The following is a 95345-nucleotide window of genomic DNA, read 5'->3' as shown; positions in this document are numbered from 1 at the left end:
CTGCTAGCCGAACGTCGTTCGGTAGAACGGCGGTGCGGCTCAGCTCTGTATTAGATTGGCGGCATATGAACATCATGAGTGGCTGCACACCATTCCATCTCTGCACAATGCGGATACCCTAAACCTATTTCTGGCATAAGCCATCAATGACAAGAAAGCCAAACAAGAAGAAGCCGCGGCGCGAGTATGTTCAGTTCACTACAGCACACAAGACAAAGGAGATTTTAATTGGAATTGCGAGCGATGGGTCTGAGATCCGGTTTGCAACCGAAATGTCAGACGCTCACGCCGTCAGCGGTTACGAAAGGGGCAAGGGCTTCAAAGTTCTGAACAAGATTCCAGGTAAATCTGATTCAATCTCGATTGGCTCTGACAGAGCATTAAGCAAGTATGACTATCTTCTTGCGGTTGATACAAATACTAAGGATATCGAAGGGAAGCCACTATCCATCACCTGTGCAGTTAAGGTGTGCCCACCCCGAAGCGAAGGCATACCGTTAGGCGTTTCTCCCAGAGTTGCTGCCCTTATCGAATTCAGGCCAACACGACGTGAAGATGCAGAACGACTTGGATGGATACTTGCATTAAAGTTCCTACTCGACAGAAGCGAGATTAAGCTAGACGACAAGATCGGCATGATTGTTGATCACGACATTAACGCCCATCCAGAGATAAACTCAAGAAATCAGCCAATACATGGAAATGAGTACTTGCCAGGTAGTGTGACTTTGGTGTACGCATCCTCTGATGGCATCGAGTCCATCGCAAACAGGTTGATCCGGGTTGCGGACAAGGCATCAAACACACTCTTCGCTGAATTCATAGATTGTAAATTGGCGCCTGCCCCTGATGAGTACATTGGGCATCCATATCTTTCATTGCGTTATTTCGTGCTTTCTGACGGCGAATAATGTTCGTATCAGCCAAGTCTGCTTTCTAGCCTTTCTGCTTGCAATCTAACATCAAGATCCACCTGTCCCGCCACCTAACGCTTCTTGATGCAGCCGTGATCTGATTGCGGGCAGGTGATCTTGAGCGTTAGGCCCACCCAAAAAACCAGCGCTCCCGAGCTTGACGGCATGGTTTCCCGTAGCTACGCTAAAGAGTGCTCATAGACTTCAATCCAGAAAAGGACGCTACCAATCTCAGTAAGCACGGCGTCTCATTGGCAGCTGCTGCTCAGCTGGATTGGGATGCTGCACTAGCATGGATTGATGACCGAGCTGATTACGGAGAGCTGAGAATCGTTGCTTTGACTCCGATTGGGGACAGGCTTTTCTTTGTCGTCTTCGTTGATCGAGATAATGCAAGAAGAATTATCAGTCTGCGCAGAGCCAACCGTCGTGAGGTCAAGCACTATGTCAGAGCAAATGAAGAAGGTCTCCCTCCGGGTTCCGACACTTGAGGAGGATCAGGAGATTACCAATGCTGCTAATTCCGATCCTGATGCTAAGCCACTCACCGAGGAGCAGATGGGTCAGATGGTTCCCTTGAAGGCGTTACGTGGGCGACCCAGGCTTGCCAATAAGAAGCAGCTTGTTTCCATCCGATACAGTCCTGAGGTGCTCGATTATTTCCGGTCCTCCGGTGCAGGTTGGCAATCCAGGATGGACGCCGTCTTACGCGAATATGTCGAATCACGTGCTGCCTTCGATGCAAAAGGGCCCTAACACGGCCATGCACCTGACCCGCCACCGCAGAGTCATTGCGCCCTCGGAGAACATATACCTATAGCTCTCTGCGGTCAGGTGATGGCAAGCGTTAGGCGGCGGGCGACAGCGAAGCCGCTCCGACAAATGACGTACTGTAGGGGTGCCTGAGGCAAGATTATGGACGAAAAAGAGATCAGTCGCGTGATCGATAGGATCGAGATTCTCGACCTTCTCGGGCGCTACTGCCTCACCCTCGACGCCCACGATATCGATGGTTGGGTAGAGTGCTTCACCGAAAATGGAGCGTTCGGTGATGGCGAGCGGGCTGTCGTCGGACGCGACAAGCTGCGAGCCTATGCCGAGATCCATACTCGAATTGGCGCGCGGCATGTCACTAGTTCTCCGGTCCACCACATCGCCGAAAACGGCCTGTCAGCAACCGGTGTCGCCAGTACTCTCGTGACGGTCGCGACTCCGCGGGGCTTCAGGGTCATCATGACAGGAGGCTATAGGGACTTGCTCAAAAAAGTCGACAGTCGCTGGTTGATCGCACGGCGATGGGTCGAGTTCCAGCGGCTACCTGACGATCCCGACGGCGATATCCCCAGCCAGGATCCCGACGTCGCGGCGATACACCGGACCCTCATGGATGCCTTCAGTCGGTTCTCAGAGCTGCTATGAGTTCGCACGAGCCCGGAAGCGGAACAGGAAATACCGGGGCAGACCACGTTGACTATCACCTAACGATGGGCTGCACCGGAAGCCGTAAATAACGCGCCGGTAAGCCTGACATTAGATGCACTGGACGTGCGGCTGGTGACTGCGAAAATGGCAGGCGAGACGTAATTTGCATTTGATTACTGAATGCCCGAGTTGGCTAAAGACACAATTGCTCTACTCGGCTACTTGTTGCCTGGCTTTCTCGCGGCGTGGGTGCTGTACGGCTTAACCTCAAATCCAAAACAGGATCAACTTGAAAGGGCAATAGAAGCCCTAATCTGAGGTGGTCTGGCTTTTCTGCACAGGGCCCATCGTTAACCTCTGAGGCGGGGCACCGCCCCTGACAGAGGCTCCCATCGATGAGCAAACGCCGCACTCACAGCCCCGAGTTCAAGGCCAGGGTCGCCATGGAGGCGATCAGTGGCCGCAAGACGATCCAGGAGATCGCCGCTGACCATGCCATTCACCCGATCCAGGTGAGCCAGTGGAAGAAGCAGATGCTGGATGGCGCCAGCGAGGTATTCACTCGCGGCAAGAAAAGCAAGGACAAGGAGGACGGACAGGCGAAGGAGGCTCAGCTTTTCCAGCAGATCGGCAGGCTGCAGATGGAGCTGGAGTGGCTCAAAAAAAAATCACAACGGCTCTGACGCCCGTGAACTGCGCAAAGTGGTTGATCATGACCACCCGGAGCTCACGGTCAGCCGCCAGTGCGTGCTCCTCGGATTGCCACGATCGACCCCCTACGACAAGCCCGTGCCTGTCAATGAGTCCACGCAGCAGCTCACGGCCCCAGATGAGGCCTGGGCGACGGATGTTACCACCATCCCGATGCGTAAACGCTTCCTGTACCGGGTGGCGATCGTGGATCTCTACTCCAGGCATGTGCTCAGCTGGAAGCTCTCCAACAGCCTTGACACGGAATTCTGCCTGGAGGCCCTGGAGATGGCTCTGGCCAGTGGCCGCAAGCCCCAGATTTTCCCTTACGATCAGGGCTGTCAATTCACCTCATCGGCCTTCGTTCAACGACTCAGGGCAGAAGACATCAAGATCAGCGGGTCAGGCAGGGGGCGGTGTTTTGACAACATCCTGGTGGAGAGGCTCTGGCGAACCGTCAACTATGAGGAGGTCTACCTCCGCGCCCATGGCGATGGCTGGGAAGCCGAAATCAGCCTGGCCCGCTTCTTCTGGAGGTATGGCCATGGAAGACCCCACAGCTCCTTGGGAGGGAAAACTCCCCATGAGATCTACACTGAGACCAAACCCTGTTCCTCCCGCTCGGAGTGAACGATGTCAGGGGCCAGATCTGTCCAATCAAAGGCACCCACCTCAGTCAACGGGCGGTTTCAGCAGTGGCTCAAACTGTTTTCCCATCGAGTTCCCTTCGACAATCCGGATCAACGTTGTCTTGACCTGATGAACAGGTGGTATGGCTGGTGAAAGGATAATGGCCTTGATGTGACACAAGATTGCAACTCGATGTGGCCCTGAATAGCTGGTTTTGATTGAAGTCTTCGCAGGCGATCGCGCACCGGACTCTCAAGCAGGAGATAGGCATCCAAGGAGACAGTCAGCAGGAACCAATCCGTTCCTCCAGCTGGGATTCCCGTATCATCAATGATTTTGACGAGCTTTCTGGCACCGGCTTGGCTAAGTAAATACCCATCGGCACCGGGGGCTCTGATATCCGCGTTGTCACAAGGAAAGGCCAGCCGCGAGTCTGATAATGCCGCAGCAGTGACAGGTCCATTGATGCCTTGATCCTGCCATCGGCAATGACGAACCAATCGGTCATTCACAAAGATGATTTCGCCGCAGCCGTTATTCTCGCTAATATCAAAATCGAGGATTGAGCGGTCCAGCCAGGCATCATCTTCAAAAATATAAGCGTGGGCAAGATCTTCATCGATCATCTTATTCCAGACGTTGTATTGGGCGATGATATTTCCCGATCTTCTCAGCTGTCTCCGGTCGCGTTCGTCCAGGCAGGCTGGGGTGGATTTGTCGCTCGCTTGCGCGACGGGGAGGCACTTGAATCTGTGGGCGACGCCCCATACATCATCAGGTGTCAGACCAGGTTCAACAGTGAACTCAAGCCCGATTGCCTGGCACCGTGCATGGAATCTGGCGTGCCGATAGATGTCTTGAGGTAGGTTGATCAAAAAAATGGGGATTGACTGGGGCTTGGATCCTGTGTCTCCTGCCAGATTGAACGTATCAAGGTTGCTGAGCTGATGGCGCGCCTGGAACCTTTCCAGGGGTGCGTTCAAGCGCTTCGCTTCCGGGCCCGTCAGAGAGCTGATCAACTGATGCGCCAAGTCAAAGCGACCCGTCTCTTCATAAAGTTTCAGCAGTTTGGCGAAACTCTGCTGGGATGCATGTGCAGTGTACTCGGAGTACTGATACACAGTTCCCAGGGTCAATAGCTGAACCCACAGGAGCCTTTCAAGAAGGTCTCCATTGTCTTGACGCAGCGCACCTGTCACATGCTCCATGTCAACCCCAAGTTCTTGCGCCACTGCGCAGGGATGCCGGGAAGAATGAGCCGCCTTGGACTGGACAAGATGATCAACTTCTACGAGTTCATCAAGCAGTTCACGAGGAATCCAAAGTCTGTCCTGGCGATCCAACGTCTGCATCCCGTCACCCAGAATCCTACAAACGCAAGGGGAAAGACCCATCAACCCTAGAACCTGGGGGTGCTCCACAGGGCCGATGGGCCCCGCTCCGCAGAATGCTCGCTTCTACTGCCAGCACTGGCTTTTGTGGGCAGGACGATCACAGACGGTGCCCGAAACCCACCGCTTCAGCGGTCGTACTCGACCCCATTTCAGGGCCGCCAACACGCCGGGAAGCGAGATGCTTCCTGTCTCGCCTGCGCAGAAACCCCGGAACAGCCGACATTCTGAACGATGGCTGAGGCGTCCGCACGGCAGTGAATCCCCACACCCCATCCGGAACCGGCTGAGCGTGGAGAACTCCATCCGAAAGCGGGCCGAGGCTCGGCGGATGGGCGGAACTGATCCGGCACCTGGCCCGCCTGCCCACCCAGCTCCCGCTCCGGGTCCCCGTCTGCCATCGTCGAAACGATGGAACGAGGGGAGGGAGCTCTGGCCAGGCAGGTGGCATCAGACCTCTCCCGCCCTCCTCGCCCTGGCCTGGAGGTGCCATGGAAGACCGTCTGTTGGCTGGCTGTTCTGACGGCAGCGGCCCTGCTGCGCTTCCACAATCCCGGCCACCAGTGGCTCTCCCACGATGAGGTCTTCACGGCCCTGCGCTCCGCCGGGTACCCGGCCGCCGACCTCGACGCCCTCACGGCGCCGTCTGACCTTCTGCCGGCGGGTCTGTTGCGACGGACGCTGTTCCTGCGGGACGATCTCGGCTGGGGGGACACCCTCCGGGAACTGATGGGGCACCCGGAACACCCACCCCTGTACTTCCTGCTGGTGAGGCTGCTTCGTCAGGGGTGGAGTGATTCGACGGAGAGCATGCGTCAGCTCTCCGCCCTGTTCAGCCTGCTGGCCCTGCCGGCGATGTATCTGCTCACCCTGGAACTCTCCGGACGGTCCGGCCTCTCAGCCGTGGTGGTGGCGCTGGTGGCGGTGTCGCCACTCCACCTGCTCATCGCCCAGGACGCCAGGCCCTACAGCCTTCTGGTCCTGCTGACCGCCCTGGGCAGCTGGAGTCACCTGCGCCTGCAGCGAACAGGTGGTGCATTCGCCTGCGTCCGATACACCCTGATCCTGGTGGCGGGGCTCTACACCAGCCTGCTGTTCCTGCTCATCCCCCTCAGCCATGGCCTCCATCTCCTGCTGCCGGGACACACCCCCGCCCAGCGGCGCCACTGGACCGGGGCCACGGCGGCGGCCGTCCTGGCCTTCCTCCCCTGGGTGGCGGTGCTGGCGACCCGGCTGGACCGTCTGGTCAGCCACACCGCCTGGCTGCGGGATCCACCGTCCACGCTGGCGGCACCCCTGGTCCGCGGCCTGCATTGGAGTTCTCCGTTTGTCGATCTGGGCCAGCAGACCCCGCCCTGGGGTCCGATCCTCGTCCTGCCGGCCCTCCTCGCCCTGATGGGGACCGGAGTCGTGACCCTGGCACGCTGCGGCCGACCCGGTGGCTGGTCCCTGCTGGTGCTGCTGGCCGGGTTGAATGTGCTGGCCGTGGCCCTGCCGGATCTGGTGCTGGGAGGCCGTCACTCCCTGATGACCCGCTATCTGCTCCCGGCAACGCTGAGCCTTCAGGTGCTGATCGCGGCAGGCCTCTGGTCACGGCTCCGGTCGAGGCGTTGGCAGGCCTGGGGCGTGGCCCTGCTGGTGATCCTCCTGGTGGGAGGGGCGGCCTCCTGCGGCTCGATCCAGGCCTCGGAAACCTGGTGGAGTCGCTACACCCTCCATGAGCCGGCAACACTGAAGACCATCCTGCAGGCCCATCCCGGCGCCGTGCTGCACGTGGTTCGCTCCCCGACCAGCCTGGGAGAAGCGATCTCCCTCGCCCAGAAGCTGGACCCGGAGACCCGGTTGCGGTTCGTGGATGCTTATCTCCCCGCCGGGACGGCCGGGGTGCTGTACACCAACCACCTCGGGCAAGTGCTGGCCCCAGCTTGGGCGCGGGGTCGGACCGCTGGGCTTCAGGGCGATGAGCCGGCGCAGGCCTCGGCAATCAGGCGGGTCTCGAAGCCGGCCTGGGGCTTCTCCCAGCCCTTCCAGGTCGAGCCGGCCCCGGTGACATTGATCTGGCCGGCCTGGCAGTTCACCGAGAGATAAAAGGGCTGGCTTCGCTCGTTCTGGCTGCGGGTCACCCAGCTCCCATCCATCAGACGCCAGGAGGACCAGTCCACACGGATGGGGCCATACACACGCCAGTCGGCGGGCCTGGGGGTGGAGGAGGACTGGGCCAGACGCAGGTCCATCGCCGGCCGTTCCGCCACAGCAACGGGAAACGACAGGGCCAGGGCAAGCAGCCAGGCAGACATGGGCCGATGGCATGGCGCCTCCCATGCTGACCCTGAACCCCCCACGGTCAAGGGGCGGGGTCAGGGTCGGGGAGGGACCTCTTCCTTGAAATCCAGCATCAATTGCATGGTCTCGATGAACAGACCGGTGACATCCTGGGTCAGGGGAGTTTGACCCTGGGGGCCGAACCAGCGATCGAAGATCTCACGCTCCCTGGACTGATTAGCCAGGAATCCTTGCATATAGCGAATCAAGGCCAGATCCACTACATGCTGAAATGCGGAATTGTTCTGCGGCATCATGCAGGCGATCCCCTCCCTGGAATACGCATCAGCGGAAACCTGAAAGGGGGCCTGGTTGCCCTGCCGCTGCAACCAGGCATAAAGGAGCATGCCGTCATCAGCGAAGGCATCGATCCGCCCCTCCTGCAAGGCTGCATAGCCGGCTTGACGGTCCTTGAGCAGAACCACGGAGGCAGCCGGCTGCCGTCTGCCGACGGCCAGGGCACTGGTTGTGCGCGGCAGGGCGCCCACACGCTTTCCTCTGAGCGATTCCGGAGAAGAGAGGCCCGAGCCGGAGGGAACCAGCAGCTGGGTGCCCGTGATCCCGTAGCTCACGGAGAAGTCAACCTGTTCATCCCGGGCCCAGGTGAAACTGCTGGCATCACAGACCAGATGGACCGCCCCTGACTGCAGGCTGGAGAGACGCTCATCGGTCTGAAGCGGCACAAGTTTCAGCTGAATCGGACGACCCGCCTTGTGCTCCAGTTCCTCACGAATGAGCTGCATCATGTCGACCGAGTAGCCCACCAGCTCACCCGATTCGTTCTGATACGCAAACGGAAACGCATCCCGGCTGGTTCCCCCCACCAGGACGCCCGAGGCCGTTACGGAATCGAGCAGGGAGCCGGCCTGGGCGGGCGCCACCAGCGCCAGGCAGGCCAGCAGCGGCAGCCCGGACCAAGGTCCCACCCGACGAGGTGAAGGCACCAGACAATCCTTCAGCCGAAATCCATGCACCTTGAACCCATTCACCAAAAACCGATGCACGAGAAAACAATGCACGAGAAAACGATGCAGCCACCACCGAGGCCACCTTGAACGGGATGGGGCGTTCGTGGATGATGGATTCAAACGCACAAGTACCGGAAGCAGCCGATACAATTTAACATGCACGCAATCGTTGCATTGTCATCCCAGCCAGGATGTCATCCTTCCGGCTTCGGTGAAATCTGGCTTCGGGGACGCCTTGGCATCCACCTGGCATCCACCCGGAATCCAATCCCTCCCCCCGATTCTCTGCCGCTCCGTCCCCCGCCTCCCACGCCCTGCGCCGCGGCAGGGATCCCGGTGGCTGATCCACACCCACGGTCCCGCGGAACACAGCGAAGGCAGCGAAGGCAACGCCAGCGGCGCCTGCTGCAACGGCCCGTCGTCTGGGCTCGGGCCGGAGCGTCTCCACCACGGCCTCCGATCGCCGGCCGAGGCAGCGGCAGCAGGGTGACCCGGGCGATGAACGCCTGCGCCAGCTGCCGTTGCCGGGCCCGTCTGGTGGGTTCGATCCGATCATGCAGCGCCACCATCATCGACAGGCGCGGGTTAGCGGTCCAGACATCCCCCGGTGCAGGTCGATGAAGCGCCAGTAGAGCCCATCCCAGGTGTCGCACCAGGGGCCTCACGGGCCGCCTCCCATCTTGAGGATGTCGTTGGAGCCGCAGATGTAGGGCTTGGTGGCGAAGATCCCCCCATCACTCATCTGGCCCATCCCGAACACGTTGGGGCCCATGACCCAGGTCTAGGAATCGATGGAGTGGTCCATGAACCAGCGGTACACCTCCCGGGGGTGAATCTCGCAGAGCAGCATCAGGTTGCTGATCACCATCAGCCGTTCGATGTGATGGGTCCAGGCGAGCCGGATCATCCGCTCGAGGGCCCGATCCAGCGGCGGCAGGCCCGTGTTCCCCTCACTCCAGCAGGGGGCCAGCCCGCGCTGGTGCCCCCAGAAGTTACCGCTGGCCTGGTGCTCCCCATGGACCAGGTCGATGCCGCGCACGAATTCACGCCAGCCCACCACCTGGCGCAGGAACCCCTCCAGGGAGGCGATCGGCGTGGCGGCGGCACTCGCCTGGGCGAGGGTCTGCCGCACCGGCTCGGCGGGACTGAGCAGGCCGATGTTGAGCAGTGGGGAGAGCAGCGAGTGCTGCAGCCCGTCGTCGTTGCTGCTCAGGGCGTCCTCGTAGGGGCCGAAATCAGGCCGGCGCTTCACCAGAAAGTGCGTCAGCCAGGCCTGGGCTCCGGCGTGATTGACCGGCACAAGCAGAGTCCCGGGCTCGCCAGGATGCTGGGGGAAATGGGTCTGGATCAGGGCCCGCACCGCCGGCTCCTCCGAACTCGGTGTGAGCTGGAGCAGCGGCGGCTCGCGGTAGCCCTTCGGCAGCCGGCGGCGGTTTTCGGCATCGAAACTCCAGCGGCCTCCACGGGGGCGGCCATCGGCCTCGATCAGCAGGTTCAGGCGCCGACGCTGGCGTTCATCGAAGGTTTTCATCAACGGTCGCCGCCCCCCTGGAACTCGGCCCGGCTCTCGGCGGCGCTGCTCAGAACAGCTGGGGAGGGCAGAACCACCAGCGCCACCCCACGGTCACGTCAGTACGCCACCAGCTGGGCCTGAAGGCCGGAAGTGGCGCTCTCGGCGATGCGCAGCCCAGGCGGGGACCCATCGACGGCCGCGGCCCGCAGGGTCTCCCGGAAGGACCGCATCGCCAGAAAGCCCTGCAGCAGGCGCAGCTTGTGGAATCGGAACCGCGAGGCCAGGCCAAGGTCCTCCACCATCAGCACCCCGCTGGTGGCCGAGGATCAGGGTCAGGCCCATCGGTTCCGCCAGGCCCCCTCAGGATCATGGATCCGGGCCTGGGTCTCGAGGTCGAAGCGCCGGGGCCCTGAGCCGAAACAGCGCGGATCGGCCCCCACGCCGGCCAGGTCAGCCCAGTTGCCGCTGTTCTGGCTGGGGACGGCGTCGATCAGTTGCCATGCGAACCCGCACGCTCCCCAGAGCCAGGGCAGTCGCAGGCGATTCACGGAGTCGGAGGCCACCCACTGGCGGGCCAGGTTCGAGAGCCAGCCGGTGCTGTTGAGCTCCCGCAGGGCGGCATCAATCAGGGGATGGCCACGGTCGGCGCGGGTCCAGCGGACGAACCGCTCGGGATCCCGCTCCACGGAGGGCTGACGTCGCTGGACGCCCCCCAGGCTGTGGAAGGTGTCCGGGTGCCGTCGCTCCGACCAGAGGAAGAACTCCCGCCAGAGCAGCTCCGGCCCCATCCACTTCGGCCCCTCCGCTGCGCCCGAATGGCCCTGTTCCAGCGAGACTTCAGCCCAGATCCTCCGCACCGACAGCGCCCCGACCGTCAGCCAGGGGGAGAACCGGGAGGAGAATTCCGTTCCCAGCAGACCCTCGCGGGGCCGAGGGCCTCGAGGGCCCGCCCGAGCCCGCCCCGGGCCACGGCCCGCCGCAGCGCCGGCTGGTCATCCAGGCGCAACTGCTGCCGGAGATCGAGCAGCACGGCGAATCCGGCGGTCATCGGAGCAGCTGGGAGATGGTCCGAGGCTGGCCGTTCCGCAGGCGGATCGCGACCGGCTGCGGCACAGGGGCACCGCGACGGGGCACTCTGGGGGGACACGGAACGGATCGATGCTGGCGGCGGGCGTGCTCCTGGTGGTGATCGTGGCGGTGGGAGCCCTGCTGAACCCCTCCCGGGATGACTTCCGCTGGTTCCTGCAGCTGCGCCGTCCGATCTGGCTGACCTTCGAGCGCTGGATTCCGGCGATCTGGCTGTCGATCTATCTGTGCTTCTACGTCTCGGCCCTGCTGGTCTGGCAGGCCACGGCCAGCCCGGCGGCGATGGCCGGCTATCTGGGTCTGCTGCTGCTGGTGCAGGGTTACACCTGGCTGATCTGCCGCAGCCGGAGTCTGCGCAACGGCACCGTGATCGGCCTGGCGGGATGGATCTGGGGTGTGGCCCTCACGGTGGTGGTGGTGTCCGTGTCGCGGCCGGCGGCGCTGCTGCTGATTCCGTTTCTGCTCTGGAGCCCGGTCGGCACGTTCGTGACCTGGAGGATGGAGCGTCTCAACCGCTGAGGCCGGCTCCACCCGGCTCCGGGGCGGCCCTGCCCTCGCCGGGGGGGAGAGCGCGCGCGATCCGATCCGCCAGCGCCAGGCAACGATCCATCTCGGCCCAGAGCAGGTCGCGCCGGCCGGCCGGTACCGCGAAGGATCGGTGATGCAGATCCCGGCCCAGGTGGCGCAGCGCCTCGCGGATGCACCGCCAGTCCTCGCCATCGAGATCCAGTGGATGCCCGTCCAGCTGGCGAACCTCCTGGGCGCCGCCGTCCCTCGCGTCGCTGGTCATGGCTCCGTCACGTCCGATCGGCTGACCCGTCAGCATGGCGGCTGATCGGGCGGACGGGATGGTTGTCGCGGTGCTGAGCGAGGCGGAGCGCCGCAAGCTCGATCCCTCCGACGATGCCCTCTTCTACGCCGAACCGCGGCTGGTGCAGCACCTGGACGTGGGCTTCCGCTCCCGCCTCACCGCCCTGTATCGGGAGCGCCTCCCGCCCTGCGCCGTGGTGCTCGATCTGATGAGCAGCTGGGTGAGCCACCTGCCCGAGGAGATCCGCTACCAGGAGGTGATCGGCCATGGCCTCAACGAGCGGGAGCTGGAGGCCAACCCTCGCCTCGATCGCCACTGGCGCCAGAATCTCAACACGGATCCCGTCCTGCCGCTGGAGGCCGCCAGCATCGACGCGACCCTGATCGTGGCGGGCTGGCAATACCTGCAGCAGCCGGAGGCCATCGCCGCTGAACTGCTGCGGATCACCCGGCCGGGCGGTCAGCTGATCATCGCCTTCTCCAACCGGATGTTTGTCCAGAAGGCGCCACGGATCTGGACCGATGGCGGCGACCGGGACCATCTCGCCTATGTGGCCCGGGTGCTGATCGCCCAGGGATGGCCGGCGCCACGGCTGCTCGCGGAGGCCACCCGGGCCGGGGGGGCCCTGGGCTGGATCGGAGGCCAGGGCGATCCCTTCTTCGCGGTGATCGCCGAGCTGCCCGCCCCGTGACCCCCGCTCCCCCTCCGTATCTCGACCTGCTCGCGGTGGAGGCCTACCTGGGACCACGTCCGGTCTTCCGCAACCTCAGCCTGCGTCTGCTGCAGGGGGAGCACACCGTGATCCTCGGCCCCAACGGGGCCGGCAAGAGCGCCCTGATCAAGCTGCTCAGCCGGGAGATCTACCCCGTGGTCAAGCCGGGCTCGGCTCTGCGGATCTTCGGCTCCGACACGGTGAATCTCTGGGATCTCCGCCGCCGCATCGGGCTGGTGTCCCAGGATCTGCAGGCCGGCTACGGGGGCCACGTGCCCGCGGGCGATGTGGTGCTCTCGGGGTTCTTCGGGTCGGTGGGCCTCGGCCGCAGCCAGCGCCCCGAGCCCCCCCAGCGGCAGCGTGTGCGTCAGCTGATGGACCGGCTGAATCTGGCGGATCTGGCGGAACGTCCCTTCGGCCAGCTCTCCGACGGCCAGCGGAGGCGCCTGCTGCTGGCGCGGGCCCTGGTGCACGATCCCGACGTGCTGGTGCTGGATGAACCCACCAACGGCCTCGACCTGCGGGCGAAGCACCAACTGCTGGCGATCCTGCGCCAGCTCGCCGGTTCAGGCACCACCCTGCTGCTGGTCACCCATCAGATCGAGGCGATCATCCCCGAGATCCGTCGCTGCGTCCTGCTCCGCGAGGGGACGGTGGTGGGGGATGGCCCGACCAGCGAGCTCCTCCGGGATGCCCCCCTCACCGCCCTGTTCGGCACACCCCTGCAGGTGGTGTCCGCCGGAGGGTTTCGCCAGGTGCTGCCTGTGGAAGCGAAGGACTGACGGGACTCCGCGCCCGAGGGGAGTGGTGAGCTGCTGGAGCAACGCCGCGTTCAGGGCGGTCTCGCAGCGCAGCCCGAGGATCGAAGCGATGCTGCCGCCCTCGCCCCGCTGGGCCGAGCTGCCGCTCAGCAGGGCCAGCAGCCGCTGATCCTGCTGATCCCGCTGCTGCCACAGGCAGGCCAGGACTACCTGGGTGTTGCCGTCGCAGTCGGGAGCTCCGCCGGTTGTGCCCGGAGCGGCCCAGCCGATCCGAGGGCGGCCTGAACCATCCGGATCGTGGATCCCGGCAGACTCGCGGCCTGTGCCGACCGAGTGCCCATGACCCGCAAACGGATCATCGGCGTGATGGGCGCTGGAGAGGGCGCGGCTCCCGAACTGATGGCACTGGCGGAACGGCTCGGGCAGCGGATCAGCCAGGAGGGCTGGGCTCTGCTGACCGGAGGCCGTCCCGTCGGTGTGATGGCCGCGGCGAGCCGGGGCGCGATGCAGGTGGACGGCCACCTCGTGATCGGGGTCCTGCCCGGCGATGGCGGCAGCACCGGGAGCCGGGCCACCGCGGCGGTGGATGTGGCCCTGTTCACCGGCATGGGCATGGCGCGCAACGTCATCAACGTCCTCAGCGCCGACGTGGTGGTGATCTGTGGTGCCGGCGGACCGGGCACGGCATCGGAGGCCGCCCATGCCCTCAATCGGGGCAAACCTCTGGTGCTGCTGGCCGCCGCCGAGCCCTGGCCGGCCTTTTACCGATCCCTCTCACCCCAGGTGCGGGAAGCGGACACCATCGAGCAGTGCTGCCGGACCATCCGCACCATCCTGGGCTGATCCCCAGCGGCGGCCGCCAGCTCAGCGGATCAGCCCGGCACCACCCCGGGCGGTGGCAGCTCAACCGGCACCCCCACCAGCTCGGCGCCGACGGTCCAGAGGGCCCGGGCCAGGGCCTCGTCCTGGGCTTCGGCGCTGGGTTCGGCCGCCTCGAAGCGCAGGCGACCAGGCCCCAGCACCCGGTTGCACCAGTAGTGGAAGCCGCCGGCGGCGTGGGCGGGATCGGTGGCGAGGCCCGCCAGCCGCATCCCGGCCCGCTCCGGGCTTTCGGTGAGGCGCAGCAGATCGCGGGCCACCAGGGCAAACAGGCGCTGCCCCCAGGGGTTGTGCAGGCGGCTGGTGCGGAAGAAGCCCCCACGGCTGCGGGGGATCACCAGACCCGGACTCCAGGCGAGCACCGGCATCGGCGTACCCCGCAGGCGCAGGCGCCGCTCCAGCTCCCGGGCCAACAGCAGATTGCAGAGCTTGCTGTCCTTATAGGCCTTATCGGCATCGAAGGGCGCGTCACCCTCCACCATCGCGAAGCCGGCACCGGTGCGGAGGCCGGCCAGATCGCCCAGGCCGGCGGGCTTGCCCACCCGCCCTCCGGCGGAGCTGGGATCGTGCACCTCCGAGGCGGTGACCACGATCCGGGGGGCCTGAGCGCCATCGAGCAGGGGAATCAGACGCTGGGCCAGGGCCTGATGGGCGAGGTGGTTCACCGCGATGGTGAGCTCATAGCCCTGGGCGGAGCCCTGGCGCTCGGGGGCGCCGCTGGATTGCAGGCCGGCGTTGAGCACCAGGGTGTCGATGGGTTCGCCCTGGCTGAGCAGCCCGTCGGCACAGGCCTCCACGCTGGTCAGATCGGCCAGGTCACAGACGGGGGCGGCCGGCACGGGAAGTGAATCCGGCCCCCCTCCGGCCCCTGAGCCGGCCGCGGCCACGAGGCGCTGCACCGTGGCCGCGGCCGTGGTCGCATCGCGGCAGGGCAGGATCAGCGGGTGGCCGCCGCGCACCAGCTGCAGGGCGGCCTGGAATCCGATGCCGGAGCTGGCGCCGGTGAGCAGAAGGCGCCGGCGCCCAGGGGCCACAGGCGGGGAGGAGGGCATGGGGTGCACCCTATGCCGAGCTCCGGCGAGCCGCGTCCGCGTCGAGCCGTGGACCGAACGGGATCCCGATGGAAAAGCCGCCTCTGGAAAAGAAGCGGCTCAGCAGCTGGGGATGGACTCGGACATTGACATCGGAGCGGCGGGATTTGAACCCACGACCCCCACTACCCCAAAGTGGTGCGCTACCAAGCTGCGCTACGCCCCGTCAAAAGGGAAGCTATCACAGCCCCCGCGGCAATCTCGTCTCCCAGCCTCGCAGCCGGCGCAGTCGCTGCAGGATGCGCCCGGTGAGGCGATCGCGGTCGTTGGCGCCATAGCCGGCCAGCCGCAGGCTGCGGGCCAGCTGGCGCAGCTGGCGCAGGTTGAGCGCCGCCAGCCTCAGCTCCGGCATCCGGCGCCAGGCACCCGCAGTGACCGGCAGGGCATCGGCCCGGCCCACCCCCGGCAGGCCCTGCATGGCCCCGCCCGCCATCCACTCCGGCACCAGCACGAACAGCACCGCCAGCAGCCCGTAGAGCTCCACCAGGCCTTTCGGCAGCGGATGGAGCTGGCGTTTTCGGGTGGAGGGGCCGTCGGGGGGATCCAAGGCGGCTCAGAGCAGGGTGCCGGCGGGGCGGTCCGGCCGGCTCCGGGGAACCCCCGGCTGCGGTGCCTCCTTCCAGAGCAGCGGCTGGTCCGCGGGCGGGTTGAAGCGAAGAAACCAGAAGACGAGGGCGAAGACAAGACCGAGGGTGGCTGTCACCAGCACGATCACGCTGCGGTCGGACAGGGGGGTCATGCCGCTCAGACCTGATCGGTGCGCAGGCAGCGGATCCGCTGGGGAAGCCGCTCCACGGTGAGCTCATCCCCCCGCAGGATCAGCCGCAGCCGGTCGGTGCCGTAGCGCAGACCCGGCAAGGGCGAGTCCTCGCGGAACAGGGTGGTGCGGGTGCGGCCGGCGATCAGCGAGGCCTGGGCGTCGTTGCGCTCGACGACCACCTGCAGCCGATCGGTGCAGAGGAACTGCTCACGGATCTCATAGTTCTCCCACCAGGGGGAGGACATCGCCTGGGCGGGGGGAACCAGGCTGGGAAGAGCCGCGGCCGCCGGCATCAGCAGGACCGCCAGCGCTGCGGCGGGTCCGGGGGACGGCCGAGCCGCCCGAGGGGGCCGGATGCTCATGGCTGGGAGATCGGGGCATTGGAGCTGCGCAGCACACAGTGCTGGATCGACCAGTCGTACTGGTCCCAGACAGCCGGCGGCAGCAGGAAGGACGCCCCGCTGAACGGGGCGAGACGCACGCCGCTGGGGCGGGCCGAGCAGTAGGGGCGGCTGCCGGGGCGGGCCAGGTACTGCTGGTGATGGGCCTCGGCGAAATAGAACGGTTTGTCGTCGAGCAGTTCGGTGGTGATCGCCCCGAATCCGGCCTCGGACAGCTGCCGCTGGTACTGGTCGCGGCTGGCCTCGGCCAGGGCCCGCTGGCCGGGGTGGGAGAACAGGATCGCCGAGCGGTACTGGCTGCCGGTGTCGTTGCCCTGGGCCAGTCCCTGGGTGGGGTCGTGGCATTCCCAGAACAGCTTCAGCAGGTCGGCGAAGCTGATCCGGGCCGTGTCCCAGACCACCCGGACCGCCTCGGTGTGGCCGGTGCGTCCGGAGCACACCTCCTCGTAGGTGGGATTGGGGGTGTGGCCGCCGGCATAACCCACGGCGGTGGTCACCACGCCGGGCAGACGCCAGAAGCCCTTCTCAGCCCCCCAGAAACAGCCGCAGCCGAAGCTCACCGCCTCCTGGCCCTCCTCCAGGGGTGCCTGAATCGGGGTGCCCAGCACCCCATGGCGCTCGGAGGTGGGGATCGCAGCGGCCCGGCCGGCCAGGGCCTCCTCGGGGCTCACGATCCGGGATTTGGGGCTGCCGGCGGTTGTGCTGAAGAGTCCGAACACCGAAACGGGGCTGCTGGAGCGAGCCTAGGCACCGCGATCGGCCGACGCAGCCGGCTCCAGGGCGATGTGGTTCAGCAGGGTAGTGGTGAAGGCGAACAGCAGGAAGGGCAGGGACAGCACCAGGATCACCCCCACCCCCACCAGGGCGAAGATCGGCTTGCTGGAGCCCATCAGGGCCAGCCCGGCCGCCAGGCTCACGAAGATCACCACCATCCAGACCAGCACCTGGCCGTAGATGTCGCCGAACGTGAGGGTGCAGCGGAGCGAATAGCCCTTGGGGTTCTCCATCGTGATCACGCGGATGGTCACAGCTAAGCCCGGACCGGCCCGCTTGTCCGCCCCGCTCCACAACTGGTGGGATTCGTCATGAACCCATCGGCGGCAGCGGCTTCCGCCAGGCGGTTCAGGCCACCTGGAGCCGCTCCTCGGCCCGTTCCCGTTCCCACAGCCGTCGGTAGGGACCGGGCACCGCCACCAGTTCCTGGTGCGGTCCCTCCTGGACCAGTCGCCCGTCCTCGAGCACCAGCACCCGGTCACAGGCGGCAGCGGCCGAGAGCTGGTGGCTGATCATCAGGATGGTGCGCCCCTCCTGCCGCCGGATCGAACGGAGGATCTCGGCGGCGGTGTTGTTGTCGACGCTGGCGAGGGCGTCATCGAGCACCAGCAGGGGAGCCTCCACCAGCAGGGCCCGGCCGAGGGCGGCCCGCTGCCGCTGGCCGCCGCTGAGGGTGATGCCCCGCTCGCCCACCAGGGTCTGGTAGCCGTCAGGGAAGCCGCGGATGTCACCCTCGAGCCGGGCCTGCCGGGCGGCCGTCTCCACCGCCGCCAGGTCCGCCTCCGGATCGCCGTAGCGCAGGTTGTCGGCCAGGCTGGCGGTGAACAGGTACCCCTCCTGGGGCACCAGCGCCACCTGGTGGCGCAGATCCTCCAGCGAGAGGGCGGTCACGTCGACCCCGTCGATGAACAGCTGCCCGGCCGGCACCTCCACCATCCGGCCCATGGCCCGGGCCAGGGTGGTCTTGCCGCAGCCCACCGGTCCCACCACCGCCACCAGTTCCCCCGGCCGCAACCGGAAACTCACCTCGGTCAGGGCGTCCCGGCGAGCGCCGTCGTAGCGGACCGTGAGCCCCTGGGCCTCCACCGCGCCGCGGCCGGCCGCAGCGGGGGGAACCGGCACCGCCGGGGATTCCACCCGCGGACGCCTGGAGAGCAGTTCCTCGACGCGCTCCAGGCTCACCTGGCCGGTCTGGAAAGTGTTGAGGGTGAAACCCAGCAGGGCGGTGGGAAACACCAGCCGCTCCACGAACAGGATCAGGGCCACCAGATTGCCGATGCTCAGCCGGCCACTCTCCAGCTGGCCGCTGCCGAAGGCCAGCAGCAGCAGCAGACTGATGGAGGAGATCCCCTCCAGCAGCGGGAAGAGCGTGCTGCGGGTGCGGGCCAGCGAGAGGGCGGCATCGCGATAGCGCCCGTTGCGACGGGAGAACGCCTGCCGCTCCTGATCCTCCTGGCCATAGATCTTGATGGCGCTGATGCCGGAGAGATCCTCCTGAATCAGGTCGCTCAGGCTGCCGAGCGCCTCCTGCTGGCGGCGCTGCTGGCGCATCATGCGGCCCCCGAACAGCCGGACCACGATCAGCATCAGCGGATAGAGCCCCACCGCCGCCAGGCTCAGCAGGGGATCGATCATCAGCATCGCCGGCAAGGTCAGGGCGTAGGCCATGCCGGTGTTGGTGAGGCTGAGCACGGCGAACCCCAGCAGGCGCCGGATGTTCTCCACATCGCTGGTGGAGCGGCTGATCACCTCGCCGCTGCCGGTGGTCTGCACCCAACCCGGCTCCTGCCGGAGCATGTGATCGAACAGGCGCTGGCGCAGGCTCGCCTCCACCTGACGCCCGACCCCGAACACCAGCATCCGGGAGATCAGACGGGCGGCCCCCATCACGCTGGCCAGCACCACGATGAAGCCGGCCTGGCGCAGCACGGTGCTGAAGGCGAAACCGCTCTGCAGATCGTCGATGACGCGGCGCACCATCAGCGGGATGCTGACGCTGAGCAGGTTCACCACCAGCAGCGCCGCAACACCGAACAGCACCTGACGCCGGTGCGGACGCAGGTACCGCCAGATCAGGCCCAGGCGGATGGCGGCCATGACACACAGCAGGATGGATCCAACCTAAGGAGGCGTCCCATGGCCCCGTCCCCAACTCCCGTGGGCTCGGGCGATCCCGGCAGCGAGTCCCAGACCCATCCGCTCTATGCCATCGATCGCGAGGTGGTGGATGCCCTGCTGGCCGCCGAGGTGCCCGGTGAGGCGCAGCTGGTCGATCTGGCCCGGCTGCTGATGCGCTACGACGGATTTCCCGGTGCCGATGACCTGCGCGAGGATCTGGCCAAGGCCCTGCGGCTCTGGGGTCTCAGCCGCGGAGAGCTCCACACCCGCACCCGCGCCATCTGGGCCGCGGGCTACCGGCCGGGGGCCGCGGCCCAGGCCGAAGCGGTGGGCAGCGGCTTCGACACCGCTGCCCAGGAGGGATGAGCGCGGCGCGTCCCGCCAGGTGATCGCCAGATCCGGTGCCTTCGGGTGATAGTGGAGGTGTCCCCATCACCCGGCCCGGTGTGCCCTGCACCCGGGCTTTTTTCTGAGCGATTCCCGGCGCCGATGGTCCCCACCCCCTCCTGGCCCGCCCTGCTGGAGCAGGTGCTGCAAGGCCATTCGCTGGCCGAAGGCGATGCGACCGCCCTGATGGAGGGGTGGATCGGCGGCACCATCGAGCCCGCCCTCACCGGCGCCCTGCTGGCGGCGCTGCGGGCCAAGGGGGTGAGCGGCGAGGAGTTGGCGGCCATGGCAACGGTGCTGCGGGAGGCCACGTCCCTCCCCTACCCGCGCCCCGATCTCCCCCTGGTGGACACCTGTGGCACCGGCGGTGATGGGGCTGACAGCTTCAACATCTCCACGGCGGTGGCCTTCGTGGCCGCCGCCTGCGGCGCCAGTGTGGCCAAACACGGCAACCGCAGTGCCAGCGGACGGGTCGGCTCCGCCGACGTGCTCGAAGCCCTCGGACTCGACCTGCAGGCGCCGCCCGAGCGGGTGGTGGCGGCCCTGCCCCACAGCGGGGTCACTTTTCTGTTCGCCCCCGGCTGGCATCCCGCCCTGGTGGGCCTGGCGCCCCTGCGGCGCCAGCTGGGGATCCGCACGGTGTTCAATCTGCTGGGCCCGCTGGTGAATCCGCTGCGGCCCGGGGCCCAGGTGCTGGGCGTGGCCCGCCCGGAGCTGCTGGAGCCGATGGCCGACGCCCTGGCCCGACTGGGCCTGGAGCGGGCCGTGGTGGTCCACGGCCATGGCGGCCTCGATGAAGCCTCCCTCTCCGGCCCCAGCACGCTGCGGCTGGTGTCCGGCGGTGTGGTCAGCCCCCTGGAGATCGATCCGGCGGCCCTCGGCCTGGCGCCGGCGCCGCCGCAGGCCCTCGCCGGCGGCAACCTCGAAACCAACAGCCGCATCCTGGAAGCGGTGCTGCAAGGCCGTGGCAACGATGCCCAGCGGGATGTGGTGGCCCTCAACACGGCGCTGGTGCTCTGGGCCGCCCAGCGGGCCGCCACGGTGGCCGAGGGACTGGAGCAGGCCCAGGCGGCCCTGGCCTCCGATCTCCCCTGGCAGCGGCTGCTGCGGCTGCGTCAGGCCCTCGCGACTGCCGGTGGAGGATGATTGATCCAGTTGGAGCCACCCTCGCTTTGAGCGTTGAAGCCCTGCTGGTGCTGGCCGATGGCACACTGCTGCGCGGCCGGGCCTTCGGTGCCCGCGGCACCGCCATCGGCGAAGTGGTCTTCAACACCGGCATGACCGGCTACCAGGAGGTGATGACCGACCCCAGCTATGCCGGCCAGCTGGTGAGCTTCACCTATCCGGAACTGGGCAACACGGGCGTCAATCCGCAGGACCAGGAGGCCGATGCCCCCCAGGCGCACGGCGTGATCGCCCGCCAGCTGGCTCCCCGGCCCAGCAGCTGGCGCAGCGAGGGCGATCTCGGCAGCTGGTTGAGCAACCACGGGGTGGTGGGGATCGAGGGTGTCGATACCCGTGCCCTGGTGCGGCATCTGCGGGAGCGCGGCGCCATGAACGGGGCCATCAGCTCCGACGGCAGCACCCCCGGCGCCCTGCTCGAGCGGGTGCGGGCCACCCCCTCGATGGAGGGCCTCAACCTGGCCGAGCGGGTCAGCACCTCCCGGCCCTACGGCTGGCAGCAGCTCTGCCCGGCCGGGTTTGACCAGCGCCTGCGGCCAGGCCCGGAGCTGGCCTACCACGTGGTCGCGATCGACTTCGGCATCAAGCGGGCGATCCTGGAGCGCCTCAGCGCCCACGGCTGCGCCGTGACCGTGCTGCCGGCCCGTGCGTCCCTGGTCGACGTGCTCGCCCTCGCCCCCGAGGGGGTGTTCCTCTCCAACGGGCCGGGGGATCCGGCGGCGGTGACGGGCGGCATCGCCCTGGCCCGGGGGCTGCTGGAGCAGCCCGATCTGCCCGTGTTCGGCATCTGCCTCGGTCACCAGATCCTGGGGCTCGCCCTGGGCGGCACCACCTTCAAGCTGGGCTACGGCCACCGCGGGCTGAACCATCCCTGCGGCGGAGGCGGACTGGTGGAGATCACCAGCCAGAACCATGGCTTCGCCCTCGACGCCGGCTCCCTGGACCCGGAGCGGGTGGCCATCACCCACCACAACCTCAACGACCGCACGGTGGCGGGCCTGCAGCACCGGGGCCGACCCATCTTCGGCGTGCAGTACCACCCGGAGGCCAGTCCCGGCCCCCACGATGCCGACCATCACTTCGGCCGCTTCGTGGCGCTGATGGCGGCCCGGCGGGTCTGAGCTCCGGCTCCGGCCGGGCCGGAGCCGGAGCTGCCGTCCATTCCCCTTTGTGGAGCGGGAATCCAGACCTTCCCGCCGGCTGCTTACACTTCGGGCCCCTGTCGCTCCACGAGGACTGGAACGATTCCTGAACTGCAACGGCTGACCGTCTCCCTGCGCGGAGGTGTCGAGCAACGGGACACCTGCCTCCTGTTCCACTTCACGGGCCAGCTGGACGCGTATTCCGACAAGCAGTTCCGCGATTTCGTCAACGCTCACCAGGGGACGGGCCTGTTGCCGCTGCTGCTGGATCTCACCCACATCGACTTCATCGATTCCTCCGGTCTCGGGGCCCTGGTGCAGCTCGCCAAGCAGTTCACCGACGCGGGAATCCGCTTCCTGCTGGTGGGCAATGCCCGGGTGGTCCAGACGGTGAAGCTGGTGCGCCTCGAGGAATTCCTTCACCTCCAGCCCGATCTGGACGCGGCCCTCGGTGTCCTCGCCTCCGCCTGAGCGCCCCACCGCGGACTGGCTGCGCGGGATCCAGCCCCGGCCAGGTCCCTCGGCCGGCGACCCGGATCCGGCGCCTGGCCTGGGCGACGGGATCGGACCGCTCCAGCTGGCCTGGCTGGGAGATGCGGTCTGGGAGCTGCATCAGCGGCTGCGGCACTGCCGCCAGCCCGGCCGGGGCGACGACCTGCACCGGGCCGTGGTCGAAGAGGTGCGCGCCGCCGCCCAGGCCCGGGCGCTGCAGCGCCTGGAACCCTGGCTGGAGCCGGGGGAGCTGGATCTGGTGCGGCGCGGCCGCAACCGGGCCGGCCGGGGGCCCCGGCGCGGTGACGCGGCGGTCTATGGCCGGGCAACGGGATTTGAGACAATGGTGGGCTGGCTCTTTTTGCGGAATCCCGAGCGGCTTGCCCAGCTCCTGGATCATCTGGACGAGACCGACCCCTGACCCATCGCCTGCCGACCCCATGAGCCCACGATTCGAGCGCCGCCCCCCCAAGGGGGCCGGATCCGGGGATCGCCCGTCCGCCGGGGGCCGGAGCGGCAAACCCGCCCGCTTCAGTGCCCCCAGGCCGGACTGGCGCGGCGGTGGCGGCAGTGGCGGAGGTGGTGGCAGTGGTCGGGACGGCGAACGGGACGGCCGATGGGAGGGCCGCGAGCGGCGCTCCGATGATCGCCGCGGGGGCTACGGAGCCGCCGGGGGTGGACGGCGGGAGAGGGATCAGCGTCCCCAGGCCGACGGCCGGCCCGCCCGCGTGATCGGTGGCCGGCCGGCGGGTCGCCGTTTCGACGAACGGCGGCCGGCGGGACGCGAGGAGGGGCGGGCCGGCGGGGAGCGCCCCCGCTTCACCCCCGGCCGGGCCCGGGGTCGGGAGGAGTCGCCGGAGAACACCGGCAGTGCCGAACGATTCGGCGCCGAGCCAGCCGACGATCTGATCTGGGGCCGTCATCCCGCCCAGGCGGCGCTGGAGAGCGACCGGCCGATCCACCGGATCTGGTGCACCCCAGAACTGCGCTTCGCCCCGCGCTTCCTGCAGCTGCTGCGCGAAGCCAAGTCGGAAGGTGTGCTGGTGGAGGAGGTCACCTGGGCCCGGCTGGGGCAACTGACTGGCGGCGCGGTGCACCAGGGGATCGTGCTGCAGGCGGCGGCGGCGGACACCCTGGATCTGGGCAGCCTGATCGAGGGCTGCCGCGCCATCGAGGAGCCGCCGCTGCTGATGGCGGTGGACGGGCTCACCGACCCCCACAACCTGGGGGCGATCGTGCGCAGCGCCGAGGCCCTCGGCGCCCATGGTCTGGTGCTGCCCCAGCGGCGCAACGCCGGCCTGACCGGCTCGGTGGCCAAGGTGGCCGCCGGCGCCCTTGAGCATCTGCCGGTGGCCAAGGTGGTGAACCTGAACCGCTCCCTGGAGCAGCTCAAACAGGAGGGGTACCGGGTGGTGGGCCTCGCCGAGGAGGGAACCGTCAGCCTGATCGAGTCCGATCTCAACGGCCCGCTCGTGGTGGTGACGGGCTCGGAAGGGTCGGGTCTCTCGATGCTCACCCGCAAGCATTGCGACCAGCTGATCCGGATTCCGCTGCGGGGCGCCACCCCGAGCCTCAACGCCTCGGTCGCCACCGCCCTGCTCCTCTACGAAATCGCTCGGCGGGGCTGGATGCAGTCGATCAGTGGAACGGCTCCGGCCCCACGGCTGGTGCGGCCCCAGGTGCCCACCACAGCCGCCGTTTCCTCCTCCCCCGTGGCTGATCCCGAAGCGGCCTCCACGCCCACCATCCCCCCGCTCAGCCCGGAGCAGCCGGATCCGGCGCCAGGGGCATCCGCAACGGCCGAGGCACCCGGGGCTCCCCGGTCCCTGACCCAATCGGAGCACCATGGTGCCCTGGACGAACCGGACGCCCTGAACGACGACCACGAGGACCACACTGCGGAACCTCCGGCGGAGGCCCAATCCGTGGCGGAGGCCCAATCCGTGGCGGAACCCGAGGGTCCCTCCCCCACGGCGGCCGATCCGGGCCTGGAGCTGGGGGTGGCTCTGCCGACCGAGCTTGAGCTGGGCTTTCTGCCGGCCACGCCGGCCTCGTTCCAGGGGGACATCCGTCTGTGATCCACCCGGAGCCCGCCGGATGACGCCCAAGGCAGTGGTGGCCCGGCCGATGGGCACAATGGGGCGGTACGACACGCCTCGATGAACGCCCTGCTCCTTCTTCTGCGCAGCCTGGCCAATGGCCTCGGGGTGGCCTGGTGGGCGCGGGTGGAGACCCGCTCCCCCCACGTCATCTACTGGTTCGGGCCCTTTCTGCGGCGGCGGGAGCTGGAAGCGGCCCTGCCCGCCTTCCTCGACGATGTGGGCAGTGAGTCCCCGGGGGCCCTTGAGCACGAGCTGCTGCGCATCCGACGGGGCGAACCGCTCACCGAGGAGCTGGAGCCTGGCTGATAGCGTCGCCCGATCGGAGACAGGGGCTGATGGGGATCGCCGAGTGGCGTGAGCGGCTGGAGCGCGGAGAACTCTCGGCCCGGGAGCTCACCGATCTGCATCTCGCCCGGATTGACGCCGTCGATCCCACGGTGCATGCCTTCCTCGAGGTCACCGCCGATCGCGCCCGGGCCGACGCCGATCGCATCGACACCGCCCGCGCCGCCGGGGACACCCTGCCGCCCCTGGCCGGCATCCCCCTGGCGATCAAGGACAACCTCTGCACCCGGGGGATCCGCACCACCTGCTCCAGCCGGATGCTGGAGACCTTCGTGCCCCCCTACGAATCCACCGTCACCGAACGGCTGTGGCGGGCGGGTGGCGTCCTGATCGGCAAGACCAATCTCGACGAGTTCGCCATGGGCAGCTCCACCGAGACCTCCGCCTTTGGGCCCAGCCGCAACCCCTGGAATCCCGAGACGGTCCCGGGCGGCAGCTCCGGCGGCAGTGCGGCCGCCGTGGCCGCCGGCGAATGCGTCGCCGCCCTGGGCTCCGACACCGGCGGCTCCATCCGCCAGCCGGCCTCCTTCTGCGGCGTGGTGGGGCTCAAGCCCACCTACGGCCGGGTCAGCCGCTGGGGGCTGGTGGCCTTTGCCAGCTCCCTCGATCAGGTGGGCCCCTTCGGCACCAGCGTGGCCGATGCCGCCGATCTGCTCCAGGTGATCGCCGGGGAGGATCCCCGTGACGCCACCTGCCTGAAGGCCCCGGTGCCCAACTACCGGGCGGCCCTCGAGCAGCCCGTGGCCGGCCTGCGGGTCGGGATCGTGCGCGAGTGCTTCGAAGCCGAAGGCCTGGATCCTGAAGTGAAGGCCGCCGTCCTCGCCGCCGCGGGGCAGCTGCAGGACCTGGGCTGCGATCTGGTGGACGTGAGTTGCCCCCGCTTCAACGACGGCATCGCCACCTACTACGTGATCGCCCCCTCGGAGGCGTCGGCCAACCTGGCCCGCTACGACGGCGTCAAGTACGGCCATCGCTCCGAGCAGGCGGACAGCCTGGCGGAGATGACCGCCCGCAGCCGGGCCGAGGGCTTCGGGGAGGAGGTGCAGCGGCGCATCCTGATCGGCACCTACGCCCTCTCCGCCGGCTATGTGGACGCCTACTACCGGAAGGCCCAGCAGGTGCGGACCCTGATCCGCCGCGACTTCGACGCCGCCTTCCGGTCGGTCGACGTGCTGCTGACCCCCACGTCCCCCACCACGGCCTTCCGCTTCGGCGCCCACGCCGAGGATCCCCTGGCCATGTACCTGGCCGATCTGCTGACCATCCCGGCCAACATGGCCGGCCTGCCGGCGATCAGCCTGCCCTGCGGTTTCGATCCGGGCGGGCTGCCGATCGGGTTGCAGCTGATCGCCGGGGTTCTCGAGGAGCCGCGGCTGCTGCAGGTGGCCTACCACTACGAGCAGGCCGCCCGGGTGATGGAGCAACGCCCGGAAGCGGCCCTGGTGCCCTGAGCGGGGCGGAATCGACCCAACCACCACATCTGGGGTTGACTATGCCGATCCGCCTGGCCGACCCCCTGGATCTTGCGTAGGCCCCTTAGCCTGGAGAGGCCGCCTCACCAGGGCGGCCATCCCCGCGAGCCCGCGATCCCTTGGCCTTCGTCCCCCTCCACAACCACAGTGATTACAGCCTGCTGGACGGGGCCAGCCAGCTGCCCCAGATGGTGGAACGGGCGGTGGAACTGGGCATGCCGGCCCTGGCGCTCACCGACCACGGCGTCATGTACGGCGCCATCGAGCTGCTGAAGCTCTGCAGCAAGGCGGGCATCAAGCCGATCATCGGCAACGAGATGTACGTGATCAACGGCTCGATCGACGACCCCTGGGTCAAGGGCGAGCGGCGTTACCACCTGGTGGTGCTGGCCAAGAACGCCACCGGCTACCGCAACCTGGTGAAACTCACCAGCCTCAGCCACCTGCGGGGCATGCGCGGCCGCGGCATCTTCGCCAGGGCCTGCATCGACAAGCGATTGCTGGAGCAGCACCGCGACGGTCTGATCCTGGCCACCGCCTGCCTCGGGGGCGAGATCCCCCAGGCGATTCTGCGGGGCCGACCCGAGGTGGCCCGTGAGGTGGCCCGCTGGTATCAGGAGCGCTTCGGCGAGGATTTCCTCCTGGAGATCCAGGACCACGGCTCCCCGGAGGACCGGATCGTCAATGGGGAGATCGTGCGGATCGCCCGGGAACTGGGCATCGGCCTGATCGCCACCAACGATGCCCACTACCTCAGCAGCGCCGACGTGGAAGCCCACGACGCTCTGCTCTGCGTGCTCACCGGCAAGCTGGTGAGCGATGAGAAACGGCTGCGCTACACGGGCACGGAATACATCAAAAGCGAGGCGGAGATGGGCCGCCTCTTCGCGGATCACCTGGAGCCGGAGGTGGTGACCGAGGCGATCGCCAACACCGCGGCGGTGGCGGAGCGGGTCGAGGCCTACGACATCCTCGGCCGCCAGCAGATGCCGCGGTTCCCGATTCCAGCGGGTCACACGCCGGTGAGCTATCTCAGCGCCGTGGCGGAACAGGGGCTGCGCCAGCGGCTGGGGCTGAACACGAACGATCCGATCGACCCCACCTATGGCCAGCGGCTGGCCTTCGAGCTGCAGGTGATGGAGCAGATGGGCTTCCCCACCTACTTCCTGGTGGTCTGGGACTACATCCGCTACGCCCGCGAGCAGGGCATCCCGGTGGGACCGGGGCGCGGGTCGGCGGCCGGCTCCCTGGTGGCCTACGCCCTGGGAATCACCGCCCTCGATCCGGTCGAGCACGGCCTGCTGTTCGAGCGCTTCCTCAACCCGGAGCGCCGGTCGATGCCGGACATCGACACCGACTTCTGCATCGAGCGCCGCGGTGAAGTGATCGAGTACGTCACCGAGCGCTACGGCGCCGACAAGGTGGCCCAGATCATCACCTTCAACCGGATGACCTCGAAGGCGGTGCTCAAGGATGTGGCCCGCGTGCTCGACATCCCCTACGGCGACGCCGACCGCCTCGCCAAGCTGATCCCGGTGGTGCGCGGCAAGCCCGCCAAGCTCGCCGAGATGATCGGGCCCGAGTCGCCGGCGCCGGAATTCAGGCAGAAATACGAGAAGGATCCGGTGGTGCGCCGCTGGGTGGACATGGCGCGCCGGATCGAGGGCACCAACAAGACCTTCGGCGTCCATGCCGCCGGGGTGGTGATCGCCGCGGAGCCGCTTGATGAGCTGGTGCCGTTGCAGCGCAACAACGACGGCCAGGTCATCACCCAGTACTTCATGGAGGACGTGGAGGCGATGGGGCTGCTGAAGATGGACTTCCTCGGCCTCCGCAACCTCACGATGATCGAGAAGACGATCGATCTGGTCGAGCAGAACAGCGGCCAGCGCATCGATCCCGACGCCCTGCCCCCCCACGACGCCGCCACCTTCGCCCTGCTCGCCCGCGGTGATCTCGAGGGCATCTTCCAGCTCGAATCCAGCGGCATGCGCCAGATCGTGCGCGATCTCAAGCCCTCCTCCCTGGAGGACATCTCGTCGATCCTGGCCCTCTACCGCCCGGGTCCGCTCGATGCGGGCCTGATCCCGAAATTCATCAACCGCAAGCACGGCCGCGAAGCGATCGAGTTCGCCTGCCCGGCGCTGGAGCCGATCCTCGAGGAAACCTACGGGATCATGGTGTATCAGGAGCAGATCATGCGGATCGCCCAGGATCTGGCCGGCTATTCACTCGGAGAGGCCGACCTGCTGCGCCGGGCGATGGGCAAGAAGAAAGTGGCCGAGATGCAGAAGCACCGCCACCAGTTCGTGGAGGGGGCCACGGTTCGGGGCGTGAGTGCCACGGTGGCCGAAGCGCTGTTCGAGCAGATGGTGCTCTTCGCCGAATACTGCTTCAACAAGAGCCATTCCACCGCCTATGGCGCGGTCACCTATCAGACCGCCTATCTCAAGGCCCATTTCCCGGTCGCCTACATGGCCGCCCTGCTCACGGTGAATGCGGGCAGCACCGACAAGGTGCAGCGCTATATCGCCAACTGCCAGGCGATGGGCATCGAGGTGATGCCCCCCGATCTCAATGCCTCCGGCATCGACTTCACCCCCACCGGCGAGCGGATCCTCTTCGGCCTCTCGGCGGTGCGCAACCTCGGCGACGGCGCGATCCGCCAGCTGCTGGACAGCCGGGCCGCCGAGGGGCCCTTCTCCTCCCTGGCCGACCTCTGCGACCGCATCTCCTCCCAGCAGATGAACAGGCGGGCGCTGGAATCGCTGATCCATTCCGGGGCCCTCGATTCGCTCGAACCGAAGGCCAACCGGGCCCAGCTGATGGCCGACCTGGATCTGGTGCTCGACTGGGCCGGCTCCCGGGCCAGGGACCGGGCCAGTGGCCAGGGCAACCTGCTGGACCTGCTCGGCGCGGCCCCAGCCCAGGCGCCCGACGGCGTCCCTGGATCAGCCGATCACTCCACCGCCCCCAAGGCTGCCCCGGTGGCCGACTACCCCCCCAAGGAGAAACTGCGGCTGGAGAAGGAGCTGGTGGGCTTCTATCTGTCCGATCACCCGCTCCGGCAGCTGGCCCACCCGATCCGCCTGCTCTCGCCGATCGGCCTGGGCAGCCTGGAGGAGCAGGCCGACAAGGCCCGGATCAGCGTGGTGGCGATGGTGCCGGAGCTGCGCCAGGTCACCACCCGCAAGGGGGACCGCATGGCGGTGCTCCAGGTGGAAGACCTGAGCGGCACAGCCGAGGCGGTGGTCTTCCCGAAGACCTATGCACGCCTGTGCGATCACCTGATGGTGGATGCTCGGCTGCTGATCTGGGCCTCGGTGGATCGGCGCGACGACCGGGTGCAGCTGATCGTCGACGACTGCCGCGCCATTGATGACCTGGAGCTTCTGCTGGTGGAACTGCCGGCGGATCAGGCCAGCGACATCGCCGTGCAGCATCGGCTGCGGGAATGCCTGACCCGCCACCGGCCGGACCAGGACGAGGCGGGGGTGCGGGTGCCGGTCCTGGCCCTGATCCGCCGGCAGGGCGAAGCCCGTTACGTGCGGCTGGGCCACCAGTTCTGCGTGCGCGATGGCGGCGCGGCCCTGGGCACCCTCAGCCAGGCCTCGTTCAAGGCCCAGCTCCGTCCGGCCCTGCAGAGCGCCTGACGCTCAGCCCCCGTTGGCGCCGCCCTGGCGCATCGCCCGGATCGAGCCTCGCACCCGGCCCAGGTTGAGCCCGATCTGCTCCAGCCCCAGCAGGGATCCGGGCTGGGGTTCCCAGCTGGCCGAGAGCACCCCGTAGCTCAGCCCCAGCAGGCCCAGCAGGAAGCAGGCCCCGGAGGTGGCCAGGGTGAGGATCGGAGCGATCTCAAGCAGACCGCGGCTCACCAGCAGATAACTGGCGACGAAGACCCCCATGCCGAGCAGGGATGGACCGCCGGCGGCCACGGCGATGCGCCGGGCCATCCGGTTGGCCACCTCCGGAGGAATCACCTGGGATCCGTCGGCGGAGCGTCCCGCCGAGCCGGCGGACGTGGCCGCTGGCCGTTGCACCGCCGGCACGGACTGTCCGGATGGCTTCCTGACGCTCCGGCGTGAGGGGCGATCGGGTTGAAACGGCTGGGGCTTGGACCTGGACTTGGCCGCCATGGCGTGGCTCAGCCGCGGATGCCGAGCTTGGCGATCAGCTGGGCGTAGCGCTCCTCGCTCTGGGCGCGGAGATAGCCGAGCAATCGCTTGCGGCGCCCGATCATCTTGAGCAGACCCTGGCGGGAGGAGAAGTCGTGCTTGTTCTGCTGCAGGTGGCCGGTGAGCTGGCTCACCCGCTCGCTCAACATGGCCACCTGGACCTCCACGGAGCCGGTGTCGGTGCCGTGGGTCTGGTGGGTGTTGATCAGTTCCTGCTTCTTAGTGGTATCGAGCGGCATGCCGGCGTCGGGCCCTGACGGTGCAAACAGCCAACCTAACGCCTCAGCTGACCCCCGCTCAGGCGGCCGAGCGGGAGAGCCACAGCAGGCTCTCCCGCAGCCAGGGGTCAGGGCCGACGCTCGCCTCGAGGCCCTGCTGGCCCACCGCCCGCAGGGCCCGGCTGATCTCCAGCGGTTCATAGCCCAGGGCCGTGAGGGTGAGCTGCACCTCCTCACGGGTGGAGGGGTCCGGACCCGGATCCGTCCGGCCCTCGCCCGGGGCCTCCTTGAGGCCGAGCCGGTCGGCCCCGGTCCCGGCCCAGCCCCCGTCGAAGGACCCTCGGAACGCCTCGGCCAGCTTGCCGCGCAGCTCCACCGACAGCCGCTCGGCGGTGCGCTTGCCCACCCCGGGCGCCCGGGCGAGCAGCCGCAGATCGGCCCGCACGATGGCCCGCACCAGCTCTTCGGGGCTCATCGAGCCCAGCAGGGCGAGAGCCATCTGGGGGCCCACCCCGCTGACCGCCACCAGCAGCCGGAACAGATCCCGCTCGTGGCGCGCCCCGAAACCGAACAGGGTCCAGGCGTCCTCCCGGATCGCCTGATGGGTGTACAGGCTGAGCGGGCTGCCGGTCGGCGGGAGGCCTTCCCAGTGGCGCCGGGTGAGCTGCACCTCATAGCCCACTCCCTGACAGGCCAGCAACAGACCGCAGCGGTTGCCCTGCTGCCACGGCTCCGCCACATGGCCCTGCAGCCAGCCGATCATGGGGTTCATTCCGATGCGACCCATGGTGCCCGGTCCGCCAAGCCCCGCCAGTCCGCCCAGGTCCGACGCCCCCTCCAGCCGGAGGCCCCCCGTCGGTCGGATCTCCTCCCGGCTGGGGGGCCGGCTGGGGGGCCGGCTGGGGGCCCTGCTGGGGGGCCTCTTGCTGCCGTTGCTGCTGACGCTCGGCGGCTGTCAGGGCGCCGGTCAGCCGCCCCGGGGGGTGCTGCTGCAGGCCCTGGCTCTGCAGATCGATCTCACCCAGCGGGCCATCGCCGATGCCCTTGCCCTGGAGCCCCCCGGCGGCCGCCCCCAGGTGAGCCGGGTGCGGCTGGATGGGCAGGAGGCGGTGCGGATCGGAGAGGGCAGGGGTCTCCACCTCAGCGGCCGCTTTGACTGGCGGCTGGCGAACGATCCCTTCCAGGTGGACAGCCCCTTCGAGCTCTATCTGCTGCGGGGGGAACGGGGCGAGAGCTGGCGGCTGGCCAGGCCGGTCGGGGGCCCGGCCGCCAACGGCGGTCCAGATCGCGGCGAGGCGGCCGAATCCAGCCCGGAATGGCTGCTCGATCCCCTGCCGCTGCCGGGAGACCTCGCCTGATGGCCCGGGGCCTGCGGCGAACAGTCAGGAGCGACGGCCGTTGAGGCTGAGTACGGTCGCCGCCAGCACCAGGCCGGCGGCGAGCATCGTGTCGGGATCGAGCGGTTCCCGGAACCAGAGCAGACCCCAGAGAGCGGCCAGGGGCACCTGCACATAACTCATCGCCGTGGCGCGGCCCGCCGGCAACCCCAGCAGGCCCTTGGTGAGGGCCAGCTGGCCCAGCTGGGTGAACAGACCCACGCCCACCAGCCAGCCCAGCTCCGGGCCGGTGGGCAGCACCGGATGGAGCAGCACCGCCGGCAGGCTCAGCGGCAGCGCCAGCAACGGAAAGTAGAAGATGATCACCAGCGGGTGCTCGGTGCGCCCCAGAGCCCGCACACTCACGTAGGCCAGGGCGGAGAGCACGGCACCGGCCAGGGCGAACAACAGGGGGCCGGTGGGCAGCTGGGAGGCCGCTCCGCCGACCAGGGAGGGATCGACGAGCAGCGCCACCCCGAGCCAGCCCAGGACCACCGCCAGCACGACCCGGCCGCCCGGGCGCTCCCCCAGCAGGGGCCAGGCCAGCAGGGCCGTGACGGTGGGATGGAGGTACTGCAGCACCGTGGCCACCGCCAGGGGAAGGCCGGCGAGGGCGAGGTAGACGCAGTAGAGACCGGCCGTCCCGAGGGCGCCCCGCAGCACCAGCAGGCCGCGGCGCTGGCCCCAGGGGGAGAGGCCGGCGTGGCGGAGCATGGCGGCGCTCAGCGCCAGGCTCACCACGGCCCTGGCCAGCACCACCACATCCACCGGCAGGCGGCTGCCCACCGCCTTGACGCACACCCCCATCAGGCTGAAGGCCAGGGCGCTGGCCAGCATCCAGAGCGCGGCGCGGCGCTGCATGTGCCGATCCCGCCGTTCCCCTCCCCAGGCCTGGTGGTCTCCGGCAGAATGGGCGCCACCCAGACCCCACCGGTAGCGCCATCCCTTGAGCCAGTCCGCGCTCCAGCCCCGTCTCCACCCGCGCACGATCGAGGCCGTCAAGGAGCGTGCGGACATCGTTGACGTGGTGGGTGAGCACGTGGTGCTCAAGAAGAAAGGGCGGGAGTTCGTGGGGATCTGCCCCTTCCACGACGACAAGTCACCGTCGATGACCGTGTCGCCGGCCAAGCAGTTCTACTACTGCTTCTCGTGCGGCGCCGGCGGCAACGCGATCAAGTTCCTGATGGAGCTGCAGCGCACCAGCTTCAGCGAGGTGGTGCTGGATCTGGCCCGCCGATACCAGTTACCGGTCGAGACCGTCGACGGTCCCCAGCAGGAGCGGCTGCGGCGCCAGCTCTCGCACCGGGAGGCCCTGCTGCGGGCCCTCGCCCTGGCCTCCGGCTGGTTCCGCGCCCAGCTGCGCAGTCCCGAAGGGGCCGCCGCCCTCACCTACCTCAGGGAGCAGCGGGGCCTTGATGCGGGCACCATCGAGACCTTCGAGATCGGCTACGCCCCCAACCGCTGGGACGGTCTGCTCCGCCATCTCACCCAGGTGGAAGGTCTGCCCCCGGAGCGGCTCGAGGCCGCCGGGCTGGTGATCTCCCGCAAAGGGGGCGAGGGGGTCTACGACCGCTTCCGCCATCGGGTGATGGTGCCGATCAAGGACCGGCAGGGTCGGGTCATCGGCTTCGGCGGCCGCAGCCTCGACGGCGGCGAGCCGAAGTACCTCAACTCCCCGGAGACGGAGGTGTTCGAGAAGGGCCAGCACCTGTTCGGTCTGGACCGGGCCGCCGCCGCCATCCGCAAGGACGACCAGGCGGTGGTGGTGGAGGGCTACTTCGACGTGATCGCCCTCCACGCCGCCGGCATCACCAATGCGGTGGCGTCCCTGGGCACGGCCCTGAGCGGCCGGCAGATCACCCAGCTCTGCCGCTGCTGCGAGAGCAAGCGGCTCATCCTCAACTTCGACACCGACGCCGCCGGCGTGCGGGCGGCCCAGCGGGCGATCGGTGAGGTGGAACATCTGGCCCTCCAGGGCCAGCTGGAGCTCCGGGTGCTGCACCTGCCCGCCGGCAAGGACCCCGACGACTTCCTCAAGGAGCATGGGGCCGGCGAGTACCGCGCCCTGCTGGAGCAGGCACCGCTCTGGCTGGACTGGCAGATCGAGCAGGCTCTCGCCGGCAAGGATCTCAGCCGCGCCGACCAGTTCCAGCAGGCGGTTGCCGGCCTGGTGGCGCTGCTGGGCAAGCTGCCCCAGTCGGCGGTGCGCAGCCACTACCTCCAGCGGATGGCTGAACGGCTGGCCGGGGGCCAGGCGCGGCTGGCCCAGAAGCTGGAGGAGGACCTGCGTCAGCAGGTGAAGGGGGAGCGCTGGCATGGCCGCGCCAGCCGCTGGGAGCCGCCGGGGGCCATCGGGCTGCGCGAGCACGCCGAGGCGGAACTGCTGCGGCTCTACCTCCATGCCGGCCGCCATCGCCCCACGATCCGGCGGGAGCTCCGCCTGCGGGAGCTCGACGAGTTCGCCCTCTCCCATCACCGTCTCCTCTGGGCCACCATCGGCGCGATCGAGGAGGACAACCTCGGCGTCGGTCGGCTGGAGGCGATCAACCGCGGCAGCGATCCCGGTGACGATCTGGCCCGCATCGACCTGCCGCGTCTGCTCGGTGACCGGCTGCTGCTGGAGCCGAGCGACCTGCTCGATCGGCTCACCCCCCTGCTGGAGCCCAACGAGCTGCAGCGCATGGCCCTGGCCCAGCCCCTGCTGCAGCTGCGCGGCGCCACCGCCAGCCTGGAGCGTCAGCGGTGTCTGAAACGTTGTCGGCACCTGCTCGACGCCTGGGGCGCCCAGCGGCTCGAAACCCTGGAGCGCTGCATCGCCCGTCTGCTGGAGCCGGACGGCCAGCCTCCCGGGGCGACCCCAGCCGCGACCCCAGCCGCGACCCTGGACATGGAACCGCGCATCGACGCACTCTTCGCCGAACTCAACCGCGACGCCCTGCGCTTCCAGGAGCTGTACTACAGCGAACGCCGACACATCGGCGCCCTCGACCAGCAGCGCTGCGCCGGGCTGGCCGAAACCCTGCAGGCCCCGGCCGCCTAGCGCTTCCACACCAGGGTCCGCAGCCACCCCCTCCCAACTGCCACCATCCGCTCCTGACACGACAGGACGGGGATGACCAGCCCCAGCGGCGCCACCACGGCTCCGGACCCAGCTCCGGGAACAGCCCCGGCCACCGATCCCGATCCGGCGGGCCAGGCCGGCCCGCTCTGGCGACGCGCCTGGTATCCGGTGGCTTACCTGCGCGACCTCGATCCGACCCGCCCCGCCCCGTTCACCCTGCTGGAGGACGACCTGGTGCTCTGGTTCGACCGCCACGGTTCCCCCGGACCGGCCGGCGGCCGCTGGCGTGCCTTCAGCGACGCCTGCCCCCACCGGCTGGCCTCGCTCTCCGAGGGGCGGCTGAGTGGGGACGGCGAGCTGGAGTGCCCGTACCACGGCTGGACCTTCAACGGCACCGGGCAGTGCACCGCCATCCCCCAGGCCCAGGCGGGCCGCCGCCCCAGCGAGCGGCGGGCCCGTTGCCGCGCCTACGCCACGGCCGAGGGCCAGGGGATGCTGTTCGTCTTCGCCGGCGAGCCGGAAGACGCGGTCGCGGTGGCGCTGCCCCTGGTGCCGCAGATCGAGGAGGAGCCCGGCCGCTGGCTGGTGCAGGACACCTTCCGCGACCTCCCCTACGACGCCCTCACCCTGCTGGAGAACGTCCTCGACGTCAGCCACGTGCCCTTCACCCACCACGCCACGGTCGGGCGCCGCGAGACCGCCGGACCGGTGGAGCTGGAGGTCACCGAGGCTGGCCCCGCCGGGTTCAGCGGCGTCTGGCGGGAGGGGCCCAGACAGGGCAAGCTCGGCACCCAGTTCAGCCGCTTCGACGGCCCGTGCCTGATGTGGCACGACCTCACCGCCCCCGGCTTCGCCCGCATCCTGACCGTGGTCTACGCCACACCGATCCGCAAGGGGGAGTGCCGGCTGTTCGCCCGTTTCCCCTTCCGCTTCGACTCCCCCTGGCCGGGCCGGCTGCTGCGGCTGCGGCCCCAGTGGCTGCAGCACCTCGGCAACCATGTGGTGCTCGAGGACGATCAGATCTTCCTGCATGCCCAGGAGCGGGCCCTGCAGGAGCGTGGCGGCAGCCCGGCGGTGGCCCGGGCCTTCCACCTGGCCACCGGCGCCGACGGCTACGTGCAGGCCCTGCACCAGTGGGTGACCCAACACGCCGGCGAACCCTTTCCCGGTGCGCCCCTGCCGCCGCCGCTCGACCGCACCCGGCTGGTGGAGCGCCTCGAGAGCCATACCCGCCACTGCCGCAGCTGCTCGGGGGCCCTGGCCACGATCCGGCGCTGGCGGCCGCTGCTGCCGCCGCTGGCCTGGCTGGCCCTGCTGGCGATCGCCTGGTTCCACACCGGTTGGGCCCTGGCGGTGGGAGGGGCCATCGCCCTGGCGGCCTGGGCGCTCCAGCGGCGGCTGGAGGGCTGGGAGCAGCAGCTCCTGGCCGGCAGCGACCGGCCACCGCGCAACCGCCGGTAGGGGAACGATCGTCCGCGCCACCCCGGTTCAGCCGCTGTGCACCACGGGGATGTCGCCCAGGCGGGTGGTGGCGGCGCGCGACAGCCGCTGGCGCTTCATCGCCCAGGCGGGCTGGAGGCCGCAGGCGGCCCACTGCACGGTGCCGCGGCCGTAGCGGCGGTTGAGGCCGTCGATCGTGGCCATCAGCACCGCGCGACGGCGCTGGTCGGCCTCGGACAGGGGCGCGAACAGATGGTGCTGCAACTGCTCCAGCGGCTGCAGGTTCTGCAGCAGCACACCGGCCTTCTGCAGCGGCTTGTGGGGCCGGAACAGACGCTCGGCCAGGGGCAGGGCGGCGGCCAGCAGCACGGCGGTGTCGTGGCTGGCCAGCGGCAGCGACACGGTGGCGGCATTGGCGTAGAAGCGGGTGCCGTTGAACGGGCTGCTGCGCACGAACACCGTGATCGTGTCGGTGCGCTGGCGCTGGCGGCGCAGCTTCTCGGCGGCGCGGCTGAGGTAGGTGGCGACCGCCTCCCGCAGCTGGGAGAGCTCGCGGATCGGCTCACTGAAGCTGCAGCTGACGCAGGTTTCACGCTTGGCCGGCGCCACGCTCTGCAGCGGCAGGCAACCGCGGCCGCGCAGCTCCTGCTGCAGCCGCAATCCCACCACGCCCGCCCTGGAGCGCAGCTCCCCACTGGCCATCTCGCGCAGCTGGAGCGCATTGGCCACGCCCCGCAGGCGGCACCAGCGCGAGAGCTGGCGGCCGATCCCCCAGACGTCCTCGATCGGCACCAGCTCCAGCCAGGGCGCCGGATCGGGCACGGCCCCCAGATCGAACACCCCCTCCGCCGGTGCCGGCGAACCCGCCACCGCCCCCAGCGGCGGCCGCTTGGCCAGCCGGTTGGCCAGCTTGGCCAGGGCCTTGGAGGGGGCGATGCCGACGGCGATCGGCAGTCCCAGGTGGCGCCGCACCTGCCGGCGCAGGGCCTGGCCCCAGGCGGTGAGATCCCCGGCAGCCGGGCGGTGCAGCCGGCCGAAGGCCTCGTCGATCGAATAGATCTCCAGCTCCTCCACCCAGGGCTCGAGGGTGTTCATCAGCCGCTGGCTCATGTCGGCGTAGAGGGCGTAGTTGGAACTGCGCACCAGCACGCCCAGCTGCTCCAGCTGGCGCCGCACCTGGAAGTAGGGGCGGCCCATGGGAATACCGAGGGCGCGGGCCTCGGCGCTGCGGGCCACGATGCAGCCGTCGTTGTTGGAGAGCACCACCAGCGGCTGGCCGATCAGGGCAGGATCGAGGGCCGCCTCGCACGAGGCATAGAAGTTGTTGCCGTCGATCAGCACGGTGGCCTGGGGCATCGGCGGCTCAGAGCGAATGGATCACGTGGATGGCCACGCCCCAGAGCCGGGTGTCGTCGTCGTCGCTGAGCTCGAGCGGCGGATAGGCCGGATGGGCCGCCTCCAGGCACCAGCGGCCGCGCTGCAGCACCAGCCGCTTGAGGGTGAAGCCCCCGTCCAGCACCGCCACCACGATGCGGCCCGGGCGGGGTTCGACGCTGCGGTCGACGATGAGGAGATCACCGTGGTGGATGCCGGCGCCGGTCATCGAATCACCGCTGACGCGCAGGAAGAAGGTGCTGCTGGGGTGACGGATCAGCTGCTCGTTGAGATCGATGCCCACCTCCACGTAGTCGGCGGCGGGGGAGGGGAAGCCGGCCGCCACCGACTCGGTCGCCAGGGGCAGCCGCACGGCACGCCGCTGGAGCCGCAGCGGACCGAGCGGCTCCGGCGCCAGCGGCGGGACCCGGTCGGCACGGCGTTCGACGGACACGGGGCGACCCCAGACAGGGGGCCAGGTTAGTGCACTTGTACTAGCAGCGGAAAGCGGCGGGCCGGACTCCTAGGTTCGGAGGCCCGTTCGGCCCTTCGGTCGCGATGCGCATCGCCATCTCAGGATCCCACTCCCTGGGAAAATCCACCGTCGTCAACGACTGGGTGGCGGCGCATCCGAGCTATCGACGGGAGGACGAGCCCTACCGCGTTCTTGGCCTGCGGGGACCCTACGAGATCCGGTTCCGCGAGGCCTCCACCAGACTTCACAATGGTCTGCAGATGTACTACAACATCGGCCGACTTCATCGCTACAGCAGCCCGGCGGACCGGGTGATCTTCGACAGGTCTCCGGTCGATTACCTGGCCTACTCGCAATACACAGCCAATCAGAACAGCACTGACATCGATGCGGACTTCGTGCTCTCCATGGTGCCCGCCGTCAGGGAATCGCTCGATCACCTCGACATCCTGGCCTTCGTGCCCCGCTCGGACGACTGGCCCGTGGCCATGGAGGACGATGGCATCCGGCCGGTGGATGAGGCCTACCGCGATGAGGTGGACAGCCTCTTCAAGGAGATCTATCGCCACGGCCGCTTCGGCGTGATGCCGGAGCGGCGGGCTCCGCAGCTGATCGAACTCTGGGGGCCAGCCCCGCAGCGCCTGGAGCAGCTGCAGGCGGCGATCGATGCGCTGCAGGGGGCGGCGGCGGACCGGGAGGGGCTCCGCCGGCGGGACGCTCAGTCGTCGTCGTCATCCTCCAGCAGCAACTGATGGAATTCGCTGTACAGCTCCTGATGCTCAGCGGCGGCGGAGCGCCCGGGCGGAACGGCGGACCGCTGGCCCCGGAGCGGCCCCTGCCGCCGTGAGGATGGGGGCGAAGCGGGGGCCGGCGGCACGGCGGCGGCCGAACCTCGCGGGGGAAGCGGGCCGGAATCCTGCGGTTGACCAGGCTCGCGGCGGCGGCGCTGGCGGCGCTGATCCTCCAGCGCCTGCAGGCGCTGGAGCAGGTGGGGCGGGACACGGCCATCGGGGCTGGCCTTGATCAGCTCATGGAACAACTGATCCGGATCGGTTGTGACCTCCAGGGGATGCAGGCGCTGGCCGGAGCCATCGGGGGCCGGGGCCGGGGCCGGAGCCGAAGGCGGGGGCGCGGGGAGGGGCTGGGGCAGGCGTCGCCCCAGCTCCTTCAGGCGCTCCAGGCTGTGGGCATCGAAGCTCATGGGCCGGCGGGCTGGAGGATCACGACCTCGGGGTCGTCAGGCGCACCCGAGGGTCTCGCGGGTGAGCCGGCCGGTGACCGGATTGGTGCCGCTGGCCATGGCGCAGAGCTTGGTGAGCACATCGGGGCGCAGCGGCACGTTGGTGAAATCGGCCCCGTCGATCGCCACGTCCTCGAACCGGGTGTTGAACGCGAAGGCGTCCTCCAGCACGGCGTCGCGTAGATCGGTGCCCTCCAGCACGGCCGAATCCAGGGTGGCCTCCCGCAGATCGGCGCCGCGCAGGTTGGCGTCCTGGAGCTTGGCCCCGAACAGACTGGCGTTGCGCAGATCGGCCCGGGAGAGATCGGCGTCGCGCAGGTTGGTGAGATTGAAGGTGACACCGCGCAGGTTGCTGCCGTGGAAGTCAGCACCGATCAGCACCTGTTTGGCGTAGTCCATGGCGGCATCGGCCGGGGGAGCTGCCAGCGGCAGGGCACCGGCCAGCAGCAGCAGGGCGCACAGGCCGGACATCAGCGAACGCAGCAGGACAGCCATGGCTTCAGTGCGACACAAGGGGAACCTTAGGGACAGTCGAGCGGCACTCCGATGGCTCCGCGCACACCGCAACGGGTCCGCAGCCGCACCGCCATCCCCGGCCGCTGGGCGGAGCAACGGGCACTGCGGCTGCTGCGGGAGCGGGGCTGGAGGCTGCACTCGCGGCACTGGAGCTGCCGCTGGGGGGAACTGGATCTGGTGCTCACCAAACCGGGGCGGCTGCTGCTGGTGGAGGTGAAGGGGCGGCGCCGCTGCGGACCGGATGGCTGGGGGACGGCCGCCGTGGGGTTGGCCAAACGGTGGAAGCTGGCGCGGGCCTGGGCCTGCTGGATGGCGGCCCATCCGAGCTGGGCCGAGCTGCCGTTGGAGACGGTCTGTGCCCTGGTGCCCCTGCCTCCGGCGCCGGGACCGGTGCGCTGGCTGCGGCTCGAGGGGCCGCTCCAGGATCAGGGGGCCGGCTGAGATCAGGGGATGGGGGGCGACCCGGACGGCGGGGCCGGTCCGGACGGGGCGGGTGGAGCCGGCTGGAACTCGATGGTGCAACGGTGGCGGTAGTTGCTCATGCCGACCATCAGTTCCTGGCAGCGGGTCGCCGTGATGGTGGCCCCGGGCGGCAGCTGCTGCCGGGCGCGCTGCAGGGCGTTGCCGCGATCCCAGACCGAATCGGCGCTGACGCTGCCGGCCTGGGCCGGAGCCAGCCCCATCCCCGCGGCCAGGGCGAGCAGGGGGGCAGTGAGGCGGGCGGAACGCATGGCCGGCAGATCAGGGGCTCCCCCGCTCTAGCCAGGGATGGGTCTGGCGCGCGGGCAGGCTGGGGGCTCCCTCCGTCCACGCCCATGACCTTCGGGGCCCACCGCGCCCGCAAACGCTTCGGCCAGCACTGGCTCACCGACACGGCCGTGCTCGATCGCATCGTGGCGGCGGCGGGGATCGAGGCATCCGAGACCGTGCTGGAAGTGGGTCCGGGCCGCGGCGCCCTGACTGAGCGGCTGCTGGCCACGCCCCTGGCCGCCCTGCGCACGGTGGAGCTCGACCGCGACCTGGTGGCGGGTCTGGAGAGGCGCTTCGGTGCCGACCCCCGCTTCCATCTGCTCGCCGGCGACGTGCTCACGATCGAGCTGCCCGCCGCCGACAAGGTCGTGGCCAACATCCCTTACAACATCACCGGTCCCCTGCTGGAACGCCTGGTGGGACGTCTGGACCGGCCCGCCGCCCGTCCCTACCGGCGGCTGGTGCTGCTGGTGCAGCGGGAAGTGGGGGAGCGGATCCGCTCCAAGGCCGGCAGCAGCGCCTTCAGCGCCCTGAGTGTGCGGATGCAGCTGCTGGCGCGCTGCCACACGGTCTGCCCGGTGCCACCCCGTGCCTTCCAGCCGCCGCCGAAGGTGCATTCGGAGGTGATCCTGCTCGAACCCCTGGCGCCGGAGCAGCGGCTGGAGCCGGAGCTGGCCGCAGGGATCGAACGTCTGCTGAAGCGCTGCTTCGCCTCCCGACGCAAGATGCTGCGCAACACCCTGGCGGGCCTGCTGCCCCCCGGGGAGCTGGCGGCGCGGGCCGCCGCGGCCGGTATCAGCCTGCAGCAGCGGCCCCAGGAGCTGGCAGCTGAGCGCTGGGTGGCCCTGGCCGAGCGGCTCGGCGAGGCCACCGGCTTGAATCGGGCCGAGGCCGGGCCGACCTGATCCGGGTCGATCGGCCCGGTCCACGCTCCAGCACCCGCCACCAGCCCAACCCACCCGCGAGCCCGTCCATGGTCAATCCGAGCGGACCCGAACGGAGTGGATCGGAACACCCGAGGAACGAACCGGACGGGTCGCCGGAAATCCTGGTGGAGGCCCCGGCCAAGATCAACCTGCACCTGGAGGTGCTCGGCCTGCGGGACGACGGCTTTCACGAGCTGGCGATGCTGATGCAGAGCCTGGATCTGGCCGACCGTCTCCGGCTGCGCCGCCGCGACGACGGCGGGATCAGCCTGGACTGCGACCAACCCGGGCTGCCCACCGACGGCGGCAATCTGATCGTGCGGGCGGCCGAGGCCCTGCGGCGCCATGGGGGGCGGCCGGAGCTGGGGGCCGCGATCGTCCTGGAGAAGACCATCCCGATCGGCGCGGGGCTGGCCGGCGGCTCCAGCGATGCCGCCGCCGCCCTGCTGGGCCTGAACGCCCTCTGGGAGCTGGATCTGGAGCCGGAGAGCCTGGCCGGGCTGGCGGCGGAGCTGGGCTCGGACGTGCCCTTTTTCCTGGAGGGGGGCAGCCGGCTCTGTTTCGGTCGGGGCGAGCGCCTCGAGCCGGCCGGGCTGGGGGATGGCCCGCGCCTGGCCGCTCCGGAGACCTCGGGGGAGCTGGCGGTGCTGCTGATCAAGCATCCGGCCGCCAGCGTGTCCACCCCCTGGGCCTATGGCCGCTGCCGTGACCTGCGGGGAGACTTCTATCTGGAGCGGGAGGAGGACTTCGAGCAACGGCGGCAGGCTCTGCGGCAGGGCCCGCTGCTGGCGGCCCTGCGGGGGGAGCGGGCCCTGCCGCCCCTGCGCAACGACCTGCAGGGGGTGGTGGAGCCGGACCAGGCCAGCGTGGGGGAGGGACTGGATCTGCTGCGGAGCGCCCCGGGGCAGCTGGGGGTGGCGATGAGCGGCTCCGGTCCGAGCCTGTATGCCCTCTTCGCGGAGCTGGAGGCGGCCGAGGCGGCCCGCCGGCGGCTGCAGAGCGCCCTGACGGCGGCAGGGTTCCACGCCTGGTGCTGCCGCTGCAGCAGCATGGGGGCCAGGATCATCTGCCCCCCGCCGGCCCGATGAGCGAGCCCGACAACGCCACGGCCCGGCCGGAGACCACCGGACGCCCGGCACCGGAGGCCCATCCGGAGGCTGGCGCCCCCCCCCGCAAGGGACCGCTCAGCTTCCTCTCGGGAGCCCTCACCAGCGGGGCGCTGGCCTGGATCTGCCTGCAGCTGAGCGGGCGGGTGCTGGGCTGGTACGCGCTCCACCCGCCCCACTACAGCAAGCCGATCGCCCAGAGCATCGGCACGGCGGTGAAGACCCTGGTGGTGGGCATGAGCTTCCTGGCCACCTTCAGCTTCGCCTTCGTGGCGCTCGGGCTGGCGCTGGTGTTCGTTCGCAGCCTGCTGCCGGGCAGGACCGGAGAACCCTCCTAGGCTCTGCCCAGAGGCTTTCCGCCATGACCCCCCACGACCTCGGCCTGCTGGCCCTGCTGCTCTCGCCGGGCATGCTGCTCTCGGTTCTGCTGCTGGCCACCTTCGCGGCCGGAGGCTGATCGGGGCGGCCCAGCCGTGGCCTGAGATAAGTTGGCCGCTCCACCGGCAGCCGCCGGCTCCGCACACCGCCCGTGGCCGAGACCCTCCTGTTCAACGCCCTGCGTGACGCCATCGACGAGGAGATGGAGCGGGACCCGACCGTCTGCGTGATCGGCGAGGACGTCGGCCAGTACGGCGGCTCCTACAAGGTCACCAAGGATCTCTACGAGAAATACGGCGAGCTGCGGGTGCTCGACACCCCGATCGCCGAGAACAGCTTCACCGGCATGGCCGTCGGCGCCGCGATGACGGGGCTGCGCCCGATCGTGGAGGGCATGAACATGGGATTCCTGCTGCTGGCCTTCAACCAGATCTCCAACAACATGGGCATGCTCCGCTACACCAGCGGCGGCAACTACACCATTCCCACGGTGGTCCGCGGCCCCGGCGGGGTGGGACGCCAGCTGGGGGCGGAGCACAGCCAGCGGCTGGAGGCCTACTTCCACGCGGTGCCCGGCATCAAGATCGTGGCGGTGAGCACCCCCACCAATGCCAAGGGCCTGATGAAGGCGGCCATCCGGGACAACAATCCTGTCCTCTTCTTCGAGCACGTGCTGCTCTACAACCTCAGCGAGGAACTCCCCCAGGGCGACTACATCTGCGCCCTTGATCAGGCGGAAGTGGTGCGTGAAGGCAAGGACGTCACGATCCTCACCTACTCCCGCATGCGGCACCACTGCCTCAAGGCGGTGCAGCAGCTCGAAGCCAATGGAGTGGACGTGGAACTGATCGATCTGATCAGCCTCAAACCCTTCGATCTCGACACCATCGTGCGCTCGGTCCGCAAGACCCACCGGGTGCTGGTGGTGGAGGAATGCATGAAGACCGGCGGCATCGGCGCTGAACTGATCGCCCTGATCACCGAGCACTGTTTCGACGACCTCGACGCCCGCCCGGTGCGGCTCTCCAGCCAGGACATCCCGACCCCCTACAACGGCTCGCTCGAGAATCTCACGATCATTCAGCCCCACCAGATCGTGGCCGCCGCCAGCGGGCTCAAGGCAGGCACGATCTGAGATGGCACGACCTCAGGGGTTCTTCGCCCTGATCCTGGCGCTGGCGATCGCCTCCGCAGCCGTGCTGATGAGTTTTCCGCTCCAGCTCGGCCTCGATCTGCGCGGTGGCAGCCAGCTCACCCTGCAGGTGCTGCCCGCCGGCAGCATCAAGGCCGTGGAGAGGGAGCAGCTGGAGGCCGTCAAGGAGGTGCTCGATCGCCGCGTCAACGGCCTCGGGGTGGCCGAATCGACCCTGCAGACCGTCGGGGACGACCAGTTGGTGCTCCAGCTGCCCGGCGAGCAGGATCCCAGCCGGGCCGCCAAGGTGTTCGGCACCACGGCCCTGCTGGAGTTCCGGGCCCAGAGGCCCGGAACTGAACAGGAGATGCAGGGACTGCTGCGCCTGAAGCGACAGGCCACCGCCGTGCTCAATCAGGTGGAGAGCCGCCCAGGCTCCCGGGACGATGCCACCGCTCCGGGTGATCCGCCCGCCCCTCCGGCCCCGGGCTTCGAGCCCGAGGAACTGGGCCGGATCCTCCAGGACCTGGGCGTTCCGGTGGTGGCGGGCGCCGGTGAGGCCGAGCAGCTGACGGCCCTGCTGGAGGCGGTGAACCGCCGGGTGGTGGCCCTCTATGAACCTGCCACGCTCACTGGCAAGGATCTGGTCACGGCCGGCCGGCAGCAGCAGCAGACCGGCAGCGGCTGGGACGTGACCCTCAATTTCAACCGCGAGGGGGCCGAGGGCTTCGCCGAACTGACCCGCTCGATCGCCGGCAGCGGGCGCCTGCTGGGCATCGTGCTCGACGGCCGCTCGATCAGTGAGGCCAGCGTCGGCCAGGAGTTCGCCGTGGCGGGCATCACCGGTGGGGCCGCCAGCATCACCGGCAACTTCAGCGCCGAGGAGGCCCGGGATCTGGAGGTGCAGCTGCGGGGCGGCTCCCTGCCCCTGCCGGTGAAGATCGTGGAGGTGCGCACCGTCGGCCCCTCCCTGGGGGCCGAGAACATCCGCAGCAGCCTGGTCGCCGCCCTGGCCGGCCTGGCGCTGGTGGGGGTGTTCATGGTGGTGATCTACCGGCTGCCCGGTGCCATCGCCGTGCTGGCCCTCAGTCTCTACACCCTGTTCAACCTGGCGCTCTACGCGCTGATCCCGGTCACCCTCACCCTGCCGGGCATCGCCGGCTTCATCCTCTCGATCGGGATGGCGGTGGACGCCAACGTACTGATCTTCGAGCGGGTGAAGGAGGAACTGCGCTCCGGCACCACCTTGATCCGCTCGATCGACGCCGGCTTCTCGCTCGCCTTCTCGTCCATTCTTGATGGTCACCTCACCGGCCTGATCAGCTGTGTGGCCCTGTTCAGCCTGGGGACCGGCCTGGTCAAGGGATTCGCCGTCACCCTGGGCATCGGGCTGCTGCTGAGTCTCTTCACGGCCCTCACCTGCACCCGCTCGCTGCTGCGCCTGTTGATGACCTATCCGAACCTGCGACGACCGACCTACTTTCTGCCCGACCGCGAGCGGCCCTCACCGGCAGCCTGAGTTTCCATGACCCTCACCCCCAGCGGGTTGCCCACGGCCGCGGCGATCCGCTTCTTCCGCATCACCCGCTACCGGCGCCTGGCCTGGTGGGGCTCCGTCCTGGCCTGCCTGCTGAGTCTGCTGGGGATGGCGCTCTGCTGGCTCAACCCGGCGATCGCGGCCCCGTTCCGGCTCGGCCTCGATTTCACCGGAGGCACCCGCATCCAGCTTGAGCGGGACTGCGGCGACGCCTGCGACAGGCTCGACAGCCCCGCGGTGACGCGGGCCCTGGCCGCCATCCGCCTGCCGGAAGCCGATGGGGAGCCGGCCCCGTCGATCCAACGGGCTCCGGTCCAGGTGCTGGATGCCGGACGCTCCCTCGACCTCCGCCTGCCCGGACTCAGTGCCGAGCAGGGCAGCGCCCTGATCGAGCAGCTCTCGGCTCCGATCGGTCCGTTCCGGAGTGGGGGCACTTCGGTGGAAACCATCGGCCCCACCCTGGGCGCCCGGCTGCTGCGCAGCAGCCTGATCTCGCTGCTGGTGAGCTTCGTCGCCATCGCCGCCTACATCACCTTCCGCTACGACCGCCTGTTCGCCTTCCTGGCCATCCTCTGCCTCGGCCACGACGTGCTGATCACCTCCGGGCTGTTCGCCTGGCTGGGGCTGCTGCGGGGGGTCGAAGTGGATTCCCTCTTCGCCGTCTCCCTGATCACCGTGGCGGGCTATTCGGTCAACGACACGGTGGTGGTGTTCGACCGGATCCGGGAGCAGAAGTCCCTGCTGGCCACCCTCCCGTTCAGCGACCAGGTGGACGTGGCCGTCGACGCCACCCTCACCCGCTCGCTCTACACCTCCCTCACGACCCTGCTGCCCCTGCTCGGGATCCTGTTCTTCGGAGGCTCGAGTCTCTTCTGGTTCGCCATGGCCCTGACGGTGGGCATCAGCGTCGGCAGCTGGTCGAGCATCGGCATCGCCCCCACCCTGCTGCCCCTGCTGAGCGGCAGCGGGTTCGCCAGCCGCCGGCGGGACAGCGATCGGGCCGAGGCCGCCGGCAGCACCGGATGAAGGGGTTTTCCCTCATCCCGCTGCTGCTGGTGGTGCTGGCCGTGGCCGATCTGCGCGGGGAGCTCCGTCTGCTGAGCGATCACTTCACCTGGTCTTCGCTGGGGACGGCCCTGCAGCAGCATCCCCTGGCCGTGGCGGTGCTCCTGCTGACCCCCAGCCTGGTGCGCCGCTATCGCTGATCGCCAGACCCTCAGCTCCAGCGGTCCATGACCTGCTCCACCAGCACCCGCTGACAGACCACCTGCAGCACCACCACCAGTGGCAGGGCCAGCAGCACCCCCGGCAGACCCAGCAGGGTGCCGAGACTGAGCTGGGCCATCAGGGCCACCGTGGGCAGCAGATTCACGGTGCGACTCAGCAGCAGGGGAGTGAGCACGAACGCTTCGGCGTTCTGCAGCAGCAGCCTCAGGATCAGCACCTGCAGCACCTTGCCGGGGGAGACGAGCAAGGCCATCGCCAGGGGCAGCAGCGTGGCCACGGTGGGACCGATCGTGGGCACGAAGGTGAGCAGGCCGCAGACGAGGCCGCTCAACAGCGCCAGCGGCACCCGCAGGATGGCCAGCCCGGCCCAGGTGAACAGGAACACCATGACCGCCGAGACCGTCATCCCGGCCAGCCAGCCGCCCAACGCCTGGCGGCCGTCGTGGAGGAGCGCCTGCATCGACTCCCGCCAGAAGCGCGGTGTGGCGGCCAGCACCAGGCGCTGGTGGGGGCGTGGATCGAGGGCCAGCAGCACGGCCAGTAGCCCCATCAGCAGCAGCTGGACCGTGGAGTTGGCGGCGCCTCCCGCCACGCCCAGCAGCTGACCGCCGAGGGGCTGGAGCTGGTCCCAGGTGGCCCGCTCCATCAAGCGCTGCTCCAGGCTGCGGAAGGCCTCCGAGCCGCCGCCCAGCTCCCCCAGCCGCTCAACCAGCTCCGGCAACAGCAGGGCGAGTTGATGGGTCTGCTGAATCAGCTCCGGCAGCAGCAGCTCCCCCACCTTCCAGCCCACGAGCAGCAGGGCGACGAGCACCATGGCCAGCGACGCCGGCCGGTTCAGGGGCAGCCGGCTCCGCAGGGCCGTGACGGGGACATCGAGGGCGACCGCCAGCACCACGGCTCCAAACAGCACCAGCAGGGCCCAGCGCAGCTCCCAGACCAACAGACCGAGCACGACGAGCGCGAGGCTCCCGAGCAGGGCGCGGCCGTTCATGGGGCGATTCGCTGTCGGGTCCAGGGGTCAAGGATGTCGTGAATCAGCATCTCGCGCACGATCACCTGCAGGCAGACCGCCATCGGCAGGGCCAGCAGGAGGCCCAGCGGCCCGAACACCACCGTGAACAGGAACTGGGCGGTGAGCGTGAGGCCCGGGAGCAGGCGCAGCTGGGCATGCATCACCGACGGAGTGATGACGTAGCTCTCGAGGTTCTGCACCACGACGTAGAGCCCGAGCACCGCCACCGCCTTCCAGGGAGCCTCCAGCAACGCCACCGACATCGGGAAGATCGTGCTGAGGGTGGGGCCCACGTTGGGGATCACGTTGAGCAGCCCGGCCAGCAGCGCATTGGCCACCACCAGCTTGACGCCGAGCAGGGAGAGTCCGATGCCCGCGAGCAGGGCCACGCAGACCGAGCTGATCAACACCCCCACCATCCAGTCACTGAGGGCGGCGCCGCAGAGCTCCAGCACCCGCCGGAAGCGGCGGCGGTAGAAGGACGGCGCCAGCAGCACCAGCACCTCGCGATAGGCGGTGGGCTGCACCGCCACCATCAGGCTCACGGCCAGCACGAAGATCAGCTGGAGCGTGCCGCTTCCCAGGTTGCCGGCCAGGCCCAGCAAGCGCAGGGCACCCCCCCCCAGCCCCGTGGCCAGGGCGGCCGATCCGGCCCCGGCCTCCGGCCAGAGCTGCGGCAGCCAGGAGAGCGATCCATCCTGGCGGCCGTAGAGCGCCTGGCTGGCCTGGGAGAGAACCCCCCGGGCCAGATCGAGCAGCAGCTCCGCAGCCGCCGGCAGCTTGGCGATCAACTGGGTGAACTGCTGGACAAAGGGGGGGATGAGCACCGTGGCCCCCACCACGACCACCACCAGAACGCCCACCAGACTGACCAGCAGCGCCAGGGGGCGGGTGCAGCCGAGGCGGCGCCGCACCACCCCCACCAGGGTGCAGAGCGCCATCGCCAGCACGATCGCCGCGAACACCTGGATCACGACACCCCGCAGGCTCCAGAGCAGCGCGACGGCCGCGAGGACGGCCGCCAGTCCCAGCCAGTTGCCGAACTTCAAGCCTCCGCCTGCTCTCCGGAGCCGGCAGGGTCCCCATCCGGGGCGGAGGCGTCCCCATCCTGGCCGGCGAAGCCGAGGCCATGCCCCTCGGCATAGCGCTGGGCGAAGCGCATGAACCGCTCGAAATCCGCCTCCGTCTTCCAGGTGTAGGTGGCCTCGATCGCACTGGCCCGGCCATTGACGAAACGGGCCTTCACTTCACGGCTGACCAGTTCCCCCTCCTCATCGAGCAGAAACATGCCGGTGATATCCCCCATGGCCTCCGGTGCCAGGGCCTCGGGTTCCTCGAACACGAACAGCGCCTGTCCGGTGCGGCCGTCGCGCGAGCGGGTGAGGCGGATATCCGGAACCACGGGCTCATCCACCCCGCGAAAGAACTGAATGGCCGTCATTCGGAGGGGATCGAAAGTCCGATCCTAGGCAGAGCCCCCGACCCCGCCCCAAGGGGGGGGTTGATGGAGTCGTGATCGATCAGCCGGGTGGCGGCCGTGGCCTCGTCCCAGTCCGAAAGGTCCACGGACCCGGCCGCCGTCCCGGACGATCCCGTTCCCCGCTGCCGCTGCAGCTCGTGGTCGTAGCAGCGGTCGTAGTAGTCGAGCATCTGGCGGCAGGCCCCGCTCCAGTCGGAGCGATCGAGCGCGGCCAGGGCGGCGGTGGTGCGCTCCGGCCCCAGCCGTCTCCCGATCCGGCGGGTCGCCTCCGCCAGAGCGGCCGGATCCTGGGAGCCGTACACCGCCACCAGCCGCCGCAGCCGCTCCTCGAGGGGTCGACGGATCTCCAGGACGGGGGCGGCCTGCATGCGGCGCCAGAGACCGGCCGGAATCCGGCAACGGCCCACCTGGGCGCTCTCGGCCTCCAGCCAGATCGCCCCGGCCCCCTCCTGCTCCTCCAAGGACGCCGCCAGCAGGTTCTCGAACTGTTCGGTCGTGGGCTGGGGCGGCTGACCCAGGCCGCCAAAGCTGCTGCCTCGATGCCGGGCCAGGCCCTCAAGATCAACGACGGGGACCCCCCGTCGGGCCAGCTCGAGCAGCAGATCGGTCTTGCCCGTGCCGGTGCGCCCGCCCAGCAGACGCAGGGGCCAGGGCCGCTCGAAGCAGGCCAGAACCCAATGGCGGTAGGCCTTGTAGCCACCCTCCAGCACCAGGGTGGGCAGGGAGAGGGTGCCGGCCAGCCAGGCCAGGCTGTCGGAGCGCAGGCCGCCGCGCAGGCAGTGAAGCCGCAGCGGCTCTCCGCCGCCAGCGGCGTGGTGGCGAACGAGGTCCTCGGCGAAGCCGGCAAGCCTGGGCCCCACCAGCTCCAGGCCGAGACGCACCGCCGCCTGGTGCCCCAGCTGGCGGTAGGTGGTGCCGACCGCCGCCCGGTCGTCGTCGCTGAACAGCGGCAGGTTGCCGGCTGTGGGGATGTGTCCCCGGGCGAACTCGGAGGGGCTGCGCACGTCCAGCAGCGGTCCCGGGCGGCGCAGAAAGCTCTCGATCGCCAGCCGCGACACCATGCTCGCTCCAGGCGGACCTGCCCTGACATAGTGGGCCCACGACGGCTCTGGCCCGCCGACCATCATGCTTTCCGGTCCATCCGCCTCTGCCACGGTCATCAGCGCCGAAGAGCTGCTGGAACGGTTCCTCACCAGCTCCCCGCGGCAGCGCCGTGGCCTGCTCCCCCAGTTCGACAGCCGCTGTCACGAGCTGAGGCCGCTGCTGTCCCAGGCCCTCGACGGCCTCGATCCCCGCGGCGACGACTGGGTGGCGGGCCTGCTGATCCAGGGGTTGCTCAGCCGCCAGGACGCCCTCAGTGAGGCCCTGCTGGTCCAGAATCCACGGGGCTGGCTCGAGGTGGCCAGCCCCGCAGGACTCGATCACGGCCCCCTGCAGGACGCCCTGGCCCGACGCCAGTTCCAGCTGGCCGATCGGATCACCAGCGAAAGCCTGCGGCACCTGGCCGGTGCGGGGGCGCTCCAGCGTGGCTATGTCTATTACAGCGAGGTGGCTCCGATCGCCGCCCAGGATCTCGAGAGCCTCGATCGGCTCTGGACCTGTTATTCCAGGGGCCGGTTCGGATTTTCCGTCCAGGCCCGCCTGCTGCGGGCCTGTGGGGGCCGCTGGGAACGGCTCTGGCCCCGGCTGGGCTGGAAGCGGGATGGCATCTGGACCCGCTATCCCATCGCCTTCACCTGGTCCCTGGAGGCACCCGAAGGCCACATGCCGCTGATCAACCAGCTGCGGGGAGTGCGCCTGATGGATGCGCTTCTGGCCCATCCGGGCGTCCAGGCCAGGGTATCCGGCTGAACAGGGGCAGACCCGGCCCGGAGCTAGGGTCAAACTCAGCAGTCAGTGGTGCGGATGCCCCGGCGTCTGATCAGTCAGCTCCGCTGGGCCGACTTCATCACCCCCTCCACTCTGCAGCTGGCGCCCCTGCTGGAGCTGCTGCTTGAACCCATGGCCGCCGCCGCGAACCTGGCGGAGCTGCAGCTGGGTCTGCAGGAGGCTCTGGTCAATGCGGTGCGGCATGGCAATGGGGGCGATCCCCGCAAGTGCCTGCGCATCCGCCGCATCCTCACCCCCCGCTGGATCATCTGGCAGATCCAGGATGAGGGGTCGGGGGTGCCGCTCCAGGCCCGCTGCGGCGACCTGCCCCGGCAGAGCGACGCCTGCTGCGGCCGGGGTTTCTTCCTGATTCACCACTGTTTCGACGACGTGCGCTGGAGTCAACGCGGCAACCGGCTCCAGCTCGCCTCCCGCCGAACCAGCTCCGCCGCCATCCGCGGAGCGGAGGGCGGCCTCTCCGTGGCCACCCTCCGCTAAGGCCTCCAGCCTGGTCCGAAGCCCGGGTGGAGGCCTAATGGCCGTGACTCGGACAGCCGGGATCGCTCAGGTCCCCTTTGAGCCAGGCCAGGCCCTGCTCCAGCAGGGCGATGGCCCGCTGCTGGGCCGCGCCGTCCCGCCGCTGGGGCGAACTGTCCTCGGCGAGGAGATGGACCAGCGCCGCAGCCACCTGTTCGGCGCCCCGTCGCGGTTTCTGGGCCTTGAGGGCGTGCCAGTCGCGGCCATCGATCGCCAGCAGCCGCTGCAGCTCCACCGCCAGGGCACGGCTGCCCTCCGGCCAGCTCTGGCGGTCAACGGGGCGGAGAGAAGGGGCGGCGGGAGGAACCGACACTGGACGCGGGGCGGAGCAGGACCCATCCTGACGCCATGGCGACTGCTCTGCGGCCACGACCCCGGCGCCGGCCCTCCCGCCGCCCCGGGGGCGAGCGCGATGGCTGGCTGCGCAGCCTCTCCACCCTGCTGACCGTGGTGGCCCGGGGCGAGCGGCTGAACCGGCAGCCGGTTCCCTTGAGCAGCTCGAGCCGGCGGTTGCGCCAGAGGCTGGAGCTGGGTCAGCGCCTGCTGGACCCGCTGCCGGCACCCCTGCGCACCAGCCACTGGCACGAGGAGGTGCTCTGGAAGGCCCTCCGCTGGGGCGGAGCCGGCATGCTGCTGGCCTGGTGGCTGCTGCGCTAGTCCGTCTCAGCCGGCCACGGCTGAGACGGACCTGACCTCGACCGGATCCGGGTCCGGCCGGGAGGAAGGCTCCTCGACCAGGAAGGGACTGCCCGCCGCCAGTGGACTGTCGGCGGCGAACAGTTCGGCAGCGGAGGGAGCTGGCCGGTAGGGATCCGCCGCAGGATCACTGAGCTCGGGGGCAGCCGCGCCTCCGGTCTCCTCAATCCACTGGGAAATCCGCCCACGCCGCCAGGCGTGGAGCAGGCTCCGGCGGCGACGATCCTCCTCCAGCACCAGCCGGTCGGCCGCATCGGCCGGACTCTCCGCCACCTGCAGGGGGGTGCGCAGACGGATGCCGTATCCATGGGCCTCGATCTGGACATAGCCATCCATCAGGACGGTCTGGAACAACCAGCCCTGGAGCCAGCGGAGGCGGAACGGATTGGCCATCGCACCGGCGTCTCGAACGGTCAAACCGAATCCACGCTATCGATTCCGGCGGGAATGGCGCCAGGATGGGGCCGATTTCTGAGCGGATGCCCACACCCCAGCCGGCCGCTCATGGGGCGGGTTTGGTGCCCCGCCAGACCCGGGTCAGGAAGTGGGACTCGGCCGAGACCACCTGGAAGCCAGCCTGGCGGAGGCGTTCGTCGATGTCGTCGCTGAGGTAGTGGCGGAAATAGGGCTCGTGGAAGGCCCGCCGGAAATTCTCCAGGGCGGGGGTGAACTGGGGGGAGTCGGCCAGCTGGACCGAATCGGCCAGCACCAGCACCCCGCCCGGCTCGAGCACCCGGAAGCACTCGGCCAGCACGTTGCTGCGCGCCTGGGCCGGCAGTTCGTGGAGGAGGAAGACGCACGTCACCGCCTGGACGGCAGCCTCCGCGAAGGGCAGGGCCTCCGCGTTGCCCTGCACCAGCTGGGGCAGCTCTCCGGGCAGCTGGCGGAGGGTGCGGTTCGCCTCCCTCAGGTAGGCCGCGGACAGATCGAGCCCCACCAGCTGGACCCCCGGCAGTCCGCCGCGCAACTGCCGCAGGGTCCGTCCGGTGCCGGCGGCCACATCGAGCACCCGCAGCTGTGCCCGGGAACGGCCGCCGAAGGCCTCAAGGCCCTGGCGCAGCGGGGCCAGCACCCGGCGCCGCATCGGATCGGCCGTGCCGTTGAACAGGATCTCCACCTGCAGGTCGTAGAGGGCGGCGGAGTGGTCGCTCAGGTAGCCGTCGGTCTGGTGGTGAAAGTTCTGCAGGTAGTAGTCGGGATAGTCCTCCGGTTTCACGTCCTGGGGCAGATCGCGCACCTGGCGCCGGCTGCGGCGGCTCCAGGTGAGGGGGGTATCCAGCCAGATCAGCGGATAGCGGGTGGCCCAGTCGAGCCAGGGGGCTTCAAACAACAGGGAGGGAGGGTAGAGCCCCCGCTCGGCCTCGCGCCAGTCGGTGTCGAGCAGGCGGTCCATGGCGACCTGCAGGGCCGGCAGCATCTCCGGAGGCACCTGCACCAGGGAGGGGGTGCCGCGGGGGTCCAGCAGCCCCATCAGGCGGGTGCTGACCTCCTTGTGGGCCAGTCCCATCAGGCTCTTGCCCCGCTGCAGGGTCTGGTAGGCCAGGCGGCTGACGGGATCACGCATGGGGGACGGGGAACGGGGGAGGTCGGGACGGCTCTCCACTCCAAGGACGCCGGTGAGGCCATTCATTTCAGCCGATCCGGCGAAGGGACGCGAGCGACGCTCCCCCGGCTCCGGTGACGGAGTGGGAGCGGACGACCAAAAATAGTAGTGGTTGCTACAGAATGGTGACTTCTGCCGTGGTGACAGCGATGAACCCTTCCCGATCGGTCCCCGCGGCGGCCCGGCCCGGTTCGCTCCCGCTCCGCGACACACCGGCCGAATTCCTGGCCTGGGCCCGGAGTCATCAGCGCCAGGAGCGGCTCCGGGCCGCCGTTCTGGCCCAGATCACTCGCCATCCCGACCCGAACGGAGAGCGGGACGCCCTCCACCAGCAACGGGCCTGGGCCCGCCGCCAGGCCCGGGAGCAGCATCTGCACGCCAGCGCCATGGCCCAGCTGCTGCACCGCTGAGTCGGGCGCGGGCGCGAATCCGGGATCCAGCCGGTTCAGGCGGTTCAGGCGTCGTAGTAGAGGTTGAACTCGAAGGGGTGGGGCCGCTGGCGCAGCTGCTGGACCTCCTCGTATTTCAGGGCGATCCAGTTGGCGATGAAGTCTTCGCTGAACACCCCGCCCTCAAGCAGATAGTCCTTGTCGGCCTCGAGGGCCTCGAGGGCCCCGTTGAGCGAGGCCGGCACCGTGGAGATCCGGGCCAGATCCTCCTCCGGCAGCTCGAACAGGTCGAGATCGGTGCCCTCGCCGGGATCGATCTGGCGCCGGATGCCATCGAGACCCGCCATCAACATGGCGCTGAAGGCGAGGTAGGGATTGGCCAGGGCATCCCCGGAGCGGAACTCCAGCCGCTTGGCCCGGGGATTGGAGCCGGTCAGGGGAATACGCACCGCGGCGGAGCGATTGCCCTGGGAATAGACCAGATTCACCGGGGCCTCGAAACCCGGCACCAGTCGCTTGTAGCTGTTGGTGGTGGGATTGGTGAAGGCCAGGAAGCTGGGGGCGTGACGCAGCAGGCCGCCGATGTACCAGCGGGCCGTCTGGGAAAGATCCCCATAGGTGCCCTCCCCGAAGAAGAGGGGTTCCCCCGCGCTCCAGAGGCTCTGGTGCACATGCATGCCGCTGCCGTTGTCGGCAAACACTGGCTTGGGCATGAACGTGGCGCTGCGTCCGTATTTGCGGGCGACGTTGCGCACCACGTACTTGTAGATCATCACGTTGTCCGCCGCCTGCAACAGCTCGGCGAACTTCATGCCCAGTTCCTGCTGCCCGCCGGCCGCCACTTCATGGTGATGCTTTTCGATCGGCACACCAAGCTGGCCCATGGTCAGGAGCATCTCGCTGCGGATGTCCTGGAAAGTGTCGTTGGGGGGAACCGGAAAATAGCCTTCCTTGAGATTCATCTTGTTGGCGAGATTGCCCCCCTCCTCCAGCCGACCTGAATTCCAGGGTGCCTCGATCGAATCGACGCTGTAGAAGCACCCCCCCTCGCTGGAACTGAAGCGGACGTCATCGAAGAGAAAGAACTCAGGCTCGGGACCGAAGTAGGCCGTGTCGGCCAGGCCGCTGGCGGCGAGGTGATCCAGAGCCTGGCGGGCCAGGGAGCGGGAACAGCGGCCATAGGGCTGGCCCGTGCGCGGCTCCTGGATCGAGCAGATCAGGCTGAGGGTCTTGTGGCGGTAGAAGGGATCGATCCAGCCGCTGGTGGGATCGGGCACCATCGCCATGTCGGATTCGTTGATGGCCTTCCAACCCCGGATTGAGGAGCCGTCGAAGGCGAGACCGCTGGAGAAGGAGGCCTCGTCGACCAGATCAGCGCAGACGGTGAGGTGCTGCCACTTGCCGTGGAGATCGGCGAACTTGAGATCGATCAGCTCGATGCCCTCGTCCTTGATCTGGCGCAGGACGTCCTGGGCGGAGTGGGCCATGGGAGTGCCGGGATGAGCAGGGGGGCTGGATCGGCGCGGACCGTAAGGAGCCACCAGGGTCCAGTTTGTAGCCCATCACACCATTCACCAGCCAGGCTGCTGTGGTGGCGCCTGCGTAACCGTTTCTGTCAGATTCGCCAGATCCCATGGCTGGACAGGGTTCTGGGGCAACACAGGTGCTAGCTTCCGGGCCAGGTGCGTCGATCTCAACGTCATGCGCGATGCCATCACCGGCCTGATCGGCCGGTATGACCAGCTGGGGCGCTATCTCGATCGCGACGCGATGGATCGCATCGGCACGTATCTCTCCGAGGCCGAGGTGCGCCTGGCGGCGGTGGAGGTGATCAACCGCGATGCCGCCGAGATCGTGCGCGACGCCAGCCGCCGGCTGTTCGAGCAGGATCCCGAATTGCTGCTGCCCGGTGGCAACGCTTACACCACCCGTCGCCTCGCCGCCTGCCTGCGCGACATGGACTATTTCCTGCGCTACGCCAGCTACGCCCTGGTGGCCGACGACGCCACCATCCTCAACGAGCGGGTGCTCAACGGTCTCGACGACACCTACAAGAGCCTGGGCGTGCCGACCGGACCCACCGTGCGCAGCATCACCCTGCTGGGCCAGGTGCTGGCCGAGCGCCTGGCCGCTGCCGGGGTGGAGCGTGCCGATCTGGTGCGCGTGCCGTTTGAGCACATGGCCCGCGGCCTGGCCGCTTCCGATGTGCGCGCGAGCTGAGAACGGATCCCTGGCTCCCGGCCGGAGAACGCCCACCGGCGGTTCCTAGGCTGGCCGCACCCCGTGCCCTGCTCACCCCACAGGATCTGGCTCCCTGTTCGCCGCCGCCCCGACTCTCTCCGCCCCCACTGCCGCCGTCTCCGCCGCGCCCGTGTCAGCACCTCCTGTGTCCGCTCCCACCGCATCCGTCCCCACCGCGTCCGCCTCACCCGCCGTGAGCGATCGCCATCGCCTGCCGCTCGGACCGATCGCCACGCCGGACCGGCTGCTGCTCGGCCCCGGACCCTCCAACGCCCATCCCGCCGTGCTGGAGGCCCTGTCCCGCCCTCCGATCGGCCATCTCGATCCCCACTACATCGAGCTGATGGGGGAGGTTCAGGAGCTGCTCCGCTACGCCTGGCAGACCGACAACCGCCTGACCATCCCGATGAGCGGCACGGGCAGTGCGGCCATGGAGGCCACCCTGGCCAACACCGTCGAACCCGGCGATCGGGTGCTGGTGGCCGTGATGGGCTATTTCGGCCTGCGGCTGGTGGACATGGCCCAGCGCTACCGGGCGGAGGTGGCCACCATCGAGCGGCCCTGGGGGGAGGCCTTCAGCCTCGATGCGATCGAAGCGGCCCTGATCCAGCACCGCCCCTCCATCCTGGCCATGGTGCACGCCGAAACCTCCACGGGCGTCTGCCAGCCCATGGAGGGGATCGGCGAACTCTGCCGCCGCCATGACTGCCTGCTCCTGCTGGACACCGTCACCTCCCTCGGGGCCGTGCCCCTCCATCTCGACGCCTGGGGGGTGGACCTGGCCTACAGCTGCAGCCAGAAAGGCCTGAGCTGCCCGCCCGGGCTCGGTCCGTTCAGCATGGGCCCCCGCGCCGAAGCCAAGCTGGCCGCCCGCAGCGGCAAGGTGCCCAACTGGTATCTCGACGTCTCCCTGCTCAACCAGTACTGGGGCAGCAACCGGGTGTATCACCACACCGCTCCGGTGAACATGAACTTCGGCATGCGCGAAGCCCTGCGCCTGCTGGCCGAGGAAGGCCTCGAGAACGCCTGGATACGCCATCGCCGCAACGCCGAGCGGCTCTGGGCCGGCCTCGAGGGGCTGGGGCTCGTCCTGCACGTCAGCGAGTCCCTGCGCCTGCCCACTCTCACCACCGTGCGCATCCCGGACGGGGTCGATGGCAAGGCCTTCGGCCTCCATCTGCTCCACACCCACGGCATCGAGGTGGGCGGCGGCCTGGGGGTCCTGGCCGGCCGGGTCTGGCGGATCGGGCTGATGGGTTACAACAGCCGGCCCGAGAACGTGGATCGGCTGCTCAATCTGCTGGAAACGGAGCTGCCCGCCTTTCGCTCGTCACCCCCTGTGGCTGCCGCCGCCGTCTGAACCAGGTTTCGAGCAGCTCCCGCCCTCGCTCCGCCAGCACCCCCCCCACCACGTCCATGTGGTGATGGGCGCTGGGGTCCTGGGCCAGATTCAGGCACCCCCCCAGGCCTCCCCGCTTGGGGTCGGCAGCGGCGAACACCACGCGGCCCATGCGGGCCTGGATCAGGGCTCCGGCACACATCGGGCACGGTTCGAGGGTCACCAGCAGGGTGCAGTCGTTGAAGCGCCAGTCACCGAGCAGGGAGGCGGCCTGCGCCAGGGCCACCAGTTCGGCATGCCCGAGCGGATCCCGTCGCCGCTGGCGTTGATTGGTGCCCCAGCCCAGACCACGGCCGTGGCCATCGAGCACCACCGCCGCCACGGGGATCTCACCGAGCGCACCGGCGCCCTGGGCCAGGCGCAGCAGACGCTCCATCCAGAGCCTCTGAACGGGCGGGGGCACGGTGGGGGGAGGGGGCATGCGGGGGCTCCGGCAACGGGGACTGGTCAACACCGATGCACGACGGCCCTGGCCTCCCCTGAGGCTGCCAGCTCCAGGCCATCGCCGCCGCCATGGACGGTCGTCCCGTCAGCAGGAGAGAATGAACGCCCCGACAGCCCAGCCTTTGGCCGTCACCCCACGTCTGGAGAGGGCACTCGAGCCTCTGCCCTTCGCCGCACCGGGTGCCGTTGATCCCGAGCTGGAGGCGTTCCTGCAGGAGGCGGCCCTGCTGCTCTGCCGTTGGCTGGGCTCGGCCTCCAGCCGCTCCCCCCTGCCCGGGCTGAGTCTGATGCCCGGCGTGGAGCCCCAGCGGCTCGGGCTCGATGGCGATCGGCTGCTGGGCGATCTCCATCTGCTGATGGAAGGCGCCTACAACCCCAACCATCCCGGCGCCCTGGCCCACCTTGATCCACCGCCGCTGACCGCGTCGGTGGTGGGGGACCTGATCTGCGCAGGCCTCAACAACAACCTGCTGGCCGAGGAGCTCTCCCCCTCGCTCAGCCGCCTGGAGCACAGCCTCTGCGGCTGGATGGCCCGTCGCATCGGCCTGGGCAAGACCGCGGGCGGTGTGCCGGCCAGCGGGGGCAGTCTCAGCAATCTGATGGCCCTGGTCACGGCCCGCCAGAGCCGTGGCCTGCGCACCCGCGCTGACGCGGTGGTGCTCTGCGGCGCGGACACCCACACCTCACTCGACAAGGCGATGACGGTGATGGGGCTGCCGGCCGAGGCGCTGAGGCGCCTGCCCCTCGACACCGATGGCCGCCTCGAGCCGCAGCGGGTGGAGGACGCCCTGCAGGCGCTGCACCGGCAAGGCACGGCGGTGATCGCCCTGGTGGCCACGGCCGGAACCACCGTGCGCGGCGCGGTGGATCCGCTGCCGGAGCTGGCCGGCCTCTGCCGGCGCCATGGCGTCTGGCTCCACGTCGACGGGGCGATCGGCGGTGTGCTGGGTCTGAGCGCACCGCACCGGGATCGGGTCGAGGGGGTCGCCCTGGCCGATTCGCTCACGATCAATCCACAGAAGCTGCTGGGGATCACCAAGACCTCCTCCCTGCTGCTGCTGGCGGATCCCGAGGCCCTCGAGCGCAGCTTCGGCACCGGGCTGCCCTACATGGAGGAGAGCCACGGCGGCGGCCACGGCGGTGAGCGGGGACTGCAGGGCAGCCGCAGTGCCGAGATCCTCAAGCTCTGGCTGGGGCTGCGCCAGCTGGGTCTGGAGGGGATCGAGCGGGTGGTGGGGGCGGCCCTTGCCCGCCGGGACCGGCTGCAGGAGCTCCTGGGGGCCGTGGCGCCGGCCGGGGAGCTGGAGCTGCTGGGCGGGCCACTGCATCTGCTGGCGTTCCGCCCCTCCGGGCTGGATCCGGAGGGCTGCCGGCACTGGTCGGAGCGCTGTCGCCTCGCCCTGCTGGAGGCCGACCTGATGCTCTCCCGACCCCTCTACCGGGGCCGCCATCACCTCAAGGCGGTGCTGGGCAATCCCCACACCCGTCCCGCCCACCTGGAGCGGCTGGCCGAGGTGGTGGGCCGCAGCCTCGGCTCCGGTGCCGCCGATGCCTGAATCCGGTGGCTCCACGAACCGGCGCGGCCATTGGGTGGCGATCGTGACGGGGGCGATCTCGATCCTGATCGGCGTGCTCTACCTGGGACTCATCACCGTCCTGGACGCCCGCGGCCCCCTGCTCCCCCCTCCCCCCGAGGCTCTGGGCGCGGGGGCAGCTGCAGGTCCTTCCGCCGCTGCAACGGCTCCACCACCCGGCTGAGGGCCGCCTCCAGGAACGTCCGCAGGGCGCCATCCCGCCTGTTGAGATCGTACTGACGCTGCACCACCTCCTGCAGGCCGCCGTCCCCCCAGTCCTGACCTTGTTCGAAGTAAGTGAGAAAACTCCCGCCGGCGATCCGGGTCAACCAGGCGGCACTCACCCCCTGCACCACCTTGCTGACCACCAGGGCAGGCAGATTGAGGCTCAGGGCGGCGGTAATCGCGGCCAATCCGCCTTTGATCACCCCCAGACCGGCCAGGGTGCGGCCCACCGAGAGGGCCAGATCCTGGCCGGCCTCGCGGCTGAGGCTGACGCCGTAGATCCGGCCGAGCTCCACCACCATCTGGGCGTTCACGGCGGCGGTGCCAAGCAGATCCACCACCGGAAGCGGAGTCACCACCAGCACCCCGGCGCCGATCCACATGTAGCGATCAACGATGCGTTCACCGTCCTGACGCCGCTGCCGGGTCAGCAGGTCGCGGCTGGCCTCGCTCAGGCGGCGGCTCTGCAGCAGGATGTTGTCGGCGATCAGCTCCTCGCCGTCCTGATGGAGCACCGCAGCGATCCGGCCCAGCAGGGCATCCACCTCGGGGGCCGGCTGAAGGGGGCGCCCGCCGGGCCTCGGCACCGACTGGGGGGAGGCGCTGGCCGGAATCACATCGGCGGCGCTGAGGTGGGCCTGGCAGCGCTGGCGCAACCGCTCCAGCAGCCGGCGCTCCTCATCCTCTCCACGCAGATCGCACTTGTTGAGCACGAGCAGCAGACGCTTGCCGAGCCGGGCCAGGGCTTCGAACACCTGCAGCTCCGCCGCCCTCAGATCCCCGTCGACCACCAGCAGCAGCAGGTCGGCCCGGACCGCCTGCCGCCGCGCCGCCGTCTCCCGCTGAAGACCATCGCGTCCCGCCTCGAGGATGCCCGGAGTGTCCACCAGCTGGAGTCCCCGCTGCAGACCCTTCAGGCGCAGCCGGTAGCTGCGGCAGTCGGCCGTGGAGCCCATGGCCGCCCCCACCTTCCCCACCACCTGGTCGAGCAGGGCGCGGATCAGGGAGGTCTTGCCGGCCGAACCGGTGCCGAAGACCACCAGCACGAGATCGCCACGGGCAAGCTCGGCCTCCACCCGGTCGCGCTCCTGACGCAGCGCCTCCCGTTCCACCGCGTCGCGGACATGCTCCAGCACCTGATCGATGGCCCGCAGCTGGCGGCCGGCCGCCTCCTGGCGACTGCCCGGTGGCGTGGCCGCCGCCGTGGGAGTGGCCCCCCGGGAGGGGCGGGGGTTGCGCCAGGCCGCCAGCCAGGGCCAGGCCAGCCGCAGCAGCAGCAATCCGCCCCCGCCGAACAGCAGCAGCAGCACCGGAGCCAGCAGCCAGCCCGGCAGCAGGTAGCTCAGCTGCCAGAGCAGGCTGTTGACCGCCTGCAGCAGCAGCGAAACCGCCACCACGACGGCCAGTCCCCCCGCCAGCCAGAGCCAGAGGCGCCGCCGGGGCATCAGCGCCGGGCCGTGGCCGGCTGGCTGCCTTGGCCGGCCTGGCGCATGATGTCCGCCCAGAGCCCGGCCGCCAGCGCACTGCTGCTGCGGGTCGGGCGATTGTCGTCGTTGCCGAGCCAGACGCCCATCACCCAGTGGCGGCGAGGCTCCATCCCCACGAACAGCAGGTCGCGGGCTTCGTTGGTGGTGCCGGTCTTGCCGCCCTCCTGCCCCCCGAGGAAGGCCGCCCCGCCGGTGCCGCCCCGCACCACGGCCTGGAGCAGGCCCTGCATGCGGCGGGCCGCCTCGGGCTTGATCACCGCACGACCGGCCCCGATGGCCTGGTTGGGGGTGGCGCGCTGCTGACGACAACGGTCACTGTCGAGGCCGGCGCAGGTCTCGGCATCGGTGAGGCGGCGGATCGTGCTGGGGGCGTGCCAGACCCCGTCATTGGCGACGGCGGCATAGGCGGCGGTGAGCTCGATCAGCCGCACTTCGCTCTGCCCCAGGGCCAGGCCCGGCACCGGCTGCAGCGGCGTCCGGATCCCCAGGTCCTGGGCCTGCTGCACGACCGCGTCAAGGCCGACCCGCCGGGCCAGCCGGAGGGCGGCGGTGTTGCTGCTGCTGGCGAAGGCCTGGCGCAGGCTGAGGCTGCCGCCACACCCACTGGCGAACGACTGACCGCCCCAGCTGAGCGGGCCGCAGCCGATGCCATCTCCGGCCTTCGCCCCCCGCTGCAGGGCCGCCAGATAGGTGAACAGCTTGAAGGTGCTGCCGGGCTGGCGCAGGGCCATGCTGGCCCGGTTGAACTGACTGGTGCCGTAGTCGCGCCCGCCGGCGATCGCCAGCACCCCGCCGTTGCGGCTGTCGAGCACCACCACGGCCCCCTCGCTGACCCCGAGGGCGGCGCTGGCCGCCAGCCGCCGCCGCAGCTCCCGCTCGACGACCTGCTGGAGCACCGGGTCCAGGTGGGTTTCGACCAGGAAGTTCCCTTCGGCGGCCACCTCGGGCCCAAGCAGGCTCTCCAGATCCAGCCGTACCTGATCGGTGTAGTAGGGAGCGGGCCGGCGGCCGCCGCTGCGGCAGGCCTGGGCACCGAGCTGGATCGGCCGGCGGCGGGCCTGCCGGGCCAGATCGGGGCTGATCCGGCCAGTGTCGGCCATCTTCAGCAGCACCTGGTTGCGGGCATCGAGGGCGGCCTCCGGGTTGAGACAGGGGTCGTGGCCGTTGGGCGAGGGCAGCAACCCCACCAGCAGCGCCGACTCCTCCAGGCTGAGCTGGGCGGCGGGTTTGCCGAAGAAACTGCGGGACGCATCCTCGAAGCCCCAGCCCACCCCCAGATACACCCGGTTGAGATAACTCAGCAGAAGATCGGTCTTGCTGAAGCGGGCCTCGAGCTGGAGGGCCACCAGCAGCTCCCGCCACTTGCGCACCAGCGTTTCGCCCTGGCCGACCTGATCCGGGTAGAGGCTCCGGGCCAGCTGCTGGGTGAGGGTGCTTCCCCCCTCCAACACCCGTCCCCCCATCAGATTGGTGAGCAGGGCCCGGGCGGTGCCAACCGGATCCACACCCGGGTGCCACCAGAAACGGCTGTCCTCACTGGCCAGCAGGGCCTCCACCAGCTGGGGCGGGTAGTCCTTCAGCGCGGCATTTTCCCGGTGCCCCCTGGATTCGGCCGAACTGAGCGGACGGTTAAGACGGTCGTAGAGAGCCAGGGGGCCCCGGACCCGGGCCAGGCTGCCCCGCACCGGCATCCAGACCAGCGACAACCCCAGCACCACCAGGCCGCCGGAGGCCAGAACCGCCAGGGAAGCGCTGGCCGTGCGGCCAAGCCGCACCAGCCGGGGCATCGGCTTGCGCAGGAAGAGGAGCTCCGGCAGACCGGGTTCGGCGGCGGGTCCGAAGCGGACCACATCGCCATCACGCAGCAGCAGCTCCTCCACCCGTCGCCCGCGCCAGTAGAGGCCGTTGGTGGAGCCGTTGTCGCGGAGCAGCCAGTCCTCGCCGACCCGCTCCAGCAGGGCGTGTTGCTTGCTCACCGCCGGATGGTCGAGCCGGACTTCGACGCGGCCGTCCCGTCCGACCCGGTAGAGGCCGTCGTGCAACGCCATCCGGCGGGTCGGCTGGCCCGGCAGAAACAGCTCCAGCTGCACGCCGGAGGGCTGTTGCAGCCGCACCAGCTGGCGCTTGAGTCGCTCAAGGCCGCTGGTCGCCATGGCCCTCCAGCAGATCGAGCAGCAGACAGATCACGGCGACGTTGATCGCCACATCGGCCAGATTGAAGACTGGGAAGCGGATCGGCACCAGCTCGAGAAAGTCCACGACCCCGCCCAACCGCCAGCGATCGAGTCCATTGCCCAGGGCTCCCCCGAGCAGGGCGCCGACCCCCGGTCCCTGCCAGCGGCGCAGGACAGGGTGCCGCTGGATCCAGAAGGCGATCGCCACGGCCACCACCAGGCTGACCAGGCCCAGCAGAACGGTGGCACCCCGGAACAGGCTGAAGGCGGCGCCGGTGTTGAACACCAGCTGCAGTCGCAACAGACCGGGCACCAGCGGCTGCGGCAGCCCCGGAGCCAGGGCCGCCACGGCGAGGGCCTTGGTCAGCTGGTCCAGCAGCAGCACCCCGGCGGCCACCAGCCAGGCCAGCCGGCGCGTACAGACCGCCGGCACGGGCGTCACGGCTCCACCATGAGCAACCGGCGCAGGGGCACCGCCAGCACCGCCACGGCGCAGCAGAGCAGCAGCTGGCTCGGCAGCGGACCCAGGCTGTAATCGAGCAGCAGATCCACCAGGCTGACGCCCCAGCGCCCGGCCAGGGAGCCGAGCAGCAGGTTGGCGATGCCGCAAAGCTGGATCACCAGGAGGCCGAGGCAGGCCGCCCCCAGCAGGCGCAGCAGCTCGCCCATGCCCTCCTGGCGGGCCAGCCGTCCACTCAGCCAGGCGGCCGGCACGAAACCGGCCAGATAGCCGAAGCCGGGTTCGAGCAGATAGGCCAGTCCCCCACCGGCATGGAAGACCGGCAGCTGCAGCAGGCCGAGGCTGAGGTAGGCCACGGCGGCCAGCAGGGCCGGGCGGGGTCCGCAGACCAGGGCGGTGAGCAGGACCGCCGGAACCTGGGCGGTGGCGGGAAGATCAATCAGCCGCAGGCCTCCACCGGCCACCGGAACGGGAACGGCCGCCTGGATCAGGCCACCGATGATGATCAGCAGCAGCCCCACGATGGCGCCGCTCCAGTTGGCTAAGGCCCGCAAACGAGGGGTGGTTGGCTGGACCCATCCTGCTGTAGTGGAGGGCAGCTGAACAGCACCGTCGATGCCCCCTGCCGATGCGGTCCCCGAAGGCGCCCCAGATGCGGTCCCCGGGACCGGCCCCATCCCCTTGCCGATGGGGACTCTGGTGCGGTTGCGGTCGCGACCGGACTACCTCAAGACGGCAGATCCGATGCCCATGCTCCGCCCCCCCGATCTGGTCGACACCGACGAGGTGGGTCGGGTGGTGGCCCAGAGAGCGTTGGGCCTCTGTGCGGTGCGTTTTCGCCGGGGCACCTTCCTGCTGAACGCCGATCAGCTCATCGCCAACGGGGAGCAGGACCGGCCGAGCGGGTGAGCCCGCCAGGCCCGTTCGGCGGCCTTCAGGGCCCTGGCCGGTCCGCACAGTCCCAGGCTGGGCCGCGCCAGCAGCTCGCGGGCGGTGGCCAGGAGATCGGTGCTGGTCAGGGAGGTGGCGCGCACCAGAGCATCATCGGCATAGCTCCAGGGGAGGCCGTGGCCCAGCACCAGGGCCTGGCGATCGGCGATCTGGCCGCAGGTCTGACGTCCGGCGGCGGCCTGACCCCGGAATTTGGCCAGGGCCAGCTGGAGCTCCGCCTCGCTCAGCGGCTGGTCCAGCAGCCGCTGCCACTCCCGCAGCAGCTCGGTGGTGGCCGCTCCAGCCCGATCCGCGGAGCTGGAGAGATGGAACACGAACGGCGCGGCGCCACACCGGGCCGGCAGATGCACGCCCACGTCGTAGGCGAGGCCGTGCTCCTCGCGGAGCGCCACGAAGAGGCGGCTCGACATGCCCACCCCCAGATGGCACTGCAGCAGCCGCAGGGCCAGGGAGCGTGGATCCCCGAGGGGAACCGTGGCGGCGCCGAGCATCAGCACCAGCTGCTCGGTGTCCTGCTCCACCAGCACCAGAGCGGGCCGGTCCAGGCCGGACGGGCCGGGTGATGGGGCCGGCGGCCCGGTGGTCCAGGCCGGCTCCGGCCCGCTCTCCAGCCAGCGGCCCAGCTCCGGCGGCGGCTGGCCGGAGAGCACCAGCACGGCCCCCTGGGCGCCCAGGGAGGCCGCCGCCTCCCGCAGCCGCGGACCCGCGAGGGCGGCTAGATCAGCCTCGATCCCGAGGGGGTCATGGCCGTAGGGACCGTCGCCGTAGAGCTGCCCCCGCAGGCGGTCATGGGCCTGCTGGAAGGGGTCCTCCTTCAGGCGCTGCAGGGTCTGCAGATTGAGTCGACGCTCAAGGCTGATCTGGTCGGGATCCAGCCAGGGGCGCTGCACCAGGCAGCGGAGCAGGGGCAGCAGGGCGGGGCCATCGGCACTGGCGCACTTGAGGCTGATCACCAGGGCGTCTTCACCGGCTTCGCAGCGCAGTTCGTCGCCGAGGCCCTCCACCAGGTCGGCCAGGGCCTCGGCGCTCAGGTCGCCGCAGCCCCGGTTCAGCAGGCCCGCCAGCAGCTGGGCCCGGCCCCGCTGGCCGGGGGGATCGGCGGCGCTGCCGCCCCGGATCCAGAGCCTCACCGAAAGGATGGCCGGACCGGGTCGCCGCAGCAGCCGCACCGGCAGGCCCCCGGCGAGGCTGAAGGCCTCGGGCGCCGGCAGGGGAGGAGGGGCGGTGGGGCTCATGCCGGCAGGGCCAGCAGCCGGCAGGCCCGCTCGGGCGCCAGGAGGGGCAGCAGATCCCCCTGCAGCCGCGGCCCGGTCCAGCGCTCCAGCAGCTGCAGGGGATGCTCCAGCGGATGGAGGCGTCCCCAGAGAGATTGGTTGCCCGCCAGGCCGGCCAATGCGGCGGCCGACTCGAGGCCGAAGCGGTAGCCGTTCGCGACCAGACGCCGGGCCCGCTCCAGCTCGGAGCTCGGCGGTGGGGTGGCGCTGAGCTCCTGCCAGACCTGGGCGATCTGCGCCTCCACCGCCTCCACCTGGGCGGGTTCACAGACCGCCTCGAGCAGGGCCAGGCTGCCCCCCTCCAGCACATTCAGATCCAGATCGATGCTCTCGACGAGGCGCAGATCCTCTCGCAGGCGCTGCACCAGCCGGCTGCGACGCCCCTCCGCCAGCAGGGTCGTGAGCAGATCCGCTCCGGCAACGGCCTCCAGCTCCCCGGCGGCCGGCATCGGCCAGACCATCAGCAACCGGGCCGCCTCGAGGCGAGGCAGGCGCAGCGCATGGCGGCCAGGGGTCAGCCGCAGGGGGGGCACCGGCAGCCCTGCGCCAGTCGCCTCCCCGCCGGCGGCGAGATCGGCCAGGGCACTGCCGTTCAGCAGCCCCTCGAGATCGAGGCCCCCCAGCCCGCCGGCCAGGGCCAGGCTGCAGCTGGCGGGCTGGTAGCCACGCCGGTGGAAGGCGGCCATCCCCTCACTCCGGTGGCGCTGCAGGGACGGTTTCTCCCCCAGGATCGGGCGGCCGTAGGGATGGTCGGGGCAGGCCAGGGCCAGCAGGCGCTGCAGGGCCACCTCCTCGGGCTGGTCCTCGCTCTGGGCCAGTTCCTCCAGCACCACCTGGCGCTCCATCCGGAAATCGTCAGGAGCGAGGCGGGGCTGGAGCACCAACTCCAGCAGCAGGTCCAGGGCCACCGGCACCGCCTCCGGCGGCACCTGCACGTGGTAGTGGACGTCGTCAAATCCGGTGGCGGCGTTGCTGCTGCCTCCGAGGGATTCAAGGCGACGGTCGAAGTCACCGGCGCCCAGCGACGTGCTGCCCTTGAACACCATGTGCTCGAGGAAATGGGCCAGGCCCGACTCATCGGGCCGCTCGGCGGCACTGCCGGCCCGGCACCAGAAGTCGATGCAAACCACCGGCGCCTGGGGCTGCGCCAGGCTCACCACCTCAACGCCGTTGGTCAGCCGCAGCCGTGCGGCTATCGGGAAGGTGTCGGCGGACTCGGGCATGGCAACCAGCGACGGCATCACACGGGGCGGCGACCGGGGGACCGATCGGGCGTGTCAGGATCTGCATTCTGCTGGCCGAGGCCGCCCGCATGACCGCTGCCGGCTCCACTCCGCCCCCCTCCGCCCCCGGGGCCGCCGCACCGGCTGGGTCTTCGGCCGTCCCGGTCCATCCGCTGGTGGACCGGCTGGCCGCGCGCATCCGCTCCAGCTGGAGCAGTCTGCCGGAGCTGGCCACGCTGCCGGTGGCGGCGGATCTGGAGGCCATCAGCGGCAGCCTCGACGGCGAGAAACTGTTCATCCGCAACGAGCTGCGCCGGTGCCGGGGCCTGCGCAAGCTGCACCTCGAAACGGCGCGGCTCGGCGCCGGGCTGCAGATCCTCCATTGCGTTTTCTTCCCGGATCCCCGCTTTGATCTGCCCGTGTTCGGGGCCGACATCGTGGCGGGGCCCGCCGGGGTCTCCGCCGCCATCGCCGACCTCTCGCCCACCGCCGGCGACCTGCCGGAGACGATCGCGGCCTCCCTGGCGGCCCTGCCGGCCCATCCCTACAGCCAGACGCGGGAGCTGCCGGCCTGGGGAACGATCTTCTCGCCCTTCGTGCACTTCGTGCGGCCGGTGACGGCCCAGGAAGAGCAGTGGTTCATCGACGACGTGGGAGGCCTGCTGGAGGTCATGGCTGCCGCGGTGACGGCCACTCCGGCGCAGGCCAGCGACGACCCGGCTACGGTTTTGAGGTATCACGGCCAGCTGTCCTATTGCCAGCAACAGAAACGGAACGACAAAACCCGTCGGGTGCTGGAGAAGGCCTTCAATCCGACCTGGGCCGACCATTACATCGAGCAGCTCCTGTTCGACGACCCGCCGGCGCTCTGATGGCCCCCTCCCGACGCCGTCCGCTGCTGATCACTGCGGCGGCCCTGGTGGTGGTGGCCGGCGCTGGCGCTCTGCTCCTGCAGAACCGTTCCCAAACGCCCGCTCCGGTGGCTGCCCCGAGCGCTCCCCCCGCCCCTGAAGCCGTGTCAGCCCTCGGCCGGCTGGAGCCAGCCGGTGACGTGCGCAAGCTGGCCGCACCGATCACCGGCATCGGGGGCAGCCCCCGAATCACCGCCCTCCTCGTCGAGGAGGGCCAGACCGTCGAGGCGGGGCAGCTGCTCGCCTCCTTCGACACGGGCCCGGCGCTGCAGGCGGAGCGCAATCTCCTGCGCAGCCGCATCGCCAATCTCACCACCCAGGTGCAGTTGCTGGGGCGGGAGATCGACCGGTACCGCACCCTGGCCAAGGCCGGAGCCACTCCGGCCGCCGACCTCGACAGCCGTGAACTGCGGCTGGTGGAACTCCAGGGCAATCTGCGCGAAGCCAGGGATCAGCTGGTCAGAACCGAGGCGGATCTGGTCAACACCGAGCTGCGGGCCCCCTTCAGCGGCACCGTGCTGCGGCTCCAGTCCCGGGTGGGCGAACGCCCCGGCGACGACGGCATTCTCGAACTGGGTGCCAGCGACCGGATGGAGGTGATCGCCGAGGTCTATGAAAGCGACATCAACCGGCTCCAGCTGGGGCAGACCGCCCGGATCACCAGTGAGAACGGCGGCTTCACCGGAACGCTCCGGGGGCGCGTGATCCGGATCAGCCCGCAGGTGCGGCAGCGGGACGTGCTCTCCACCGACCCCACCGGCGATGCCGATGCCCGCATCGTTGAAGTGAGACTCGCGCTCGATCCGGCCGACATCGCCCGGGTGCGCGATCGAACCGGCCTGAAGACCGTGATCCGCTTCGACCCATGAGCGACCGGCCGCGGGTGCAGGAACTCTGGAGCTGGCGCCGCATCCCCCTGGCCTGGCTCCTGCTCACCCGTCAGCCGGCCCGGCTGGCGGTGGCCCTGGCGGGCATCAGCTTCGCCGGCATCCTGATGTTCATGCAGTTCGGGTTCCGCGACGGCCTGTTCGACGCCAGCATCACCGTCCACAAGCTCTTCAACGCGGACCTGGTGCTGCTCAGCCCCCGCTCCAGCAGCTCGGTGAGCATGTCGGGCTTCCCCCGCCGCCGACTGGTTCAGACCCTGGCCGATCCGGACGTGGCCGGCATCACCCCGGTCCACTGGAACCTGGTGATCTGGCGCAATCCCGACGACCGCAGCACCCGCTCGATCTTGGCCCTGGGCTTCGAGCCGGGCGATCCCCTGTTCACCGATCCCGGCCTGGCGGCCAAGGCAAACGTCCTCACCCAGCGGGGCCGGGTCCTCTTCGACGAACTCTCCCGGCCGGAGTTCGGACCCGTGGCCGAATGGTTCCGCGAGGGACGCACCGTGGAGAGCGAAATCAACGGCATCCGGGTGCGGGTCGGTGGCCTGGTGGCGCTCGGGGTGTCCTTCGGAGCCGACGGGAACCTGCTCACCAGCAGCGAAACCTATCTCCAGCTCCTCCCCAACACGCCCCCCGGCAGCATTGAGGTGGGGCTGATCCGGCTGCGGCCAGGAGCTGATCCGGAAACGGTGCTGCGGCGGCTGCGGGCCGCCCTGCCCCAGGACGTGAAGGTGGTCACGAAGCAGGGCTTCATGGATTTCGAGATGGATTACTGGCGCAGCAGCACGGCGATCGGATTCATCTTCACCCTCGGGGCCGCCATGGGGTTCATCGTTGGCTGCGTGATCGTTTACCAGATCCTCTACAGCGATGTGAGTGATCACCTGCCCGAATACGCCACCTTGATGGCGATGGGCTACCGCCTCTCCACCCTCCTGGGTGTGGTGGCTCGGGAGGGCCTGCTGCTGGCCCTGCTGGGTTATCTGCCGGCCTATGCCGCCGGTCAGGGCCTCTACGCCCTGGTGCGATCAGCCACCCGCCTGCCCGTGGCCATGGACACCCCGCGGGCGGTCCTGGTGTTCAGCCTGATCCTGGTGATGTGCATGGGATCGGCCGGGATGGCCATGCGGCGGCTGGGCGATGCCGATCCCGCCGAGATCTTCTGATCCCTCCGACCCTCCGCCATGACGGCCTCCCGTTCTCCCCTCCGCTCCGGCGCCAACTCCGACGGCGGCGACGCTCCGATGGTGCAGGTCGAAGGCCTGGGCCACTGGTATGGGTCTGGGGAGATGCGGCGCCAGGTGCTCGAGCGGGTCAACCTGTCGATCCAGCCGGGCGAGGTGGTGCTGCTCACCGGACCCTCCGGCTGCGGCAAGACCACCCTGCTGACCCTGGTCGGCGCCCTGCGGCAGGTGCAGGAGGGCCGCGTGCGCGTTCTGGGGCAGGAGCTGGCTGGCTCCAGCCGTCGCCAGCGCCAGCAGCTGCGCCGCCGGATCGGGATGATCTTCCAGGGCCATAACCTGCTGCGCTGCCTCAGCGCGGAGCAGAACGTGCAGATGGGCTCCGACCTCCTGCCGGACCTGAGCTACCGGGCCCGACGGGACCAGGCCCGGGACTGGTTGCGGGCCGTGGGCCTCGGCGATCACCTCAACAAACTGCCCCACGGGCTCTCGGGTGGGCAGAAGCAACGGGTGGCGATTGCCCGGGCCCTTGCCGCCCACCCCCGCCTGCTGCTGGCGGACGAACCCACCGCCGCCCTCGACAAGCAGAGTGGCCGGGAGGTGGTGGACCTGCTCAAACGGCTGGCCCGGGAGCAGCACTGCGCCGTGCTGATGGTGACCCACGACCCGCGCATCCTGGATGTGGCCGATCGTCTGCTGCAGATGGAGGACGGCCGGCTGATGGCCGGCTCGGTGGCCCAGCCGGTCGGCTGAACGACCCCGACCGACCGCTCACCGCCCCCGCTCGAAGGGGGAATCCGCCGGGCCTCCACCAAGGGGCGCTTGGTAGGGTTGGAGTTCTGCCCTTGAAGCCGCCGGCACCCGATGTCCAAACGCCGCAACCTGAAGAAGGAAAAACAGGAACGCAACCGCGCCTACGCCCGCAAGTTCAAGAAGCGCAAGCTGCGGAACGACGGCCGCGGTGAAGGCGCCGGCAACGGTGTGACCGGTACCGCCAACAACGGTGGCGCCGCCGACTGAGAACGCTCAGCCGCCAGCAGAACCGCCCGGACCCCAGGCCATGTTCCCGAGCGTCGTCATTCCCACCTACAACCGCCGGGCGATCCTTGAGAAGGCCCTGGTTGCCCTCGAGGATCAGCGGCTGGAGGCCCCACTCTCGGGCTACGAGGTGGTGGTGGTCGACGACGGCTCCACCGACGGCACCGCCGACTGGCTGCAGCGGGAGGCAGACCGCTTCCCCCACCTGCGCCTGATTGAGCAGGACCATGGCGGCCCGGCCGAAGGGCGCAATCGAGGGGTGGACCACGCCCGGGGCGATGTGATCGTCTTCATCGACAGCGATCTCGTCGTCACCTCCAGCTTCCTGATCGAGCACGCCCGCGCCCTCCAGAACCACTGGATCCGAACGGATTCCCGGCTGTGCTTCACCTACGGGGCGGTGATCAACACCGCCAACTTCGACGACCCCACCAGTGAGCCCCACAAGCTGAGTGACCACTCCTGGGCCTACTTCGCCACCGGCAATGTGGCGATCGACCGCCAGGTGCTCGAGCGCTCCGGGCTGTTCGACACCGGCTTCCGCCTCTACGGCTGGGAGGACCTGGAACTGGGCGAACGGCTGCGCCGCATGGGGGTGGAGCTGGTGCGGTGCCCGGCCGCCGTGGGGTACCACTGGCATCCGGCCCTGAGTCTGGAGCAGGTGCCGGATCTGGTGCGGCTCGAGCAGGAACGGGCCCGGATGGGGCTGCTCTTCTACCGCAAGCATCCGACCCGTCGGGTCCGGTTCATCATCCAGTTCACCTGGCTGCACCGGCTGCTCTGGGACCTGCTCACCCTGGGCGGACTGCTGAATGAACGCAGTCTGCGCCCGGTGCTGGCGTGGCTGATCCGCCGCGGCCACAATGCCCTCGCCCTCGAACTGCTGCGCCTGCCGCTCAACCGGCTGGGCGTCCGCGCCCTCTTTCGCGAGGCCCGCGCCGCCGGCCTGCGTTGACCGTTTGATAGCTTGAGACGTCCTTACCAACCCGCACACCTGTCCGTTTCGGGTGTTCAGACGATTCCCGTGTCCACCTGACCTTTTCCGTGTCGGTGGCGCTCCGTTCTGATCCCAGACAGGTGGAGGCGAACCCGAAACCCCTCAAAACCATGGCTGTCGTAACTCTCTCCGAGATGATGGAGGCGGGTGCTCACTTCGGGCACCAGACGCGTCGCTGGAATCCCAAGATGTCGCGCTACATCTATTGCGCGCGCAATGGAGTTCACATCATTGATCTGGTGCAGACCGCCGTCTGCATGAACAACGCCTACAAGTGGACCCGCAACGCCTCCAAATCCGGCAAGCGCTTCCTGTTCGTGGGCACCAAGAAGCAGGCCTCCGAAGTGATTGCCCTGGAGGCGGCTCGCTGCGGTGCCTCCTATGTGAACCAGCGCTGGCTCGGTGGCATGCTCACCAACTGGAGCACGATGCGGGCCCGCATCGATCGCCTCAAGGATCTGGAGCGCATGGAGTCCTCGGGCGCCATTGCCATGCGGCCCAAGAAGGAAGCCGCCGTGCTGCGGCGCGAGCTCGAGCGTCTGCAGAAGTACCTCGGCGGCCTGAAGAACATGCGGCGCCTGCCCGATGTGGTGGTGCTGGTGGACCAGCGCCGTGAAACCAACGCGGTGCTCGAGTGCCGCAAGCTCGACATCCCCCTGGTGTCGATGCTCGACACCAACTGCGATCCGGATCTGGCCGACGTGCCGATTCCCTGCAACGACGACGCCGTGCGTTCCGTCCAGCTGGTGCTCGGCCGTCTCGCCGACGCCATCAACGAAGGCCGCCACGGCAGCCAGGAGCAGCGTGCCTACGAGGAGGAGGGCTGAGCCCGGCTGAGCCCTGATGGCGGCGCCGGCCCGCCCCTCCCTGCCGGCCCCCGGGTCCAACCCACCCGTTCCCCCTTGTTCCCTATCCCAATTCCCTCCCCATGGCTGCTGAGATCTCGGCGAAGCTCGTCAAGGAACTGCGCCAGAGCACCGGCGCCGGCATGATGGACTGCAAGAAGGCCCTCACCGAAGCCGGCGGCGACAAGACCAAGGCGGCCGAATGGCTGCGTCAGAAGGGGATCGCCACCGCGGAGAAGAAAGCGGGGCGCACTGCCGCCGAAGGAGCCGTTGGCAGTTACATCCACACCGGTGCCCGGGTGGGCGTGCTGGTGGAGGTGAATTGCGAAACCGATTTCGTCGCCCGCGGTGAGGTGTTCCAGGAGCTGCTGCGCAACGTCGCCATGCAGATCGCCGCCTGCCCCAACGTGGAGTACGTCGGCACCGACGACATCCCTGTGGCGATCAAGGAGCGCGAGAAGCAGATCGAGATGGGCCGCGATGATCTCGCCGGAAAACCCGAGGCGATGAAGGAGAAGATCGTGGACGGCCGGATCGGGAAACGGCTCAAGGAACTGGCCCTGCTTGAGCAACCCTTCATCAAGGACAGCTCGATCACCCTGGCCGAACTGGTCAAGCAGGTGGCCGGCAAGATCGGGGAGAACATCCAGGTGCGGCGCTTCACCCGATACACCCTCGGGGAAGGCATCGAAGTCGAGACGATGGACTTCGCCGCCGAGGTGGCCGCGGTCGGCGGCAAAGCCGCCTGAGCGGCCACCTCGGCCCGGTACCCCCCCTTGCCAGCCCCCAGCCCCCTGGATTCCTGCGAAGGCCCGTTGCGCGAAGCCCGAGGCCAGCTCGAGCGGATCAGCCGGACCCTGAAAGGGAGCCACCGGGCCCTCTACCACGACCTGGCCCTGTACCTGCAGGTGCTGCGCGAGGGCCTGCCGAGCGCCGTTCAGCAGGCTGTCTTCCATGTGGCCACCCAGGTTCACCCGGATCGCTACGCCCTCCTCGACGGGGGCCAGCGGCAGCTGTTGCAGCACCGCCTGCAGCAGCTGGTCAGCCGTTGTGGCTGCCTGCTCACCCTGGAGCAACTGGTGGTGCTCTCCCGACAGGTGCAGGCCGAGCGGCAGCGGCAACGGCGGCGTGAAGACCGCCGCGGGGAGGCCCCCCTGCGGGACGCCCCGGATGGAGCCGCGACCGGGTCCAGCGGCGACGGACGCGGCCGGGACCCGGCGGCCGGCGAGCCGGCGGGCTCGGTGACGCTGGATCTGGACCTGCCCCTCTCCGCCGAGATCTTCTCCAACGGGCTGCCCACCCTCTCCGGTCTCGCCGCCCTGACCGGATCGGCCCCGGACGCTGCCCCCCCCCCCGGGGGCGACGGCGCCTGGAACGACGACGGGGATGCGGATGGGGAGGAGGAGCATGACCTGATCGACGATCTGCTCGCCGCGGTGGACGACGAGGGCGACGGCGACGCCCCCACCGACCCCTCGGAGGGAGAACGCCCCTGGGCCACCGACCAGCACGGCCCGGCACCCGAGAGGGTCCTGCAGGCTCTGATCGCTCTCTCCTCCTCCGCCCTGGCCCGGCAGGAGGACGTCCAGGACTCCGGCTCCAGCGCCACCACATCCGCCGCCGCCGAGGTCCCCCCCCCGCCGGCTCCCTCCGAGGCCGGATTCCTCCCCGGGCAGCCCCTGGCGCTGATCCAGTGGTGGGACGCCCTCGACCTGGCCGTGCGGCGGCGACTGCGCAACCTGTCCCATGCGGTCAACCTCGAGCTGCTGCGGCTCGGCCTGAGCCGGAGTCTGCTGCCGGTGGGCCTGCTCGATGCCGTACTGGAGGGGCAGATCGAGGCGCTCTCCGCTCCCGCCAACCTGCTGCGCCTCGGCCTTCCCTTCGACCCGAAACTGGCCGGAGGGCCCCAGGAGGCCCTGGCCCTCCTGCTGCGGACGGGAGACCTGGAGTACGCCCAACCGCGGCTGCGCACCTGCCGGCGGCGCCTGGAGCGGCGGCGGCAGGATGTGCGCAGACTGGCCCGCACCTACCGCCACTGGCAGCGGCGGGCCCGGGCCCTGGAGGCGGAACAGCAGTGGTTGCAGGACAGCCCGACCCCCCCAACGACCACGCCCTGAGGGCCGGTTCCGGCGCCCTGCGCCCCTGGATGAGCACCCTGCAGCAGGCCCTGCAACTGGAGGCCGATCGGGGCTTCGGGGATCTGCAGGGGCGACGGGAACGGTTCAGCCTCTTCCTAGAGCGCAGCTGCCGCGAGCCCCCGGCCGACCTGGGTGCGGCCGGCCTCGGTGAGCTGGCCGAGGACTTCGCCCGCTACGAGTGGATGGGGCTGGCCGATCGGCAATCCCTGGTGCGGCGCTGCCGCGAGCGGCTGCACCGGTTGCGTCGGTCCCTGGATCCCCCCCCCACGGTGTCCCCGCCCCGGTTGCGGCTGGAACCGCCGGGGCCGGGGCTCTCCGAGGCTTCCCGGGCCCGGGAAGCCCGGGAAGCCCGGGATATCCAGCCCGACACGCCCCTGGGGATGATCCCCGGCATCGGAGCCCGGACCGCCAGCCGCTTGGCCGGCCTCGGCCTGCTGCAGGCTGCCGACCTGGTCCGCCACTACCCGCGCGACTACCTCGATTACGCCCATCTGGTGCGCATCGCCGAGCTGGAGCCGGGCCGCACCGCCACGATCGTGGCCACCGTCCGCCGCGCCCACGCCTTCGCCAGTCCGCGCAATCCCCAGCTGGCGATCCTGGAACTGCAGCTGCAGGACGTCACCGGCCGGCTGCGGGTCAGCAAGTTCTTTGCCGGCAAGCGGTTCAGCTCCCCGGGATGGCTGCGGGCCCAGCAGCGCCAGTTCCCGCCGGGCTGCCGCGTCGCCGCCAGCGGGCTGGTGCGCGGCACGCCCTACGGCCCCGCCCTCCAGGACCCGCTGTTGGAGGTGCTGGAGGGGCCCAACGCGCCGGTGCGCTCCCCGGCCATCGGCCGCCTCCTGCCCGTCTACGGCCTCACCGAGGGGCTGAGCGCCGAGCGCCTGCGCCAGGCGATCCGGGCCGTGCTGCCGGCGGTGGACCGGTGGGGGGATCCGCTACCGGCGGAGCTGCGACGGAGGGAGGGCCTGCTGGGGTGGGCGGAGGCGCTGCGGGGACTGCATGGGCCCGCCGACCGCGACCAGCTTCTGGCCAGCCGCCACCGGCTCGTCTTCGATGAATTCCTGGTGCTGCAACTGGGGCTGCGCCAGCGGCGGCACCAACTGGCGCAGCGGCCGGCCCCGCCCCTGCGGCTGCCGGAGCGCCAGGAGAGCCTGGTGGGAGCCTTCCTGGACCTGCTGCCGTTTCCCCTCACCGGGGCCCAGCGACGGGTGCTGGCCGAGATCCGCGCCGATCTGGAGCGGGATCAGCCGATGGCCCGGCTGTTGCAGGGGGACGTCGGCAGCGGCAAGACCGTGGTGGCGATCGCCAGTCTGCTCGGGGCCATCGAGGCCGGCTGCCAGGGAGCCCTGATGGCCCCCACCGAAGTCCTCGCCGAGCAGCATGCCCGCAAGCTGGGCGCCTGGCTGCCGCAGCTCCATATCAGCAGCGCCCTGCTCACCGGATCCACGCCGGCGCGTCAGCGGCGGGAGCTGCTGCAGGACCTGGCCAACGGCCAGCTGCAACTGCTGGTGGGGACCCATGCCCTGCTGGAGGATCCGGTCCAGTTCGCCCGGCTCGCCCTGGTGGTGGTCGACGAGCAGCACCGGTTCGGGGTGCGCCAGCGGGATCGCCTGATGGGCAAGGGTCTGCAGCCCCACCTGCTCACGATGACGGCCACACCGATCCCCCGCACCCTGGCCCTCTCGGTGCACGGGGACCTGGAGGTGAGCCAGATCGATGAGCTGCCGCCGGGGCGCACGCCGATCCGCACCCGGCTGCTGCGCGGCGGTGAACGGCCCCAGGCCTATGCCCTGATCCGCGACCAGGTGGCGGCCGGTCAGCGGGCCTACGTGGTGCTGCCGTTGGTGGAGGAATCGGAGAAGCTGGATCTGCGTTCGGCCGTGGAGGTGCACCGGCAGCTGAGCGAGGAGATCTTCCCCGACCTGCGCGTCGGGCTGCTGCATGGCCGCCTGGCCGGCCCGGACAAACAGGAGATGATCCGGGGCTTTGCGGGGGGGAGCTGCGATGTGCTCGTCTCCACCACGGTGGTGGAGGTGGGCGTCGATGTGCCCGAAGCCAGCGTGATGGTGATCGAGCATGCGGAACGCTTCGGACTGGCCCAACTGCACCAATTGCGCGGTCGTGTGGGGCGCGGCGCGGCCGCCTCCCACTGCCTGCTGATCAACGACGGCCGCAACCCCCAGGCCCAGCAGCGGCTGGAGCTGCTGGTGCGCTCCTCCGATGGCTTCGAGATCGCCGAGATGGACCTGCAGCTCCGGGGACCCGGCCAGGTGCTGGGGACCCGCCAGTCGGGGCTGCCGGATCTGGCCCTGGCCAGCCTGAGCGACGATGGTGCCGTGCTGGAGCAGGCCCGCCGCGTGGCCGACGGGATCCTCGAACACGATCCCACCCTGCGGAAGCACCCCGGCCTCGAGCGGGCCCTGGCCAGGCAACACAGCCGCCGGGCGGAGGCGGCCCGCTTGAATTGACGCGCCAGCCAGGCGCCCCCCGCCAACGCCATGACCCGGCCCTGGACCACGATTCCGATCCACGACGACGGCGAACCGCTGATCCCCCTGCCGCCTGAGCTGCTGCGGCTGGAGCCCCATCCCTACCAGGCCTTGGGGGCGCCCTACGGGGAGACCGGCTCCCCGTTCCAGCTGCGGAGCGGCGTGGTGGCGCGTCTGCTGGAGGCCCAGCGGAATCTGCGGTGCCACCATCCCAGCTGGCGGCTGGCGATCTTCGACGCCTGGAGACCGGTGGGGGTGCAGGCCTACATGGTGCGCCATGCGATCCGGAGCACCTGCCTGGAGCGCGGCCTGGATCCCGACCGGACCGGTCCCGGCCACGACGCCGTCATCGCTGAAGTGGGGCGCTTCTGGGCCCCACCCAGTACCGATCCCGCCGCTCCACCCCCCCACAGCACAGGAGCGGCCGTGGATCTGACCCTGGCGGACTCCGATCGGGCAGCCCTGGAGATGGGGGGAGCCATTGACGCCATCGCCCCCGAATCCGAACCCGACCATTACGCCGGCTCAGCCGCCCCCGGAGCCCTCGGGGCGGGCCAGCCGGAGGGAGCCAGCCACTGGCACCGGCGACGCCTGCTGCTGCGGCAGGTGATGGAGGATGCCGGCTTCGCCCAGCATCCGAACGAATGGTGGCATTTCAGCCACGGCGACCAGCTCTGGGCCTGGCGGAGGAGACAGCCGCGGGCGCTCTACGGGGGCTGGGTTCCCGCCGGCGACTGACGGTCCTCCGGCCGCCCCGGCAGCGACATACGCTGCAACTCGTCCCAGATGCGCTCGGCCTCCTCGCGGGTCAGCAGATTGGCCTCGGCGCAGGTCTTCAGGCTGGCCTCCCCCATCTCCAACTGGATCTGCCGCAACCGGGCCAGCACGGCGGGGGGCTGGTCGGCGAACTGGAGCAGCTGCATCCGATAGGTCGAGAGCAGGTTGTCGGCCTGGCAGGTGTCGCCGTCGGGGCGATAGATCCTCACCGGCGCCTTCGGAGGGGGGGGCATGACCCGTCCCTGGGCGAACAGCCGGCCGGGCTGCAGCGGAACGCCCACCAGCCATCCTGCCGCCAGGAGCGGCAGGATGGCCCGCCGGAGGGCCCTCCAGGGGCGGGAGCGAAGCCCCATCATTCGGCCGGCAGGAGCGCCTGCACCGCCTCGCTGCCGAGAGCCGCCACGTAGTCGCCGAAGCTGCGGCGCCCCCCCGCCTCCTTCCAGCCCTGCAGCAGCGGCTCAAGGGTCACCTCCAGGCGCTCCAGGGGCATGCGCTCCAGGTAGGGCGCCGCCAGGCGGGAGAGATTCGGGGTGCCCCCCAGCCAGAGCTGATACTGATCCACCCCGCTGCCCACAAGGCCGATCTCGGCCATGTATGGACGGGCGCAGCCGTTCGGGCAGCCGGTCATGCGCACGAGCAGGGGACGCTCGATCTCCAGCCGGCGGAGCAGGCCCTCGAGGCGCTCGAGCACGGCCGGAAAAATCCGCTCGGACTCGGTGATCGCCAGTCCGCAGGTGGGCAGGGCGGGGCAGGCGATCCCGTGACGGGCCAGCCGCGGGGGTGACTCTGGAGCCGCGAAACCCAGGGCCTCGAGGTCGGCACGCACACTGCCCCGCTGGGCGGTGCCGATGTTGCAGAGCAGCAGATCCTGATTGGGGGTGAGGCGCACCTCCAGCTGGTAGGTCTCCACCACCCGGCGCAGTCCCCGTTTGCGTTCGCCCTCCAGGCGGCCGCAGAGCATGGGCAGGCCCACAAACCAGAGCCCCGGGCTCTGGCGATGCCAGCCCAGGTAGTCGTCGAGCCGGGTGGTGGGCTCGTTGCGCAGTCCCTGCAGCGGCGCGGGCAGGTAGCCGGCCAGTTCCTGCTTGAACCAGGCGAGGCCCCGATCGTGGATGAGATATTTCATCCGGGCATGGCGCCGCTGCTCCCGGTCGCCGTGGTCCCGCTGGAGCGCCGTGATGGCCTGGACCAGATCAAGGATGTGCTCGGCAGGCAGGTAGCCGAGGGGATCGGCGGTGCGCGCGAAGGTCGCGTCCTTGTTGTGGGTGCGACCCATGCCACCGCCCACATAGATGTTGCAGCCCCGCAGCCGCCCGGAGGGATCGGTGAAGGCCACCAGGCCGATGTCCTGGGTGAGCAGATCCACCGAGTTGTCCCCCGGCACCGTGACGGCCACCTTGAACTTGCGCGGCAGATAGGTGTCGCCGTAGAGGGGCTCATCGGGATTGCCGCTGTAGACGGCTCCCTGGCAGGAGCGGGAGCGGGCCCGCTTCACCGCCGGCGCCGGCTTGAAACGGTAGCTGTGATCCCCGTCGACCCAGAGATCAAGGTAGGACCCCTCGGCCGACTGGGGGGCGAGGAGGTCGGCAATCTGGTCGGCCAGGCGTCGGGCGGCCGGGTAGCCCCCCTTCTCGAACGGTGCCGCCGGCGCCATCACGTTCCGGTTGATGTCCCCACAGGCCGCCAGGGTGGAGCCCATCGAGCGCACGATCGTGCCGATCACCTCGCGCAGGTCGGCCTTGGCGATGCCGTGCATCTGGAACGCCTGCCGCGTGGTGATGCGCAGGGTGCCGTTGCCGAGTCGATCGGCCAGGTCATCCATGGCCAGGTAGAGGGGAACGGGAATGCGCCCGGCCGGGCTGCGCAGGCGCAGCATCATCTGCCAGTCCTTCTCCTCCCCCTTGCGGCGATGGTCCCGATCGTCCTGCTGGTAGCTGCCGTGAAACTTGAGGATCTGGACGGCGCCGTCGGTGAACGAGGGTTTCGCGTTGGTCAGTTCGGTGGCGAGGGGCTCCCTCAAATAGCCGCTGGCGGCCTTGAGACGTTCGTATTTGCTGGGAGGTCCGGACGGGCGAGCGGGATCGACGCCGGGGGCCTCGGGCTGGGCGATGGGATCCATCGCCGTGCGCCCCGAGCGGATCCTGGCCCCGCTCTCCGTGTCCGATCCCCTCCCATCGGAGGTCCCCGCCGACGGACGGTGGCGTTCGGGGGTGAGGGTCACGGGGAGAGCACCAGCATCCATCGAACGTAGCGAAGCGGAGTGGTCCGTTCAGGCTTCAATACAGTCACAGGCTGCTGAGTTCTGCCTGTGGCCACGTTTCTGCTGGAGATCGGCACCGAAGAGCTGCCATCCCACTTCCTGCGGCAGGCCCTGCCGCAGCTCGAGCAGCAGGTGCGCCACGATCTGGGCGAGGCGCGGCTGGCCCACGGCCCGGTGCAGTCCTTCGGCACACCCCGCCGGCTCGCCGTCCTGGTCAGGGATCTGCCCCTCTGCCAGCCCGATCTGGAAGACGAGCGCAAGGGCCCCCCGGCCAGCCAGGCCTTCGCCGGCGGCCGAGCCACCCAGGCCGCGATCGGTTTTGCCGCCCGCTGTGGCGTGGAGCCCGACCAACTGGAGGTCCGGGACACGCCCCGGGGCCCGTTCGTCTTCGCCCGACAGCTGGAGCAGGGCCGCCCCAGCCAGGCCGTGCTGGCCGAGCGCATTCCGGCCTGGCTCTCCGCCCTGCAGGGACGCCGCTTCATGCGCTGGGGCGAGGGCGAGCGCCGCTTCAGCCGGCCGGTGCGCTGGCTCGTGGCCCTCCTCGACGATGCACTTGTGCCCCTGGCCCTGGAGGGCTGCGATCCGGCCATCCGCAGCGACCGCCTCAGCCGCGGCCATCGGCTTGACGGTCCCCCCGTGTCCCTGGCCAACGCCTCGGACTACGCCGAGGCCCTCGCCACCGCCGGGGTGATGGTGGACCGGGAGGAGCGGGGGCGCTGGATCCGCGAACGGGTGCTGGCGGCAGCGAGGTCCCTCGAAGCCAGACCCGACCTGCCCGACGACCTGTTCGAGGAACTGGTCGATCTGGTGGAAGCCCCATCCCTGATCGAGGGACAGGTGGAGACCCGCTTCCTCGCCCTGCCCCCCGAGGTGCTCCGCACAGTGATGCGGGCCCACCAGCGCTACGTGCCGCTGATCCGCTCCGAGGGAACCTCGGATCCCCTGGCTCTGGAGGCCACGGCCACGCTGCTGCCGCGCTTCCTCTGCATCGGCAACGGGCTGTTGACGGCGGAAGCCGCGGTGCGGCGGGGCAATGAGCGGGTGCTCAGGGCCCGGCTCTCCGACGCGGAATTCTTCCTGGCGGCCGATCGGGCCATGCCCAGCGCCCAGCGGCGCGAGCGGCTGGCGCGGGTCACCTTCGCGGAGGGCCTGGGCAGCCTGCGGGACCGCAGCGACCGGCTCCACTGGCTCACGGGGCTGCTACTCGAGCGGCTCAACCTCGGCGGCGCGACCGCCGACGCCGCCCTGGGGGCTTCCCTCCTGTGCAAACACGATCTGGTCAGCCAGATGGTGGGGGAGTTCCCAGAGCTGCAGGGGGTGATGGGGGGCAAGTACCTGCTGGCGGAGGGGGCGCCCCGGGCGGTGGCCCTGGCCGTGCTGGAGCACTACCTGCCGCGGGGCGCCGGGGACGCGCTGCCCGGCTCCGACGCCGGCGCCGTGCTGGCGCTGGCCGAGCGGCTGGAGCTGCTGCTGAGCATCTACGCCAAGGGGGAGCGGCCAAGCGGCTCCTCCGATCCCTATGCCCTGCGGCGAGCCGGCAACGGACTGCTGCAGATCCTCTGGGAGCGGGGCTGGCGCCTCGACCTGGTCACGCTGCTCTCCAGGGCCACCGAGCACTGGGCGGATCTCTTCCCGGCGTTCCGGGTGAGGGCCTCGGTCCTGGCCGAGGAGCTGGGCTCGCTGCTGCGGCAGCGACTGATCAGCCTGCTGGAGGAGGAGGTGCCGCTCGACCTGGTGCAGGCCGTGGCCGGCGAGTCCGTTGCCCTGCCGCGGCTGCTGCGCGACCCCGGCGATGCCCGGCGACGGGCTGAGCTGCTCCAGAACCTGCGCCGCAACGGCAGCCTTGCCCCCATTCAGGCCGTGGTGCAGCGGGCCTCCCGGCTGGCCGCCAAGGGCGACCTGGATCCAGGGGTGCTCAGCCCAGCCGGAGTGGTCGATCCAGAGCTGTTCCGCTCCCCCAGCGAGGCGGCGATGCTGGCCGTGCTGGAGACCCTCGAACCGATCGCCACGGGCGATGATCCGGGGCGCTACGTCGCCCTGGCCGGCGGGCTGAGCGCCAGCGCCGTGACCCTGGCCGCCTTTTTCGATGGTGACGCCAGTGTGATGGTGATGGCCGACGAGGCCGCCATCCGCGCCAACCGCCTCCATCTGCTGGGGGTGCTGTGCAACCAGGCCTCGGTGCTGGCCGATTTCAGCCGCATCAGCGGCTGAGCCCCCGGATCGGCTTCACGGGTGCGCTTCACTGGGCAGCCAGAACGGGCTCCCGCTGATCGTTGGCCGCCGGGGCGGCGGGACGGGCGGTCGGTGCGGCGGGGACGGCGGCCGGCTGGGCCCGACCGGTGAGGTCTTCGGCCAGGATCGCCGCGGTTTCCTCGGGGCTGCGGACGGTGCTGTCGACCGGCTTGTAGCCCTGGGGTGCCAGGGCCTGGCCCCGCAGCACGGCTCCGATCGTGAGGACCGTGAGCTTGAGCTGCTGCCAGGGATTCATCGCCACCACCCGCTTGTAGAGGTAGCTGTCGAAGGTGAGGCGCTGCACATCCTTGTCGTCGCACATCTCGACGAAGGCTTCCCGGGCGGCATCGTTGCTGTAGAAGATGTTCTGCAGCAGCTCCAGCACCTTGTAGGTGGCCCCGTACTTGCGGTCCCACTTGCGGATGTAGACCTTGAGGTCTTTGTCAGTGGGAATGCGGCTGCCAGCGGCGCTGGACGCCACGATCTCCTCCGCACACATGCGGCCGCTCTTGGCCGCGAAGTAGATCCCTTCCCCGGAGCTCTTGGTGACGTAGCCGGCGGCATCCCCCACCAGGGCCATGCGACCCACCACACGGCGGGGCCGGGGATGTTCGGGAATCGGATGGGCTTCGACCTTGATCACCTCTCCCCGCAGCAGGCGTCGGCTGGCCCGTTGGCGGATCCCCTTCTGCAGCGACTTGATCAGCGCCTGGTTCTTCTGCATGGTTCCCGTGCCGACGGCCACATGGTCGTACTTGGGGAACACCCAGGCATAGAAATCGGGTGAGACGTCGGTGCCGACGTACATCTCGGCGAGATCCTCGTAGTAGCTCATCTCCTCCTTGGGCAGCCGGATGCGCTCCTGAAAGGCGATGGCCACGTTGTAATCCCCGGCATCCATAGCCTTGGCCACCCGGCTGTTGGCACCATCGGCGCCCACGATCAGATCGACCTCCAGAGTGCGGATCTCACCGGTGGGGCCGCCCGCCGAGTAATCGGCGTACTGCAGGGTGTAGGGACCCTGGCGGTTGACCCCGGTGTCGATCTGCTGGACGAGGCCATTGATGAGATGGGTGCCCAGGTCGGCGGCGCGCTGGCGCAGGAACCCATCGAGCACCTCCCGACGGCACATGCCGATGTATTCGTCGGCGTTGTCGAGATGGATGTCGACCTCCCGGTTGGAGGGAGAGATCATCCGCATGTTCCGGACCTTGCGGTCGATGATCGACTCGGGCAGATCGAATTCCTCAACCATGCAAAGCGGAATGGCCCCGCCGCAGGGTTTGGCATTGTCGAGCTTGCGCTCGAACAGCCAGGTTTCGATGCCGGCCCTGGCCAGCACTTCAGCAGCACAGGAACCGCTCGGGCCGCCACCCACCACCGCGACTCGCAACATCTTGAAACCTGCTCCGCTGGAACGATCCTGGGCGAGAAACTAACACCGAAGTCGTGGCCGCGCGGGACCCGGGCGGACCCCACGCCTACGATTGTTTCGAAGCTTGTTGCTGATTGGCGTGCCAGCGGGACTGCCGCCGCCCCGGAAACGCGAGGCCAGGCGCGGGGCCGGGGGGCACGACGGGGCCGAGGACATTCCGGTGGCCCACCGGTCCGTGAGGGTCGGCACCCCGGCGAGTCAGGCGCTCCGCCCAGCCCTGATCACGGCCACACTGCTGCTGGGCGCGGCGGGGCTGCTGCTGCTGCTGGCGCCCCTGCCGCTGCGACGGCTGCTGGAGCCCCCGCCGGTGCCAGGTCTGGAGGCCCGCCCGGGCCCCGACGGCCGCCTGCTGGGGCACTTTCCCTATCCCGAGGCCACCGACTCCCAGCTCACCGGGGTGGCGCCGGGGCTGCGGTTGCGGCCGGACGCGGCCGAGGCCCTGCTGGCCATGCAGCGGGAAGCGGCGGCGGCCGGGGTGGATCTGGCCCTGCTGAGCGCCTTCCGCTCCCGGGAGTTGCAGAAGGACCTGTTCTTCGAGGTCAAGGCCGAGCGGAACCAGAGCGCCCAGGAGCGGGCGCTGGTGAGTGCACCGCCCGGTTTTTCGGAGCACAGCACCGGCTATGCCGTCGACCTGGGGGACGGCAGCCGGCCGGGCACCCATCTGAGTGACTCCTTCGATGCCACCCCCGCCTTCCGCTGGCTGGAGGCCAACGCCAATCGCTTCCACTTCCAGCTCTCCTTTCCGCGGGGCAACGTCCAGGGCGTGAGCTATGAACCCTGGCACTGGCGGTTCGAGGGCTCGGCCGAAGCCCTGGCCCTGTTCGAGCCCGTCCGCCGCCTGGCCACCCGAGGGCCTGTCGGGGCCGAGGCTGAGGAGGGGTTGAGATAGGCTCGGGAATTGTTGCAACCGGTTTCGGTTGCCGAACACGAGCTTGACCGAGAGATCTCCAATGAGCGCCCCGACCCAGAGCGCGCCGATCCGCAACATTGCGATCATCGCCCACGTCGATCACGGCAAGACCACCCTGGTGGACGCCCTGCTGCAGCAGTCGGGGATCTTCCGCGACGGGGAGGCCGTGCCCACCTGCGTGATGGATTCCAACGACCTGGAACGGGAGCGCGGCATCACCATTCTCTCCAAGAACACCGCCGTCACCTACGCCGGCACCCGGATCAACATCGTTGATACCCCGGGCCACGCCGATTTCGGCGGTGAGGTGGAGCGGGTGCTGGGCATGGTCGATGGGGCCCTGCTGATCGTGGACGCCAACGAAGGTCCCATGCCCCAGACCCGCTTCGTGCTGAAGAAGGCCCTGGAGCAGGGCCTGCGGCCGATCGTCTTCGTCAACAAGATCGACCGGGCCCGCGTCGATCCCGAGCAGGCGGTCGACAAGGTGCTCGACCTGTTCCTGGAACTGGGCGCAGACGATGACCAGTGCGACTTTCCCTATCTGTTCGGCAGCGGCATGGGGGGCTACGCCAAGCCCGACATGGCCACCGCCAGCGAGACGATGAAGCCGCTGTTCGATGCCATCCTGCGCCACGTGCCGCCCCCGGTGGGAGATCCCGCCAAACCCCTGCAGCTGCAGGTCACCACGCTGGATTATTCCGATTTCCTCGGCCGGATCATGATTGGCCGGGTGCACAACGGCACGATCCGCGGCGGCCAGAGCGCCGCCCTGATCCGTGACGACGGAACGATCAAGCGAGGCCGGATCAGCAAACTGCTGGGCTTCGAGGGGCTGCAGCGCATCGAGATCGCCGAAGCCCGCGCCGGAGATCTGGTGGCAGTGGCTGGCTTCGACGAGGTGAACATCGGCGAGACGATCGCCTGCCCCGACCATCCCGAGGCGCTGCCGCTGATCAAGGTGGACGAACCCACCCTGCAGATGACGTTCGTCGTCAACGATTCGCCCTTCGCCGGCAAGGAGGGCAAATTCGTCACCAGTCGCCAACTGCGCGACCGGTTGCAGAAGGAGCTGCTCACCAACGTGGCCCTGCGCGTCGAGGACACCGACTCTCCCGATCGCTTCGCCGTCAGCGGCCGGGGTGAACTGCACCTGGGCATCCTGATCGAAACGATGCGCCGCGAGGGCTACGAGTTCCAGGTCTCCCAGCCCCAGGTCATCTTCCGCACCATCGACGGCACCCCCTGCGAACCGGTCGAAACCCTGGTGATGGATGTGCCCGAGGATGCGGTGGGCAACTGCATCGAAAAGCTGGGCGTGCGCAAGGGCGAGATGCAGAACATGGAAACCGGCTCCGACGGCCGCACCCAGCTTGAATTCGTGGTGCCCTCCAGGGGGCTGATCGGCTTCCGCGGCGAATTCGTGCGGGCCACCCGGGGCGAAGGGATCATGAGCCACTCCTTTTTCGAGTACCGGCCGATGCAGGGCGATTTCGCCGCCCGTCGCAACGGGGTTCTGGTGGCCTTCGAGGAGGGCACCGCCACATTCTATGCCCTCAAGGGCTCCGAAGACCGGGGCCAGTTCTTCATCACCCCGGGCACGAAGGTCTACAAAGGCATGATCGTGGGCGAGCACAACCGCCCGCCGGATCTGGAACTGAACGTCTGCAAGGCCAAGCAGGTCACCAACATCCGCTCGGCCGGTGCCGAAGTGCTCGACACCCTGCAGTCGCCGATACAGATGACCCTGGAGCGCGCCCTGGAATACATCGGACCGGGCGAGATGCTCGAGGTCACCCCCGAATCGATCCGGTTGCGCAAGCTGCCGGCCAAGAAGGTCGCCAAGCGTTGACCCAGGATCTGGCCACCGATCCGCGCTTTCGCGCCGCGGTGGCCCTGTTCAACCAGGCTGAGTGGTACCCCTGTCACGACAGGTTCGAGGAGCTCTGGCAGGAAACCCAGGGTCCAGATCGCCCGGCCCTCCAGGGTCTTCTGCAGATCGCCGTGGCCCATCTGCATCTGGAGCGGGGCAACCGCCGCGGCGCCACGGTGCTGATCGGTGAAGGTCTTGGCCGGTTGGCGCCCTGCGGATCCGAGGGGCTGGGGCTCGATCTGTCGGCGGTTCGATCGAGCAGTGGGGCTTGGCTTCAGGCCCTGCAGCGGGGCGAGGATCCCAGCGGCCTCCCCCTGCCCAGGCTGGTGCCGTGCTCGGAAACGGACGGCCCGGAGCTGGCCCCTGAGGGGGGCCCGGAGCCCACGGCCCGCGTCTGAAGCCAGCCCCGCAGGCCGCTCGCCGGTAGGTCCCGCTCGTATGTTGGTTCCGTTGAGGATGTCGAGGGTTGGAGATCCATCGCCACTGCCGGATCCCGGGCCCCGGCTCCGCCACATCGATCCAGACGCCGGCCGGGCCCACTCCCGGCCCGGGCCCGGGCGGAGACGGCGGACGTGGTCAACGCCGGGCCCGCCGTCTCCGCTCCGTGGTGGTCGGCGCCGGAGGCCTGCTGCTGAGCCTCGGCGCCACTTCTCTGGCCGCTGGCGCCATGTCCCCCCCCAGCGCTCCTGTCCTGCCGGCAACGGAGGCCGTTCCCGCCGCGCCCCGGCTGCCGGCGGCCCCCGGGGGTCCTGAGCCCGGGGGCCCAGCCCCTGGTGGCGACCCGGAGGCCCCCACCGGGCTGGTCACGATCGAATCCGACCGGCAGCAGGCCGACAACACCACCGGCATCGTCACGGCGACGGGCAATGTGCGCATCCTCTATCCGGATCGGCGCCTGGTGGCCACCTCCCGCCAGGCCCAGTACTTCGTGCGGGAAGGACGCATCGTGCTCAGCGGCGATGTGGAGGTGGTGCAGGAGGGCGGCAACCGGATCCGCGCCGAAAGGCTCGTCTATCTCGTGGAGACCGAACGGGTGCTGGCCCAGCCCGAGGCGGGTCAGCAGGTGTTCAGCCAACTGATCATTCAGACCGAGAACGAAACCCAGGCCCCTCCCCGTCAGCCATGAGTCTGACCCTGGAGGACGTGGCCCTGACCCTCGGGGGGCGTCCGCTCGTCAAGGGGGTGAGCCTGGAGCTGCAGCCTGGGGAGGTGGTGGGCCTGCTCGGGCCGAACGGAGCCGGCAAGACCACCACCTTCAACCTGATCACCGGGATGCTCAAGCCGGACCGCGGCCGGGTGCTGCTCGACAGCCGCCCGGTGGAGGGTCTGGCGATGCCGAAACGGGCCCGGCTCGGGATCGGCTACCTGCCCCAGGAAGCCAGCGTCTTCCGCCAGCTGACCGTGCGCGAGAACCTTCAACTGGCTTTGCAGCAGAGCGGGACGCCCCTGCGCCTACGGCGGGAGCGGCTCGACACGCTGATCGCCGAATTCCACCTCAGCGGCTTTCAGCACCGCCGTGGTCTCCAGCTCTCCGGGGGGGAGCGCCGCCGCTGCGAAGTGGCCCGGGCCCTGGCCGTCGGCCAGGATGGTCCCCGGTACCTGCTCCTGGATGAACCGTTCGCCGGGGTCGATCCCATGGCGGTGGCCGATCTCCAGCATCTGATCGGCACCCTGCGCCAGCGCGGCATGGGTCTGTTGATCACCGATCACAACGTGCGGGAGACCCTGGCCATCACCGATCGCGCCTACATCCTCACCGAGGGCACCATTCTGGCGGCGGGACCGTCGGCGGTTGTGGCCGACGATCCCCTGGTGCGGCGCCACTACCTGGGGGAGGGATTCCAACTGTGAACGGCGCGACCACCCGAAGCTGGCACCTCCCCCCCCTCGCCTCCCGCCTGCTCCAGCCGCTGACCATCCCCTGGCAACGCCTGCCGTTGATGGACCGCTGGCTCACCGGCGAGCTGCTCGGCCCCCTGATCTTCGGGGTGGCGGCCTTCACCGCCGTCTCGCTCTCGGTGGGGGTGGTTTTCGAACTGGTGCGCCGGGTGGCGGAATCCGGTCTGCCGCTGCTGACGGCCCTGCATGTGCTGGGTCTGCGCCTGCCGGGATTCCTGGTGCTCTCCTTTCCGATGGCCACCTTGATGGCCACCCTGCTGGCCTACAGCAGCCTCTCGAGCAACAGCGAGCTCACGGCCCTGCGCAGCGTGGGGGTGAGCACCTGGCGGATGGTGATGCCGGCTCTGGTCGTGGCGGTGCTGATGAGCCTGCTCACCTTCATGTTCAACGATGTGATCGTGCCGGGGGCCAACCTGGAGGCCACCAACACCTTGAACCAGGCCCTCGGCAAGGCGATCGCCGCCGAGAAAGGCAGCGACATCATTTATTCCCGCTTCAGCCGCCGCCCCAACCCGGACAGGGAGTCCGGCAGCGAACGGTATCTCTCCCAGATATTCTATTCCCGCCAGTTTGATCAAGGCGAGATGGAGGATGTGACCGTCCTCGATTTCAGCCGGGCGACCGGGACCCAGATCCTCAGCGCCGAGCGGGGCACCTGGAACGACAAGGCCGGAATGTGGGAATTCCGTGATGGACAGATCGTGCTGGTGGGCAAAAATGAAACCACCACTTCGGCCAACTTTGACCGATATCTCTATCCCCTCGACCAGGGCCCGCTCAAGCTGGCCGCCCTGCCCAAGGACGCGGCCAGCATGTCGGTGGGTCAGGCCCTCAACGCCGAACGGCTGCTTGAGGAAGCCGGAGACCAGAAGGAAGCGCGCCGCCTGCGGGTGCGCATCCAGGAGAAATTCGCCTTCCCGGCCATCTGCCTGGTGTTCGGCCTGGTGGGCAGCAGCCTGGGGGTGAGGCCGGATGCGCGCACCAGCCGCAGCCAGGGGTTCGGCATCAGCGTGCTGCTGATCTTCTCCTATTACCTGATGTCGTTCATCTTCAGTTCCCTGGGGGTGAAGGGCACGCTCTCCCCCTTCCTGGCCGCCTGGTCCCCCGTGCTGATCGGTCTGGCCGGAGGTCTGTTCCTGTTACGCAGCGCCAGCCGCTGAGGCAGGGGGCCAGGCAGACTGGGCCGCAATCCCGATGCGCGTGCACAGGCTCCCGTGAACGAACCGGTTCTGACCCTCGGCCTGGTGGCCTTCGGCCTGCTGCTGCTGGCCCTCCCTCTGGCCTTCTGGAGCGTCAGCGGCGCCCGCGGCAGCACCCTGGTGCGGATGCTTGTGGCCGCCGCCAACCTCTGCCTCACCGCCCAGCTGACGCTGCGCTGGTGGGAATCGGGGCATTTCCCGATCAGCAATCTGTACGAATCCCTCTGCTTCCTGGCCTGGGCCTGCACCCTCACCCAGCTGCTGGTGGAGCGGTCCTGGCCTTCCCCCCTGGTGCCCGCCGCCGCCACGCCGATGGGGCTGGGCTGCGTCGCCTTCGCCAGCTTCGCCCTTCCGGACCGGCTGCAGCAGGCCGCCCCGCTGGTTCCCGCCCTGCGTTCCAGTTGGCTGGTCATGCACGTGAGCGTGATCATGGTGAGCTATGCGGCCCTGCTGGTGGGATCGCTGCTGTCGGTGGCGGTGCTGTTCACCGAACGGGACCGCTCTCTGCAGCTGCGCAGCAGCTCGATCGGCAGCGGAGGCTACCGCCAGGCCCAGCTGGCCGGCGGCGGTGATGGGGGCGGTCTGCGGCTGAGCAGCGTCTCGATCGGGGTGAGCGAACAGCTCGACAGCCTCAGCTACCGCACGATCACCGTGGGCTTTCTGCTGCTGTCCGTGGGACTGGTGAGTGGGGCCGTCTGGGCCAATGAGGCCTGGGGCAGCTGGTGGAGCTGGGATCCGAAGGAGACGTGGGCCCTGATCTGCTGGCTCGTCTACGCCGCCTACCTGCACACGCGGCTGAGCCGGGGCTGGCAGGGCCGTCGCCCAGCCCTGGTGGCCTCCGCGGGCCTGGTGGTGATCGCGGTCTGCTACATCGGGGTCAATCTGCTGGGTATCGGCCTGCACAGCTACGGCTGGTTCCTGGGGGCCTGAAGCCAGACCCCCCTGGCCCGGGCTCAGACCAGCACCGCCTCGGGGCGGCGGCTGTTGCGGATCCCGGTGATGGCCTCGCCGTAATCCGGCTGGTTGAAGACGCCGGAACCCGACACGATCGCATTGGCCCCCACTTCGATCACCTGCCAGGCGTTGTTGGCCTTGAGGCCCCCATCCACCTCGATCCAGGGATCCAGGCCGCGCTCATCGCACATCCGGCGCAGACGGCGCACTTTCTCGACGGCGGACGGAATGAAGCTCTGACCCCCGAAGCCGGGGTTGACGCTCATGATCAGCACCAGATCGCAGAGCTCCAGGCAGTATTCGAGGGTGTCGAGGGAGGTGCCGGGGTTGAGCACCGCTCCGGCCTTCTTGCCCAGATCCCTGATCTGGCCCAGGTTGCGGTGCAGGTGCGGGCAGGCTTCCACCTGCACGTAGATGTGGTCGGCGCCGGCCTTGGCAAAATCGGCCACATAGTTCTCGGGCTCCACGATCATCAGGTGCACGTCCAGGGGCTTGCTGGTGACGGGGCGGAGGGCTTCGACGATCAGGGGGCCGATCGTGATGTTGGGGACGAAACGGCCGTCCATCACGTCCACGTGGATCCAGTCGGCCCCCGCCTCGTCGACGGCGCGCACCTCGTCTCCGAGGCGGGCGAAATCAGCGGAGAGGATCGATGGGGCGATCACCAGAGGCTTCGTGCTCATGGTTGGGGCCACCGGGGCAAGGGAGCCCCATGATTGTAGGAACGCGGCGGCATCCATCCCAAAGACCCCCGGTGGGCCACTGATACAGTGACCCCCGCCTCAGGTCCGAAAGACCTTGCTGCAGTTGGGCTGCGGGTCTTGGCTCTGAGGCCGTCCCCTTTCCCCCCTGCCAGACCCTCGTGGATCGCACCCTCATTCAGGAACTGCTCGAAGTCGTCGAGCAGGCCGCCGTGGCCTCGGCCCATCTCACCGGCCTCGGGAAGAAGGATGAGGCCGACGCCGCCGCCGTCGAAGCGATGCGCACCCGCATGGGCAGCATCGCCATGCAGGGCCGGATCGTGATCGGCGAGGGGGAGCGCGACGAAGCCCCGATGCTCTACATCGGCGAGGAAGTGGGCAGCGGCACCGGTCCCGGCGTCGATTTCGCCGTGGATCCCTGCGAGGGCACCAACCTCTGCGCCAACGCCCAGGACGGCTCAATGGCGGTGCTGGCCGCCAGCGACCGGGGTGGTCTGTTCAATGCTCCGGACTTCTATATGAAGAAGCTGGCGGCACCGCCGGCCGCCAAGGGCAAGGTGGACATCCGCAAGAGCGCCACCGAGAACATCGCCATCCTGAGCGAGTGCCTGGACATGAAGGCCAGCGATCTGGTGATCGTGGTGATGGACCGAGCCCGCCACAGGGATCTGATCGCCGAGATCCGCGCCACCGGCGCCCGGGTGAAGCCGATCAGCGACGGCGACGTCCAGGCGGCGATCGCCTGTGGCTTCGCCGGCACCGGCACCCACTGCCTGATGGGCATCGGTGCCGCGCCGGAAGGGGTGATCTCGGCGGCGGCCCTGCGCTGCCTGGGCGGCCACTTCCAGGGCCAGCTGGTCTATGACCCGGCCATCGCCCAGACTTCCGAATGGGCCGACTACACCAAGGAGGGCAACATCGAGCGGCTCCACTCGATGGGCATCACCGACATCGACAAGGTGTATGAGGCCGAGGAACTGGCCTCCGGCGAGAACGTGGTCTTCGCCGGCAGCGGCATCACCCCCGGCCTGCTGTTCAAGGGCGTGGTGTTCGAGGCCGACTGCACCCGCACCAGCAGCCTGATCATCAGCTCGCTCGACACCACCGCCCGCTTCACCGACACGATCCACATCAAGCCCGGCGCCCAGAGCGTCGCGCTGCGCTGAGCGCCCTCCCATGCACATCGCCGTCGTCGGCCTCAGCCATCGCACGGCTCCGGTCGAGATCCGGGAGCGGCTGAGCATCCCGGAGCAGACCATGGAGGACTCCCTCCAGCAGCTGCGCGGTGACGCCCAGGTGCTGGAGGCCTCGATCCTCAGCACCTGCAACCGGCTGGAGATCTACACCCTGCTGCGCAGTCCGGAGCAGGGCATCACCGCGGTGGGCTCCTTCCTGAGCCGTCATTCGGGGCTGGACTTCGGCGAACTCACCCCCCACCTGTTCACTTACCACCACGGCGAGGCGGTGGCCCACCTGCTGCGGGTGGCCGCCGGCCTCGACAGCCTGGTGCTGGGGGAGGGCCAGATCCTCTCCCAGGTCAAGAAGATGGTGCGGCTCGGCCAGGAGCACGGCTCGATCGGCCCGATCCTCAACCGCCTGCTCAACCAGGCGGTGAGCACAGGCAAGCGGGTGCGCACCGAAACCAACCTGGGCACTGGGGCGGTCTCGATCAGCTCGGCCGCCGTGGAGCTGGCCCAGCTCAAGGTGGGGCAGGCCAGGGGCCTCGATGAACTCGTGCCCCTCGATCACGAGCAGGTGGCGGTGGTGGGGGCGGGCCGGATGGCCAGGCTGCTGTTGCAGCACCTGCAGGCCAAGGGCTGCCGCGGTCTGGTGCTGCTCAACCGCACCGCCGACCGAGCCGAGGCCCTGGCGGCGGATTTTCCCGACGTTCCGGTTCAGTGCCGGCCCCTCTCGGACCTGGACCACTGCCTGAGCACCTGCTCCCTGGTGTTCACCAGCACGGCGGCCGAGGAACCGATCATCGACGCGGCCCGCCTGGAGGGCCTCAACCGGCGCTCCTCGCTGATGCTGATCGACATCGGGGTGCCCCGCAACATCGGCTCGGACGTGGCCGCCCTGGCGGGCGTTGAGGCCTTCGACGTGGACGACCTGCAGGAGGTGGTGGCCCGCAACCAGGAGGCCCGCCGCGAGATCGCCGCCGAAGCGGAAGGGCTGCTGGCCGAGGAGGCCCGCCAGTTCCTGGAATGGTGGGATGGCCTGGAGGCCGTGCCCACCCTCAACCGGCTGCGTCAGCAGCTGGAGCAGATCCGGGAACAGGAGCTGCAGAAGGC

Annotated in this window: 101 protein-coding genes, 1 tRNA gene and 2 pseudogenes (1 of these 104 only partly in view); 61 read left to right on the top strand and 43 right to left on the bottom strand. The window is 69.4% G+C overall.

The window, feature by feature from the left end:
• Positions 1–146: 146 nt before the first annotated feature.
• The 6 genes and pseudogenes from ACWJI7_RS08905 to ACWJI7_RS08880 all read left to right on the top strand — a co-directional run.
• A complete protein-coding gene (locus ACWJI7_RS08905; protein WP_479937221.1) occupies positions 147–911 on the top strand; it encodes a hypothetical protein in 765 nt (254 codons plus the stop codon).
• A 194-nt stretch (positions 912–1105) separates the two neighbouring features.
• A complete protein-coding gene (locus tag ACWJI7_RS08900; RefSeq protein WP_479937219.1) occupies positions 1106–1405 on the top strand; it encodes a BrnT family toxin in 300 nt (99 codons plus the stop codon).
• Positions 1371–1670, top strand: coding sequence for a BrnA antitoxin family protein (locus tag ACWJI7_RS08895; RefSeq protein WP_479937217.1), 300 nt, complete (start codon positions 1371–1373; stop codon positions 1668–1670). Before ACWJI7_RS08900 ends, ACWJI7_RS08895 begins: the two co-directional genes overlap by 35 nt.
• A gap of 159 nt (positions 1671–1829) precedes the next feature.
• Entirely contained in the window at positions 1830–2333 is a 504-nt protein-coding gene (locus tag ACWJI7_RS08890; protein ID WP_479937215.1) for a nuclear transport factor 2 family protein, read from the top strand.
• A gap of 398 nt (positions 2334–2731) precedes the next feature.
• Positions 2732–3019: a transposase gene (locus ACWJI7_RS08885; RefSeq protein WP_479935050.1), complete on the top strand. Its 288-nt coding sequence runs from the start codon at positions 2732–2734 to the stop codon at positions 3017–3019.
• 169 nt (positions 3020–3188) lie between these two features.
• Positions 3189–3656, top strand: a pseudogene (locus ACWJI7_RS08880) (transposase); the annotation flags it as partial.
• A 110-nt stretch (positions 3657–3766) separates the two neighbouring features.
• Here ACWJI7_RS08880 and ACWJI7_RS08875 read toward each other — a convergent pair.
• Positions 3767–5008: a glycosyltransferase family 25 protein gene (locus tag ACWJI7_RS08875; protein ID WP_479937213.1), complete on the bottom strand. Its 1242-nt coding sequence runs from the start codon at positions 5006–5008 to the stop codon at positions 3767–3769.
• Positions 5009–5533: 525 nt separating this feature from the next.
• Here ACWJI7_RS08875 and ACWJI7_RS08870 point away from each other — a divergent pair.
• Positions 5534–7135 (top strand): glycosyltransferase family 39 protein, encoded by a 1602-nt coding sequence (locus ACWJI7_RS08870; RefSeq protein WP_479937211.1) that lies wholly within the window; start codon positions 5534–5536, stop codon positions 7133–7135.
• Between the two features lie 269 nt (positions 7136–7404).
• Here the strand turns inward: ACWJI7_RS08870 and ACWJI7_RS08865 are convergent, their stop codons facing one another.
• The 5 genes from ACWJI7_RS08865 to ACWJI7_RS08845 form a co-directional block, all read right to left on the bottom strand.
• Positions 7405–8487 carry an amino acid ABC transporter substrate-binding protein gene (locus ACWJI7_RS08865; RefSeq protein ID WP_479937209.1) on the bottom strand — a complete coding sequence of 361 codons (1083 nt, stop codon included), beginning with the start codon at positions 8485–8487 and terminating at the stop codon, positions 7405–7407.
• A gap of 631 nt (positions 8488–9118) precedes the next feature.
• Positions 9119–9868, bottom strand: a complete 750-nt coding sequence (locus ACWJI7_RS08860) for a cryptochrome/photolyase family protein (protein WP_479937207.1) — start codon at positions 9866–9868, stop codon at positions 9119–9121.
• A gap of 98 nt (positions 9869–9966) precedes the next feature.
• On the bottom strand, positions 9967–10152 hold the full coding sequence (locus tag ACWJI7_RS08855; RefSeq protein ID WP_479937205.1) for a cryptochrome/photolyase family protein: 186 nt from the start codon (positions 10150–10152) through the stop codon (positions 9967–9969).
• A gap of 30 nt (positions 10153–10182) precedes the next feature.
• Positions 10183–10638: an FAD-binding domain-containing protein gene (locus tag ACWJI7_RS08850; RefSeq protein WP_479937203.1), complete on the bottom strand. Its 456-nt coding sequence runs from the start codon at positions 10636–10638 to the stop codon at positions 10183–10185.
• An 86-nt stretch (positions 10639–10724) separates the two neighbouring features.
• Positions 10725–10898, bottom strand: coding sequence for a hypothetical protein (locus ACWJI7_RS08845; RefSeq protein WP_479937201.1), 174 nt, complete (start codon positions 10896–10898; stop codon positions 10725–10727).
• Positions 10899–11008: 110 nt separating this feature from the next.
• Between ACWJI7_RS08845 and ACWJI7_RS08840 the strand changes: the two genes are divergently transcribed.
• On the top strand, positions 11009–11455 hold the full coding sequence (locus ACWJI7_RS08840) for a TspO/MBR family protein (RefSeq protein ID WP_479937199.1): 447 nt from the start codon (positions 11009–11011) through the stop codon (positions 11453–11455).
• Here ACWJI7_RS08840 and ACWJI7_RS08835 read toward each other — a convergent pair.
• Entirely contained in the window at positions 11445–11726 is a 282-nt protein-coding gene (locus ACWJI7_RS08835; protein ID WP_479937197.1) for a hypothetical protein, read from the bottom strand. The two genes, ACWJI7_RS08840 and ACWJI7_RS08835, sit on opposite strands and share 11 nt — an antisense overlap.
• 58 nt (positions 11727–11784) lie before the next feature.
• Between ACWJI7_RS08835 and ACWJI7_RS08830 the strand changes: the two genes are divergently transcribed.
• The 3 genes from ACWJI7_RS08830 (at position 11785) to ACWJI7_RS08820 (ending at position 14063) form a co-directional block, all read left to right on the top strand.
• Complete coding sequence (locus ACWJI7_RS08830) at positions 11785–12438, top strand: class I SAM-dependent methyltransferase (protein ID WP_479937195.1); 654 nt, start codon at positions 11785–11787, stop codon at positions 12436–12438.
• On the top strand, positions 12435–13241 hold the full coding sequence (locus ACWJI7_RS08825) for an ABC transporter ATP-binding protein (protein ID WP_479937193.1): 807 nt from the start codon (positions 12435–12437) through the stop codon (positions 13239–13241). Before ACWJI7_RS08830 ends, ACWJI7_RS08825 begins: the two co-directional genes overlap by 4 nt.
• 318 nt (positions 13242–13559) lie before the next feature.
• A complete protein-coding gene (locus ACWJI7_RS08820) occupies positions 13560–14063 on the top strand; it encodes an SLOG cluster 4 domain-containing protein (RefSeq protein ID WP_479937191.1) in 504 nt (167 codons plus the stop codon).
• 29 nt (positions 14064–14092) lie between these two features.
• On the opposite strand, the gene ACWJI7_RS08815 is transcribed toward ACWJI7_RS08820, so the two are convergent.
• The 8 genes from ACWJI7_RS08815 to ACWJI7_RS08780 form a co-directional block, all read right to left on the bottom strand.
• Positions 14093–15151: an SDR family NAD(P)-dependent oxidoreductase gene (locus ACWJI7_RS08815; RefSeq protein ID WP_479937189.1), complete on the bottom strand. Its 1059-nt coding sequence runs from the start codon at positions 15149–15151 to the stop codon at positions 14093–14095.
• Positions 15152–15282: 131 nt separating this feature from the next.
• A tRNA-Pro gene (locus tag ACWJI7_RS08810) sits at positions 15283–15356 on the bottom strand.
• A 15-nt stretch (positions 15357–15371) separates the two neighbouring features.
• Positions 15372–15737 carry a hypothetical protein gene (locus ACWJI7_RS08805; RefSeq protein WP_479937187.1) on the bottom strand — a complete coding sequence of 122 codons (366 nt, stop codon included), beginning with the start codon at positions 15735–15737 and terminating at the stop codon, positions 15372–15374.
• Positions 15738–15743: 6 nt separating this feature from the next.
• Entirely contained in the window at positions 15744–15929 is a 186-nt protein-coding gene (locus ACWJI7_RS08800; RefSeq protein ID WP_479937185.1) for a hypothetical protein, read from the bottom strand.
• A 5-nt stretch (positions 15930–15934) separates the two neighbouring features.
• Positions 15935–16312 carry a hypothetical protein gene (locus ACWJI7_RS08795; protein ID WP_479937183.1) on the bottom strand — a complete coding sequence of 126 codons (378 nt, stop codon included), beginning with the start codon at positions 16310–16312 and terminating at the stop codon, positions 15935–15937.
• On the bottom strand, positions 16309–17070 hold the full coding sequence (gene msrA / locus ACWJI7_RS08790; protein WP_479937181.1) for a peptide-methionine (S)-S-oxide reductase MsrA: 762 nt from the start codon (positions 17068–17070) through the stop codon (positions 16309–16311). Before msrA ends, ACWJI7_RS08795 begins: the two co-directional genes overlap by 4 nt.
• A gap of 24 nt (positions 17071–17094) precedes the next feature.
• Positions 17095–17358: a hypothetical protein gene (locus ACWJI7_RS08785; RefSeq protein WP_479937179.1), complete on the bottom strand. Its 264-nt coding sequence runs from the start codon at positions 17356–17358 to the stop codon at positions 17095–17097.
• Between the two features lie 115 nt (positions 17359–17473).
• Entirely contained in the window at positions 17474–19222 is a 1749-nt protein-coding gene (locus ACWJI7_RS08780) for an ABC transporter ATP-binding protein (protein ID WP_479937177.1), read from the bottom strand.
• A 39-nt stretch (positions 19223–19261) separates the two neighbouring features.
• Between ACWJI7_RS08780 and ACWJI7_RS08775 the strand changes: the two genes are divergently transcribed.
• From ACWJI7_RS08775 to ACWJI7_RS08735, 9 genes are all read left to right on the top strand, one after another.
• Complete coding sequence (locus ACWJI7_RS08775; protein ID WP_479937175.1) at positions 19262–19609, top strand: DUF3288 family protein; 348 nt, start codon at positions 19262–19264, stop codon at positions 19607–19609.
• 123 nt (positions 19610–19732) lie between these two features.
• Positions 19733–20776: an anthranilate phosphoribosyltransferase gene (trpD, locus tag ACWJI7_RS08770; RefSeq protein ID WP_479937173.1), complete on the top strand. Its 1044-nt coding sequence runs from the start codon at positions 19733–19735 to the stop codon at positions 20774–20776.
• Positions 20773–21933, top strand: coding sequence for a glutamine-hydrolyzing carbamoyl-phosphate synthase small subunit (gene carA, locus ACWJI7_RS08765; protein WP_479937171.1), 1161 nt, complete (start codon positions 20773–20775; stop codon positions 21931–21933). The genes trpD and carA overlap by 4 nt, the downstream gene beginning before the upstream one ends.
• Positions 21934–21963: 30 nt before the next feature.
• Positions 21964–22425 carry an STAS domain-containing protein gene (locus ACWJI7_RS08760; protein WP_479937236.1) on the top strand — a complete coding sequence of 154 codons (462 nt, stop codon included), beginning with the start codon at positions 21964–21966 and terminating at the stop codon, positions 22423–22425.
• Entirely contained in the window at positions 22406–22867 is a 462-nt protein-coding gene (locus ACWJI7_RS08755) for a ribonuclease III domain-containing protein (RefSeq protein WP_479937169.1), read from the top strand. Before ACWJI7_RS08760 ends, ACWJI7_RS08755 begins: the two co-directional genes overlap by 20 nt.
• Before the next feature lie 19 nt (positions 22868–22886).
• A complete protein-coding gene (rlmB, locus tag ACWJI7_RS08750; protein ID WP_479937167.1) occupies positions 22887–24524 on the top strand; it encodes a 23S rRNA (guanosine(2251)-2'-O)-methyltransferase RlmB in 1638 nt (545 codons plus the stop codon).
• An 81-nt stretch (positions 24525–24605) separates the two neighbouring features.
• The gene (locus ACWJI7_RS08745; RefSeq protein ID WP_479937165.1) at positions 24606–24854 is read left to right on the top strand and encodes a DUF1816 domain-containing protein; all 249 of its coding nucleotides are present in this window, start codon (positions 24606–24608) and stop codon (positions 24852–24854) included.
• Positions 24855–24883: 29 nt separating this feature from the next.
• The gene (gene gatA / locus ACWJI7_RS08740) at positions 24884–26344 is read left to right on the top strand and encodes an Asp-tRNA(Asn)/Glu-tRNA(Gln) amidotransferase subunit GatA (RefSeq protein WP_479937163.1); all 1461 of its coding nucleotides are present in this window, start codon (positions 24884–24886) and stop codon (positions 26342–26344) included.
• A 140-nt stretch (positions 26345–26484) separates the two neighbouring features.
• A complete protein-coding gene (locus tag ACWJI7_RS08735; RefSeq protein ID WP_479937161.1) occupies positions 26485–30018 on the top strand; it encodes a DNA polymerase III subunit alpha in 3534 nt (1177 codons plus the stop codon).
• 3 nt (positions 30019–30021) lie between these two features.
• Here ACWJI7_RS08735 and ACWJI7_RS08730 read toward each other — a convergent pair whose 3' ends face one another.
• The 3 genes from ACWJI7_RS08730 to ruvA are packed head-to-tail and all read right to left on the bottom strand — an operon-like array spanning position 30022 to position 31521.
• Positions 30022–30501, bottom strand: coding sequence for a photosystem II biosynthesis protein (locus ACWJI7_RS08730; protein WP_479937159.1), 480 nt, complete (start codon positions 30499–30501; stop codon positions 30022–30024).
• An 8-nt stretch (positions 30502–30509) separates the two neighbouring features.
• Entirely contained in the window at positions 30510–30779 is a 270-nt protein-coding gene (rpsO, locus tag ACWJI7_RS08725; RefSeq protein ID WP_479937157.1) for a 30S ribosomal protein S15, read from the bottom strand.
• Positions 30780–30837: 58 nt separating this feature from the next.
• Positions 30838–31521: a Holliday junction branch migration protein RuvA gene (gene ruvA, locus ACWJI7_RS08720; protein WP_479937155.1), complete on the bottom strand. Its 684-nt coding sequence runs from the start codon at positions 31519–31521 to the stop codon at positions 30838–30840.
• Between the two features lie 22 nt (positions 31522–31543).
• Between ruvA and ACWJI7_RS08715 the strand changes: the two genes are divergently transcribed.
• A complete protein-coding gene (locus tag ACWJI7_RS08715; RefSeq protein WP_479937153.1) occupies positions 31544–32116 on the top strand; it encodes a hypothetical protein in 573 nt (190 codons plus the stop codon).
• A gap of 24 nt (positions 32117–32140) precedes the next feature.
• Here the strand turns inward: ACWJI7_RS08715 and ACWJI7_RS08710 are convergent, their stop codons facing one another.
• A complete protein-coding gene (locus ACWJI7_RS08710; protein ID WP_479937151.1) occupies positions 32141–32995 on the bottom strand; it encodes a DMT family transporter in 855 nt (284 codons plus the stop codon).
• A gap of 85 nt (positions 32996–33080) precedes the next feature.
• On the opposite strand from ACWJI7_RS08710, the gene dnaG reads away from it, so the two are divergent.
• On the top strand, positions 33081–35174 hold the full coding sequence (gene dnaG / locus ACWJI7_RS08705) for a DNA primase (protein ID WP_479937149.1): 2094 nt from the start codon (positions 33081–33083) through the stop codon (positions 35172–35174).
• Between the two features lie 72 nt (positions 35175–35246).
• Positions 35247–36656 carry an aromatic ring-hydroxylating dioxygenase subunit alpha gene (locus tag ACWJI7_RS08700; protein WP_479937147.1) on the top strand — a complete coding sequence of 470 codons (1410 nt, stop codon included), beginning with the start codon at positions 35247–35249 and terminating at the stop codon, positions 36654–36656.
• 27 nt (positions 36657–36683) lie between these two features.
• Here ACWJI7_RS08700 and ACWJI7_RS08695 read toward each other — a convergent pair whose 3' ends face one another.
• On the bottom strand, positions 36684–37991 hold the full coding sequence (locus ACWJI7_RS08695) for a Y-family DNA polymerase (protein WP_479937145.1): 1308 nt from the start codon (positions 37989–37991) through the stop codon (positions 36684–36686).
• A 7-nt stretch (positions 37992–37998) separates the two neighbouring features.
• Positions 37999–38463 carry a LexA family protein gene (locus ACWJI7_RS08690; protein WP_479937143.1) on the bottom strand — a complete coding sequence of 155 codons (465 nt, stop codon included), beginning with the start codon at positions 38461–38463 and terminating at the stop codon, positions 37999–38001.
• Between the two features lie 104 nt (positions 38464–38567).
• Here ACWJI7_RS08690 and ACWJI7_RS08685 point away from each other — a divergent pair, with 104 nt between their 5' ends.
• Positions 38568–39236: an AAA family ATPase gene (locus tag ACWJI7_RS08685; RefSeq protein WP_479937141.1), complete on the top strand. Its 669-nt coding sequence runs from the start codon at positions 38568–38570 to the stop codon at positions 39234–39236.
• On the opposite strand, the gene ACWJI7_RS08680 is transcribed toward ACWJI7_RS08685, so the two are convergent.
• Both ACWJI7_RS08680 and ACWJI7_RS08675 read right to left on the bottom strand, forming a co-directional pair.
• Positions 39203–39685: a hypothetical protein gene (locus tag ACWJI7_RS08680; protein ID WP_479937139.1), complete on the bottom strand. Its 483-nt coding sequence runs from the start codon at positions 39683–39685 to the stop codon at positions 39203–39205. The genes ACWJI7_RS08685 and ACWJI7_RS08680 overlap by 34 nt on opposite strands.
• A 36-nt stretch (positions 39686–39721) precedes the next feature.
• Entirely contained in the window at positions 39722–40219 is a 498-nt protein-coding gene (locus ACWJI7_RS08675; protein WP_479937137.1) for a pentapeptide repeat-containing protein, read from the bottom strand.
• Between the two features lie 51 nt (positions 40220–40270).
• Here ACWJI7_RS08675 and ACWJI7_RS08670 point away from each other — a divergent pair, with 51 nt between their 5' ends.
• The gene (locus tag ACWJI7_RS08670) at positions 40271–40681 is read left to right on the top strand and encodes a YraN family protein (RefSeq protein WP_479937135.1); all 411 of its coding nucleotides are present in this window, start codon (positions 40271–40273) and stop codon (positions 40679–40681) included.
• Positions 40682–40683: 2 nt separating this feature from the next.
• Here the strand turns inward: ACWJI7_RS08670 and ACWJI7_RS08665 are convergent, their stop codons facing one another.
• Positions 40684–40971, bottom strand: a complete 288-nt coding sequence (locus ACWJI7_RS08665; RefSeq protein ID WP_479937133.1) for a hypothetical protein — start codon at positions 40969–40971, stop codon at positions 40684–40686.
• A gap of 84 nt (positions 40972–41055) precedes the next feature.
• On the opposite strand from ACWJI7_RS08665, the gene rsmA reads away from it, so the two are divergent.
• The 7 genes from rsmA to ACWJI7_RS08630 all read left to right on the top strand — a co-directional run bounded on the left by rsmA (position 41056) and on the right by ACWJI7_RS08630 (position 47274).
• Positions 41056–41895: a 16S rRNA (adenine(1518)-N(6)/adenine(1519)-N(6))-dimethyltransferase RsmA gene (gene rsmA / locus ACWJI7_RS08660; RefSeq protein ID WP_479937131.1), complete on the top strand. Its 840-nt coding sequence runs from the start codon at positions 41056–41058 to the stop codon at positions 41893–41895.
• A 68-nt stretch (positions 41896–41963) separates the two neighbouring features.
• Positions 41964–43004: a 4-(cytidine 5'-diphospho)-2-C-methyl-D-erythritol kinase gene (gene ispE, locus ACWJI7_RS08655; RefSeq protein ID WP_479937129.1), complete on the top strand. Its 1041-nt coding sequence runs from the start codon at positions 41964–41966 to the stop codon at positions 43002–43004.
• Positions 43001–43360 (top strand): DUF3082 domain-containing protein, encoded by a 360-nt coding sequence (locus ACWJI7_RS08650; protein WP_479937127.1) that lies wholly within the window; start codon positions 43001–43003, stop codon positions 43358–43360. Before ispE ends, ACWJI7_RS08650 begins: the two co-directional genes overlap by 4 nt.
• 191 nt (positions 43361–43551) lie before the next feature.
• Positions 43552–44535, top strand: coding sequence for a pyruvate dehydrogenase complex E1 component subunit beta (locus ACWJI7_RS08645; RefSeq protein ID WP_479937125.1), 984 nt, complete (start codon positions 43552–43554; stop codon positions 44533–44535).
• Between the two features lies 1 nt (position 44536).
• The gene (gene secD / locus ACWJI7_RS08640) at positions 44537–46051 is read left to right on the top strand and encodes a protein translocase subunit SecD (RefSeq protein ID WP_479937123.1); all 1515 of its coding nucleotides are present in this window, start codon (positions 44537–44539) and stop codon (positions 46049–46051) included.
• Between the two features lie 6 nt (positions 46052–46057).
• Complete coding sequence (gene secF / locus ACWJI7_RS08635) at positions 46058–47095, top strand: protein translocase subunit SecF (protein ID WP_479937121.1); 1038 nt, start codon at positions 46058–46060, stop codon at positions 47093–47095.
• On the top strand, positions 47092–47274 hold the full coding sequence (locus ACWJI7_RS08630) for a hypothetical protein (protein WP_479937119.1): 183 nt from the start codon (positions 47092–47094) through the stop codon (positions 47272–47274). Before secF ends, ACWJI7_RS08630 begins: the two co-directional genes overlap by 4 nt.
• Before the next feature lie 11 nt (positions 47275–47285).
• Here ACWJI7_RS08630 and ACWJI7_RS08625 read toward each other — a convergent pair whose 3' ends face one another.
• Genes ACWJI7_RS08625 through mnmH form a run of 4 tightly spaced genes read right to left on the bottom strand, consistent with a single transcriptional unit; the run spans position 47286 to position 50849 of the window.
• Entirely contained in the window at positions 47286–48287 is a 1002-nt protein-coding gene (locus tag ACWJI7_RS08625) for an AI-2E family transporter (protein ID WP_479937117.1), read from the bottom strand.
• Complete coding sequence (locus ACWJI7_RS08620) at positions 48284–49357, bottom strand: AI-2E family transporter (RefSeq protein WP_479937115.1); 1074 nt, start codon at positions 49355–49357, stop codon at positions 48284–48286. The genes ACWJI7_RS08625 and ACWJI7_RS08620 overlap by 4 nt, the downstream gene beginning before the upstream one ends.
• A complete protein-coding gene (gene psb28, locus ACWJI7_RS08615) occupies positions 49354–49749 on the bottom strand; it encodes a photosystem II reaction center protein Psb28 (protein ID WP_479937113.1) in 396 nt (131 codons plus the stop codon). The genes ACWJI7_RS08620 and psb28 overlap by 4 nt, the downstream gene beginning before the upstream one ends.
• Entirely contained in the window at positions 49746–50849 is a 1104-nt protein-coding gene (mnmH, locus tag ACWJI7_RS08610) for a tRNA 2-selenouridine(34) synthase MnmH (protein WP_479937111.1), read from the bottom strand. Before mnmH ends, psb28 begins: the two co-directional genes overlap by 4 nt.
• A gap of 64 nt (positions 50850–50913) precedes the next feature.
• Between mnmH and ACWJI7_RS08605 the strand changes: the two genes are divergently transcribed.
• Positions 50914–51639, top strand: coding sequence for a GUN4 domain-containing protein (locus ACWJI7_RS08605; RefSeq protein WP_479937109.1), 726 nt, complete (start codon positions 50914–50916; stop codon positions 51637–51639).
• A 54-nt stretch (positions 51640–51693) separates the two neighbouring features.
• Positions 51694–52155 carry an ATP-binding protein gene (locus ACWJI7_RS08600; RefSeq protein WP_479937107.1) on the top strand — a complete coding sequence of 154 codons (462 nt, stop codon included), beginning with the start codon at positions 51694–51696 and terminating at the stop codon, positions 52153–52155.
• Between the two features lie 34 nt (positions 52156–52189).
• Here ACWJI7_RS08600 and ACWJI7_RS08595 read toward each other — a convergent pair whose 3' ends face one another.
• A complete protein-coding gene (locus tag ACWJI7_RS08595; protein ID WP_479937105.1) occupies positions 52190–52507 on the bottom strand; it encodes a DUF6439 family protein in 318 nt (105 codons plus the stop codon).
• A 35-nt stretch (positions 52508–52542) separates the two neighbouring features.
• Between ACWJI7_RS08595 and ACWJI7_RS08590 the strand changes: the two genes are divergently transcribed.
• Positions 52543–52851 (top strand): hypothetical protein, encoded by a 309-nt coding sequence (locus ACWJI7_RS08590; RefSeq protein ID WP_479937103.1) that lies wholly within the window; start codon positions 52543–52545, stop codon positions 52849–52851.
• Positions 52852–53070: 219 nt separating this feature from the next.
• Here the strand turns inward: ACWJI7_RS08590 and ACWJI7_RS08585 are convergent.
• Positions 53071–53283 (bottom strand): annotated as a pseudogene (locus tag ACWJI7_RS08585) (copper-binding protein); the annotation flags it as partial.
• Positions 53284–53392: 109 nt separating this feature from the next.
• The gene (locus ACWJI7_RS08580; protein ID WP_479937101.1) at positions 53393–54454 is read right to left on the bottom strand and encodes a class I SAM-dependent methyltransferase; all 1062 of its coding nucleotides are present in this window, start codon (positions 54452–54454) and stop codon (positions 53393–53395) included.
• A gap of 188 nt (positions 54455–54642) precedes the next feature.
• Between ACWJI7_RS08580 and ACWJI7_RS08575 the strand changes: the two genes are divergently transcribed.
• On the top strand, positions 54643–54903 hold the full coding sequence (locus ACWJI7_RS08575; RefSeq protein WP_479937099.1) for a hypothetical protein: 261 nt from the start codon (positions 54643–54645) through the stop codon (positions 54901–54903).
• Between the two features lie 44 nt (positions 54904–54947).
• Here the strand turns inward: ACWJI7_RS08575 and glnA are convergent, their stop codons facing one another.
• Positions 54948–56369 (bottom strand): type I glutamate--ammonia ligase, encoded by a 1422-nt coding sequence (glnA, locus tag ACWJI7_RS08570; protein WP_479937097.1) that lies wholly within the window; start codon positions 56367–56369, stop codon positions 54948–54950.
• Positions 56370–56583: 214 nt separating this feature from the next.
• On the opposite strand from glnA, the gene ACWJI7_RS08565 reads away from it, so the two are divergent.
• Positions 56584–57102 carry a globin family protein gene (locus tag ACWJI7_RS08565; protein WP_479937095.1) on the top strand — a complete coding sequence of 173 codons (519 nt, stop codon included), beginning with the start codon at positions 56584–56586 and terminating at the stop codon, positions 57100–57102.
• A gap of 214 nt (positions 57103–57316) precedes the next feature.
• On the top strand, positions 57317–58483 hold the full coding sequence (locus ACWJI7_RS08560; protein ID WP_479937093.1) for a pyridoxal-phosphate-dependent aminotransferase family protein: 1167 nt from the start codon (positions 57317–57319) through the stop codon (positions 58481–58483).
• Here ACWJI7_RS08560 and ACWJI7_RS08555 read toward each other — a convergent pair.
• Positions 58416–58943: a nucleoside deaminase gene (locus tag ACWJI7_RS08555; RefSeq protein ID WP_479937091.1), complete on the bottom strand. Its 528-nt coding sequence runs from the start codon at positions 58941–58943 to the stop codon at positions 58416–58418. The two genes, ACWJI7_RS08560 and ACWJI7_RS08555, sit on opposite strands and share 68 nt — an antisense overlap.
• 121 nt (positions 58944–59064) lie before the next feature.
• On the opposite strand from ACWJI7_RS08555, the gene ACWJI7_RS08550 reads away from it, so the two are divergent.
• Positions 59065–60522, top strand: coding sequence for a pyridoxal phosphate-dependent decarboxylase family protein (locus ACWJI7_RS08550; protein ID WP_479937089.1), 1458 nt, complete (start codon positions 59065–59067; stop codon positions 60520–60522).
• Positions 60523–60614: 92 nt separating this feature from the next.
• On the opposite strand, the gene ACWJI7_RS08545 is transcribed toward ACWJI7_RS08550, so the two are convergent.
• Genes ACWJI7_RS08545 through ACWJI7_RS08530 form a run of 4 tightly spaced genes read right to left on the bottom strand, consistent with a single transcriptional unit; the run spans position 60615 to position 65440 of the window.
• Positions 60615–62210, bottom strand: a complete 1596-nt coding sequence (locus ACWJI7_RS08545) for a YcjF family protein (RefSeq protein WP_479937087.1) — start codon at positions 62208–62210, stop codon at positions 60615–60617.
• A complete protein-coding gene (locus tag ACWJI7_RS08540; protein ID WP_479937085.1) occupies positions 62210–64405 on the bottom strand; it encodes a transglycosylase domain-containing protein in 2196 nt (731 codons plus the stop codon). The genes ACWJI7_RS08545 and ACWJI7_RS08540 overlap by 1 nt, the downstream gene beginning before the upstream one ends.
• Positions 64386–64868, bottom strand: coding sequence for a signal peptidase II (gene lspA, locus ACWJI7_RS08535; RefSeq protein ID WP_479937083.1), 483 nt, complete (start codon positions 64866–64868; stop codon positions 64386–64388). The genes ACWJI7_RS08540 and lspA overlap by 20 nt, the downstream gene beginning before the upstream one ends.
• A complete protein-coding gene (locus ACWJI7_RS08530) occupies positions 64865–65440 on the bottom strand; it encodes a biotin transporter BioY (RefSeq protein WP_479937081.1) in 576 nt (191 codons plus the stop codon). The genes lspA and ACWJI7_RS08530 overlap by 4 nt, the downstream gene beginning before the upstream one ends.
• Positions 65441–65573: 133 nt before the next feature.
• On the opposite strand from ACWJI7_RS08530, the gene ACWJI7_RS08525 reads away from it, so the two are divergent.
• Positions 65574–65795, top strand: coding sequence for an NAD(P)H dehydrogenase assembly family protein (locus ACWJI7_RS08525; RefSeq protein WP_479937079.1), 222 nt, complete (start codon positions 65574–65576; stop codon positions 65793–65795).
• Here the strand turns inward: ACWJI7_RS08525 and ACWJI7_RS08520 are convergent.
• Both ACWJI7_RS08520 and ACWJI7_RS08515 read right to left on the bottom strand, forming a co-directional pair.
• Positions 65753–67072 (bottom strand): M16 family metallopeptidase, encoded by a 1320-nt coding sequence (locus ACWJI7_RS08520; protein WP_479937077.1) that lies wholly within the window; start codon positions 67070–67072, stop codon positions 65753–65755. The two genes, ACWJI7_RS08525 and ACWJI7_RS08520, sit on opposite strands and share 43 nt — an antisense overlap.
• Positions 67069–68334 (bottom strand): M16 family metallopeptidase, encoded by a 1266-nt coding sequence (locus ACWJI7_RS08515; RefSeq protein WP_479937075.1) that lies wholly within the window; start codon positions 68332–68334, stop codon positions 67069–67071. Before ACWJI7_RS08515 ends, ACWJI7_RS08520 begins: the two co-directional genes overlap by 4 nt.
• An 89-nt stretch (positions 68335–68423) precedes the next feature.
• Between ACWJI7_RS08515 and ACWJI7_RS08510 the strand changes: the two genes are divergently transcribed.
• From ACWJI7_RS08510 to ACWJI7_RS08460, 11 genes are all read left to right on the top strand, one after another.
• Positions 68424–69206 (top strand): phycocyanobilin:ferredoxin oxidoreductase, encoded by a 783-nt coding sequence (locus ACWJI7_RS08510; protein WP_479937073.1) that lies wholly within the window; start codon positions 68424–68426, stop codon positions 69204–69206.
• Positions 69206–70114, top strand: a complete 909-nt coding sequence (locus ACWJI7_RS08505) for a lipid ABC transporter permease (protein WP_479937071.1) — start codon at positions 69206–69208, stop codon at positions 70112–70114. Before ACWJI7_RS08510 ends, ACWJI7_RS08505 begins: the two co-directional genes overlap by 1 nt.
• A complete protein-coding gene (gene devC / locus ACWJI7_RS08500) occupies positions 70111–71298 on the top strand; it encodes an ABC transporter permease DevC (protein ID WP_479937069.1) in 1188 nt (395 codons plus the stop codon). Before ACWJI7_RS08505 ends, devC begins: the two co-directional genes overlap by 4 nt.
• Positions 71299–71376: 78 nt before the next feature.
• The gene (locus ACWJI7_RS08495; RefSeq protein ID WP_479937234.1) at positions 71377–72066 is read left to right on the top strand and encodes a DevA family ABC transporter ATP-binding protein; all 690 of its coding nucleotides are present in this window, start codon (positions 71377–71379) and stop codon (positions 72064–72066) included.
• Positions 72067–72177: 111 nt separating this feature from the next.
• On the top strand, positions 72178–72333 hold the full coding sequence (locus ACWJI7_RS08490) for a hypothetical protein (protein ID WP_011293689.1): 156 nt from the start codon (positions 72178–72180) through the stop codon (positions 72331–72333).
• A 40-nt stretch (positions 72334–72373) separates the two neighbouring features.
• The gene (locus ACWJI7_RS08485) at positions 72374–73306 is read left to right on the top strand and encodes a glycosyltransferase family 2 protein (RefSeq protein ID WP_479937067.1); all 933 of its coding nucleotides are present in this window, start codon (positions 72374–72376) and stop codon (positions 73304–73306) included.
• 152 nt (positions 73307–73458) lie between these two features.
• Positions 73459–74175 (top strand): 30S ribosomal protein S2, encoded by a 717-nt coding sequence (gene rpsB / locus ACWJI7_RS08480; RefSeq protein ID WP_479937065.1) that lies wholly within the window; start codon positions 73459–73461, stop codon positions 74173–74175.
• Between the two features lie 101 nt (positions 74176–74276).
• The gene (gene tsf, locus ACWJI7_RS08475; protein ID WP_479937063.1) at positions 74277–74942 is read left to right on the top strand and encodes a translation elongation factor Ts; all 666 of its coding nucleotides are present in this window, start codon (positions 74277–74279) and stop codon (positions 74940–74942) included.
• A gap of 66 nt (positions 74943–75008) precedes the next feature.
• Positions 75009–76310 carry a hypothetical protein gene (locus ACWJI7_RS08470; RefSeq protein ID WP_479937061.1) on the top strand — a complete coding sequence of 434 codons (1302 nt, stop codon included), beginning with the start codon at positions 75009–75011 and terminating at the stop codon, positions 76308–76310.
• A gap of 29 nt (positions 76311–76339) precedes the next feature.
• A complete protein-coding gene (gene recG, locus ACWJI7_RS08465; protein ID WP_479937232.1) occupies positions 76340–78796 on the top strand; it encodes an ATP-dependent DNA helicase RecG in 2457 nt (818 codons plus the stop codon).
• Between the two features lie 30 nt (positions 78797–78826).
• Positions 78827–79555: a M15 family metallopeptidase gene (locus tag ACWJI7_RS08460; RefSeq protein WP_479937059.1), complete on the top strand. Its 729-nt coding sequence runs from the start codon at positions 78827–78829 to the stop codon at positions 79553–79555.
• Here the strand turns inward: ACWJI7_RS08460 and ACWJI7_RS08455 are convergent.
• Positions 79525–79947 carry a hypothetical protein gene (locus ACWJI7_RS08455; RefSeq protein WP_479937057.1) on the bottom strand — a complete coding sequence of 141 codons (423 nt, stop codon included), beginning with the start codon at positions 79945–79947 and terminating at the stop codon, positions 79525–79527. The two genes, ACWJI7_RS08460 and ACWJI7_RS08455, sit on opposite strands and share 31 nt — an antisense overlap.
• Positions 79947–81713 carry an NADPH-dependent assimilatory sulfite reductase hemoprotein subunit gene (locus tag ACWJI7_RS08450; RefSeq protein ID WP_479937230.1) on the bottom strand — a complete coding sequence of 589 codons (1767 nt, stop codon included), beginning with the start codon at positions 81711–81713 and terminating at the stop codon, positions 79947–79949. Before ACWJI7_RS08450 ends, ACWJI7_RS08455 begins: the two co-directional genes overlap by 1 nt.
• 189 nt (positions 81714–81902) lie before the next feature.
• Between ACWJI7_RS08450 and glyS the strand changes: the two genes are divergently transcribed.
• Positions 81903–84065, top strand: coding sequence for a glycine--tRNA ligase subunit beta (glyS, locus tag ACWJI7_RS08445; protein ID WP_479937055.1), 2163 nt, complete (start codon positions 81903–81905; stop codon positions 84063–84065).
• Positions 84066–84093: 28 nt separating this feature from the next.
• Here the strand turns inward: glyS and chlP are convergent, their stop codons facing one another.
• Positions 84094–85482, bottom strand: coding sequence for a geranylgeranyl reductase (gene chlP / locus ACWJI7_RS08440; RefSeq protein WP_479937053.1), 1389 nt, complete (start codon positions 85480–85482; stop codon positions 84094–84096).
• 199 nt (positions 85483–85681) lie between these two features.
• Between chlP and ACWJI7_RS08435 the strand changes: the two genes are divergently transcribed.
• The 7 genes from ACWJI7_RS08435 (at position 85682) to ccsB (ending at position 92329) form a co-directional block, all read left to right on the top strand.
• A complete protein-coding gene (locus ACWJI7_RS08435; RefSeq protein WP_479937051.1) occupies positions 85682–86410 on the top strand; it encodes a M15 family metallopeptidase in 729 nt (242 codons plus the stop codon).
• A 61-nt stretch (positions 86411–86471) separates the two neighbouring features.
• Positions 86472–88280 (top strand): translational GTPase TypA, encoded by a 1809-nt coding sequence (typA, locus tag ACWJI7_RS08430; RefSeq protein ID WP_479937049.1) that lies wholly within the window; start codon positions 86472–86474, stop codon positions 88278–88280.
• A complete protein-coding gene (locus tag ACWJI7_RS08425) occupies positions 88277–88699 on the top strand; it encodes a DUF309 domain-containing protein (RefSeq protein WP_479937047.1) in 423 nt (140 codons plus the stop codon). Before typA ends, ACWJI7_RS08425 begins: the two co-directional genes overlap by 4 nt.
• Before the next feature lie 206 nt (positions 88700–88905).
• Positions 88906–89427 (top strand): LptA/OstA family protein, encoded by a 522-nt coding sequence (locus ACWJI7_RS08420; protein WP_479937045.1) that lies wholly within the window; start codon positions 88906–88908, stop codon positions 89425–89427.
• A complete protein-coding gene (gene lptB, locus ACWJI7_RS08415) occupies positions 89424–90152 on the top strand; it encodes an LPS export ABC transporter ATP-binding protein (RefSeq protein WP_479937043.1) in 729 nt (242 codons plus the stop codon). Before ACWJI7_RS08420 ends, lptB begins: the two co-directional genes overlap by 4 nt.
• An 89-nt stretch (positions 90153–90241) precedes the next feature.
• On the top strand, positions 90242–91360 hold the full coding sequence (locus ACWJI7_RS08410; RefSeq protein ID WP_479937228.1) for an LptF/LptG family permease: 1119 nt from the start codon (positions 90242–90244) through the stop codon (positions 91358–91360).
• 54 nt (positions 91361–91414) lie between these two features.
• Positions 91415–92329: a c-type cytochrome biogenesis protein CcsB gene (gene ccsB / locus ACWJI7_RS08405; protein WP_479937041.1), complete on the top strand. Its 915-nt coding sequence runs from the start codon at positions 91415–91417 to the stop codon at positions 92327–92329.
• A 23-nt stretch (positions 92330–92352) separates the two neighbouring features.
• Here the strand turns inward: ccsB and rpe are convergent, their stop codons facing one another.
• Entirely contained in the window at positions 92353–93036 is a 684-nt protein-coding gene (rpe, locus tag ACWJI7_RS08400) for a ribulose-phosphate 3-epimerase (RefSeq protein WP_479937039.1), read from the bottom strand.
• Between the two features lie 179 nt (positions 93037–93215).
• Between rpe and glpX the strand changes: the two genes are divergently transcribed.
• Both glpX and ACWJI7_RS08390 read left to right on the top strand, forming a co-directional pair.
• Positions 93216–94220, top strand: a complete 1005-nt coding sequence (gene glpX / locus ACWJI7_RS08395; protein ID WP_479937037.1) for a class II fructose-bisphosphatase — start codon at positions 93216–93218, stop codon at positions 94218–94220.
• Positions 94221–94230: 10 nt separating this feature from the next.
• A protein-coding gene (locus ACWJI7_RS08390; protein ID WP_479937036.1) for a glutamyl-tRNA reductase crosses the window boundary here: on the top strand, positions 94231–95345 show its 5' portion. It continues 196 nt past the right edge of the window; 1115 of the gene's 1311 nt are visible here — the first part of the coding sequence; it begins with the start codon at positions 94231–94233; its stop codon lies beyond the right edge, outside the window.

It is taken from the genome of Cryptocyanus atlanticus LEGE 06306 (genome assembly GCF_056633155.1).
The sequence above is the reverse complement of the archived record's forward strand: the minus strand, read 5'-3'. Positions and strand labels throughout refer to the sequence as shown.

Excerpts from the sequence above, each read along its gene's own strand:
- ACWJI7_RS08905 (WP_479937221.1), top strand. The coding sequence starts at position 147 with ATGACAAGAAAGCCAAACAAGAAGAAGCCGCGGCGCGAGTATGTTCAG.
- ACWJI7_RS08895 (WP_479937217.1), top strand. The coding sequence starts at position 1,371 with ATGAAGAAGGTCTCCCTCCGGGTTCCGACACTTGAGGAGGATCAGGAG.
- ACWJI7_RS08890 (WP_479937215.1), top strand. The coding sequence starts at position 1,830 with ATGGACGAAAAAGAGATCAGTCGCGTGATCGATAGGATCGAGATTCTC.
- ACWJI7_RS08885 (WP_479935050.1), top strand. The coding sequence starts at position 2,732 with ATGAGCAAACGCCGCACTCACAGCCCCGAGTTCAAGGCCAGGGTCGCC.
- ACWJI7_RS08875 (WP_479937213.1), bottom strand. The coding sequence starts at position 5,008 with ATGCAGACGTTGGATCGCCAGGACAGACTTTGGATTCCTCGTGAACTG.
- ACWJI7_RS08860 (WP_479937207.1), bottom strand. The coding sequence starts at position 9,868 with ATGAAAACCTTCGATGAACGCCAGCGTCGGCGCCTGAACCTGCTGATC.
- ACWJI7_RS08855 (WP_479937205.1), bottom strand. The coding sequence starts at position 10,152 with ATGGTGGAGGACCTTGGCCTGGCCTCGCGGTTCCGATTCCACAAGCTG.
- ACWJI7_RS08850 (WP_479937203.1), bottom strand. The coding sequence starts at position 10,638 with ATGGGGCCGGAGCTGCTCTGGCGGGAGTTCTTCCTCTGGTCGGAGCGA.
- ACWJI7_RS08845 (WP_479937201.1), bottom strand. The coding sequence starts at position 10,898 with ATGACCGCCGGATTCGCCGTGCTGCTCGATCTCCGGCAGCAGTTGCGC.
- ACWJI7_RS08840 (WP_479937199.1), top strand. The coding sequence starts at position 11,009 with ATGCTGGCGGCGGGCGTGCTCCTGGTGGTGATCGTGGCGGTGGGAGCC.
- ACWJI7_RS08835 (WP_479937197.1), bottom strand. The coding sequence starts at position 11,726 with ATGACCAGCGACGCGAGGGACGGCGGCGCCCAGGAGGTTCGCCAGCTG.
- ACWJI7_RS08830 (WP_479937195.1), top strand. The coding sequence starts at position 11,785 with ATGGTTGTCGCGGTGCTGAGCGAGGCGGAGCGCCGCAAGCTCGATCCC.
- ACWJI7_RS08820 (WP_479937191.1), top strand. The coding sequence starts at position 13,560 with ATGACCCGCAAACGGATCATCGGCGTGATGGGCGCTGGAGAGGGCGCG.
- ACWJI7_RS08815 (WP_479937189.1), bottom strand. The coding sequence starts at position 15,151 with ATGCCCTCCTCCCCGCCTGTGGCCCCTGGGCGCCGGCGCCTTCTGCTC.
- ACWJI7_RS08800 (WP_479937185.1), bottom strand. The coding sequence starts at position 15,929 with ATGACCCCCCTGTCCGACCGCAGCGTGATCGTGCTGGTGACAGCCACC.
- ACWJI7_RS08795 (WP_479937183.1), bottom strand. The coding sequence starts at position 16,312 with ATGAGCATCCGGCCCCCTCGGGCGGCTCGGCCGTCCCCCGGACCCGCC.
- ACWJI7_RS08785 (WP_479937179.1), bottom strand. The coding sequence starts at position 17,358 with ATGGAGAACCCCAAGGGCTATTCGCTCCGCTGCACCCTCACGTTCGGC.
- ACWJI7_RS08780 (WP_479937177.1), bottom strand. The coding sequence starts at position 19,222 with ATGGCCGCCATCCGCCTGGGCCTGATCTGGCGGTACCTGCGTCCGCAC.
- ACWJI7_RS08775 (WP_479937175.1), top strand. The coding sequence starts at position 19,262 with ATGGCCCCGTCCCCAACTCCCGTGGGCTCGGGCGATCCCGGCAGCGAG.
- trpD (WP_479937173.1), top strand. The coding sequence starts at position 19,733 with ATGGTCCCCACCCCCTCCTGGCCCGCCCTGCTGGAGCAGGTGCTGCAA.
- carA (WP_479937171.1), top strand. The coding sequence starts at position 20,773 with ATGATTGATCCAGTTGGAGCCACCCTCGCTTTGAGCGTTGAAGCCCTG.
- rlmB (WP_479937167.1), top strand. The coding sequence starts at position 22,887 with ATGAGCCCACGATTCGAGCGCCGCCCCCCCAAGGGGGCCGGATCCGGG.
- ACWJI7_RS08745 (WP_479937165.1), top strand. The coding sequence starts at position 24,606 with ATGAACGCCCTGCTCCTTCTTCTGCGCAGCCTGGCCAATGGCCTCGGG.
- gatA (WP_479937163.1), top strand. The coding sequence starts at position 24,884 with ATGGGGATCGCCGAGTGGCGTGAGCGGCTGGAGCGCGGAGAACTCTCG.
- ACWJI7_RS08730 (WP_479937159.1), bottom strand. The coding sequence starts at position 30,501 with ATGGCGGCCAAGTCCAGGTCCAAGCCCCAGCCGTTTCAACCCGATCGC.
- rpsO (WP_479937157.1), bottom strand. The coding sequence starts at position 30,779 with ATGCCGCTCGATACCACTAAGAAGCAGGAACTGATCAACACCCACCAG.
- ruvA (WP_479937155.1), bottom strand. The coding sequence starts at position 31,521 with ATGATCGGCTGGCTGCAGGGCCATGTGGCGGAGCCGTGGCAGCAGGGC.
- ACWJI7_RS08715 (WP_479937153.1), top strand. The coding sequence starts at position 31,544 with ATGGTGCCCGGTCCGCCAAGCCCCGCCAGTCCGCCCAGGTCCGACGCC.
- ACWJI7_RS08710 (WP_479937151.1), bottom strand. The coding sequence starts at position 32,995 with ATGCAGCGCCGCGCCGCGCTCTGGATGCTGGCCAGCGCCCTGGCCTTC.
- ACWJI7_RS08700 (WP_479937147.1), top strand. The coding sequence starts at position 35,247 with ATGACCAGCCCCAGCGGCGCCACCACGGCTCCGGACCCAGCTCCGGGA.
- ACWJI7_RS08695 (WP_479937145.1), bottom strand. The coding sequence starts at position 37,991 with ATGCCCCAGGCCACCGTGCTGATCGACGGCAACAACTTCTATGCCTCG.
- ACWJI7_RS08685 (WP_479937141.1), top strand. The coding sequence starts at position 38,568 with ATGCGCATCGCCATCTCAGGATCCCACTCCCTGGGAAAATCCACCGTC.
- ACWJI7_RS08680 (WP_479937139.1), bottom strand. The coding sequence starts at position 39,685 with ATGAGCTTCGATGCCCACAGCCTGGAGCGCCTGAAGGAGCTGGGGCGA.
- ACWJI7_RS08675 (WP_479937137.1), bottom strand. The coding sequence starts at position 40,219 with ATGGCTGTCCTGCTGCGTTCGCTGATGTCCGGCCTGTGCGCCCTGCTG.
- ACWJI7_RS08670 (WP_479937135.1), top strand. The coding sequence starts at position 40,271 with ATGGCTCCGCGCACACCGCAACGGGTCCGCAGCCGCACCGCCATCCCC.
- ACWJI7_RS08665 (WP_479937133.1), bottom strand. The coding sequence starts at position 40,971 with ATGCGTTCCGCCCGCCTCACTGCCCCCCTGCTCGCCCTGGCCGCGGGG.
- rsmA (WP_479937131.1), top strand. The coding sequence starts at position 41,056 with ATGACCTTCGGGGCCCACCGCGCCCGCAAACGCTTCGGCCAGCACTGG.
- ispE (WP_479937129.1), top strand. The coding sequence starts at position 41,964 with ATGGTCAATCCGAGCGGACCCGAACGGAGTGGATCGGAACACCCGAGG.
- ACWJI7_RS08650 (WP_479937127.1), top strand. The coding sequence starts at position 43,001 with ATGAGCGAGCCCGACAACGCCACGGCCCGGCCGGAGACCACCGGACGC.
- secD (WP_479937123.1), top strand. The coding sequence starts at position 44,537 with ATGGCACGACCTCAGGGGTTCTTCGCCCTGATCCTGGCGCTGGCGATC.
- secF (WP_479937121.1), top strand. The coding sequence starts at position 46,058 with ATGACCCTCACCCCCAGCGGGTTGCCCACGGCCGCGGCGATCCGCTTC.
- ACWJI7_RS08630 (WP_479937119.1), top strand. The coding sequence starts at position 47,092 with ATGAAGGGGTTTTCCCTCATCCCGCTGCTGCTGGTGGTGCTGGCCGTG.
- ACWJI7_RS08625 (WP_479937117.1), bottom strand. The coding sequence starts at position 48,287 with ATGAACGGCCGCGCCCTGCTCGGGAGCCTCGCGCTCGTCGTGCTCGGT.
- psb28 (WP_479937113.1), bottom strand. The coding sequence starts at position 49,749 with ATGACGGCCATTCAGTTCTTTCGCGGGGTGGATGAGCCCGTGGTTCCG.
- mnmH (WP_479937111.1), bottom strand. The coding sequence starts at position 50,849 with ATGGTGTCGCGGCTGGCGATCGAGAGCTTTCTGCGCCGCCCGGGACCG.
- ACWJI7_RS08605 (WP_479937109.1), top strand. The coding sequence starts at position 50,914 with ATGCTTTCCGGTCCATCCGCCTCTGCCACGGTCATCAGCGCCGAAGAG.
- ACWJI7_RS08600 (WP_479937107.1), top strand. The coding sequence starts at position 51,694 with ATGCCCCGGCGTCTGATCAGTCAGCTCCGCTGGGCCGACTTCATCACC.
- ACWJI7_RS08590 (WP_479937103.1), top strand. The coding sequence starts at position 52,543 with ATGGCGACTGCTCTGCGGCCACGACCCCGGCGCCGGCCCTCCCGCCGC.
- ACWJI7_RS08580 (WP_479937101.1), bottom strand. The coding sequence starts at position 54,454 with ATGCGTGATCCCGTCAGCCGCCTGGCCTACCAGACCCTGCAGCGGGGC.
- ACWJI7_RS08575 (WP_479937099.1), top strand. The coding sequence starts at position 54,643 with ATGAACCCTTCCCGATCGGTCCCCGCGGCGGCCCGGCCCGGTTCGCTC.
- glnA (WP_479937097.1), bottom strand. The coding sequence starts at position 56,369 with ATGGCCCACTCCGCCCAGGACGTCCTGCGCCAGATCAAGGACGAGGGC.
- ACWJI7_RS08565 (WP_479937095.1), top strand. The coding sequence starts at position 56,584 with ATGCGCGATGCCATCACCGGCCTGATCGGCCGGTATGACCAGCTGGGG.
- ACWJI7_RS08555 (WP_479937091.1), bottom strand. The coding sequence starts at position 58,943 with ATGCCCCCTCCCCCCACCGTGCCCCCGCCCGTTCAGAGGCTCTGGATG.
- ACWJI7_RS08550 (WP_479937089.1), top strand. The coding sequence starts at position 59,065 with ATGAACGCCCCGACAGCCCAGCCTTTGGCCGTCACCCCACGTCTGGAG.
- ACWJI7_RS08545 (WP_479937087.1), bottom strand. The coding sequence starts at position 62,210 with ATGCCCCGGCGGCGCCTCTGGCTCTGGCTGGCGGGGGGACTGGCCGTC.
- ACWJI7_RS08540 (WP_479937085.1), bottom strand. The coding sequence starts at position 64,405 with ATGGCGACCAGCGGCCTTGAGCGACTCAAGCGCCAGCTGGTGCGGCTG.
- ACWJI7_RS08525 (WP_479937079.1), top strand. The coding sequence starts at position 65,574 with ATGGGGACTCTGGTGCGGTTGCGGTCGCGACCGGACTACCTCAAGACG.
- ACWJI7_RS08520 (WP_479937077.1), bottom strand. The coding sequence starts at position 67,072 with ATGAGCCCCACCGCCCCTCCTCCCCTGCCGGCGCCCGAGGCCTTCAGC.
- ACWJI7_RS08515 (WP_479937075.1), bottom strand. The coding sequence starts at position 68,334 with ATGCCCGAGTCCGCCGACACCTTCCCGATAGCCGCACGGCTGCGGCTG.
- ACWJI7_RS08510 (WP_479937073.1), top strand. The coding sequence starts at position 68,424 with ATGACCGCTGCCGGCTCCACTCCGCCCCCCTCCGCCCCCGGGGCCGCC.
- ACWJI7_RS08505 (WP_479937071.1), top strand. The coding sequence starts at position 69,206 with ATGGCCCCCTCCCGACGCCGTCCGCTGCTGATCACTGCGGCGGCCCTG.
- devC (WP_479937069.1), top strand. The coding sequence starts at position 70,111 with ATGAGCGACCGGCCGCGGGTGCAGGAACTCTGGAGCTGGCGCCGCATC.
- ACWJI7_RS08495 (WP_479937234.1), top strand. The coding sequence starts at position 71,377 with ATGGTGCAGGTCGAAGGCCTGGGCCACTGGTATGGGTCTGGGGAGATG.
- ACWJI7_RS08490 (WP_011293689.1), top strand. The coding sequence starts at position 72,178 with ATGTCCAAACGCCGCAACCTGAAGAAGGAAAAACAGGAACGCAACCGC.
- ACWJI7_RS08485 (WP_479937067.1), top strand. The coding sequence starts at position 72,374 with ATGTTCCCGAGCGTCGTCATTCCCACCTACAACCGCCGGGCGATCCTT.
- rpsB (WP_479937065.1), top strand. The coding sequence starts at position 73,459 with ATGGCTGTCGTAACTCTCTCCGAGATGATGGAGGCGGGTGCTCACTTC.
- tsf (WP_479937063.1), top strand. The coding sequence starts at position 74,277 with ATGGCTGCTGAGATCTCGGCGAAGCTCGTCAAGGAACTGCGCCAGAGC.
- recG (WP_479937232.1), top strand. The coding sequence starts at position 76,340 with ATGAGCACCCTGCAGCAGGCCCTGCAACTGGAGGCCGATCGGGGCTTC.
- ACWJI7_RS08460 (WP_479937059.1), top strand. The coding sequence starts at position 78,827 with ATGACCCGGCCCTGGACCACGATTCCGATCCACGACGACGGCGAACCG.
- ACWJI7_RS08455 (WP_479937057.1), bottom strand. The coding sequence starts at position 79,947 with ATGGGGCTTCGCTCCCGCCCCTGGAGGGCCCTCCGGCGGGCCATCCTG.
- ACWJI7_RS08450 (WP_479937230.1), bottom strand. The coding sequence starts at position 81,713 with ATGGATCCCATCGCCCAGCCCGAGGCCCCCGGCGTCGATCCCGCTCGC.
- chlP (WP_479937053.1), bottom strand. The coding sequence starts at position 85,482 with ATGTTGCGAGTCGCGGTGGTGGGTGGCGGCCCGAGCGGTTCCTGTGCT.
- typA (WP_479937049.1), top strand. The coding sequence starts at position 86,472 with ATGAGCGCCCCGACCCAGAGCGCGCCGATCCGCAACATTGCGATCATC.
- lptB (WP_479937043.1), top strand. The coding sequence starts at position 89,424 with ATGAGTCTGACCCTGGAGGACGTGGCCCTGACCCTCGGGGGGCGTCCG.
- ACWJI7_RS08410 (WP_479937228.1), top strand. The coding sequence starts at position 90,242 with ATGGACCGCTGGCTCACCGGCGAGCTGCTCGGCCCCCTGATCTTCGGG.
- rpe (WP_479937039.1), bottom strand. The coding sequence starts at position 93,036 with ATGAGCACGAAGCCTCTGGTGATCGCCCCATCGATCCTCTCCGCTGAT.